Origin of the sequence: Ruegeria sp., from assembly GCF_965221235.1 — a bacterium.
Lineage (GTDB): Bacteria > Pseudomonadota > Alphaproteobacteria > Rhodobacterales > Rhodobacteraceae > Ruegeria.
In genome coordinates, this window is sequence record NZ_CBDCRS010000004.1 from 1,390,001 (window position 1) to 1,501,673 (window position 111,673).

The 111,673-nt window shown below is 58.9% G+C and carries 116 protein-coding genes, 1 tRNA gene and 1 pseudogene (2 of these 118 cut by a window edge); 43 read left to right on the top strand and 75 right to left on the bottom strand.

Annotation, left to right across the window (positions count from 1 at the left end; genetic code table 11):
* Positions 1 to 164: the 5' portion of a protein-methionine-sulfoxide reductase catalytic subunit MsrP gene (gene msrP / locus ACOQOY_RS10050; RefSeq protein ID WP_420585294.1), read on the bottom strand. Its footprint begins 739 nt before the window's first position; only the first 164 of its 903 coding nucleotides appear in the window; the start codon lies at positions 162 to 164; the stop codon falls past the left edge of the window.
* A 238-nt stretch (positions 165 to 402) separates the two neighbouring features.
* Between msrP and ACOQOY_RS10055 the strand changes: the two genes are divergently transcribed.
* Together ACOQOY_RS10055 and ACOQOY_RS10060 are read left to right on the top strand one after the other, a co-directional pair.
* Positions 403 to 1,218, top strand: coding sequence for a cyclase family protein (locus tag ACOQOY_RS10055; protein ID WP_420585295.1), 816 nt, complete (start codon positions 403 to 405; stop codon positions 1,216 to 1,218).
* On the top strand, positions 1,107 to 2,222 hold the full coding sequence (locus tag ACOQOY_RS10060) for a class I SAM-dependent methyltransferase (RefSeq protein ID WP_420585296.1): 1,116 nt from the start codon (positions 1,107 to 1,109) through the stop codon (positions 2,220 to 2,222). Before ACOQOY_RS10055 ends, ACOQOY_RS10060 begins: the two co-directional genes overlap by 112 nt.
* Positions 2,223 to 2,279: 57 nt before the next feature.
* On the opposite strand, the gene clpB is transcribed toward ACOQOY_RS10060, so the two are convergent.
* Positions 2,280 to 4,898: an ATP-dependent chaperone ClpB gene (gene clpB, locus ACOQOY_RS10065; protein ID WP_420585297.1), complete on the bottom strand. Its 2,619-nt coding sequence runs from the start codon at positions 4,896 to 4,898 to the stop codon at positions 2,280 to 2,282.
* A 127-nt stretch (positions 4,899 to 5,025) separates the two neighbouring features.
* Entirely contained in the window at positions 5,026 to 5,346 is a 321-nt protein-coding gene (locus tag ACOQOY_RS10070; RefSeq protein WP_420585298.1) for a hypothetical protein, read from the bottom strand.
* Positions 5,347 to 5,495: 149 nt separating this feature from the next.
* On the opposite strand from ACOQOY_RS10070, the gene pyrF reads away from it, so the two are divergent.
* A complete protein-coding gene (gene pyrF, locus ACOQOY_RS10075; RefSeq protein WP_420585299.1) occupies positions 5,496 to 6,200 on the top strand; it encodes an orotidine-5'-phosphate decarboxylase in 705 nt (234 codons plus the stop codon).
* A 361-nt stretch (positions 6,201 to 6,561) separates the two neighbouring features.
* Positions 6,562 to 7,815: a DNA polymerase IV gene (locus ACOQOY_RS10080; RefSeq protein WP_420585300.1), complete on the top strand. Its 1,254-nt coding sequence runs from the start codon at positions 6,562 to 6,564 to the stop codon at positions 7,813 to 7,815.
* A gap of 2 nt (positions 7,816 to 7,817) precedes the next feature.
* Here the strand turns inward: ACOQOY_RS10080 and ACOQOY_RS10085 are convergent, their stop codons facing one another.
* A complete protein-coding gene (locus ACOQOY_RS10085) occupies positions 7,818 to 8,678 on the bottom strand; it encodes an N-formylglutamate amidohydrolase (protein WP_420585301.1) in 861 nt (286 codons plus the stop codon).
* 150 nt (positions 8,679 to 8,828) lie between these two features.
* On the opposite strand from ACOQOY_RS10085, the gene ACOQOY_RS10090 reads away from it, so the two are divergent.
* Together ACOQOY_RS10090 and ykgO are read left to right on the top strand one after the other, a co-directional pair.
* Positions 8,829 to 8,903, top strand: a tRNA-Val gene (locus ACOQOY_RS10090).
* Positions 8,904 to 8,994: 91 nt separating this feature from the next.
* On the top strand, positions 8,995 to 9,120 hold the full coding sequence (gene ykgO / locus ACOQOY_RS10095) for a type B 50S ribosomal protein L36 (RefSeq protein WP_008755722.1): 126 nt from the start codon (positions 8,995 to 8,997) through the stop codon (positions 9,118 to 9,120).
* Positions 9,121 to 9,227: 107 nt separating this feature from the next.
* Here ykgO and ACOQOY_RS10100 read toward each other — a convergent pair.
* Positions 9,228 to 9,583 (bottom strand): annotated as a pseudogene (locus ACOQOY_RS10100) (immunity protein Imm33 domain-containing protein).
* Positions 9,584 to 9,830: 247 nt separating this feature from the next.
* Between ACOQOY_RS10100 and ACOQOY_RS10105 the strand changes: the two are divergent.
* The 3 genes from ACOQOY_RS10105 to ACOQOY_RS10115 all read left to right on the top strand — a co-directional run bounded on the left by ACOQOY_RS10105 (position 9,831) and on the right by ACOQOY_RS10115 (position 12,037).
* Positions 9,831 to 10,847, top strand: coding sequence for a Fe(3+) ABC transporter substrate-binding protein (locus ACOQOY_RS10105; protein ID WP_420587232.1), 1,017 nt, complete (start codon positions 9,831 to 9,833; stop codon positions 10,845 to 10,847).
* A 120-nt stretch (positions 10,848 to 10,967) separates the two neighbouring features.
* A complete protein-coding gene (locus ACOQOY_RS10110) occupies positions 10,968 to 11,522 on the top strand; it encodes a helix-turn-helix domain-containing protein (RefSeq protein ID WP_420585302.1) in 555 nt (184 codons plus the stop codon).
* A complete protein-coding gene (locus ACOQOY_RS10115) occupies positions 11,519 to 12,037 on the top strand; it encodes a GNAT family N-acetyltransferase (RefSeq protein ID WP_420585303.1) in 519 nt (172 codons plus the stop codon). Before ACOQOY_RS10110 ends, ACOQOY_RS10115 begins: the two co-directional genes overlap by 4 nt.
* Before the next feature lie 43 nt (positions 12,038 to 12,080).
* Here the strand turns inward: ACOQOY_RS10115 and glp are convergent, their stop codons facing one another.
* The 4 genes from glp to nadA form a co-directional block, all read right to left on the bottom strand.
* Positions 12,081 to 13,325 (bottom strand): gephyrin-like molybdotransferase Glp, encoded by a 1,245-nt coding sequence (gene glp, locus ACOQOY_RS10120; RefSeq protein ID WP_420585304.1) that lies wholly within the window; start codon positions 13,323 to 13,325, stop codon positions 12,081 to 12,083.
* A 180-nt stretch (positions 13,326 to 13,505) separates the two neighbouring features.
* On the bottom strand, positions 13,506 to 14,354 hold the full coding sequence (gene nadC / locus ACOQOY_RS10125) for a carboxylating nicotinate-nucleotide diphosphorylase (RefSeq protein ID WP_420585305.1): 849 nt from the start codon (positions 14,352 to 14,354) through the stop codon (positions 13,506 to 13,508).
* Positions 14,351 to 15,910: an L-aspartate oxidase gene (locus ACOQOY_RS10130; RefSeq protein ID WP_420585306.1), complete on the bottom strand. Its 1,560-nt coding sequence runs from the start codon at positions 15,908 to 15,910 to the stop codon at positions 14,351 to 14,353. The genes nadC and ACOQOY_RS10130 overlap by 4 nt, the downstream gene beginning before the upstream one ends.
* 8 nt (positions 15,911 to 15,918) lie before the next feature.
* Positions 15,919 to 16,971 carry a quinolinate synthase NadA gene (gene nadA / locus ACOQOY_RS10135; RefSeq protein WP_420585307.1) on the bottom strand — a complete coding sequence of 351 codons (1,053 nt, stop codon included), beginning with the start codon at positions 16,969 to 16,971 and terminating at the stop codon, positions 15,919 to 15,921.
* Between the two features lie 430 nt (positions 16,972 to 17,401).
* On the opposite strand from nadA, the gene ACOQOY_RS10140 reads away from it, so the two are divergent.
* Complete coding sequence (locus tag ACOQOY_RS10140; RefSeq protein ID WP_420585308.1) at positions 17,402 to 18,247, top strand: helix-turn-helix transcriptional regulator; 846 nt, start codon at positions 17,402 to 17,404, stop codon at positions 18,245 to 18,247.
* 251 nt (positions 18,248 to 18,498) lie between these two features.
* Here the strand turns inward: ACOQOY_RS10140 and ACOQOY_RS10145 are convergent, their stop codons facing one another.
* From ACOQOY_RS10145 to ACOQOY_RS10190, 10 genes are all read right to left on the bottom strand, one after another.
* A complete protein-coding gene (locus ACOQOY_RS10145; RefSeq protein WP_420585309.1) occupies positions 18,499 to 19,482 on the bottom strand; it encodes a type II secretion system F family protein in 984 nt (327 codons plus the stop codon).
* Between the two features lie 14 nt (positions 19,483 to 19,496).
* Positions 19,497 to 20,525: a type II secretion system F family protein gene (locus ACOQOY_RS10150; RefSeq protein ID WP_420585310.1), complete on the bottom strand. Its 1,029-nt coding sequence runs from the start codon at positions 20,523 to 20,525 to the stop codon at positions 19,497 to 19,499.
* A 12-nt stretch (positions 20,526 to 20,537) separates the two neighbouring features.
* Entirely contained in the window at positions 20,538 to 21,935 is a 1,398-nt protein-coding gene (locus ACOQOY_RS10155) for a CpaF family protein (protein WP_420585311.1), read from the bottom strand.
* 52 nt (positions 21,936 to 21,987) lie between these two features.
* Positions 21,988 to 23,193, bottom strand: a complete 1,206-nt coding sequence (locus ACOQOY_RS10160) for an AAA family ATPase (RefSeq protein WP_420585312.1) — start codon at positions 23,191 to 23,193, stop codon at positions 21,988 to 21,990.
* Between the two features lie 11 nt (positions 23,194 to 23,204).
* Positions 23,205 to 23,825: a TadE/TadG family type IV pilus assembly protein gene (locus tag ACOQOY_RS10165; RefSeq protein WP_420585313.1), complete on the bottom strand. Its 621-nt coding sequence runs from the start codon at positions 23,823 to 23,825 to the stop codon at positions 23,205 to 23,207.
* A 5-nt stretch (positions 23,826 to 23,830) separates the two neighbouring features.
* Entirely contained in the window at positions 23,831 to 24,322 is a 492-nt protein-coding gene (locus ACOQOY_RS10170) for a TadE/TadG family type IV pilus assembly protein (RefSeq protein WP_420585314.1), read from the bottom strand.
* On the bottom strand, positions 24,319 to 25,824 hold the full coding sequence (locus ACOQOY_RS10175) for a pilus assembly protein TadG-related protein (RefSeq protein ID WP_420585315.1): 1,506 nt from the start codon (positions 25,822 to 25,824) through the stop codon (positions 24,319 to 24,321). Before ACOQOY_RS10175 ends, ACOQOY_RS10170 begins: the two co-directional genes overlap by 4 nt.
* A gap of 37 nt (positions 25,825 to 25,861) precedes the next feature.
* Positions 25,862 to 26,677: a Flp pilus assembly protein CpaB gene (gene cpaB / locus ACOQOY_RS10180; RefSeq protein WP_420585316.1), complete on the bottom strand. Its 816-nt coding sequence runs from the start codon at positions 26,675 to 26,677 to the stop codon at positions 25,862 to 25,864.
* Between the two features lie 132 nt (positions 26,678 to 26,809).
* A complete protein-coding gene (locus ACOQOY_RS10185; protein WP_420585317.1) occupies positions 26,810 to 27,001 on the bottom strand; it encodes a Flp family type IVb pilin in 192 nt (63 codons plus the stop codon).
* 1,144 nt (positions 27,002 to 28,145) lie between these two features.
* The gene (locus tag ACOQOY_RS10190) at positions 28,146 to 29,168 is read right to left on the bottom strand and encodes a hypothetical protein (protein WP_420585318.1); all 1,023 of its coding nucleotides are present in this window, start codon (positions 29,166 to 29,168) and stop codon (positions 28,146 to 28,148) included.
* Positions 29,169 to 29,366: 198 nt separating this feature from the next.
* Here ACOQOY_RS10190 and ACOQOY_RS10195 point away from each other — a divergent pair, with 198 nt between their 5' ends.
* Genes ACOQOY_RS10195 through ACOQOY_RS10205 form a run of 3 tightly spaced genes read left to right on the top strand, consistent with a single transcriptional unit; the run spans position 29,367 to position 32,223 of the window.
* Positions 29,367 to 30,149, top strand: a complete 783-nt coding sequence (locus tag ACOQOY_RS10195; RefSeq protein WP_420585319.1) for a PepSY domain-containing protein — start codon at positions 29,367 to 29,369, stop codon at positions 30,147 to 30,149.
* Positions 30,150 to 30,199: 50 nt separating this feature from the next.
* Positions 30,200 to 30,859, top strand: a complete 660-nt coding sequence (locus ACOQOY_RS10200; protein WP_420585320.1) for a response regulator transcription factor — start codon at positions 30,200 to 30,202, stop codon at positions 30,857 to 30,859.
* Positions 30,859 to 32,223, top strand: coding sequence for an ATP-binding protein (locus ACOQOY_RS10205; protein ID WP_420585321.1), 1,365 nt, complete (start codon positions 30,859 to 30,861; stop codon positions 32,221 to 32,223). The genes ACOQOY_RS10200 and ACOQOY_RS10205 overlap by 1 nt, the downstream gene beginning before the upstream one ends.
* Positions 32,224 to 32,271: 48 nt before the next feature.
* On the opposite strand, the gene gyrB is transcribed toward ACOQOY_RS10205, so the two are convergent.
* Together gyrB and ACOQOY_RS10215 are read right to left on the bottom strand one after the other, a co-directional pair.
* Complete coding sequence (gene gyrB, locus ACOQOY_RS10210) at positions 32,272 to 34,689, bottom strand: DNA topoisomerase (ATP-hydrolyzing) subunit B (RefSeq protein ID WP_420585322.1); 2,418 nt, start codon at positions 34,687 to 34,689, stop codon at positions 32,272 to 32,274.
* Positions 34,690 to 34,791: 102 nt separating this feature from the next.
* A complete protein-coding gene (locus tag ACOQOY_RS10215) occupies positions 34,792 to 35,364 on the bottom strand; it encodes a TetR/AcrR family transcriptional regulator (RefSeq protein WP_420585323.1) in 573 nt (190 codons plus the stop codon).
* 99 nt (positions 35,365 to 35,463) lie between these two features.
* On the opposite strand from ACOQOY_RS10215, the gene ACOQOY_RS10220 reads away from it, so the two are divergent.
* Positions 35,464 to 36,030, top strand: coding sequence for a carboxymuconolactone decarboxylase family protein (locus ACOQOY_RS10220; protein WP_420585324.1), 567 nt, complete (start codon positions 35,464 to 35,466; stop codon positions 36,028 to 36,030).
* On the opposite strand, the gene recF is transcribed toward ACOQOY_RS10220, so the two are convergent.
* The 6 genes from recF to mutM form a co-directional block, all read right to left on the bottom strand.
* Positions 36,027 to 37,124, bottom strand: coding sequence for a DNA replication/repair protein RecF (gene recF, locus ACOQOY_RS10225; protein ID WP_420585325.1), 1,098 nt, complete (start codon positions 37,122 to 37,124; stop codon positions 36,027 to 36,029). The genes ACOQOY_RS10220 and recF overlap by 4 nt on opposite strands.
* A 59-nt stretch (positions 37,125 to 37,183) precedes the next feature.
* Entirely contained in the window at positions 37,184 to 38,305 is a 1,122-nt protein-coding gene (gene dnaN / locus ACOQOY_RS10230; protein WP_420585326.1) for a DNA polymerase III subunit beta, read from the bottom strand.
* Positions 38,306 to 38,533: 228 nt separating this feature from the next.
* Positions 38,534 to 39,925, bottom strand: coding sequence for a chromosomal replication initiator protein DnaA (dnaA, locus tag ACOQOY_RS10235; protein WP_420585327.1), 1,392 nt, complete (start codon positions 39,923 to 39,925; stop codon positions 38,534 to 38,536).
* A 553-nt stretch (positions 39,926 to 40,478) separates the two neighbouring features.
* Positions 40,479 to 40,742 carry a 30S ribosomal protein S20 gene (rpsT, locus tag ACOQOY_RS10240; RefSeq protein WP_170463044.1) on the bottom strand — a complete coding sequence of 88 codons (264 nt, stop codon included), beginning with the start codon at positions 40,740 to 40,742 and terminating at the stop codon, positions 40,479 to 40,481.
* Positions 40,743 to 40,966: 224 nt separating this feature from the next.
* Positions 40,967 to 41,743: an enoyl-CoA hydratase gene (locus ACOQOY_RS10245; RefSeq protein ID WP_420585328.1), complete on the bottom strand. Its 777-nt coding sequence runs from the start codon at positions 41,741 to 41,743 to the stop codon at positions 40,967 to 40,969.
* Positions 41,744 to 41,809: 66 nt separating this feature from the next.
* Positions 41,810 to 42,661: a bifunctional DNA-formamidopyrimidine glycosylase/DNA-(apurinic or apyrimidinic site) lyase gene (mutM, locus tag ACOQOY_RS10250; protein WP_420585329.1), complete on the bottom strand. Its 852-nt coding sequence runs from the start codon at positions 42,659 to 42,661 to the stop codon at positions 41,810 to 41,812.
* An 86-nt stretch (positions 42,662 to 42,747) separates the two neighbouring features.
* Between mutM and ubiE the strand changes: the two genes are divergently transcribed.
* Both ubiE and ubiB read left to right on the top strand, forming a co-directional pair.
* Entirely contained in the window at positions 42,748 to 43,500 is a 753-nt protein-coding gene (gene ubiE, locus ACOQOY_RS10255; RefSeq protein ID WP_420585330.1) for a bifunctional demethylmenaquinone methyltransferase/2-methoxy-6-polyprenyl-1,4-benzoquinol methylase UbiE, read from the top strand.
* Positions 43,500 to 45,029, top strand: a complete 1,530-nt coding sequence (gene ubiB / locus ACOQOY_RS10260) for a 2-polyprenylphenol 6-hydroxylase (RefSeq protein ID WP_420585331.1) — start codon at positions 43,500 to 43,502, stop codon at positions 45,027 to 45,029. Before ubiE ends, ubiB begins: the two co-directional genes overlap by 1 nt.
* Before the next feature lie 92 nt (positions 45,030 to 45,121).
* Here the strand turns inward: ubiB and ACOQOY_RS10265 are convergent, their stop codons facing one another.
* Positions 45,122 to 46,297 carry an acetyl-CoA C-acyltransferase family protein gene (locus tag ACOQOY_RS10265; RefSeq protein ID WP_420585332.1) on the bottom strand — a complete coding sequence of 392 codons (1,176 nt, stop codon included), beginning with the start codon at positions 46,295 to 46,297 and terminating at the stop codon, positions 45,122 to 45,124.
* Between the two features lie 115 nt (positions 46,298 to 46,412).
* Here ACOQOY_RS10265 and ACOQOY_RS10270 point away from each other — a divergent pair, with 115 nt between their 5' ends.
* From ACOQOY_RS10270 to ACOQOY_RS10290, 5 genes are all read left to right on the top strand, one after another.
* Entirely contained in the window at positions 46,413 to 46,976 is a 564-nt protein-coding gene (locus tag ACOQOY_RS10270; RefSeq protein WP_420585333.1) for a helix-turn-helix domain-containing protein, read from the top strand.
* A gap of 110 nt (positions 46,977 to 47,086) precedes the next feature.
* Positions 47,087 to 48,271, top strand: coding sequence for a glycine C-acetyltransferase (locus ACOQOY_RS10275; RefSeq protein WP_420585334.1), 1,185 nt, complete (start codon positions 47,087 to 47,089; stop codon positions 48,269 to 48,271).
* A 14-nt stretch (positions 48,272 to 48,285) separates the two neighbouring features.
* Complete coding sequence (gene tdh / locus ACOQOY_RS10280) at positions 48,286 to 49,314, top strand: L-threonine 3-dehydrogenase (protein WP_420587233.1); 1,029 nt, start codon at positions 48,286 to 48,288, stop codon at positions 49,312 to 49,314.
* A 63-nt stretch (positions 49,315 to 49,377) separates the two neighbouring features.
* Entirely contained in the window at positions 49,378 to 50,256 is an 879-nt protein-coding gene (locus ACOQOY_RS10285) for a tryptophan 2,3-dioxygenase (protein ID WP_420585335.1), read from the top strand.
* 3 nt (positions 50,257 to 50,259) lie between these two features.
* Entirely contained in the window at positions 50,260 to 51,087 is an 828-nt protein-coding gene (locus ACOQOY_RS10290) for an alpha/beta hydrolase (protein ID WP_420585336.1), read from the top strand.
* Positions 51,088 to 52,186: 1,099 nt separating this feature from the next.
* Here ACOQOY_RS10290 and infB read toward each other — a convergent pair.
* The 6 genes from infB to pip form a co-directional block, all read right to left on the bottom strand.
* Positions 52,187 to 54,661 carry a translation initiation factor IF-2 gene (infB, locus tag ACOQOY_RS10295; protein WP_420585337.1) on the bottom strand — a complete coding sequence of 825 codons (2,475 nt, stop codon included), beginning with the start codon at positions 54,659 to 54,661 and terminating at the stop codon, positions 52,187 to 52,189.
* Positions 54,662 to 54,669: 8 nt separating this feature from the next.
* Positions 54,670 to 55,293: an RNA-binding protein gene (locus tag ACOQOY_RS10300; RefSeq protein WP_420585338.1), complete on the bottom strand. Its 624-nt coding sequence runs from the start codon at positions 55,291 to 55,293 to the stop codon at positions 54,670 to 54,672.
* A 22-nt stretch (positions 55,294 to 55,315) separates the two neighbouring features.
* Positions 55,316 to 56,929, bottom strand: coding sequence for a transcription termination factor NusA (gene nusA, locus ACOQOY_RS10305; protein ID WP_420585339.1), 1,614 nt, complete (start codon positions 56,927 to 56,929; stop codon positions 55,316 to 55,318).
* Positions 56,929 to 57,519, bottom strand: a complete 591-nt coding sequence (gene rimP, locus ACOQOY_RS10310) for a ribosome maturation factor RimP (protein ID WP_420585340.1) — start codon at positions 57,517 to 57,519, stop codon at positions 56,929 to 56,931. The genes nusA and rimP overlap by 1 nt, the downstream gene beginning before the upstream one ends.
* 147 nt (positions 57,520 to 57,666) lie before the next feature.
* On the bottom strand, positions 57,667 to 58,488 hold the full coding sequence (locus ACOQOY_RS10315) for an ABC transporter substrate-binding protein (protein ID WP_420585341.1): 822 nt from the start codon (positions 58,486 to 58,488) through the stop codon (positions 57,667 to 57,669).
* Positions 58,485 to 59,462, bottom strand: coding sequence for a prolyl aminopeptidase (gene pip / locus ACOQOY_RS10320; protein WP_420585342.1), 978 nt, complete (start codon positions 59,460 to 59,462; stop codon positions 58,485 to 58,487). Before pip ends, ACOQOY_RS10315 begins: the two co-directional genes overlap by 4 nt.
* A 48-nt stretch (positions 59,463 to 59,510) precedes the next feature.
* Between pip and ubiG the strand changes: the two genes are divergently transcribed.
* The gene (gene ubiG, locus ACOQOY_RS10325; RefSeq protein WP_420585343.1) at positions 59,511 to 60,257 is read left to right on the top strand and encodes a bifunctional 2-polyprenyl-6-hydroxyphenol methylase/3-demethylubiquinol 3-O-methyltransferase UbiG; all 747 of its coding nucleotides are present in this window, start codon (positions 59,511 to 59,513) and stop codon (positions 60,255 to 60,257) included.
* Positions 60,258 to 60,323: 66 nt separating this feature from the next.
* Positions 60,324 to 60,914, top strand: a complete 591-nt coding sequence (locus ACOQOY_RS10330; RefSeq protein ID WP_420585344.1) for a hypothetical protein — start codon at positions 60,324 to 60,326, stop codon at positions 60,912 to 60,914.
* Between the two features lie 73 nt (positions 60,915 to 60,987).
* On the opposite strand, the gene ACOQOY_RS10335 is transcribed toward ACOQOY_RS10330, so the two are convergent.
* The 4 genes from ACOQOY_RS10335 to ACOQOY_RS10350 are packed head-to-tail and all read right to left on the bottom strand — an operon-like array spanning position 60,988 to position 63,266.
* Positions 60,988 to 61,428 carry a MarR family winged helix-turn-helix transcriptional regulator gene (locus ACOQOY_RS10335; protein ID WP_420585345.1) on the bottom strand — a complete coding sequence of 147 codons (441 nt, stop codon included), beginning with the start codon at positions 61,426 to 61,428 and terminating at the stop codon, positions 60,988 to 60,990.
* A 14-nt stretch (positions 61,429 to 61,442) separates the two neighbouring features.
* On the bottom strand, positions 61,443 to 62,273 hold the full coding sequence (locus ACOQOY_RS10340; RefSeq protein ID WP_420585346.1) for a carbon-nitrogen hydrolase family protein: 831 nt from the start codon (positions 62,271 to 62,273) through the stop codon (positions 61,443 to 61,445).
* Positions 62,273 to 62,530 carry a glutaredoxin 3 gene (grxC, locus tag ACOQOY_RS10345; protein WP_171181132.1) on the bottom strand — a complete coding sequence of 86 codons (258 nt, stop codon included), beginning with the start codon at positions 62,528 to 62,530 and terminating at the stop codon, positions 62,273 to 62,275. Before grxC ends, ACOQOY_RS10340 begins: the two co-directional genes overlap by 1 nt.
* Positions 62,531 to 62,567: 37 nt before the next feature.
* Positions 62,568 to 63,266 (bottom strand): double zinc ribbon domain-containing protein, encoded by a 699-nt coding sequence (locus ACOQOY_RS10350; RefSeq protein WP_420585347.1) that lies wholly within the window; start codon positions 63,264 to 63,266, stop codon positions 62,568 to 62,570.
* Between the two features lie 46 nt (positions 63,267 to 63,312).
* Here ACOQOY_RS10350 and ACOQOY_RS10355 point away from each other — a divergent pair, with 46 nt between their 5' ends.
* Positions 63,313 to 64,143, top strand: a complete 831-nt coding sequence (locus ACOQOY_RS10355; RefSeq protein ID WP_420585348.1) for a methyltransferase domain-containing protein — start codon at positions 63,313 to 63,315, stop codon at positions 64,141 to 64,143.
* 57 nt (positions 64,144 to 64,200) lie between these two features.
* Entirely contained in the window at positions 64,201 to 65,250 is a 1,050-nt protein-coding gene (gene hemH, locus ACOQOY_RS10360; protein ID WP_420585349.1) for a ferrochelatase, read from the top strand.
* An 88-nt stretch (positions 65,251 to 65,338) separates the two neighbouring features.
* Here the strand turns inward: hemH and ACOQOY_RS10365 are convergent, their stop codons facing one another.
* The gene (locus ACOQOY_RS10365) at positions 65,339 to 65,521 is read right to left on the bottom strand and encodes a hypothetical protein (RefSeq protein WP_420585350.1); all 183 of its coding nucleotides are present in this window, start codon (positions 65,519 to 65,521) and stop codon (positions 65,339 to 65,341) included.
* A 140-nt stretch (positions 65,522 to 65,661) separates the two neighbouring features.
* On the bottom strand, positions 65,662 to 66,261 hold the full coding sequence (locus tag ACOQOY_RS10370; RefSeq protein WP_420585351.1) for a L,D-transpeptidase: 600 nt from the start codon (positions 66,259 to 66,261) through the stop codon (positions 65,662 to 65,664).
* A gap of 169 nt (positions 66,262 to 66,430) precedes the next feature.
* On the opposite strand from ACOQOY_RS10370, the gene ACOQOY_RS10375 reads away from it, so the two are divergent.
* Positions 66,431 to 66,946, top strand: coding sequence for a CAP domain-containing protein (locus ACOQOY_RS10375; protein ID WP_420585352.1), 516 nt, complete (start codon positions 66,431 to 66,433; stop codon positions 66,944 to 66,946).
* Between the two features lie 67 nt (positions 66,947 to 67,013).
* On the opposite strand, the gene ACOQOY_RS10380 is transcribed toward ACOQOY_RS10375, so the two are convergent.
* The 7 genes from ACOQOY_RS10380 to ACOQOY_RS10410 form a co-directional block, all read right to left on the bottom strand.
* Positions 67,014 to 67,478 carry a PTS sugar transporter subunit IIA gene (locus ACOQOY_RS10380; RefSeq protein WP_420585353.1) on the bottom strand — a complete coding sequence of 155 codons (465 nt, stop codon included), beginning with the start codon at positions 67,476 to 67,478 and terminating at the stop codon, positions 67,014 to 67,016.
* A 61-nt stretch (positions 67,479 to 67,539) separates the two neighbouring features.
* Positions 67,540 to 68,103, bottom strand: coding sequence for a ribosome hibernation-promoting factor, HPF/YfiA family (gene hpf, locus ACOQOY_RS10385; protein ID WP_420585354.1), 564 nt, complete (start codon positions 68,101 to 68,103; stop codon positions 67,540 to 67,542).
* A gap of 252 nt (positions 68,104 to 68,355) precedes the next feature.
* A complete protein-coding gene (lptB, locus tag ACOQOY_RS10390) occupies positions 68,356 to 69,114 on the bottom strand; it encodes an LPS export ABC transporter ATP-binding protein (RefSeq protein ID WP_420585355.1) in 759 nt (252 codons plus the stop codon).
* The gene (locus ACOQOY_RS10395; RefSeq protein ID WP_420585356.1) at positions 69,114 to 69,605 is read right to left on the bottom strand and encodes an LptA/OstA family protein; all 492 of its coding nucleotides are present in this window, start codon (positions 69,603 to 69,605) and stop codon (positions 69,114 to 69,116) included. Before ACOQOY_RS10395 ends, lptB begins: the two co-directional genes overlap by 1 nt.
* Positions 69,606 to 69,608: 3 nt before the next feature.
* A complete protein-coding gene (gene lptC / locus ACOQOY_RS10400) occupies positions 69,609 to 70,208 on the bottom strand; it encodes an LPS export ABC transporter periplasmic protein LptC (protein WP_420585357.1) in 600 nt (199 codons plus the stop codon).
* 15 nt (positions 70,209 to 70,223) lie between these two features.
* A complete protein-coding gene (locus tag ACOQOY_RS10405) occupies positions 70,224 to 71,186 on the bottom strand; it encodes a KpsF/GutQ family sugar-phosphate isomerase (protein WP_420585358.1) in 963 nt (320 codons plus the stop codon).
* Positions 71,183 to 71,797 carry a ribonuclease D gene (locus ACOQOY_RS10410; protein WP_420585359.1) on the bottom strand — a complete coding sequence of 205 codons (615 nt, stop codon included), beginning with the start codon at positions 71,795 to 71,797 and terminating at the stop codon, positions 71,183 to 71,185. The genes ACOQOY_RS10405 and ACOQOY_RS10410 overlap by 4 nt, the downstream gene beginning before the upstream one ends.
* 198 nt (positions 71,798 to 71,995) lie before the next feature.
* On the opposite strand from ACOQOY_RS10410, the gene ACOQOY_RS10415 reads away from it, so the two are divergent.
* From ACOQOY_RS10415 to ACOQOY_RS10445, 7 genes are all read left to right on the top strand, one after another.
* Entirely contained in the window at positions 71,996 to 73,225 is a 1,230-nt protein-coding gene (locus ACOQOY_RS10415; RefSeq protein WP_420587234.1) for an MFS transporter, read from the top strand.
* 36 nt (positions 73,226 to 73,261) lie between these two features.
* On the top strand, positions 73,262 to 73,690 hold the full coding sequence (locus tag ACOQOY_RS10420; RefSeq protein ID WP_420585360.1) for an Lrp/AsnC family transcriptional regulator: 429 nt from the start codon (positions 73,262 to 73,264) through the stop codon (positions 73,688 to 73,690).
* Between the two features lie 73 nt (positions 73,691 to 73,763).
* Positions 73,764 to 74,459 carry a lytic transglycosylase domain-containing protein gene (locus tag ACOQOY_RS10425; RefSeq protein ID WP_420585361.1) on the top strand — a complete coding sequence of 232 codons (696 nt, stop codon included), beginning with the start codon at positions 73,764 to 73,766 and terminating at the stop codon, positions 74,457 to 74,459.
* A 9-nt stretch (positions 74,460 to 74,468) separates the two neighbouring features.
* Complete coding sequence (gene flhA, locus ACOQOY_RS10430; RefSeq protein WP_420585362.1) at positions 74,469 to 76,556, top strand: flagellar biosynthesis protein FlhA; 2,088 nt, start codon at positions 74,469 to 74,471, stop codon at positions 76,554 to 76,556.
* Positions 76,553 to 77,326 (top strand): flagellar biosynthetic protein FliR, encoded by a 774-nt coding sequence (locus ACOQOY_RS10435; protein WP_420585363.1) that lies wholly within the window; start codon positions 76,553 to 76,555, stop codon positions 77,324 to 77,326. The genes flhA and ACOQOY_RS10435 overlap by 4 nt, the downstream gene beginning before the upstream one ends.
* A complete protein-coding gene (flhB, locus tag ACOQOY_RS10440) occupies positions 77,323 to 78,411 on the top strand; it encodes a flagellar type III secretion system protein FlhB (RefSeq protein WP_420585364.1) in 1,089 nt (362 codons plus the stop codon). Before ACOQOY_RS10435 ends, flhB begins: the two co-directional genes overlap by 4 nt.
* A complete protein-coding gene (locus tag ACOQOY_RS10445; RefSeq protein WP_420585365.1) occupies positions 78,408 to 78,794 on the top strand; it encodes a hypothetical protein in 387 nt (128 codons plus the stop codon). The genes flhB and ACOQOY_RS10445 overlap by 4 nt, the downstream gene beginning before the upstream one ends.
* Positions 78,795 to 78,808: 14 nt before the next feature.
* Here the strand turns inward: ACOQOY_RS10445 and ACOQOY_RS10450 are convergent, their stop codons facing one another.
* From ACOQOY_RS10450 to ACOQOY_RS10490, 9 genes are read right to left on the bottom strand one after another with little or no spacing between them, the layout of a single operon-like run.
* Positions 78,809 to 79,324, bottom strand: a complete 516-nt coding sequence (locus ACOQOY_RS10450) for a flagellar basal body-associated protein FliL (RefSeq protein WP_420585366.1) — start codon at positions 79,322 to 79,324, stop codon at positions 78,809 to 78,811.
* 9 nt (positions 79,325 to 79,333) lie between these two features.
* Complete coding sequence (flgH, locus tag ACOQOY_RS10455; protein WP_420585367.1) at positions 79,334 to 80,065, bottom strand: flagellar basal body L-ring protein FlgH; 732 nt, start codon at positions 80,063 to 80,065, stop codon at positions 79,334 to 79,336.
* Complete coding sequence (flgA, locus tag ACOQOY_RS10460) at positions 80,065 to 80,478, bottom strand: flagellar basal body P-ring formation chaperone FlgA (RefSeq protein WP_420585368.1); 414 nt, start codon at positions 80,476 to 80,478, stop codon at positions 80,065 to 80,067. The genes flgH and flgA overlap by 1 nt, the downstream gene beginning before the upstream one ends.
* A complete protein-coding gene (flgG, locus tag ACOQOY_RS10465) occupies positions 80,478 to 81,263 on the bottom strand; it encodes a flagellar basal-body rod protein FlgG (RefSeq protein ID WP_420585369.1) in 786 nt (261 codons plus the stop codon). Before flgG ends, flgA begins: the two co-directional genes overlap by 1 nt.
* A 22-nt stretch (positions 81,264 to 81,285) precedes the next feature.
* Complete coding sequence (locus tag ACOQOY_RS10470) at positions 81,286 to 81,996, bottom strand: flagellar hook-basal body complex protein (RefSeq protein WP_420585370.1); 711 nt, start codon at positions 81,994 to 81,996, stop codon at positions 81,286 to 81,288.
* On the bottom strand, positions 81,996 to 82,268 hold the full coding sequence (locus tag ACOQOY_RS10475) for a flagellar biosynthetic protein FliQ (RefSeq protein WP_058282142.1): 273 nt from the start codon (positions 82,266 to 82,268) through the stop codon (positions 81,996 to 81,998). Before ACOQOY_RS10475 ends, ACOQOY_RS10470 begins: the two co-directional genes overlap by 1 nt.
* 4 nt (positions 82,269 to 82,272) lie before the next feature.
* On the bottom strand, positions 82,273 to 82,563 hold the full coding sequence (gene fliE, locus ACOQOY_RS10480) for a flagellar hook-basal body complex protein FliE (RefSeq protein ID WP_420585371.1): 291 nt from the start codon (positions 82,561 to 82,563) through the stop codon (positions 82,273 to 82,275).
* An 11-nt stretch (positions 82,564 to 82,574) separates the two neighbouring features.
* The gene (gene flgC, locus ACOQOY_RS10485) at positions 82,575 to 82,961 is read right to left on the bottom strand and encodes a flagellar basal body rod protein FlgC (RefSeq protein ID WP_420585372.1); all 387 of its coding nucleotides are present in this window, start codon (positions 82,959 to 82,961) and stop codon (positions 82,575 to 82,577) included.
* 12 nt (positions 82,962 to 82,973) lie between these two features.
* Positions 82,974 to 83,360 carry a FlgB family protein gene (locus ACOQOY_RS10490; RefSeq protein ID WP_420585373.1) on the bottom strand — a complete coding sequence of 129 codons (387 nt, stop codon included), beginning with the start codon at positions 83,358 to 83,360 and terminating at the stop codon, positions 82,974 to 82,976.
* 87 nt (positions 83,361 to 83,447) lie between these two features.
* Here ACOQOY_RS10490 and ACOQOY_RS10495 point away from each other — a divergent pair, with 87 nt between their 5' ends.
* From ACOQOY_RS10495 to ACOQOY_RS10520, 6 genes are all read left to right on the top strand, one after another.
* Complete coding sequence (locus tag ACOQOY_RS10495; protein ID WP_420585374.1) at positions 83,448 to 84,785, top strand: FliI/YscN family ATPase; 1,338 nt, start codon at positions 83,448 to 83,450, stop codon at positions 84,783 to 84,785.
* A gap of 87 nt (positions 84,786 to 84,872) precedes the next feature.
* Positions 84,873 to 85,709, top strand: coding sequence for a flagellar motor protein MotB (locus ACOQOY_RS10500; RefSeq protein ID WP_420585375.1), 837 nt, complete (start codon positions 84,873 to 84,875; stop codon positions 85,707 to 85,709).
* 98 nt (positions 85,710 to 85,807) lie between these two features.
* Positions 85,808 to 87,103 (top strand): flagellar hook protein FlgE, encoded by a 1,296-nt coding sequence (locus ACOQOY_RS10505; RefSeq protein WP_420585376.1) that lies wholly within the window; start codon positions 85,808 to 85,810, stop codon positions 87,101 to 87,103.
* 33 nt (positions 87,104 to 87,136) lie between these two features.
* Positions 87,137 to 88,588, top strand: a complete 1,452-nt coding sequence (gene flgK, locus ACOQOY_RS10510; protein ID WP_420585377.1) for a flagellar hook-associated protein FlgK — start codon at positions 87,137 to 87,139, stop codon at positions 88,586 to 88,588.
* A complete protein-coding gene (locus ACOQOY_RS10515; protein WP_420585378.1) occupies positions 88,588 to 89,598 on the top strand; it encodes a flagellin in 1,011 nt (336 codons plus the stop codon). Before flgK ends, ACOQOY_RS10515 begins: the two co-directional genes overlap by 1 nt.
* On the top strand, positions 89,595 to 90,689 hold the full coding sequence (locus ACOQOY_RS10520) for a flagellar basal body P-ring protein FlgI (RefSeq protein WP_420585379.1): 1,095 nt from the start codon (positions 89,595 to 89,597) through the stop codon (positions 90,687 to 90,689). The genes ACOQOY_RS10515 and ACOQOY_RS10520 overlap by 4 nt, the downstream gene beginning before the upstream one ends.
* 39 nt (positions 90,690 to 90,728) lie before the next feature.
* On the opposite strand, the gene ACOQOY_RS10525 is transcribed toward ACOQOY_RS10520, so the two are convergent.
* From ACOQOY_RS10525 to ACOQOY_RS10565, 9 genes are all read right to left on the bottom strand, one after another.
* Entirely contained in the window at positions 90,729 to 91,373 is a 645-nt protein-coding gene (locus ACOQOY_RS10525) for a DUF1523 family protein (protein ID WP_420585380.1), read from the bottom strand.
* 10 nt (positions 91,374 to 91,383) lie between these two features.
* Positions 91,384 to 91,650, bottom strand: a complete 267-nt coding sequence (locus ACOQOY_RS10530) for a hypothetical protein (RefSeq protein WP_420585381.1) — start codon at positions 91,648 to 91,650, stop codon at positions 91,384 to 91,386.
* A gap of 1 nt (position 91,651) precedes the next feature.
* Positions 91,652 to 92,989, bottom strand: coding sequence for a DUF6638 family protein (locus tag ACOQOY_RS10535; protein ID WP_420585382.1), 1,338 nt, complete (start codon positions 92,987 to 92,989; stop codon positions 91,652 to 91,654).
* Positions 92,986 to 93,531 carry a hypothetical protein gene (locus ACOQOY_RS10540; protein ID WP_420585383.1) on the bottom strand — a complete coding sequence of 182 codons (546 nt, stop codon included), beginning with the start codon at positions 93,529 to 93,531 and terminating at the stop codon, positions 92,986 to 92,988. The genes ACOQOY_RS10535 and ACOQOY_RS10540 overlap by 4 nt, the downstream gene beginning before the upstream one ends.
* A gap of 142 nt (positions 93,532 to 93,673) precedes the next feature.
* Entirely contained in the window at positions 93,674 to 93,967 is a 294-nt protein-coding gene (locus ACOQOY_RS10545) for a hypothetical protein (protein ID WP_420585384.1), read from the bottom strand.
* Positions 93,964 to 94,299 carry a hypothetical protein gene (locus tag ACOQOY_RS10550; protein ID WP_420585385.1) on the bottom strand — a complete coding sequence of 112 codons (336 nt, stop codon included), beginning with the start codon at positions 94,297 to 94,299 and terminating at the stop codon, positions 93,964 to 93,966. The genes ACOQOY_RS10545 and ACOQOY_RS10550 overlap by 4 nt, the downstream gene beginning before the upstream one ends.
* A 325-nt stretch (positions 94,300 to 94,624) precedes the next feature.
* Positions 94,625 to 96,556 (bottom strand): AAA family ATPase, encoded by a 1,932-nt coding sequence (locus tag ACOQOY_RS10555; RefSeq protein WP_420585386.1) that lies wholly within the window; start codon positions 96,554 to 96,556, stop codon positions 94,625 to 94,627.
* Between the two features lie 53 nt (positions 96,557 to 96,609).
* A complete protein-coding gene (locus tag ACOQOY_RS10560; protein WP_420585387.1) occupies positions 96,610 to 97,728 on the bottom strand; it encodes a hypothetical protein in 1,119 nt (372 codons plus the stop codon).
* A gap of 415 nt (positions 97,729 to 98,143) precedes the next feature.
* A complete protein-coding gene (locus tag ACOQOY_RS10565; RefSeq protein WP_420585388.1) occupies positions 98,144 to 99,223 on the bottom strand; it encodes a hypothetical protein in 1,080 nt (359 codons plus the stop codon).
* A gap of 249 nt (positions 99,224 to 99,472) precedes the next feature.
* Here ACOQOY_RS10565 and ACOQOY_RS10570 point away from each other — a divergent pair, with 249 nt between their 5' ends.
* On the top strand, positions 99,473 to 100,948 hold the full coding sequence (locus tag ACOQOY_RS10570; RefSeq protein ID WP_420585389.1) for an NAD-dependent succinate-semialdehyde dehydrogenase: 1,476 nt from the start codon (positions 99,473 to 99,475) through the stop codon (positions 100,946 to 100,948).
* 709 nt (positions 100,949 to 101,657) lie between these two features.
* Positions 101,658 to 102,035: a hypothetical protein gene (locus ACOQOY_RS10575; RefSeq protein ID WP_420585390.1), complete on the top strand. Its 378-nt coding sequence runs from the start codon at positions 101,658 to 101,660 to the stop codon at positions 102,033 to 102,035.
* 262 nt (positions 102,036 to 102,297) lie between these two features.
* On the opposite strand, the gene ACOQOY_RS10580 is transcribed toward ACOQOY_RS10575, so the two are convergent.
* The 6 genes from ACOQOY_RS10580 to ACOQOY_RS10605 all read right to left on the bottom strand — a co-directional run bounded on the left by ACOQOY_RS10580 (position 102,298) and on the right by ACOQOY_RS10605 (position 108,563).
* Positions 102,298 to 102,765, bottom strand: coding sequence for an Hsp20 family protein (locus ACOQOY_RS10580; RefSeq protein ID WP_420585391.1), 468 nt, complete (start codon positions 102,763 to 102,765; stop codon positions 102,298 to 102,300).
* A 122-nt stretch (positions 102,766 to 102,887) separates the two neighbouring features.
* The gene (locus ACOQOY_RS10585; RefSeq protein ID WP_420585392.1) at positions 102,888 to 103,703 is read right to left on the bottom strand and encodes a trypsin-like serine peptidase; all 816 of its coding nucleotides are present in this window, start codon (positions 103,701 to 103,703) and stop codon (positions 102,888 to 102,890) included.
* Positions 103,700 to 104,491: a trypsin-like serine peptidase gene (locus ACOQOY_RS10590; protein ID WP_420585393.1), complete on the bottom strand. Its 792-nt coding sequence runs from the start codon at positions 104,489 to 104,491 to the stop codon at positions 103,700 to 103,702. The genes ACOQOY_RS10585 and ACOQOY_RS10590 overlap by 4 nt, the downstream gene beginning before the upstream one ends.
* A gap of 118 nt (positions 104,492 to 104,609) precedes the next feature.
* The gene (glcF, locus tag ACOQOY_RS10595) at positions 104,610 to 105,935 is read right to left on the bottom strand and encodes a glycolate oxidase subunit GlcF (protein WP_420585394.1); all 1,326 of its coding nucleotides are present in this window, start codon (positions 105,933 to 105,935) and stop codon (positions 104,610 to 104,612) included.
* Positions 105,936 to 105,939: 4 nt separating this feature from the next.
* Entirely contained in the window at positions 105,940 to 107,058 is a 1,119-nt protein-coding gene (locus ACOQOY_RS10600) for an FAD-binding protein (RefSeq protein ID WP_420585395.1), read from the bottom strand.
* Between the two features lie 65 nt (positions 107,059 to 107,123).
* Positions 107,124 to 108,563, bottom strand: coding sequence for an FAD-linked oxidase C-terminal domain-containing protein (locus ACOQOY_RS10605; protein WP_420585396.1), 1,440 nt, complete (start codon positions 108,561 to 108,563; stop codon positions 107,124 to 107,126).
* Between the two features lie 82 nt (positions 108,564 to 108,645).
* Here ACOQOY_RS10605 and ACOQOY_RS10610 point away from each other — a divergent pair, with 82 nt between their 5' ends.
* Positions 108,646 to 109,356 carry a DUF599 domain-containing protein gene (locus tag ACOQOY_RS10610; protein WP_420585397.1) on the top strand — a complete coding sequence of 237 codons (711 nt, stop codon included), beginning with the start codon at positions 108,646 to 108,648 and terminating at the stop codon, positions 109,354 to 109,356.
* 35 nt (positions 109,357 to 109,391) lie between these two features.
* On the top strand, positions 109,392 to 109,739 hold the full coding sequence (locus tag ACOQOY_RS10615; RefSeq protein WP_420585398.1) for a hypothetical protein: 348 nt from the start codon (positions 109,392 to 109,394) through the stop codon (positions 109,737 to 109,739).
* A gap of 3 nt (positions 109,740 to 109,742) precedes the next feature.
* Here ACOQOY_RS10615 and ACOQOY_RS10620 read toward each other — a convergent pair whose 3' ends face one another.
* The 4 genes from ACOQOY_RS10620 to ACOQOY_RS10635 all read right to left on the bottom strand — a co-directional run.
* Entirely contained in the window at positions 109,743 to 110,228 is a 486-nt protein-coding gene (locus tag ACOQOY_RS10620) for a flavodoxin family protein (RefSeq protein WP_420585399.1), read from the bottom strand.
* A gap of 1 nt (position 110,229) precedes the next feature.
* The gene (rlmH, locus tag ACOQOY_RS10625) at positions 110,230 to 110,700 is read right to left on the bottom strand and encodes a 23S rRNA (pseudouridine(1915)-N(3))-methyltransferase RlmH (protein ID WP_420585400.1); all 471 of its coding nucleotides are present in this window, start codon (positions 110,698 to 110,700) and stop codon (positions 110,230 to 110,232) included.
* A gap of 44 nt (positions 110,701 to 110,744) precedes the next feature.
* A complete protein-coding gene (rsfS, locus tag ACOQOY_RS10630; protein ID WP_058276550.1) occupies positions 110,745 to 111,104 on the bottom strand; it encodes a ribosome silencing factor in 360 nt (119 codons plus the stop codon).
* Between the two features lie 164 nt (positions 111,105 to 111,268).
* On the bottom strand, positions 111,269 to 111,673 hold the 3' end of the coding sequence (locus ACOQOY_RS10635; RefSeq protein ID WP_420585401.1) for a mechanosensitive ion channel family protein. It continues 948 nt past the right edge of the window; only the last 405 of its 1,353 coding nucleotides appear in the window; its start codon lies off the right edge, out of view; its stop codon occupies positions 111,269 to 111,271.

The following is a 111,673-nucleotide window of genomic DNA, read 5'->3' on the forward strand; positions in this document are numbered from 1 at the left end:
TCTTCCCAGCTGTTGGGCTCCAACGCCTCTTGCGCCGATGCACCCCGCGCAAGCCCCGCCAGTCCGACACCCGCCAGCCCGGCCATCACCTGCCGCCGGTTCAGAAACGCTGCCCGGGGGGTAACGTCTGCATGTGTCAATGTATTGGTCCAGCGATGCGCCATTTAAGTCTCCGTCAGGTTAAACCTCGGGTATGAGGTAGGGTGCTGATAGCACAGAGCCAACGAAACAGGCGTAACGATTGAGCGAACGGACTGTAACGTATGGGCCATAAACCCGCCGGTTTGCCCCACCCTTTACAACGCGGGCACCAAAAATGCAGGCTGGACAGCACGTGAAACGGACAAAGAAAGGGTGGCCCGACCATCCCAATGCCTGAACACCCTCAGTAGGAGAAGACGAATGTGTGACATCTGCGTAATGAATGCCGTCAAAGACAAAATGCTGTCGCGGCGGAGTTTCTTCACGGCAGCAGCGGCCTCGGGCGTCGCAGCTGTGGCGACAGGAGCGGCAGCACCCGCCGCATTGGCAGCAGGTCACGGCGGCGTCGAGGACATGACCCATACGCTCAGCCCCGATTTCCCGACCTGGGGTGGTGAACCGGGTATTTCCGCCGATCAGGCTTTTAACTTCGCCGAGCACGGCTTCAACCTGTTCAACCTGTCGATCAACGAACATACCGGCACGCATATTGACGCACCGCTGCATTTTTCCGCAGATGGCACCGCGGTCGATGAGATCCCGGTCGGCGATCTGGTCGCCCCTTTGTGCGTGGTGGATATCGCCGCACGCGCGGCCGAAGATGCAGATACCCGTGTCACCCCCGATGACTTGAAAGCCTGGATCGCGGCAAACGGCGATATCCCTGACGGGGCCTGCGTGGCGATGCTTTCGGGCTGGGGCGGCAAGACTGCAACGGATGCGTTCCGCAATTTCGACGGCGAAGCCCAGCACTATCCCGGCTTCCACGTCGAGGCCGCGCAAATGTTGATGGAGGACACCGGCGCACGGTCGATTGCCGTGGATACGCTGTCTCTGGACCACGGCATGTCTGCCGATTTCGCCACCCATTATGCTTGGCTGCCCTCGGGTCGGTTCGGGATCGAATGTCTGGCCAATCTGGACCGCGTGCCTGCGTCCGGATCAACACTGGTAATCGGCGCGCCCAAGCACAAAGGCGGCACCGGCGGCCCAGCGCGGATATTTGCGTTGATATAAAGAACGACCCGCCAAGTTGGCGGGTCTTCCTTTTTGTTGAGCCCGATTTTGACGAAAGCAACCGCGACGAGGCTGAATTGTTTTACGTTCCGCAAAGCGCAATTCCCGGTTTAAGTCGAACCGCCCTTGGCGTTTGTGCGTTTTGTGCTCTTGTGAATCGCAACCCTACATACCGACGCGTATTTTATGACCCTTTTGCCGAACAGCTATTTCGCGACGGAGCTGTCGAAGGGGCCGAAGTCCTGAACCAGGCGACCGCTTGGGACGCCGTTCTCAAGTTTGCAGATGATCGAGGCGTCGCGCGGCGGCTGGTCGCGTCGGTTCTGTGGCGCAAGACGTTCATGCAAAGCCGGACTCTTTCAGCAATCGCGCATGGCGCAAGTCAGATCGTCATTCTTGGAGCGGGCCTAGATACGCTGGGCCTGAGATTGTCCAACAGTCATAACCGCATACCCGTGTTTGAAGTCGACCGCCCCGAGACCATCGAAGCCAAGCGATCTTTGGTTTGTTCCAATTTCGGTACGCCGCCCAACATCCATTACACAGCGGTGGATTTTGCACGTGAGACAACGCTCGATAAGCTGCGATCACTTGGCTATGACCACGATCAAGGCACGATCTTTATCGCCGAGGTATCGCTGGAATACGTGCCGCCGCCAGAAGTTGCAGATGTTTATGCGATGATCCGTTCGAACGGCTCGAGAGATACGCGTTTCCTAACGACATACGCATCGACTGCAGCAGCTTCGCAGGCGCAACAGCAGGTCGACAGCATCGGTAATTCCGTAGCCGGGGTTGGTGAACCCTTTCGCTTCAACATCGCTCCTGATGAGGTTGATGCCTACGCGGCCGAGCAGGGGTTTTCTGTGCTGGAACACATATTTGGGCGCAAAGGGATCGAAGGTTATTTGGCTGAATTTGGGTTGGGACCAGAGACAATGGATTTTCCAATGGACTCTCTGGACGCCTCTTCGTTTTCCCTTGTTCAGTTGCAGCCCGGCTAAAGGATTGTCACCTCACAGGCAAAAAGGCCCGCAGCAATGCGGGCCTTTCTTTTCAGATCAATGCACCACAGCATCATCCGGGCGGGGTCGATCCGATGTGCCCAGCCGGTCGCCAATGATCAGACCATCGGAACCAGCAGTCACCGGCACCGTCTCACCATCCTTGATCTCGCCAGCCAGCAGAGCCTCGGCCAACGGGTTCTGCAGGGCGCGCTGGATCACGCGTTTCAGCGGGCGGGCACCGAAGACCGGGTCATAGCCTTCGTTCGCCAGCCATTCCTTGGCACCATCGTCGAGCGCCAGCTCGATCTTGCGGGCGGCCAGACGTTTTTGCAGGCGTGCCATCTGGATATCGACGATGCCATCCATGTCGGCGCGCTTGAGCCGGTCAAAAATGATGGTTTCGTCCAGACGGTTCAGGAATTCCGGCCGGAAATGTGCCCGGACCGCGTCCATCACATCGCGCCGTGCCTGCGCGCTGTCCGCGCCTTCGGGCAGTTGGCTGAGCGCCTGAGAGCCAAGGTTCGACGTCAGGATGATCAGCGTCTGCTTGAAGTCCACGGTACGGCCCTGACCATCGGTCAGAACGCCATCATCGAGAACCTGCAGCAGCACGTTGAAGACATCCGGGTGCGCCTTTTCGACCTCGTCAAACAGCACAACCTGATAGGGACGGCGCCGCACTGCTTCGGTCAGCACACCTCCTTCGTCATAACCGACATAGCCCGGAGGGGCACCGATCAGACGGGCGACCGCGTGTTTCTCCATGAACTCGGACATGTCGATACGAACCATCGCGTTGTCGTCGTCGAACAGGAAGTTCGCCACGGCCTTGGTCAACTCGGTTTTCCCCACGCCGGTCGGGCCGAGGAACAGGAACGAGCCCAGTGGGCGGTTCTCGTCATTCAGACCGGCACGCGCACGGCGCACGGCGTTGGCCACGGCTGTCACTGCCGCATCCTGACCGATCACGCGGGAATGCAGATCGTCTTCCATCCGAAGCAGCTTTTCGCGCTCACCTTCCAGCATTTTCGAGGTCGGGATACCCGTCCAGCGTTCGACCACGGATGCGATTTGTTCCGGTCGCACCGTTTCCTCAGCCATCATGGCATTGCTTTCGGCGTTTTCAGCCTCGGTCAGCTTTTTCTCAAGCTCAGGGATAACGCCGTAAGACAGCTCACCCGCTTTCGCCAGATTGCCTTCGCGCTTTGCGATCTCCAGATCAGCCCTTGCCTTGTCGAGCTGCTCTTTCAGATCGCGCGCTCCAGCCAGCTTGTCACGTTCGGCCTGCCATTGGGCGGTCATCTCGGCGGATTGCTCCTGCAGATCAGCCAGATCCTTTTGCAAGGTTTCCAGACGGTCCTTGGAGGCCGCGTCGTCTTCCAGCTTCAGCGCCTCTTCCTCGATCTGCATTTGCAAGATCTGGCGATCCAGCTGATCGAGTTCTTCCGGCTTGGAATCCACCTCCATACGCAGACGCGACGCGGCTTCATCGACAAGGTCGATGGCTTTGTCGGGCAGGAAGCGGTCGGTGATATAGCGATGCGACAGCGTCGCCGCAGAGACCAGCGCGGAGTCAGAGATGCGAACGCCGTGGTGCAATTCGTACTTTTCCTTGATGCCGCGCAGGATGCTGATCGTGTCCTCGACCGTCGGCTCCTGCACCATCACGGGCTGGAACCGGCGGGCAAGGGCCGCGTCTTTTTCAACGTACTTGCGGTACTCATCCAAAGTGGTCGCGCCGATACAATGCAGCTCCCCCCGCGCAAGCGCGGGCTTGATCAGGTTGGCCGCATCCATCGCGCCATCGGATTTGCCCGCGCCGACCAGCGTGTGCATCTCGTCGATGAACAGGATGATCTCACCGGCGGCTTCGGTCACTTCGGTCAGAACGGCCTTCAGGCGCTCTTCGAATTCACCACGGTATTTCGCGCCTGCAATCAGCGCCCCCATGTCGAGCGCGAGCAGCTTTTTGTCCTTCAGCGACTCCGGCACGTCGCCATTGACGATGCGAAGGGCCATGCCTTCGGCAATCGCGGTTTTACCGACCCCGGGTTCCCCGATCAGAACCGGATTGTTCTTGGTACGACGCGACAGAACCTGCATCGAGCGGCGGATTTCCTCGTCCCGCCCGATGATCGGGTCAATCTTGCCTTCAGCCGCCGCTTCGGTCAGGTCGCGCGCATATTTCTTGAGCGCGTCATAGCCCTCTTCCGCTGATGCGGTATCGGCGGTTCGGCCCTTACGGATATCGTTGATCGCTTCGTTCAGTTTCTGGGCCGTCACTGCGCCGTCTTCCAAAGCGTCCTTGGCTTTGGATTTCACCATGCACAGAGCCATCAGAATCCGTTCAACGGGAACAAAACTGTCGCCTGCCTTGGTTGCAATCTTCTCGGCCTCGTCCAGAACCTTGGCGGTCTGACCGTCCAGATAAACCTGAGCCGCATCGCCGCTGACTTTCGGAATTTTTGCCATCGACGCATTCAGCATGTTCACAACGCGGCTTGGCGCGCCGCCTGCGCGTGTGATCAGATTGCTGGCCAGCCCCTGATCATCGTCCATCAATGCCTTAAGTAAGTGTTCGGGCGTCAGTCGCTGATGCTGTTCGCGCATCGCAATGGTCTGCGCCGCCTGCACGAAACCTCGTGCCCGCTCGGTGAACTTGTTCAAGTCCATTTTATTCTCCTTTTCTCAAGCGCCCCAGTGTGACACGCCCGCTTGGCGGCACGCGTCGGTCGAAGCCTCACATTCAATCTGGGAAATATCTTTGCCGGTTCAAGAGGGTAAGACACGGTTTCCGCCCTTATCTGCGGGGAACTGAATAGACCGTGTAACCCCCGGATTCGGCCATATATCGCGCGCCGTACATCTCTTCGAGTGATTGCGCGGCATCACTGCCGGTCGGACAGGACACAAGGTCAGCCGCATCATCCAGAAAATCACTTGTAAACGCGTTTTCACCGGTCAGTTGACAATCGTCATCCGTGGACCGGTACCCGCGCATGAGACGCAGATCCTTGTTGACCGGCGATCTGATCACACTGTCTGCGGCCTCGGGCTGTAACGGCATCGGCTGGCACGCGGCCACAGCCAATAAAATCCCGGAAACTGTCAGCGGTTTCATAACTTCCCCCTTGGCTATGAATATCTGAATGATCCGCACCATAGCACAGTCCGCCCGCGGGCGATTGATCTCGATCACGCACCTGTCTTGCATGGACAGAACGCGCGGAACCCGTTAGGAGGCACACGTTTGCCAAAAAGGAGCCCCCCATGTCCGATGACCGCCTGATCGTTGCCCTCGATGTTCCCAACGCCTTGCAAGGTCTGGCCATGGCCGAGCGGTTGGGCGATGCAGTGTCCTTTTACAAGATCGGGCTGGGTATGCTGACCGGCGGCGGGCTGGCGCTGGCCAATGAGCTGAAACAGGACCACGGCAAGCGCATCTTTTTGGACATGAAGCTGTTCGACATCGGCAACACGGTCGAAAACGCCGTGCGGGGACTGGCGCAGTTCGATCTGGATTTCCTGACCGTGCATGGCGACCCTCATGTGGTGAGCGCCGCAAAAGAGGGCGCCTCGGGCAAAGACCTGAAAATCCTTGCCGTGACCATCCTGACCTCGCTGAACCGCGATGATCTGGACGCCAGCCTGCTGAAAGACGGCGACGTGCAGGATCTGGTGGTTGAACGCGCCGCCCGCGCGCTTGAGGCCGGGGCCGATGGCGTCATCGCCAGCCCACAAGAGGCCGCCCTGATCCGCGCCCTGCCCCAGGCCGAAGGTCGCCTGATCGTCACCCCCGGAGTGCGCCCGGCAGGGGCAGCTCTGGGCGATCAGAAACGGGTCGCCACTCCGGCCAGCGCCATAGGGGACGGAGCCGATCACATCGTTGTGGGCCGCCCGATCTATCAGGCCGACGACCCAAAAGCGGCGGCAGAGGCCGTTCTGGCCGAGTTAAATTCCTTGACACGTCACTAGGCGATCGGGCGAAATCGGCGGCTTTTCGGGCCAAAAACACCTGCAACTGGTTGACCTAACGTCACTTTCTGGCTTCGCCGCGCCAAATCGTCCCTGTGCCCCAAAACACACATGGAAAACACGAGTTTTGCATGTGTGACCTGCGTCCTATCGAAACCCGCGTTTTTGAGCGATTCTAAACCCGTGATACTCCCCGCGAACCATTTCTTCTTCCTGTGGTTCGTCACCTCCCCCCGCTTCTTCGCGGGGGGTCTTCTTTCGGACAGATAACCTTAAACCGTGGCCGCAGATACTTTGCGCGGCGACCGGGGCTGCTATAAAGGCATCGCGGATTGGATCGCACGAAAGGCGGGAAAACGTCATGCCCGGTCTCTGCCGAGAATGCCTGACCATATTGGCCGACGAACGGCGCTGTCCCAATTGCGGCAGCCCGCGGATCAAGGTCCACCCGGAACTGTTCGATCTGACCATCGCGCATATGGATTGCGACGCGTTCTATGCCTCGGTCGAAAAACGCGACAACCCCGAACTGGCGGATAAACCTGTAATCGTCGGGGGCAGCAAACGCGGCGTGGTTTCGACCGCCTGCTACGTGGCGCGCATCCGAGGGGTGCGGTCGGCGATGCCGATGTTCAAGGCGTTGCAACTCTGCCCCGAGGCGGTGGTGATCAAGCCACGCATGTCCGTCTATGCCGAAGTATCGCGCGAGATCCGCAAGATGATGGATGAGCTGACCCCTGTGGTCGAGCCGCTGTCGCTGGACGAAGCGTTCATGGATCTGTCCGGCACGCAAAGGCTGCACGGCGCTCCGCCCGCCGTGATGCTTGCGCGTCTGGTCAAACGGATGAAGGACGAGCTGGGCGTGACCGGGTCAATCGGGCTGAGCCATAACAAGTTCCTGGCCAAGGTCGCCTCGGATCTGGACAAGCCACGTGGATTTTCCGTGATCGGCAAGGCGGAAACGGCGGAGTTTTTGCATGATAAACCTGTGCGCCTGATCTGGGGTATCGGCCCTGCGGCGCAGGAATCGCTCGAACGTGCGGGCATCCGCACCTTTTCGGACCTTCTGCGCTGGGACCAAGAGGCGCTGACGGCGCGGTTCGGCGCGATGGGCTATCGGCTGTGGCATCTGGCACGCGGACAGGACAAACGGCGCGTGTCGGCCCATGAGCCGATGAAATCCATCAGCAACGAGACAACCTTCTTCGAGGATACCGCCAGCCTCGATATTCTGGATGGGTATCTGTGGCGCATGTCGGAAAAGGTGGCCGACCGTGCCAAGGCCAAAGGGCTGGCCGGGCGGGTCGTCACACTGAAGCTGAAGAAAGCCAACCACAAGATCATCACACGGCGCGTTTCCCTGCGCGATGCCACCCAAATGGCCGACCGGTTGTACCGCACGGCGCGCGGATTGTTCGATCAGGTCGGGAACGAAGGCCCCTATCGCCTGCTGGGGGTTGGGCTGTCCGATCTGTGCCCCGAAACGCAGGCCGATATCTCGGGCGATCTGCTGGACCCCGGGGCCACGCAACGGTCACAGGCCGAGCGCGCCACCGATGAAATCCGGCGTCGGTTTGGCACCGATGCTATCGTAAAGGGCCGCTCTCTACGCTGAGACTATTCCGCCGCCAGACGCTGAGGTTCGCAGCCGATTTCAGCGATCTCGGAAATCACGTCACGCAAAAGCGCCTGAAACGCGGCAAAGTTCTCGTTCGGCTCGACTTTTGCTTCGTCCATATAAAGCGCGCGGTCGATCTCGATTTGAATCGCGTGCTGCTGGCGACCCGGCCGGCCATAGGTCTGGGTCACATATGCTCCGGCAAAAGGTGCATTGCGGGCGACGCTCAACCCGGCCGCGGCAAAAGCCGCTTCGATCAAATCCACCACTTCCGAAGAGGCCGAAGCGCCGAACCGGTCGCCCAGCACAACATCCGGCCGTTTGGTGTGGGAATTACGCGCCATGACAACCGCCTCATGCGGCATCGAATGGCAATCGACCAGAATGGCCTGACCGAAAGCCTCGTGCGATTCGGCCAGCAGGGATTTGATACGCGCATGATAGGGACGCCAGCAGGTGTCGATGCGCAGGCTCGCTTCATCCATCGTCAGCTTGCCGCGGTAAATCGCGCGGCCATTTGCGACCACTCGGGGAATCACCCCCAGCCCCGAGGCCACGCGTGGATTATGCCCGGACCGGCGCGCGCCCTGAATCAGCGCCGGGTCCAGCTCGTCCGCGCTGCGGTTAAGGTCCAGATAGGCGCGCGGCACCGTCGCCGAGATTATCGGCGCACCGAAGGCGGTCGCCGCAGAAAACAGCTGGTCCACAAAGGCATCCTCTGAGGACCGAATCACATTGCGGCTGAGAACAGTCCGATTCATCAGCGCATCAGGATAGTTTCGGCCACTATGCGGAGACGAAAACACCACACAAGACGTGCGTCTGGTGGGCATATCCAGTACATAGGGCGCGTTCGGCATGGTGACTCCTTGTTCGCATCGAACATAGACCGGAAAATAGTTCTGCCAAACCCCTTGAACCCCTTTGCGACTCCTTTTATAGACCCCGCTACCGGCGCGGGGTTCCGCGCCCCATTTCGTTATGGGGCAGGGCAACGCAAAGGTTTAAGTGGGCGGTTAGCTCAGCGGTAGAGCACTTCGTTGACATCGAAGGGGTCACAAGTTCGATCCTTGTACCGCCCACCATCGTTTCACTGTTCCGGGCTTCCGGGGCACCCGACTAACCCAGGCGCTGGCCACGTCTTTGATGAAGGCGCCGCAGATTGGAGACAGACCCATGAAGGTCAAGAACTCGCTCCGCTCGCTCAAGAACCGGCACCGCGACTGCCGGATTGTGCGTCGCAAAGGCCGCGTCTACGTGATCAACAAGACGCAGCGCAAGTTCAAAGCTCGCCAGGGCTAAGAACTGCACATACCTATTTGAAAGAACCGCGCCTTTGGGTGCGGTTCTTTTGCTTGTGGAAATGGCTGCCAGGCGGACGAAACGGGCATTAGAGTTTCAAGAGGCTTTCAGTCTTCGATTTCAAGTAAGGCCGGATCGAACCAGACATCCTCGTAAGTTCCGTCAGTGAGGAAGCGCCAGCCGGGTGGAAGCAGTAGAAACTTAAGACTGAGTTCGCAACTGGTTTCAAGGTGAGCGAGATGAACCGGCTTAAAAAATCCGCAGCACCTGAAAGCTCTACTCCACCCCAAAGATACCAACCACTTACACCTGATGTCGGCGGATGGCGAAGCCCGTTCAATGGCATCAACCCTTCTAATGCAGTTTGAGAAACACCTACTTTGTCGCCATCGAACGCTTCGCAAGCTTTGAGGTCAAAGTCCGCACAGACTAGCTTTTGCGCTTGTCGAATACTCTGTTTCAAGATTTACACTCCCGTTGTCTCGCGACACTATCCATTTCCAAAATTGAAGCATCTTTGGGCTCAAAGCAGACATTACTCGAATAGCCTCCAAGTTGTACGAATCTCCAATCTAACAGACCAGCCAGTCGAGATGGCGACCATTTGACCAACTAATTTTGTCGGATTTCCTTGCATCCCCCTCATAATCGTTTAATTGACCAAATCAGTCGGGTTATTCCCGTCACGATTTTCAATGTTGGGACACATGATGCTGAAATCTTCTACCTGTGTTGCCGCCGCTCTGACGGCCCTGATCGCAACTTCCGCCGCCGCCGAGGGCGAGCTGAACCTCTATTCCTCGCGCCACTATGACACTGACGAGCGCCTCTATAGCGACTTCGAAGAGGCCACCGGCATCACCATCAACCGCATCGAAGGCAAAGCCGATGAGCTGATCGCGCGGATGGAAGCCGAAGGCGCGAACTCGCCCGCCGATATCCTGCTGACCGTCGACACCTCGCGTCTGGAACGCGCCAAGGACGCGGGCATCCTGCAAGCCGTCGACAGCGCCGTTCTGGAAGAGCGTATCCCCGCCAACCTGCAAGACAGCGACAACCAGTGGTTCGGCTTTTCGCAGCGTGGCCGCATCATCTTTTTCGACAAGGAAAACGTAGCCAACCCGCCGGCCACCTATGCCGATCTGGCAAAGCCGGAATACAAGGGTCTGGTCTGCATCCGGTCGTCCAGCAACACCTACAACCAGACGCTGCTGGCCTCGATCATCACCCATGACGGTGCCGAGGCTGCCAAGACATGGGCCGAAGGCATCGTCGCCAATATGGCGCGTGAACCGCAGGGTGGTGATACCGACCAGCTGCGCGGCATCGTCTCGGGCGAGTGTGACATCGCCGTGTCGAACACCTATTACTTTGCCCGCGCTATCCGCAAAGACGTCAAGGGCGTGTCCGCAGATATCGACTCGATCGGCTGGGTCTTTCCGAACCAGGACAGCACTGGCGCGCATATGAACCTGTCGGGCGCAGGTGTCGCGGCAAACGCACCGAACAAGGACAATGCGATCCTGTTCCTTGAGTATCTGGCAGGTGACTCGGCACAGAAATACTTCTCGGCTGGCAATGACGAATTCCCCGCTGTCGAAGGTGTTGCGCTGGAAGAATCCGTGAAGGCTCTGGGTGAGTTCAAAGCGGATGAGGTGAACCTGTCCGAGGTCGCCAAAAACATCCCCGAGGCGCAGAAAATCTTCAACGAGGTTGGCTGGAAGTAATCCGGGCCTAATCTTTGAGCAGTCGGAAAGGCGCGGAGTATTCCGCGCCTTTTTCTATTGTATTATCCAAATTTTTTTGCCTATCCTTCCATATATGATCTTTCCTCTCGTATGTGAACAATGCTGGATGACCTCTCAAACCGCCTCGCAACCCGTCTGAGCGAACTGCGTCGCCGTCACAATTGGTCGTTGGATCAATTGGCCGAACGCAGCGGCATCAGTCGCGCCACACTGTCACGGATGGAGAAGGGTGACGTCAGTCCAACGGCGGAAACGCTCGGGCGGCTCTGCGGGGTTTATGGTCTGCCCATGTCGCGCTTGCTGATGATGGTTGAGGACAGTTTTGACCCCCGGGTGCCATTTGAGCGGCAACCGGAATGGCGCGACCCGGAAACCGGATTCACACGTCGTTCAGTCTCTCCACCCGCCACCGGCCTGAGCGGCGAAGTGCTGGAGGGCCACCTTCCCCCCGGTACGGTGATTGCCTATGATATGCCGCCGAAACCCGGGCAGGAGCATCATCTGATCATGTTGGACGGTGCGCTGACACTGACTGTGGACGGGGTTGCCCATGACCTGAGCGGCGGTGACTGCCTGCGCTATCACCTTTCCGGTCCGACCCGGTTTGAAACCACGCCCGCTCGCGGGGCGCGGTATCTCTTGGTGCTGATATGATCTCATGCCTGGATGAGGCGGGTTTTGACGCCGCAGTGGACGATCTCACGGACATTCTGCACGCCTGTGTTCATGATGGGGCGAGCATCGGGTTTGTTCTGCCTTTTGCGCACGCTCAGGCGCGCGCGTACTGGCAAACTCAGATTCGTCCAGAGGTACAGTCCGGCAAGCTGGAGTTGTTCACCGCATGCGAGAACAGTCGTGTGCTGGGTACAGTACAACTGGTTCCAGCAGTAATGCCGAACCAGCCGCACCGCGCCGATGTGGCCAAGCTACTGGTCCACCCAAAGGCGCGACGGCGCGGGCTGGGACGCGCGTTGATGACCGCGTTAGAAGCCCGCGCGGTCGCTTTGGGCCGCACACTTCTGGTGCTGGACACGCGCAGCACAGACCCGTCGCGCATTCTGTATCAAAGCCTCGGCTTTCAGATCGCCGGGGAAATTCCTGACTACTGTCGAAATCCATTCGACGACCGGCTGGAACCCACGACCTATATGTACAAGGCCCTGAGTTAGGCGCATACCGGCGCGCCAGACGATTACGTGCTTGTGGTTACACTCAGAACCGCAGAAACGGTACGGCATGTCCTTGGGGCAAGGTCTCGGTCTCTGCCGGGATCACAGCAAGGCCATCCGCCTGCGCCAGCAGGGCAACGCGTCCGCTATATGCTGCCGCCATCAGGCGCAGTTTCGGGACGCCATCCGGGGTCAAGCCTTCGATCACCACAGGGCGGTATTCCTGACGCCCGGCCGGGCGGGTCAACGGCTCGGCCAGAACGGCCTGTTCGGGGGTTTGAGGCGCATGGTGCAGCCCAGCGCGACGCGCCATCATATGCGCGCCGATGATCTGCCAGGTGACAAAAGCGGAAACCGGATTGCCCGGCAGCCCGATGTAAAGCGCATCGCCCCGACGACCGAACATGATCGGTTTTCCCGGCTTCATTGCCACTTTCATCACGTCGGTCTGGCCACCGATTTGGGCAAACAGGCGGGGCATGTGATCCTCGTCGCCGACCGACACACCACCCGTTGTTATGATCAGATCGGCACTGTCGCAGGCATCGCGCAAGGCTTGTTCCAGCACGTCTGGGTCGTCCCTGATCGGCCCCATATCCGTCAGGGAAATCCACCGCTTATCCAGCAAAGCCCGCAACATGAAGCGGTTCGAATTATAGATCTGCCCCGGTGCGAGGTCCTCGCCAGGTTGCCGCAGCTCGCTGCCGGTTGAGAACAGCGCGACCTTCAGTTTGCGATAGACCTGCACCTCGCCGTATCCGGCCGAGGCCAGCGCCGCGGCCTCACGCGCCTTAATCTCGCAACCACGCCGCAGGACCGGAGACCCCGCCTTCAGATCCTCACCGGCGCGACGGATATGTTGGCCGGGCCGGGGACGGCGGGCAAAGCGGATGCCCACGTCTGTGGTTTCGCAATCCTCCTGCATCAACACGGCGTCGAAATCGGTTGGCACGGGCGCTCCCGTGAATATCCGCAAGGCGCTGCCTGCTGGCGCATCATGTGCACCGCTGTCTCCGGCAGCAATACGCCCGGCTACTGGCAGTTCGAACGCCGGGCCTTCGCCCAGATCGACCATGCGAACGGCGTAGCCATCCATGGCCGAATTGTCGAAGGCAGGCATGGCCACCTTGCTGATGCAATCCTCGGCCAGAACCCGGCCGATGGCGTCGATCAGCGGCAAGGTTTCGATATCGCGGATCGGGTCAGCTGCGGACAAACCACGGGCCAGGGCCTCGGACACCGTCAGATACATATGAGAATGTCGGTCGCAAGCGCATCCATCGGGCATCTTGGTCCTCCTGTCGTCAGAACCCGCGCGGTTCGGACAGCAGTGGACAGCACTGCGCCAGCGTCGTCTTTGATTTAGATCACTGCCCGGCCCGTCGGTTCGAAAGGTACCCAAGTATTCGGCAGGAGCGTCAGTGTCTGCGAGCACTCGTCACGCCAAGGCTGCGCCGTGGCAAAGAACCTAGAAATCCAGCCCGAGATCCACCGTGCGGTAGGAATGAGTCAGCGCCCCGGACGAGATGTAATCCACTCCGGTCGCCGCCACTGCCGCCACAGTATCGCGGCTGATATTGCCTGACGCCTCGGTCACGATCCGGCCATCCACCAGCGCAACCGCCTGTTTCAGCACTTCGGGCGGCATATTGTCCAGAAGGACCACGTCGGCACCGCCGACCTCAAGCACTTGGGCCAGCTGATCCAGCGTGTCGACCTCAATCTCGACTTTCATCATGTGCGAGGCGCGGGCCTTGGTGGCTTCAAGCACCGCGCGCACGCCTCCGGCGGCGGCGATGTGGTTGTCCTTGATCAGGATCGCATCCGAAAGGGAAAAGCGATGGTTGAACCCTCCACCATGCAGCACGGCCTGTTTCTCGACGATGCGCAGACCAGGTGTGGTCTTGCGGGTACAAGTGATGCGGGCCTTCGTGCCCTTGGTCTCGGCCACCAGAGCTGCCGTTGAGGTCGCCACCCCGGTCATGCGACCGGCAAAGTTCAGCGCCACCCGCTCACCCGACAGGATCGAGGCCGCACTGCCTTTGATTTCCATCAGCGTGTCCCCTTTGGAACAACGCTGGCCGTCGGCAACGTGGGTGATGACCTGCAAGGTCGGATCGACCAGACGAAACGCAAGCGCCGCGATTTGCATGCCCGAAACCACCGCATCTTCACGCGCGTTCAGCCGGGCGTCATATGTCACATCCGATGGAATCACGGTCAGGGTGGTGACGTCGCCATTGGCGCCCAGATCCTCCATCAGCGCGGACCGCACCATGGGTTCAAGGATCAAGTCGGGCAAGGCCGGGTAAGTCATGCTGCGTCCTTTGCAATGCGGTCCCGCAGGGCCAGCGCTTCGGTCATCGTCAGGGCCGAGCGTTGGCCGGGACCGGGGATCAGGTCGGGGAAGTCGGATCGGTAATGCGCGCCGCGGCTTTCTTTGCGCAACAGCGCGGCAGCAGCGATCAACGTGGCGGTGGCGGTCATGTTCAGAAATACGTCCGAACGCGCGTGCCGCCCTTCAATTGCGGCGATCTCGGTCAGAGCGTGGCAAAGGCCGGACTCGTCGCGCACAACACCTACATGTTCGGTCATGGTCCGACGCAGGGCCGCCACATCCTGTTCATCGGTTTGGTCACCGCCGGAGGTGAAGCTGAATTCCACGTCAGGTGCATCCTGTCGGGCGATTCCTGCTGCAATGTCCCGCGCACAGGACCGGGCAAAAACCAGCGCCTCAAGCAGCCCGTTCGAGGCCAGCCGATTGGCCCCGTGCAACCCGGTCGAAGCGGCCTCGCCACAGGCCCAAAGACCTTTCAGCGAGCTGCGACCCGCCAGATCGGTTTCCACCCCACCCATGTGATAATGCGCCGAGGCCGTCACCGGAATCGGATCGCAAACCGGATCAACACCATTGCGCAGGCAAGCTTCGGTCACGGCGGGAAATTGCGCGGCTATCTCGGCCCCGATGGCCTGTCGCGTGTCCAGCGCCGGGCGGTTGCCCGCCTGCATATAGACCGCGCGTGCCACCGTGTCGCGCGGCGCCAGTTCGGCGTCAGGGTGAATGTCCGGCATGAAACGATGGCCGTCGCGGTCGATCAGAATGGCCCCCTCGCCGCGCAAGGCCTCGGTTGCCAGCGGCGTCGGATCTTCGCCCACGTCGATCGCGGTGGGATGAAACTGCACGAACTCGGCATCCGCGATGCGCGCACCGGCGCGGGCGGCCATGCCAATCCCCTGCCCCCGGATGCGCGCTGGATTGGTGGTTTGCGCATAAAGACCCGAGGACCCGCCGGTTGCCAGAACATGCGCGGCCCCGCGCAGCAGCACCTGTTGACCGTTGGGCGCATCGACGCTGGACAGATAAACACCCGACACTTGAGAACCATCGCTTTCCAGTGCGACCGCCAACGCTCCCTCGATCACCTGTATCGACGGCGTTTCGCGCAAGGCGACAATAAGCGCTCGCATGATTTCCGCACCGGCCTGGTCGCCTTTGACCCGCACCACCCGCGCCGCGGAATGCGCGGCTTCGCGTGATTGCACGAACCCGCCATCGGACGTGCGGTCAAACCCGGTGCCCAGTTCCGACAGATCGAGGATGTGTTCCGGTGCGGCCTTGGTCACAAACTCGGCCACTTCACGCAGAACCGATCCGGCACCTGCGCGCATGGTGTCATCCGCATGGGCCTGCGCGCTGTCCGTGCGGGCCATAGCAGCAGCTACGCCGCCCTGCGCCCAGGCCGAGCTTGCGCCCGATCCCAGCGGCTCGGGTGAGATCATCACCACCGGCAGCGGCGCCAGCTTCAACGCGGTGTAAACCGCAGCCAGCCCGGCCCCGATAATGACCACACGTGGCGTTTCGATGGTTTGCATCTCTTGGATCAAATACCCAGCTGGCGCGACAGGTCGATCATTCGTTGCACCGCCAGACGCGCCTTGTCGGCCACGTCAGCGTCAACCTCAACCTGCCCGGTCATCGTATCCAGCGCATAAAGCACTTTGCCCAGCGTGATCTTCTTCATGTAGGGGCACATGTTGCAGGGTCCGACGAAATCGACCTCGGGCAGTTCATCCGCGATGTTCGACGCCATCGAGCATTCGGTGATCAGCAGCGCCTTTTCCGGCTTTTCATCGGTGACATATTTGATGATGCCGCTGGTCGAGCCTGAGAAATCAGCCTCAGCCACAACGTCCGGCGGGCATTCGGGATGCGCAATCAGCCGTGTGCCGGGGTTCCATTCGCGGAATTCGCGCAGGTCCTTGGCGCTGTATTGTTCGTGGACGATGCAGGACCCTTCCCACCAGACCACGTTCTTCTGCGGCACGTCACGGGCTACGTTCTGCGCCAGATACTGATCCGGGGTCATGATGACCGTGTCACTTTCCTGCGCGGCGACGATCTGGGCCGCGTTCGAGGAGGTGCAGCAAATATCCGAGGCCGCTTTGACCTCGGCCGTTGTATTTACATAAGACACCACCGGAGCGCCGGGATAGCGACGGCGCATTTCTGCGATGCCGTCTGCCGTGATCGACTCGGCCAGCGAACAGCCAGCTTCCATATCCGGCATCAGCACGGTTTTATGAGGGCTGAGGATCTTTGACGTCTCAGCCATGAAATGCACGCCACATTGCACGATCACGTCTGCCTCAACCTCGGTCGCCTTGATCGCCAGTTGCAGACTGTCGCCGCCGAAATCGGAAATGCCGTGGTAAATCTCGGGCGTCATATAGTTATGGCCCAGAATGACCGCGTTGCGTTCAGCTTTCAGATCATTGATCGCCTTCACATAAGGCGCGTAGATGGCCCAATCAGCGGGCGAAACCACACGGGACATGCGGTCGTAGATATCGCTCATGCTTGCGGCAAGCTCGGGCGAAGGTGTCAGATCGTATTTTTCAGAGAGATGCGCGCGCTGCGCTGGTAGGTCGAACACGGGACTGTTTTTCTGCCTGATTGACTCGTGGCGCTGTTAATATGGGGTTTGGCGACGATTGACCACCGCCCATTCAGGAAGATTATTCCAAAATTCGGACCGTACGCAGAATTATCCTTCCGCATAACAAGCACTGAACGTCCTTGGGACGGCACCCCACCCCCATCTTTCGACCGAACAGAATCTCGCAAGTCTCTGTTCGAGATATAATTTCCACGACTGCGCCTAATGAAAGTTTGGGCCGGAAACCGTTTCCTCATCTTCAACAAAATAGTCACATTAAGAATTATTACCTACAATTTAGATGACGTTCATTTTCGGTTGTGTATTTTTAAGGTGTTGAGGTTCCGCACTCTGGAAAGCAGTCAAAACATAACACCTGAAAACAGGTGAGCTGAATTTTTTAGGTACGAGTATAAATTGGTGCAAAATGGATCTGGGGACAGAGCAACGTCGCGCGTGGTTTCCTAACGCGCAACACACAAAGGCCATCATCAGCTTTATTCAGTGGAGTCAGGGCGGCATCGTTCTGGACGCTGCATTGGCGGCGATTGTCGAAGCGTTTGGCGCAGATTGTGGTGTGATCAGCCGCTCATGGCTGAACAAGAACGGCGAGCGGGTCGCATCGCGGGCGGATACGCGCGATCAATCCAACAAACGACCGCTGTTTCTGTCGCATACCAACGACATTCTGGGCCCGTTCACGAACAAGCCCAAACGCGCCTCGGTGTTCAGCTTTCTGGACGAGGGTAAGGACGTTTCGGACTTGTCCGCCGTTGTGACCGATTGGTTCGACCACCGGAATCTGCGTGATATTCTGTTTATCTGCCTGGACAACCACGGCAACGAGCTTGATTTCCTCGAGTTGCACTTCTGCCGGAACTGCAACCGTGACTATCGCGAAGGTATTGAAGCTGTCGCGGGCGAGCTGTCCGAGATTTACCGCAACCGCCGCCCCGGCCTGATCACCGAAGCGCTGTCGCGTCAGTCGCTGGTCAAGCTTAAGAGACCGGTTGAAGATGCTTTGATCATGAGCACGGAGAACCCAGCCAAACTGACGCGCGCCGAGTGGCGTGTCTGTGTGCTGATTTCCCGTGGATTGTCAGCGCAGGCTATCGGTGCCGAACTGGGTATCGGCCCGGCCACGGTGCGAACGCATCTGAAGCATGTCTATTCCAAAACCGGGCTAGACAGCTTTCATATGCTGGCACGCCGCCTCGTCTCTTTGGAAGAACGCGAGGCTCTGCACGGAATCCAGTATCAGGCGCGCGCCTGACGGCGGGTTTTCTTCAGGACCTCGCCACGCGAAGCACGTACTCAAATTTCCACAAACCTAGAAGATTGGCGTCGCCTCCGGCGCTAAACCTTTGCTGACTAATGTGCGGGGTTTCTCAAACCAGCATTGGCCTTTTCAGGACGTGCGAGCCATTCAGCCCCTGCCGTTCTGAGAAAAGTCTTTCTGAGCCAGTAGACCGGTTCGGCGACCGCCACCGAGGGGATGGCAGCCACCGCAACCGGTCGCCGGGGTCATTGCGAAAATGTCTCGAAATACCGAATAACGATCGGGGCCAGGATCAACCCCGCGATGGACGGCAGCATCAGGCTGGCCATCACAGCGGACATCTTCACCGGCAGCTTGTTCGCCATTTCCTGAGCGCGAAGCTCGCGCAGCGAACGCATTTCTTCTGCATAGGTGGTCAGTGCAGCCGACAGTGGCACCCCGAACCGCGTGGATTGCAGCACGACGCTGACGAAGGAACTCATTTCATCAATGCCGGTTCTGCGCGCCATCCGCATCAGCGCAACTTCGCGATCACGGCCCGCTTGAATTTCGCTCAGCGCGATCAGGATCTCTTCGGACATCTCAGGCGCGGCGATTTGCATATCAACAGCCACCTTCAGCAATGCCTGATCGAAACCCATGCCGGCCTCGATCCCGATTTGCAGCAGGTCCAGCATGTTCGGAAACGCGTTCTCCATGCGGATCTTGCGTTCCTTGATCCGGGCATTCATCCAAAGCTGCGGGATAAAGAAACCAAGCCCACAGAGGATGCCGAGATTCCTGAGGATCTCCATGGCGTTCAGCCCCGACATATACTCGGCGATGCGCGCGCCGGCGCTTGTGGCCGGTTGCCAGGCCATCAGGACCAAGAAAACCAGCGGCAGAAAAGTCGCCATACCCAGGCGTATCATATAGAAATTGGCAATCGCGTTTTTGCTGCGGAACCCGGCACGGGCCAGAACCTGACCCACTTCAAACCGCAGGCTTTCATCGCTGGGAATAAGCGCGGCACTCAGCCCGGTTGGCGCATCGCCTTCGATTTTCTCAGGCACCAGCCGCGACAGCGTCTGCCGGGACCGTTTGGGATTCATGCGCTCGGCCGCGGTGGCCCGCTCACTCAGTGATGATGAGATTCCAAAGAAGGCGATAATCGCACCGATAATAACAACCGCAAAAATCAAAACCTGAGTGACAAGAGGGTTGTCGAGCATAGTGGTCAGAAATTCCATCTTAAATGCCCTCCTTAAATCCGGAAATTCACAAGCCTGAACATGACGATGGCGTTCAGCACAATTGTCGTTGCGATGATGCTCATCACCGGCCAGAACACCGGGTAGTGCAAGACGGCGCCGTAATATTCTGGCGTCACGACTGTCATGACCACAGCAATGCCGACCGGGATGCCCGACAGAATATATGCCGTCATCCTGCCTTCGGCGGAAATCGCCTTGATCTTTCTGCGCAGGGACATGCGCTGCCGGATCACACTGGCCAGAGTTCTCAGAACACCCGCCAGATCACCGCCGGACCCATGCTGCATGGTCAGCGCCACGGCGAGGTACTGAATATCTTCCTCGTCTACGCGCTCGGCCATGGTTTTGATGGCGGACGTCAATTCTTCGCCATAGGCGACCTGATCGACCACCAGCCCGAATTCGGTTCCGATCGGGTCCGGCATTTCATCCGCGACACTCTGCAACGTGGCGTTGAGAGGGTGTCCAACTTTCAGACCCCGAGACATCAAGTCCAGTGCATCCGGCAGTTGCTTGATCAGGTCGGCTTTGCGCTTGCGCAGAACGCCCCCCAAATAAACCAGTGGCAGCAGCAGGAAACACAAGGCGCAGACCGGAATGACAGTTAGCGGATCGGCCACCATAGAACCGCCGACAGAGACGATCAAGAAAGCCGCCCCGCAGCCCAGCAGGAACATCTCTGGCACCATGGTCAGCCCTGCCGCGGCCAGGGCAGCGGGCAGATCCCCCACAAAGGGGAAGGATTTCATAAAGGGCTTGGTTTCCTGCGGCTTCAACAGTTCCAGCACATCTTCGGCGGATTTGCCCTGATTGAGCATCTGAATGCGGCGGTTGATTGCCTCTTCCCGGTTCTCACCGCGTTTCAGAAACTGGCGGATGCCTTCAAACGCGATCAGCGCGCCAAGGAAGATCAGAACAGAAAGGGCAAACCTTGCGTCATAGCCTCCGATATCCAACTCGGGACCAATCAGAATGTCTAGGTTGAAGCTGGACAGATAGGCGCGAATTTCGTCGAACATGACCTGCCCTCCTTAGCTGAACTTGACGTTGGACAGGTCGATGCCAGCTGCGGCCAGCGCGTCGCTGGATTTCGGGCGAATACCGGTTGCTTTGAAACGACCCAGGATGTTGCCCGCTTCGTCCTTGCCTTCGCGCTGGAAGACAAAGATGTCCTGCATGGTGACGATGTCGCCCTCCATCCCGGTAATTTCCGCAATGGATGTGACGCGGCGCGTACCATCGGACAGGCGGTTGAGTTGCAGGACAAAGTGAATGGCCGACGCGATGGTGGCGCGAATGGCCGCGTGTGGCAGTTCGATCCCGCCCATCTGCACCATCTGCTCAACCCGGGACAGCGCGTCGCGGGGGCTGTTGGCGTGAACGGTTGTCATCGACCCGTCATGGCCAGTGTTCATGGCCTGCAACATGTCAAACGCTTCCGAGCCGCGAACCTCGCCCACGATGATGCGGTCGGGACGCATACGCAGTGCGTTGCGAACCAGATCGCGCTGCTGCACCGCGCCGGTGCCGTCCAGACCGGCAGGACGGGTTTCCATCCGCAGCACATGTTCCTGTTGCAGCTGAAGTTCCGCCGCATCCTCGATGGTCACGATCCGCTCGCGCGGGCTGATATAAGAGGACAACGCGTTCAGCATCGTCGTCTTACCCGAACCGGTCCCGCCCGAGATCAGCACGTTCATCTTGGCTTCGACCAGACCGCGCAGCAGGGTCGCTGCACTCTCATTCAGCGCCTCGTTCTTGATCAGGCGCTCCATCGTCAGAGGCACGCGCGAGAATTTACGGATCGACAGGGCCGGTCCATCCAGCGCACAGGGCCGGATGATCGCATTCACACGGCTGCCATCTTCGAGGCGCGCATCAACCCACGGCTGACGCTCATCAATGCGGCGGCCAACGCGGCTGACGATCTTGTCGATGATGCGCAGCAGGTGGCGTTCATCGCGGAAACGGGCGTTGGTGTGCTCAAGAATGCCCGAGCGCTCTACAAAAATCTGCTTATGGCCGTTGACCAGAATATCGTTGATGGTCGGGTCTGCCAGCAGCGGCTCAAGCGGGCCCAGCCCCAGAACCTCGTGCATCAGTTCCTCGACCAGCAGCTTGACCTCTTCGCTGCGCATGGCGCGACCTTCGGCCCGCAGCAATTCGGTGACATGTTTGCCGATTTCACCACGCAGCGTTTCTTCTTCGACCTTGTCGATGACGGCCAGATTGAGCTTGTCCAGAAGCGAATTGTGCATCCGCGCCTTCAGATCGATCCGGTCCAGCTCCATCCCACGGCGGGCTTCCATTTTCTCGGCCTCGAATGCGGTGATGTCCGGGGTATCCTCGGCATATTGTTTCGGATCCAACGGGACAACTTTTGCTGTGTCCGAACTTACCCGGCCTGTTCTGTCGAATTCACGAAACATGTCTTTTACCTTCTTACTTTTCTAACCGTCACAAATTTCTCAGGAGTCTTCCTTAGTGCTGTCCGACACGCGGCGGCAGCGCTGCGGTCGTTTCCTGGGCCAGCTTTCTGATCGCACGCGTCAGCGGAGCCCGGTTCGAGACCTCCTGCAGCGGGACGCCCCGATCCACGGACTCGCGCACGGTCCGTTCGTCGCGTGGCACCCAATGGGCAAAATCCTTTTCCAGCAGCTTCACGGCAGCGCGATGATGCGCGGCCTGAATCAGCGGCTTTTTCTCAAGCGATGCGACCAGTTGGATGTCCAGAGCCGGGTTTTCGGCCTGATAGAAATCCATCAGCTTGCGGGCCGAGCGCACCGAGGGAACCGCCACATCCGTCACCAGATACAGGCGGTCCGATTGCGCCAGGACCGGTGTGATCCATTCCACCAGCGCCCGCGGCAGGTCCACCACCACATAGTCATGGGTGCGCTTGAGGCAATCCAGAATGGCGGCAATCTGTTCTTCTTTCACCGCACTCAGCGGGCCATAGCGGGACGGGGCCGACAGGATATCCACGCCGCAGGGCGACTTGATCATGGCCTGTTCCAGAAATGCACCGTCTGGGACGCTACCATCCATGGCCATGCGCCACATGGCGTCGCTTTCATCCACGTCCATCAGTGCGGCAAGTGAACCGAACTGGAAATCCAGATCGACCAGCGCCACTTCGTTGGCGGCTTTCTTCTTGAACAAACCCTCTTTGGCCTGAAGTTCGTTCGCCATATTCGCCGCTACAAGCGACGAGCCGACACCTCCGCGCGACTTGGCGACGGCAATGACCTTGCCCATCGTCGCCTGACCGCCCCACACGGCAGGCAGTTGAGCCTGACGGCGCGCCCGGATTTCATCGAGCTGAGGAACAATCTCTTCGTTGATCGCCTTGCGCGGCAGGACATCGTCCACACCGATTTTCTTGAGCTGCCGCGCCTTTTCCAGCGGCAGGTCCTCGGGTGCCAGCGCGATGATGATGGCGTTCGGCATCCGGGCATCGCAGATGGTGCGTGCTGTCTGCATCAGATCATCGGAATTCTCATCAACATCGAACAGAACAACATCATGCTTGGACGTCAGCGAAATGGCTGCGCCGTTTACCCCGGCGACGGTATCCTGACGTCCGGTGAACTGGCAGTTGGCCTCACCGGCCAGCGATCCTTCGATGGCCGAGTAGATCTGCTCGTCCGGCGAAATCAATAGTACTGAAATCTCTTTTGCAGTCATGATCTTACTCCTTAGTCAACAGCCCCGACAGCGAGGTCTTCGGCGGGAACCGATGTGCTCATCGCGGGGATTGAAATGGTGGTCGGACTGGTTGCCGTGGACCCTGCGGCCAGCGCCGCCAACGGGCCGATAGGTAGTACGAAGTTAAAGTCAGCATTCACCAGCTCGGCAGTCACAACCGGCGTATAAGGCCCCCCCAGAAAACCAAGGCGGGTGTCGTGCGTATAGGTGAACTGAACATTGGCCGGGGTCGTTCCAAACGGCAGCAGTGCGTTAATCTCATTCCAGATGCGCCCGCCATATGCGGTCGATGTATTCAGCTGGCACGGCGCCGGCAACGCTGGCACGGCACATATATTGCTGCCGCGGCACAGAGTTCCGAACCGCGTCCCCGTCGGGGCCCCCGCTGCCAGCGTGTGCGTCGTTGGCAGCGCACCGCATTGCGACGGTCCAACCGTTGCCAGCCGGGACGCAATATGCATCGCTTTTTGCGACATGGTGACCGAGAAATACAGGCGGCCATATTCAAGCAGGGCAAAGATCAGCACCAGAAACAATGGGATCACCATCCCCAATTCAACCAGAGCCGCACCTTTTTCCTTGCGCCAGAAAGACTGAAAGATATGCAGCATGGCTCTCATACCCCGAAAATCCGACTTTGATCCGAAACCACTGTGTTCAACGAGGTGAACCCCGAACCAAAAAAGCTGAAAATGTTGCCAAACACGTAGTCGATGCGCACCTCTGCCGAGACCTCGACCACTGATGCCGGGCTGACCCGATACGTGCCCGTCCGCGAGATGCAGGTGGGCGTCACGTTGATCAGGGTGGATCCGACAGGCATGATGGACGACCCGCCCAGCCGGTTCTGCACAATATTCGTTGCCATCGTGCTATAGCCACCGACCCCGCCCGAAGTGCAGGCGTCAATCGGCGCGATCCGAGCGATCATGCGCGAGGCATCCCGCACACCGGCTGCCGTAGCCTGATGAATCCAGGTCAGACGACCGCCCTCGATGATCAGGGCGAAGAACACCAACAGCAGGGGCAGCACCATGGCAAATTCGACCATCGGCGCGCCAGACTCGCAGCGCTTGAAGCGGGTGAGATAAGCAAAGACGCGTTTCATCTGTACAGCCTCACAACATCGCGGAAGATCCCATCGTTCGGGTTGCCACCGGCACCACCGCCGCCAACCTGACCAACGATCTCAAGAAAGATGTCGAAATCCGTTCCCGACGTGTTGGCCAACGGCTGGATCAGAAAGCCCTTTACGAATTCCTTGACGGGGATATCTTTTGCGCTGCCCTGGACGTTATTCGCTGCACAATCGACGCCAGCCAGAATATAGGTACGGCGTTCAGGGTCTGTCGACGCAGGCGTGCTGCATTGCGCCCGACCGGTCTCACTGCGGTTTGCAAGGATGTTGCTACCGCCGTATTTGCTGATCTCGTTCAGGTACATCTGATAGCGGGTGGTCCCGGTCGGCGGTCCCAGCGGATGCGGCGTCAGGTTGTTGGCCGGGCCGTTTCCATAGTTCATGTCCAGGTAGGCCGCCTTACCATTGGTCCAGTTACCATCACCAAACCGGCCGCCATGTGCGCAGGTGTTTGTGGCAAAACAATCATCGGGCGGGAACGGCATCGAGTCTGTCGAGGCTGTGGGCTGACCATTGATGCAGCTGCCACCATTGCCGTTGCCATTGCTGCCGGTTCTCTGCCAACCCGAGATAACCTGCGGTCCGGGCGCATAGTCCGGGTCATTCCTCAGGTTATTCATTGTCGAGGTAAAGTAGTCGAAACGGGAGTTGTAAATTGCGCTGCCAATACCGTTCCGCTGACCGGGTTCGGTATCCACGCCCCGCTGCGCAACACACTGACCTTTGTTGCCCTGAGCCGCGATCAGACAGATATATAGCGACGAGCCGTTCAGCCCGGCACAAGGCCCGTTTGGGTTGATGCCGTAGTCTGTCGGGTCAAGAAAGCCAAAATTCCCCGGCCCCCATGCGGACCCATTGCCGCCGGTGCGCAGCTTAACGGTCGAACCGATGTTCGCGTTTGCGGTCCAGCCCGGAGGAATGCAAAACATCAACGGCGTCACATCACAGGCGTATTGTGTGAAGCCAGCGATTGCGACGGCGTTCACGTCTTCATTCGGAGCGGTCAGACCCAACAAGCTGGACAGCGCGCGGCCGAATGGCAGGAACACCGTTCTGGGTGTGGCCGTCACTTCGACCAGAACCGCATCGGCTCCAATATTAGTCACGAAGGGTGCAACAGAATCGTCATCTTCAGGGTCCGCGGCCGGCGTAGGAAGTCCGGTCAGGAACCGCAGCGAATAATCCGCGCTTGATCCAAGGGTCTGGTTGCCCTGTGCAAAGAACTGCTTGTCTTGGATCATGGCCGATGCAGCAGCCGTGGCCCGGGTTATCGCGTCGGCATTGCCATCCAGCTCGCCCGCTGCGGCTAGGGCCACGTGATCCGTGTAGGCCTGCAAGTCCGTTTGGGTTGAGGCCAATCTGCCAAGGTCGAATGTAATGGCCGCCATACCCATGATGATCGCCATGCACATTCCAACAAAGACCAGAATGACACCTTCTTCATCTTTTCTGAATTTATGCTGCGAAAACATGAACCAAACCCTCCTGTTCAACCCAAATTGGATGCGTTCAGTTGGTCTGCGTGTTGGTCGCGCTTACTGGAATTTCCTGAATATCAGAGGTACCGCGGCGCACTTTGACAACCGGCTTGGGCGCGCCGTCTTCGACGGGCGAGTTTTCCAGCATGATGTCGCTAAGACGGATGGCCTCCAGCGGCTTGTCTTCTTCGATCTGCAACGAGCGCAGAGAAAGGCTCAGCTGACCGGCCTTTTGTGCCAGCGCAAGGCGTTGACCTTGCTCGGGCGACACCTCAACAGTCACTGTGCGCGCGATGCCGGGCTGATCCAGTTCTTCATCTGCGGTCTGGTCAACACCGATCACACGGATGTTCTGAAGGATTGTGACAGCGCGCAGAGAATCGTTTTTCCCACGTGTAAGGACAATGTCGACAAAATCGCCCGGCGTGACAAACCCCCCGACACCGGTTTGCGCATCCACATTGATTGCCATAGCGCGATTATTTTCACCAAGTGTTTGTACAATAGTCACTTTCTCACCGAAATCGGAGACTTTGGACGCCAGCAAAAGCTCGCCTTGTGTCAGGGCGCGTTTCGCCCGGCGCGGTTCACTACCGTTTTGCGGAAGAACCTGGTCAAAGCTTGTAAATACGCCAGCTGGCACCGATTCTGCCGGCCACTCAATTGTTGTCAGCTTATATCCTTCGATCGGCGTTCCGAACGGAATAGCTTCGGCGACGGCCACAACGCGTACAATACCCGTATTTGCTTGGGCCTGACTTCTGGACATCTGATCCTGAGCCAGCATCACGGCACCACCGGCCAGTCCAACCCCCAAAATGGTCATCATCAATGATTTAATACGCATTGTTTCCTCCAATTCGGGGTTGCGGAATGATCTTTGGCGCTTGTGGAGAATTACCCAAAAGCAACTCGAGAAATTTCTGTTGTTGGTTCCCCGCCGCCTGGCGGGGAACCAAGTGTGTTTGCTTCGACCTTGTTACGGGGTCGGGGTCTGTGACGCCACGGTATTGGCCGACGTGAAGTTGCCCTGAGTTGTGGTACCCAAGCCATTCAGGGCGGCGCCGCCAACAGCGATGGCGATGAACAGCGCGATGCCATATTCAACCAGCGTTGCACCGCTTTCATCGCGACGCAGCTTTGCAAAAGAAGTACGAATTCGTTTCAACATTACTTGTTACTCCAGTCTGTTTTCCTTGAGAGCGCGAATTGCGCGCCGACCCGAGGGTGACCCCCTAGCCTGATTAATAGGTACCAAAGAGGGGGTCGGGTAACCTCCCCACAAACGAAAATGTTTTCCCGTTTAACGTGTGTTTCTTTTCGCTCTCGTCGATTTTCAGACAAAATTTCGACATTCTTTGATCGGTGTTTTTTTGAAAATTCGATTCCCAATTAGCTCTATGCCTGTGAAAACAAAAAATAATTCCGATTCGCTTGGATATTTAGGGAACATTCAAGAAAATGCACCACGTAACAATTAAAAACCCGACTCGAATCAGCGCGACGGTGCACTACTCGCAGCGTACAAAAATTACTGTCGCAGAACGTGCGATCCAACTGTCAACTTGGCCACCGCAAACACCGCCTCGCGCGCACGAATTCGGCGGCTCAGGCCCAGAACAGACTGACCACTAAATCCGCTTGTCCGGAACCCTGACGGCGAACTCGAGTCGGCGACCGTTGCCATCGAACCGACTTCGCAAACCGTACCGCCACTCCACCTATTGGAAGGGCCAAAACAAAAGTGAAGGGCCAGCGGATCTTTGGAAGCTGAACGATAGATTCGTTCATTCATCAAGATTAACGCAACATAAACAACATGTTGCAACTATGTTCATCAAGCAAACCTCATACTCGCCGATAGATTGAGTGGCAGGAGTTTCACCCAACCTCGCAGAGGGAGCGCAGTATGCTCAAGAGATCCGAAGGAAGTTCTCTCGACTTAGCCAAAGTCGTTTTCAAACGCTCAAACACTGTTCTTCGACTCGAAAACTCACTCTCCAGAACCGCAGCCGTAGGGCGCTTTCCTCCGGTCGAAAATGCATTGATGGAAATCATCAAGAACAAGCATCTGAGAGAAGCCGGAAAGAAAGACTCGCGCGTCAGGTTGAGTACAAATTGACAATTAGAATCCGCCCGCAAATCGGATCTGTTTATCGTCAATAATTTCGAGAACACGTTCTCTCAAACTTCAAACATTAATCCTTTGTTCAATTGGGCATTTTGCACACAGATATACGTACGTTTCCGCAAATATTTTGCCGAAAACGTGAATTGATTCTGGAAACAAAAATTACAACTTAAAGTTTAGTGTGTTATATCCCCAAAAGCGACCTCACGGCGGCTTCCACTTCATCTGTCACTGGTTTATTCGCCGCATCTTCCAGCGCTTCTCTTTCCGCCAGCCTCTGGTCCTCGACCTGTTCACTCAGATCATCAACCGTCGACACGGCCTCGTCGTATTCAACGGCGGCCGTCCTCTCATCGGTCAGGTCTTCGGCGGTTTCGACCGCGTCGTCCAAGTCTTGTCTGGCCTGATCAAGCTGATCCTCAAGATCCGGGTTCGATCCTTCGGTGTTTTCCAGCGCCTCTTCCAATTCCTCCACGCGTGCCGCGCTTTCCTGGACATCATTCAGGGCGTCGGACAATTCCGCGTCGATTTCGGACAATGAGCGGTCGGGGGCCTCCAGACCGTCCAGAGCAGCTTGTGCGTCCTCCAGATCCGCCCTCAGCTCATTGCCTTCCAGAACCGTGCCTCGGTATGTGGCTATGCGCCCAACCCGCGAATGCGGCGCTGCGTTCTGCAATGCCTGTTCATTGGCATGGGCCGCGTTCAGAGCACCCAGTTCCGAAGGGTGGGCCTCCAGCAGTTCCTCAAATTCTTCGTCTTTGTACTGAGGGCGCACGGTTGGTCGCAGGGATGTCGTGACCAGATTGCTTTTGGCGGCTTTTCGATGGGTCTGAACAGTCTTGCGTTCTACCCTCGCCTTTTTCGTTCTGGATTTCTGCCCGCCGAAGACCGCTTTCAATGACCAACCGTTGGTTTTCTTTGTCCCGGACTTCGTAGCACCTGACGCCTTTCCAGAACGCTGGGTTTTGGACGCAGTTCCCTTGTCTTTGGATTTTCCCTTGGAATGGCCGGAAGCGCCGGAGTCTGACTTGCCCTTGCCGCCACCATTTCCTTTGCCATCGGAACCACCTTTGCCGTGGCCGCCACCCTTGCCTTCTTTGGCGTAGACAACATCCGGGGCTGCGACAGTCCCCAAAACTGCCGCAGAGCCCAAAAGGGCCAAAGCAATGGAAGACGCTTTAAGTATGCAGGACGATCTGACTTTCACTACTTCCCCGGAAGATCCAAATACGATCCCCCACTCCACATTTGTGCCACGTTGAATCGGCACACTCTGAACACGAATCACTGGTTAACCAGCTCAGTTGACGGCATATTCCCTGAACGGACACATAACCGTCTGTTCATCCTCGGTTCACATTCAGGTCGGTAGGTTCTGGTCCGGCTTTTTGCTCAGAGTGTTTTGATGAAGAACTTACTGACCATCGCTTGTGTTTTTTCCCTTTTCCTGGCCGGAGAAGCGCATGCGGCTGCGCAGGAGCTAAAGCAGTCGGAACTGCGCAAAGCGACGAGTTCAGGAAAAGCCATCCGGCTGAAACGTGTCATCCGTGGCGTCGAAAGGATTTACGGCGGTACGCCTGTTGATGCGCGGGCGTTTCGAGCGGACGGCATTTATTATCGGATTCTGGTCAAGAAACCCACTGGCAAGATTGTCAGCGTGATCGTGAATGCCGAAACCGGCGTGGTCGTATCCAACCGATCCACCGTCGGGGTCGAGATATCAAGGGCCGCGCGCACCACCGCAACCACAACTCGCTCCACGCGCGCTAACGAAGTGTCCAGCAATGCTGGCGCTCAAGGCAATGCTGGTGGAAATAGCAGCGGTAACGGCAATACAAGCGGCAGCGGCAACTCAGGCGGCAGCGGTAATGCCGGCGGCGGCAACTCAGGCGGCAATGGTGGTTCCGGTGGTGGTAACTCCGGTGGAAGCGGTAATGCAGGTGGCGGCAATTCGGGCGGAAACGGCAATGCAGGTGGCAATGGAGGAGGCAACGCTGGCGGAAACGCCGGCGGCAACAGCAACTCCGGCGGCAATGGTAGTGGCAACTCCGGCGGCAGCAACGGGAATGGTAACTCGGGCGGAAGCGGAAGCGGCAACTCAGGTGGAAACGGCAACTCGGGCGGAAACGGTAACTCGGGCGGAAACGGTAACTCGGGCGGAAATGGTAACGGCGGTGGCAGGAGGTAAGAGTTAAACTTGTCCTTTCACGCGCCCCAATTTGTTAATAGAATTTCAATATGAGAGTATTGCTGGCAGAAGATGAACCTCACCTGTGCGACCAGGTAAGAAAACTACTCAGCGCTGAAGGCCGAGTGGTAGATGTAGTTCACAACGGCGTCGAAGCCCTACATTTAGGGTCTACTGAGCCTTATGACATGATTATTCTGGACATTGGTTTGCCCGAACGTGACGGCATTTCTGTGCTTCGGGACTGGCGCAATGCCGGTATCACGACCCCTGTTCTGATCCTGACCGCCCGCGACGGCTGGAGCGAGCGCGTAGACGGGCTGGATGCCGGGGCGGACGACTATATGGTCAAACCGTTTCACATGCCCGAGCTGGCAGCCCGTGTGCGCGCCATCCTGCGCCGCCAGAGCGGTCAGCTTAACCCGGTGATCGAGATGGGGAATGTGTTTCTGGATACCCGTACTGGGCGGGTCTCGGTGGACGGCGTTCCGGTCGATCTAACGGCGCAGGAGATCGCCGTGCTGACCTATCTGGCCCATAATGCAGGGCGCATGATTTCCCGCACGGAACTGTCGGAACATATCTATGAATATGACGGTGATCGGGATTCCAACACTATCGCCGTGTTTATTAACAGGCTGCGCAAAAAGCTGGGCCCTGAGCTGATCACAACGATCAGAGGTCGGGGTTATATGATAGACACAACCTGATGCTTTCTCTTCGCGAACGGGCGCTGCTGGGCGGGGTTGCTTCGGGGGCTGTCTCGGTTGCGATCGGACTGATTGCAGTGCTGTCCTATATCAATTCCCGGGTGCTGGACCGCTTTGACGAAGCCCTTGAGGACCGTCACACGCAACTGGTTGTCGGGCTCAGCGTGACCACTCAGAACCCCGCAGCGCTTGGGGACCTTCTGTTTGATCCGGACTACAGCACGCCCTATTCAGGGCGCTATTGGCAGGTGACGAACAGCACCGGCGATGTATACACCTCGGCCTCGCTGTTTGACGAAACCCTGGCCGAACCCCGGTCCATATCTGATGGGCCGGTGATCTGGGACACGATGGGTCCCGGAGACGAGATTGTGCGCAGTGCCTTTCAGGAAATCACCTATGAGGACGGCACCGTCTGGGGCGTCAGCGTCGCCGAAAACAAAGAGCAGCTTCTGGTCGAACGGCGCGTCGCACAGCGCAGTCTGATGCCTGTCTTTGCGCTGGTCGGTTTGATTGGTGTGGCCAGTTCATTGCTGCTGATGAGCGCCATTATCGGGCCACTGCGCACGTTGCGTGCCGATGTTTCCCATCGGTGGGAGCGGGACGAGGACCTCAAACCCGAGAACTATCCTGGCGAAGTGTCGCCATTGGTGACGGATTTGAACCAATTGCTTCTGCGAAATCGAGAAATTATCGCCGGATCGCGGCGCCAAACAGCCGATTTGGCGCATTCTTTGAAGACTCCTGCGACGATTCTGCGCAACGAATTGCTGAATTTGTCCGACAGCGGTGCCTCAACCGATGTGGCGCAGGAGGCTCTGGATCGGATTGATGCGCAGATCGGTCGCTCTCTGGCGCGGATGCGTGCGGCGAATTCTGCTGAACTAACGCATTCACGCACCAACCTGTCCCAATCCATAAACAGGTTGTCGCGGCTGTTTCTGATTATGGCCGAGCGGGAAGGGAAACTGTTCAGCGTCACCAGCCCGAAAGATGTCTGGATCCGCATGGACACGCAGGACATTGAGGAAGTGATCGGAAACCTGTTGGACAACGCGTTCAAATGGTGCCGAAAGTCCGTCAAACTCTCTGCCGAAATCCATGAGGACGGGATTGTCATTCGTGTCGAAGATGACGGCCCCGGCATTCCCGAAGAAGCCCGCCGCGAGGCACTGCGGTCCGGCGGCCGTCTGGACACCAGCGTCGCTGGGACCGGGCTGGGTCTGGCGATTGCCGTGGACCTGCTGAACGCGTACGGAGCCAAACTGAGCCTCGACACGTCCCGCAGCCTTGGGGGTCTTGAGGTTCGGGTCGTGCTACCGCCAAAAGGAGTCGCGAAAACGCTGGCTTCAGATATGAGTTGATCGGCGTCGTCACCGACCTGACCGAAGTTTGGTTTCAACTACATCGGATCAGAAGTCCAGATTTTCGACGCTCAACGCATTTTGCTGGATGAATTCGCGGCGCGGTTCGACCACGTCGCCCATCAGCTTGGTGAACAGATCGTCGGCCTCGACCATATCGTCCACACGCACTTGAAGCAGAGTGCGGGCATCTGGGTCCAGCGTGGTTTCCCAAAGTTGGTCCGGGTTCATCTCGCCCAGACCTTTGTAGCGTTGCAGCGACAAGCCTTTTTCGCCCTCTTCCAGAATCGCGCGCAGCAGGTCCAGCGGGCCGTGGATGACCTGAGACCGGTCTCGGCGGACCAGGGTGGCGGGGGTGTTGTAGACCTCTTGCAGGCTTTGGGTGAAGCTGCCTGTCTTACGCGCCTCGCCCGAGCGCAGCATTGGGCCGTCCAGCGTCCGCACCTCTTCCACGCCGCGCAGGATACGCGCCAGACGGATGCCGTGGTCCTGTGTGATCCGGCCCTGCCAGCCACGCTCATATTCCAGCGCGATCAGGTCCAGACGGGCGGCGACCTTGTCTGCCACGCCTTGCAGGTCGGCATCAACAGCGCCCGGAACGAATGCACCTGCGACGGCGGCTTGCTCCAGAATGTGGCGCGGGTAGTGGGTTGGGAAGGCGTCCAGAACGCGCTTCAACTGGCGCGCCTCGTCAACCACGCGGGTCAAGTCCTGACCGATGATCTCTTCACCAGAGCCAAGCTTCAGCACAGCCCCTTCGACGCCCTGATTGATCAGGTAGTCGTCCAGCGCCGCTTGGTCTTTAAGGTAAACCTCTGATTTACCGCGCGAAACCTTATAAAGCGGCGGTTGCGCGATATAGAGGTAACCGCCCTCGATCAGTTCCGGCATCTGACGGTAGAAGAAGGTCAGCAGCAGCGTCCGGATATGCGCGCCGTCCACATCCGCATCGGTCATGATGACGATCTTGTGGTAACGCAGCTTTTCGATGTTGAACTCATCTCGGCCAATGCCGGTGCCCAGTGCCATCACAAGGTTGCCGATTTCCTGCGACGACAGCATCCGGTCAAACCGCGCGCGTTCGACGTTCAGGATTTTACCGCGCAGAGGCAGAACGGCCTGAGTCAGACGGTCGCGACCTGTCTGGGCCGAGCCGCCCGCCGAGTCACCCTCGACGAGGAAGACTTCGGTCTTGGACGGGTCTTTCTCAGAACAATCCTTCAATTTCCCGGCCAGATAGTTCACGTCCATCGCCGTTTTGCGGCGCGTCAGCTCGCGGGCTTTGCGGGCGGCTTCACGGGCCAGAGCGGCTTCGATAATCTTGCCGACGATGCCCTTGGCCTCATTCGGGTTCTCTTCGAACCATTCGGCCAGTTTTTCGTTCATCAGACCTTCGACCGCCGGGCGAACTTCGGACGACACCAGCTTGTCCTTGGTCTGGGACGAGAATTTCGGATCGGGTACTTTGACCGACAACACACAGGTCAGACCTTCACGCGCGTCATCGCCGGTGAAGCTGACCTTTTCCTTCTTCGCAATCCCGCTGGACTGCGCGTAATTGTTGATCGTGCGGGTCAAAGCCCCCCGGAAACCCGCCACGTGGGTACCACCATCCCGCTGCGGGATGTTGTTGGTGAAGGGAAGAACCGTCTCGTGATAGCTGTCATTCCACCACATCGCGATCTCAACGCCGATATCGTCGCGTTCACCCTTGATGTAGATCGGTTCGGGCATCGCCGGCGACTTGGAGCGGTCGAGATATTTGACGAATTCTTTAACGCCACCCTCATAGAACAGCTCGGTTTCCAGTCGCTCTGCCGGGCGTTCGTCGATCAGGATGATCCGCACACCCGAGTTCAGGAAGGCCAACTCGCGCAAGCGCTTCTCGAGCGTCTCAAATGAGTATTCGAGGTTCGAAAACGTATCAGTCGAAGCCAGAAAGCGCACCTCGGTTCCGGTCCGGTCGCCGCATTCCTGAACTACCTTCAAGTGTTCGGCCGTCTCGCCACCCTCAAATCGCGCGACATGTTCCTTGCCGTTGCGCCAGACGCGCAGTTCCAGCCAATCAGACAGGGCGTTCACCACCGAGACACCCACGCCGTGCAGACCACCCGACACCTTGTACGAGTTGCTGTCGAACTTACCGCCCGCGTGCAGCTGGGTCATGATGACCTCGGCAGCCGAGACGCCCTCTTCGGGGTGAATATCCACTGGAATCCCGCGCCCGTTATCGCTGACCGAAACACTGGAATCGGCATGGATTTTGACCGTCACATGGTCGGCGTGACCGGCCAGAGCCTCGTCAATTCCATTGTCGACAACCTCATACACCATATGGTGCAGACCCGAGCCATCATCGGTATCGCCGATATACATACCCGGACGTTTGCGGACCGCCTCTAAACCTTTGAGAACTTTAATGGAATCAGCGCCGTATTCTTGTGGTGCCTGTGCGTCTTCGGACATGCCGTTAGTACCTATATTATTTTGGTAACTTATACGTTTTCTGGTAGGGATTGTCACGCATTCCCCCAAGATTTTGTGGTTTGGAGCGGGATTTTTTGCGGATCACAGCCGATCCAGATCCGCCGCGATATCCGCCGCGATTTCCGCTGCGTTCACGTCGTCCCGCTCGGCCGACAATCGCAGCCCCAGAAGGTCGGATTGATAGCGCGCGGCAAGGCGATCAGGGTCGTGGTCGCTGCGGATTTCTCCGGCTTCCTGTGCGCGGCGAAACAGGTCTGCAAAACAATCCTTCATTGCAACCATGTGAGTCCGGGCTTCTCCGGCCAGATCATGACCCCTGGCCTGCAACTCTGCATAGGTTTTCGAAAGCATGCAGGCTTTGGTTGGCAGCTCCGACGCTTCAACCACCAGACGCGGCTGGGACTTGAGCGCCCCCAAGGGTCCCAGTTCATCTGCCAGCGCCTGCATGTTGGCGACCCCATCCCGCGCATAGCGCTCCAAAGCCAAAGCATAGAGCGCGTCCTTGGACCCGAACGCCGCATAAAAGCTACCGGGTTTCAGCTTCAGCTCCCGCTCCAAATCCTTGAGCGACGTCCCGGCCCAGCCATGACGCCAAAAAATGTCACGGGCCTGCGCGATCAGCGTATCGCGGTCGTATGAAGGTTTACGAGGCATCAATTCACCAATTCTTGAACGCTCACTCAAATATATACTTGAGTGATCACTCAATAAACCCTATTTCTGACTCATCGCGCCAGAAACAGGAGTTCCGATATGGCCAATTTCCCGTCTCACGACCTCGAAACCGCCCCCGAAGGCTCGAAACCGCTGCTGGAGAAATCTCAAGCCGCCTTTGGCCGCCTGCCCGGCCTTCACAAAGTGATGGCGGAAAGCCCCCAGCATCTGGAAGGTTATCAGGTTCTGCACGGTCTCTTCCTGCAAACCGACTTCGACAATGATGAGAAAACTGTCGTCTGGCAGACAATCAACGTGGAAAATGAGTGTCACTATTGCGTTCCGGCCCACACCGGCATCGCCAAGATGATGAAGGTATCCGACGACATCACCGAAGCGCTGCGCAACGAAACTCCGCTGCCAAGCGCCAAACTGGAAGCGCTGCGCACCTTCACTCTGCAAGTGATGGAAAGCCGCGGCAACCCGACCGAGGAACAGCTGCAAGCGTTCTTTGATGCCGGTTATTCACACCGCGCTGTGCTGGACGTTGTACTGGGTCTGGCTCAGAAAACCATGTCAAACTACGTCAATCACATGGCCAAAACGCCGGTGGACCAGGTTATGCGCGGCTTCCTGTGGGAACGCAAAGTCAGCGAACCTGCCTAAGCAGTAACGATCGAGCCCTCATCGCCTTCGGCAACAACCAGCGTCTGGGCTCGGTCTTCCAACTCTGCAAACAGTTCAGGCCCGGTACCCGTCATCCAGGCCTGAGCCCCCAGCGCACAGATCTCGTCATAAAGCGCTGCGCGCCGTCCGGCATCCAGATGCGCGGCCACCTCATCCAGCAACACGATCGGAGGCGCACCGACCTGCTTGGCCAACGCCCGCGCGTTTGACAGGATCAGTGAGACAAGCAATGCTTTCTGTTCGCCAGTCGAACAATCCTTCGCGGGGACACCCTTGGCCGCAAATACCCCATAAAGGTCAGACCGATGAGGCCCGACCAAAGTCCGCCCCGCCGCGAGATCGCGGAACCGGCTTTCATTCAAAGCTTCCTTAAAGTCCTCAGTGGTTTCCGGCATCTCCCCTTCGGTCTGAACCAGTTCCAGATCAGCCGAAGGAAACGCCGTCTCAGCCTGCTCCTGAGCCGCGCGCAGATGCTCTAGCGCCGATAGACGCGCTGTGTGGATGCGATGACCTGTATCAGCCATCTGACCTTCCAACGCCGAATACCAATGCGCGTCCCGAACCTGTTCTTTCAACAGCCGGTTCCGCTCGCGCATTGCTTTCTCATACGTCAAAGAAGCCTCAGCATGGTTTGGATCAAAGCTCAGCGCAATCCGGTCCAGAAATCGCCTGCGTCCTTCAGCCCCTTCGATCCAAAGCCGGTCCATCGAGGGTATCAACCACACAACACGCGCGAGTTTACCCAACTCAATCTGGCTGGAAACCTTCTCATCAATCCGAACCTGTCGCGCCGCGCCGCCCTCGGACCATGTTTCGATCTCGTACCGCTGCCCATGCGATTGCAACAGACCGGACAGCTTCCACCCCAGTGCTTCGGGCCGCCGCGTCATCTCAGCCGCACTCGCCCGCCGCATCCCGCGCCCGGGCGAGAACAGCGACACAGCCTCAAGAATATTGGTCTTACCGGCCCCGTTTGGCCCATGAATCGCAACCGGCCGCCCATCCAAAGACAGCCGCGCCAGCTTATGAGACCGAAAATGCGAGACCGTAAGCTCGGTCAGGGCCAGCGCCATGACCCCACCCTTCTTCTTGTCAAAAATACGGTCGCCGAAGGCATCGCGCGCCAGCGCGATCAGACGCGCATCGGCATGACAACGTAAACTGCGCTCTGGTCATTGCCCTCGCGCATCAGGGTCGGATCCCCTGCCGAGTTGAACATGAACACGGCATTTTCACGATCCACCTGAGATGCAATCTCCAACAGATACTTGGCGTTAAACCCGATTTCCAACCGTTCGTCGCCATAGGCTACAGCCAGCTCTTCCTCAGCCGCGCCACTGTCAGGGGCGTTCACCGACAACACCAGCTTGTCTGCATCCAATTGCAGCTTCACCGCGCGCGAGCGCTCAGATGATACAGTCGCAACCCGATCCACGGCCTGCGCGAATTCGGCGGCGTCCACTTCCAACTGGCGGGTGTTGCCTTGCGGAATAACCCGCGTGTAGTCAGGGAAAGTGCCATCGATCACCTTAGAAGTCAGGGTGATATCCGGCGTCGCAAAGCGCACCTTGGTTTCGCTGACGGAAACCGCGATATCCATCTCATCGTCGTCCAGCAGCTTGCGCAGCTCACCCACAGTCTTGCGCGGAACGATCACGCCCGGCATGTCCGCCGCACCATCAGGCAGGTCCGCATCAATACGCGCCAGACGGTGGCCATCGGTGGCGACACAGCGCAAAACCTTGCCGCCTTCAGACCCATCTGCCACGTGCATGTAGACACCGTTCAGGTAGTACCGGGTCTCTTCTGTCGAGATCGCGAATTTCGATTTGTCGAACAACCGCCGCAGCAGAGCCGCCGAAGCAGTAAAGTTCGATTGGTATTCCGAGGACGCCATCACCGGGAAATCCTCTTTCGGCAGCGTCGCCAGCGAAAAGTTTGACCGACCCGCCTCAACCGTCAGACGCCCCGCTGCACTGTCAGCGGTCAGGGTCACAAGCGCCCCGTCCGGCAGTTTGCGCACAATCTCATGCAAGGTTGTTGCGGCCACGGTGGTGGCACCCGCCTTTTCGACCTGCGCCGGAGCCTTGTCGACCACTTCGATATCCAGATCGGTGGCGCGGAACATCGCTTGGTCGCCTTCGGCCTCGATCAACACATTGGCAAGGATGGGGATAGTATTGCGACGTTCCACAACAGATTGGGCCTGGGAAACGGCCTTGAGAAGGGTGCCGCGTTCGATGCTGATCTTCATACCCTCAATTCCTCTGACTTGCGTGCCGAAATGGGCGGGACTGGCACGTTAGCGGTTCCACCCTGAGGCACAAGGATTTTTTATGGTTTTCTCGGTCGTATTACCCGATGCGTCAAGGGGCGCGTGGCGGCTTGGGCACAGTTCCTGACTGATCGTGGGCTTTACCGCACAAGAAAACGCCCCGGTCCTGTTAGACCGAGGCGCTGACTGAGTGGTAGGGGATAAGGTTCAGGCTTCCAGCGACCGGCGCAGCATTTCCACATCTTCGGCGATCTGGCCGTCCGTTGTTTTCAGCTCTTCGATGCGCTTGACGCCGTGCATGACCGTAGTGTGGTCACGCCCGCCAAATCGGCGACCGATCTCGGGCAGGGACCGGCTGGTCAGCTGCTTGCACAGATACATCGCCACCTGACGTGGGCGGGCATAGGATCGCAGGCGCTTGGGGCCGATGATGTCCGACAGGCGAATATTGTAGTAATCCGAAACCTTCCGCTGAATCTCTTCAACGGTGATCTTGCGCTCGGACGCGCGCAGCACATCGGCCAGACAATCCTGAGTCAGTTCCATGTCGATCTCGCGACCGACCAATGAGGCAAAAGCAAACAGCCGCGTCAGCGCACCTTCCAGCACCCGGACATTGGTCGAGATACGATGGGCCAGAAACTCCAGCACCCCATCGGCAATGGTCAGGTCGGGATAGGTGCTGCTGTATTGCTGCACCTTTGTTTGCAGGATGCCCAGACGCAGTTCGTAGTCGGTGGGATGCAGGTCTACGACCAGACCACATTGCAGGCGCGATTTTACGCGATCTTCCAGATCCTTGATCTCACCCGGGGCGCGGTCGGCAGAGATGATGATCTGTTTGTTCTGGTCCACCAGTGCATTGAAGGTGTGGAAGAACTCTTCCTGAGTGGAATCCTTGCCAGCGATGAACTGCACGTCATCCACCATCAGAACATCGACCGAGCGGAACAGATGTTTGAAGTCCATCATCCGACGCTCGCGCAGGGCCTGCACAAAGCGATACATGAACTGCTCTGCGGACAGGTACAGCACGTTCAGCTCGGGGTGCTTGGTTTTCAGCTCCCACGCGATGGCGTGCATCAGGTGGGTTTTACCCAAACCAACGCCACCATAGAGGACCAGCGGATTAAAGGTGACAGGTCCGCCTTCGGAAACCCGGCGCGCAGCGGCATGGGCCAGTTCGTTGGGCTTGCCGACGACAAATGTGTCAAAGGTAAAACGGGCGTCAAGCGGCGCTGCCTGCAGGGACTCAAGCGCGTCATTACCAACTTCGACCTGTTGCGACAGCGGCGCGGCGCGCGGCGTTTCGTCGACGGCAACTGGCGCGGGTTCGGCTGACGGGCGCGCAGGAGAATTAGCCGCGACGCGGAATGCCAGCCGCTGCACGGTTTCCCCAGCGGTGTTCATCTCATACAGAATCAAGTCCGCAAAATTCTGGCTCACGTAGTTGCCCATGAAGTTCGTCGGCACCGAGAACACCGCCACACCGTCCTGCACCTCTTGAAATTCCAGAGGTTCAATCCAGGTGGTGTAGTTGTTCTTGCCGATCGCCTTGAGCAGTTTGTTACGTAGTAGTCCCCATTTTTCTTGTGTCATTAAGCGCCTCACGCATCCCATTCTTTATTGGCCTGACGGCCTTATCACTCAGACCCGGTTGCCCGGTTTTTTTGGAATCACACGCAAAGGGTACCCATGCGCCGAATCGCAGAGATTCGGCGGGACTGTCCCGAAAGTCAGCACGGCCCGACCAGTGAGCGCCCGAGAAAAGACGCCCCGTAAACCGGGTTGCGCATCGCAATCAAATTTTTCGACAGGGCTCAGACCTTCGAGTTCCGAAGACCTTCAGCAGATTAGCAAGCCAGCCTGAACCAGCTACCAACATTCGTTTCCCAACCGTCCTGATGCCCGTCAGTAAAGTCGTGAAACAGCCTGTCCCCCCAAGCGAGTGAATCGCTGTATCCTTGGTAGCAAGAGGCCACCGCTCACGGCAATGAAACTCTGATATTGACTCGGGTCTTTCGGCGAAAGAATCTCTCGTCTTCGTGAAGGCGCGACTTTCAGGCAACAGCAACAAAAAGGCGCCACGGATTGTGACGCCTTTGTGAACAATTCAGCCCTGTTTTGTTGACCTAAGGTCAACCACAGGGATTTAACCCAGTGCTTTCACGCGTGCCGACAGGCGCGACATTTTCCGCGAAGCGGTGTTCTTGTGGAAGACGCCTTTGGTGACGCCGCGCATCAGCTCGGGCTGAGCAGCGCGCAGAGCAGCGGTTGCCGCGTCCTTGTCGCCGGATTCGATCGCTTCTTCGACTTTGCGCAGATAGGTACGGATGCGCGAACGGCGTGCTTTGTTAACTGCAAAACGCTTTTCGTTCTGACGAGCGCGTTTCTTTGCCTGGGGCGAGTTTGCCATGTGTTTCTGACTTTCGTTCGGTACGGTTATCTCAAAAAGCGCGTCACGGAAAATCCGCACCGGATCAGAATCACGAGTGTGAGTCGGGCCAAGCGGGCCGCACGCGCATGTATAGCGGCGCTAGTTATCCAAGTTTGCCACCTTTGCCAAGCTGATTCTTTTCCAGTGCTTGGCAGGCACAAAAAAGGCGGGCCGGACCCGCCAGTTTTGCGTTGCTGCGCGTTTTACTTGTCGCGGAACTGGGCCGCGCGTTTTTCCAGGAAGGCCGCCATGCCCTCTTTCTGGTCTTCGGTCGCGAACATCGAATGGAAAACCCGGCGTTCAAACAGCAGCCCTTCGCTGAGCGTGACTTCGTAGCTGCGATTGACGGCCTCTTTGGCGGCCATTGTGCTCAGCTGCGATTTCTCGGCAATCTTCTGGGCGGCGCCGACGGCTTCTTCCATCAGCTTCTTGGCAGGAACGATGCGGCTGACCAGTCCGGCACGCTCGGCCTCTTCAGCGTCCATGAAGCGGCCCGTCAGATTCATGTCCATGGATTTGGACTTGCCCACAAAACGCGTCAGGCGTTGCGAACCACCCAGACCGGCAATGACGCCCAGATTGATTTCTGGCTGGCCAAATTTGGCGGTATCGGCAGCAATGATGAAATCGCACATCATCGCAAGCTCACAGCCACCACCCAGCGCATAACCAGCGACAGCTGCAACGATCGGTTTGCGGATCGCATTGAACCGGTCGTTCACATCACCGAAGAAGTTTCCGTCGAACACGTCGACAAAGCTCAGCTCGGACATTTCCTTGATATCGGCACCGGCGGCAAAGGCCTTGTCCGACCCGGTGATGACGATGCAGCGCACCTTGTCATTGGCGTCTGCCTCTTCCAAAGCGGTGCATAATTCCGTGATCAGTTGCGAGTTCAGCGCATTCAGCGCGTCCGGTCTGTTGAGCTTGATAAGCCCGACGTGGTCTTCGATTTCGACGATGATCGTCTCAAAAGCCATGAGGTGTAAGCTTCCGGTTGTTCCGTTCAGGTACGATTCCTTATCACGCGAGAAAGCTGGATCAAGCTATCTTTGGCATTGCGCACAGTAGAAGGATGAGCGACCGGACTGGGTGATTCTTTTCACCTCTGCACTGCAACCATCGGTTCTGCACGGCTCACCCTCGCGCCCATAGACGTCAAAGCTGTGCTGAAAATATCCAAGTTCTCCATCGGCTTGGCGGAAATCGCGCAGGGATGAGCCGCCCGCTTCGATGGCATCCTGCAGCACCTGGCGGATGATCGGCACCAGGGTCGCAACACGCGCGGCCGAAATCTGTCCGGCTTTGCGACGTGGCGACACCCCGGCGCGATAAAGGGCCTCACAAACGTAGATATTGCCCAATCCGGCAACGATTCCCTGATCCAGAAGCGCGGATTTGACCGGAGTGTTCTTCCCTTTGAACGCATCCATCAGGTGCTGTTCGTGGAAATCATTGCCCAAAGGCTCGGGCCCAAGAACCGACAGCAGTTTGTGTTCCTCAGCGGTGGCTGTCGGCAGCAGGTCCATCGCCCCAAACCGGCGCGGGTCGTTAAATGTCACCCGCGCACCGTTGGCCATGTGAAACACCACATGGTCGTGTTTCTCGGGCATCGGATGCTCATGCGCGAACTGTCCCAACGGATCACCCGATACGGTCATGCGCCCCGACATGCCCAGATGAATAAGCAACGTCTCACCGCTGCTGAGATCGGCCAGAATGTATTTCGACCGCCGCCGCAAGCGATCAACGCGCTGCCCGGTCAGTCGTTCGGCCATTCGATCCGGAAAGGGCCAGCGCAGATCGGGCCGGTTCACATCCGCCCGTTCGATCACCGCTCCCTCCATTGCGGGTGTCAGGCCGCGTCTTACTGTCTCGACCTCGGGTAATTCCGGCATTACACGGCTCCTATTCCAAAGGGCCGCATTGTGCCGGCCTTTTATGGCCCTATAACAGAGGCGAAATTCGACAAACGGCAAGGCAAATGTCCGACAGCAACGACAAGACCACTCATTTCGGGTTTGAAACCGTGCGCGAGGCTGACAAGGCCGGACGCGTGCAGGGCGTGTTCAACTCGGTCGCCTCGAAATATGACGTGATGAATGATGTCATGTCGATGGGCATTCACCGGGTCTGGAAAGACGCGATGATGGACTGGCTTGCGCCTCGTCCGGGTCAGCGCCTGCTGGATGTCGCAGGCGGCACCGGCGACATCTCGTTCCGCTTCCTCAAACGCGCGGGCCACGGCCACGCCACCGTTCTGGATCTGACCGAGCCGATGCTGGTTGAAGGCCGCCAGCGTGCTGAGGCCGACCAGATGTCCGACAGCCTGAACTGGGTGGTCGGCGACGCAATGGCGCTGCCGTTCGAGGACAACACCTTTGACGTCTACACAATCTCGTTTGGCATCCGGAACGTTACCCGCCCGCAAGAGGCGCTGAACGAAGCATTCCGTGTGCTGAAACCCGGTGGCCGCCTGATGGTGCTGGAGTTCAGCCAGTTGCCCAATGACGGGCTGCAAAAGCTCTATGATCTCTACAGCTTCAACGTCATCCCGCGCATGGGCAAGCTGATCGCGAATGATTACGACAGCTATCAGTATCTGGTGGAGTCGATCCGCAAATTCCCGGATCAGGATACTTTCTTGAACATGGTCCGCACCGCCGGGTTCGAAAACGCCAAATACCGCAATCTCAGCATGGGTATCGCCGCGCTGCACTCCGGTTGGAAGATTTAATGCGCGGTCCTCACAACATCATTCGCCTGATCCGCACAGGCGCCACGTTAGAGCGCACGGGTGCCATGAACGTCGTGCTGGACGCATTCGAAGCCCCGCCCGCCTTGCGTTTCGTGGCCCATGCCCTTGGCAAGCCGTTTCAATGGCTGGGTTACAAAGGTGATCCCGCCATGCCGCCCGCCACACGAGCTCTGACGGCTCTTGGTCCGGCGTATATCAAGTTCGGTCAGGTGCTCTCGACGCGCCCGGACGTCGTCGGCAATGAGCTCGCAGCCCAACTGCGTGTGCTGCAAGACAAGCTGCCGCCCTTTTCCCGCACCGAGGCTATGGCCGAAGTCACCAAAGAATTGGGTCAGCCCGTCGACGAGGTTTTCTCGGAGTTCAGCGAACCCATCGCCGCGGCCTCGATCGCGCAGGTCCACAAGGCCAAGCTGACCAGCACAGGCGAGGATGTGGCCGTCAAAGTCCTGCGCCCCGGGATCGAACGCGCCTTCCGCAAGGACGTGGACGCCTTTTACTTCGCCGCCCGCATCGTGCAACTCTTCGCCCCCGGCGCGCGCCGCCTGCGGCCGATGGAGGTGATCGAACATTTCGACGGCGTCGTGCGCGGTGAGCTTGACCTGCGTCTGGAAAGCGCCGCCGCCTCGGAATACGCCGCCAATACCAAAGACGATGCCGGGTTCTGGCTGCCGCCGGTCGTCTGGTCACTGTCGGCGCGCAGGGTGATGACGCTCAGCTGGGCCGACGGTGTCGCGCTGGGGGACAACGACGCGCTGGATGCTGCGGGCCACAACCGCCGCGATCTGGCCGAGCGCGTCCTACGCATGTTCCTGCTGCACGCTCTGCGCGACGGCTATTTCCACGCCGATATGCACCAAGGCAACCTCAAGGTCGCGGCAAACGGGGACATCATCGCCTATGACTACGGCATCATGGGCCATATCGACGAATACACCCGCCGGGTCTATGCCGAGATCCTGTTCGGCTTCATCCGCCGCGACTACAAACGCGTGGCCGAGGTCCATTTCGAGGCCGGATACGTTCCTGCCAACCAGGATGTCGACGAATTCGCCCGCGCCCTGCGCGCGGTGGGTGAGCCCATCTTCGGCATGGACGCCTCTCACATCTCGATGGGTCGCCTGCTGAACTACCTGTTCGAAGTCACCGAACGGTTCGGCATGGAAACCCGGACCGAACTTATCCTGCTGCAACGCACCATGGTGGTTGTCGAAGGCGTCGCCCGGTCGCTCGATCCGCATATGAACATCTGGGAAGTCGCACGCCCCGTGGTCGAGGATTATATCAAGCAAACCATCGGCCCGCGTGCCGCGCTGCGGGATTTTGGCAAAACGGCGATGGTGCTCGCCCGGTTTGGCCCGCGCCTTCCAGCCTTGGTCGAAAACGCCCTTATTGCGCAGACGCAAAAAAACGACCCCCCAAAGTCGCCTCTATGGTCCTCTGCGCTGCCCGCAGCCATCGGTGCGGTTGTTGGCGCAGCGCTGGTCCTGCTGCTCAACGCACTCAGCTAAAGCCTGCCCGATTCATCTGGCCAAAATACCTTCGGGGAGAATCGCGCCCACGCGCGATGGGGGGCAAACAGCCCCCCCTGCCCGATCTCCGATCAGAGCCGCTCAATGGCCAGCGCAATCCCCTGACCGCCACCGATACACATCGTCACCAACCCTTTGGACCCACCTGTGCGCTCCAACTCATACAGCGCTTTCAGAGTAATGATCGCCCCGGTCGCCCCGACCGGATGCCCCAGCGCAATCGCTCCACCATTCGGATTCACCTTCGCAGAATCCAACCCAAGCTCTTGATTCACAGCAAGAGCCTGAGACGCAAACGCCTCATTGCTTTCGATCACGTCAAAATCACCGACCGACAATCCAGTCTTTTGCATCAAGTTCCGCACTGCCGGAACCGGGCCAATGCCCATCACCTCAGGCCGCACTCCGGCATGGGCGTAACCCAACACACGCGCTTTTGGCTTCAACCCGGCTTTCTCCGCCGCATCTGCCGTCGCCATAACCATCGCAGCAGCACCGTCGTTGATGCCCGAGGCATTGCCCGCCGTGACACGTCCATCCTTCTGGAACACCGGGCGCAACCCGGCCATGGCCTCTGCGGTCGTCGCCTTGGGATGCTCATCGACTTTGAAATCAACCATGTCCCGCCTGACCTTGACCTGCACCGGCGCGATCTGGCTGTCGAAATGCCCTGCCTCAATCGCCGCCGCTGCGCGGGTCTGGCTGGTCATGGCAAACTCGTCCATCTGCGCGCGGCTGATCTGGTGTTCGTCGGCGACATTCTCCGCCGTCACGCCCATATGCCCGGTCCCAAACGGACAGTTCAACGCCCCCAACATCATATCCAACGACGTGACATCGCCCATCTTCGCGCCCCATCGCGCCTGAGGCATGATATAGGGGCTGCGCGACATGCTCTCGGCACCGCCTGCAACTGCAAACTCTGCATCCCCCAGCATCAGCGCCTGCACCGCGGACACAATGGCCTGCGCGCCAGAACCGCACAAACGGTTCACATTCATCGCCGGCGTGCCGTTGGGAATCCCGGCCTGCATCGCCGCGACGCGCGACAGGTACATATCGCGCGGCTCGGTATTGATTACATGGCCGAACACCACATGCCCGATCTGCGCGCCCTCAACCCCAGATCGTTCAAGCGCGGCTTCGGTCGCCACAGTGGCCAGATCAATCGGCGCGGTTGAGGCCAAGGCCCCACCAAAAGTACCAATGGCAGTACGCGCGCCGTCAAGAATAACGATATCCGTCATAAGCTCTCCTCCTGGATTCGCGCCACTATGCACCCGCAGCATCCCGCCTGTCCCATAAGACGTCCCGTCACGCGCAGAATTGACATCTCTCCGCTCAACCCGCATGGATTCCGTCATGACGGAGAATACAGACGATATCCTGACACGCCTGCCCGCCCGCCTGAAAGAGGCACGCCGGGCCAAAGGCCTGTCGCTGGAAGCCGTAGCCAATCTCAGCGGTGTATCCAGATCCATGGTCAGCCAGATCGAGCGGGGCGAAAGCAGCCCGACCATCTCGACCCTGTGGAACCTGACCCGCGCCTTGCAGGTGGATTTCGCAGGCCTGTTGGAAGAAGCAAAAACCACCGATCAGATCGAAGTGTTGCATAAGGCCGAAGTGCCCAGCATCGACAATATGGGCCAGAATTGCCGTATTCGCATCCTCTCACCGCCTGAAGAGGCGGGCGGACATGAGGTTTACGACATCCAGTTCGATGCCGATGGCGCTCTGACCAGTCAGCCCCACGCGCGCGGTGCGCGGGAACAGTTGACGGTGCTAGAGGGCGCAGTCCGTGTGACCTCAGGTTCCGCAGTGTCGGATTTGCGGCAAGGGGACACGGCCCGGTATGCGGCCGATGTCGCCCATTCCATATCCGCCGACAAACCCGCGCGTGTGTTTCTAATCGTCAAGAACGCCTGAGCTCGGCAAATTTCCGTCTTCACGGAAATTTTTCCTTCATCTTGAAATTCCCCTATTTGGGAATCATATCCGCTATGTTAGATACGCGACTCAGATGAACGGAGACCGCCATGGCAGATGCATTCCTGTCCCACATCACGGACACCCTCGCGCAGATCGAATCCGAGGGGTTGTATAAGCGCGAACGAATGATCACCTCGCCTCAGGGCGGTGAGATTACGGTGGGCGATAAACAGGTCATCAACCTGTGCGCCAACAACTATCTGGGTCTGGCCGATCACCCGGCGCTGATCGACGCCGCCAAAGGCGCGATGGAGCCCAAGGGCTTCGGCATGGCCTCGGTGCGCTTTATCTGTGGAACGCAAGATATTCACCGAGAGCTTGAACAGAAGCTGGCGCAATTCCTGAACAAGGACGATGCGATCCTGTTCGCCGCCTGTTTCGACGCCAATGGCGGGCTGTTTGAACCTTTGTTAGGGCCTGAAGACGCGATTATCTCGGACAGCCTGAACCACGCTTCAATCATCGATGGGGTACGCCTGTGTAAGACCAAGCGCTATCGCTATATGAACAACGATATGAACGACCTCGAAGCCTGGCTTAAACAGGCGCGCGAGGACGGGGCGCGGCATATCATGATCGCGACCGACGGTGTTTTCTCGATGGACGGTTATCTGGCCAACCTGCCGAAAATCCGCGAACTGGCCGACAAATATGACGCCATCGTCATGGTGGATGACTGTCATGCCACCGGCTTTATGGGGCCGAATGGTGCGGGCACGCCGGATCACTTTGGTGTCGATGTGGACATTCTGACGGGAACCTTGGGCAAGGCACTTGGCGGGGCAATCGGCGGTTATATCGCCGGGCCGCAGCCAGTGATCGACCTTCTGCGGCAGCGGGCGCGGCCCTATTTGTTTTCTAACTCGCTGCCACCCTCCATTGTCGCTGCCGGTTTGGAAGCCATCCGACTGGTCGAACAGGGCGACATGCTGCGCGCGCAACTGTTCGGAAACGCCAAATACTGGCGCGCGGGGCTGGAGAAGCTGGGCTTTGATCTCCTGCCCGGGGAACACCCGATTGTCCCGGTGATGCTGGGTGAGGCGACCTTGGCGCAAGACATGGCCGCCCGTCTGTTTGACGAAGGCGTCTATGTCTCGGGCTTTTTCTTCCCCGTCGTCCCGCGCGGGCAGGCACGGATTAGGACACAGATGAATGCGGCTCTAACAAAGGACGAATTGGACCGTGCATTGGCGGCCTTCGGCAAGGTCGGCAAAGAGTTGGGAGTGATCTGATGCGACCCAACACGATGAAAGCCTTGGAGAAATCCAAACCCGAAGAGGGCTTGTGGATGGTTCAGGCTCCGGTCCCCGAGATCGGCCCCGAGGAAGTGCTGATCAAAGTCAACAAGACCGGTATCTGCGGGACGGACATTCATATCTGGAACTGGGATGAGTGGGCCGCGGCCACCGTGCCGGTCCCGATGATCACCGGCCACGAATTCGCCGGTGAGATTGTCGAACTGGGCCGCAACGTCACCGGGCTTGAGATCGGCCAGCGTTGTTCCGGCGAGGGCCATCTGATCACCACCGACAGCCGCCAAAGCCGTGCGGGCAAGTTCCATCTCGACCCCGGCACGCGGGGGATTGGCGTGAACGAGCAAGGCGCCTTTGCGCAGTATCTGAAACTGCCCGCCTTCAACGTCGTCCCGTTGCCGGACGACGTGCCGGACGAGATTGGAGCCATCCTCGACCCCCTCGGCAACGCCGTCCACACCGCACTAAGTTTCGACCTGCTGGGCGAGGACGTGCTGATCACCGGCGCAGGCCCGATCGGTATCATGGCTGCCGCCGTTGCCCGCCACGCCGGCGCGCGGCATGTGGTGATCACCGACATAAACCCCGACCGCCTGAAGCTGGCCGAACATGTGGTGCCGACGGTGCGCACCGTTGATGTGTCCAAGGAAGACCTTCAGGACGTTATCGCTGAACTGGGCATGAAAGAAGGTTTCGATGTGGGCCTTGAAATGTCCGGCTCGCAAATCGCGCTGGATCAGATGGTCGAAGCTCTGGTGATGGGCGGCAAAATCGCCCTGCTGGGCATCCCGCCCGGGAAATCCCCTGTGGATTGGTCCCGCATCGTATTCAAGGCCATCACCATCAAGGGTGTTTACGGCCGCGAAATGTTCGAGACCTGGTACAAGATGATCGCCATGTTGCAGAACGGTCTGGATGTCAGCCGGGTCATCACACACGAAATGAAAGTCGACGATTTTGCCCAAGGCTTTGCTGCGATGAAATCGGGTCGGTCGGGCAAGGTGGTGCTGGACTGGACCTGACGCTCTGGCACCGCGCGGGTTTTGATCCTAAACATAGGAAAACCCGCGCGTTGGGAGGAGCACATGGGCGACAAGGACAGGTATCTGGAACGCGGGATCGAGGAGTCGCTCGTTACCGATTTCGCGCAGACCCATCGCAAGAGCTATGGTGATTTCCTTCAGCTCAAGACCCTGTTGAACCTGCAAAAGACCTTTCAGGACCCCGCACAGCCTGATGAGATGCTGTTCATCATCATCCATCAGGTCAGCGAGCTTTGGCTGAAACTGATGCACCACCAATTGGTCGAGACCCGCCATTTCCTGCAACAGGACGCATTTGGCCCGGCGATGAAGAACCTCGATCGGGTGAAAGCAATCCAACGACAGATGATCGCAGCGTGGGAGACGCTGCTGACGATGACGCCGGCTGATTATATGACCTTTCGGCAGGCATTGGGCAGTTCCTCAGGCTTTCAAAGCTATGGCTATCGTCAGATCGAGTTCATTCTGGGCAACAAGGATGCCTCGACCCTGAAAGTCCACCAACATGACTCTGAGGTCATGGCGATGCTGAATGACGCGCTGACCAAACCGTCGCTCTATGACGAAGTGCTGTTCATGCTGGCCCGTCAGGGATTCGACGTGCCGCAAGACCTGCTGGACCGCGACTTTGCGCAGCCTTATTCCGGCGATCCGCGCGTGGTCAAAATCTGGGTGCAGGTTTTCCGCGATACGGACCAGTATTGGGATCTTTACGCGCTGGCTGAGAAACTGATGGATGTCGAATCCCTGTTCCAGCGCTGGCGTTTTGATCACGTCACCGCGGTCGAGCGGGTAATCGGCAATCAACCCGGCACCGGCGGCTCCAGCGGTGTGTCTTTCCTGCGCAAAGCCTTGGATTTACGCTTTTTCCATGATCTCTACGATGTGCGCACCGAATTGATGTATGCGGATCAGGAGTAAGCGATGCTGTACCGGGGTTTCACGCAGGAAGAGTTGGATCAGGAATACTCACCCCGCTCGATGATCGGCGGCGACCTGACCCCCTATCTGGACAGCTACGCTGCACTGAGCGCGCAACATCGGGCGCAGATGGACGTGATCGGGAATGTCTCATACGGGGACGGAACGGCCCAGGTGCTGGATTTCTTCCCAGCCAAGGGTACAGGTGCGCCGCTGCACGTCTTTATTCACGGCGGCTATTGGCAAGCCCTCAGCCAGCGCGAGTCGGCGATGATGGCCCCGGCGCTGATTGAGGCCGAGCACTCCTTTGCGACACTGAACTACACGCTCGCCCCGGATGCGCGAATCGGAGACATGATCGACGAATGCCGCGACGCCTTGCTGTGGCTGGCGGCCAACGCGCCTGATCTGGGCTTCGACCCGTCGCGGATCACTTTGTCCGGCCACAGCGCCGGTGCGCAATTGGCGAGTATGGTCATGGCGACTTCAGCCGACGCACTGGCCCGCGCCGGGTTGCGGGTGCGCGATGTGATCCTGATCAGCGGGGTTTATGATCTGGAACCGATCAGCCTGACGCCGGTGAACGACCCGCTGCAACTGACCCCGGTTGAGATCCAAGACCTCTCCCCTATCCGTCACCTCCCGCCCCCCGGCCCGCGTTATCACGTGACAGTGGCCGAGCGCGACACGCCAGAGTTCATCCGCCAGAGCCGGGACTATGCTGAACTGCTGCGGAAAGGCGGCCATTCGGTCAGTTTCGAGCTTAAACAGGGGATGCAGCATTTCGACATCATCATGCATCCGGCGACGTTTTTGCCCGCATCGCGATAGTCGCAAGGGCAAACGCCCGGCAAACCGGGCCTTGGCAACAAAAACCGACTAACCCGTTTCGAACTGGGTACCTGTGGCACAGGTAAATGTCTCCGGTTCGAGCCGGATTAGCATACCCAAGGCAGTCCTATTATTGACGCTTTTTCCGGTTGTTGGATATTCCTTACGTTCGATGTTTCTGAGGCAGAACCTTGACACGATAGTTAAGTTAAAGTTCTGAGTATAAGGCCAAAAAACTGCCGTATTTCTCAGATACCGATCCAGAAAATGATATTTCAACCCGACGGGATCACGTGCTTGTCGGTATAGCTACTTGGAGAGCGCTTATGTGCGAATTTTGTGCACGGGAATTGAACCCCGGACTCATCGACAAAATGAGAAGCGAGCTTCCTGACAATGTTGCCTCCAACGGCGACGCTAAGGCACTGCTGGTTGCGGCCGTTGTCGGCAGAAATGTGCAACTTCAGGATGAAAGAGTTTTTTTTTCCGGCCCGCTGAGGAGGCGTCCTCTGCCAATGCTTTCGGAGACGAAGCATTTGTCTTTAAAGCCATGGGTGCGGCCAACGGGAATGGCGCATTCTCCGGATTGAAGAACCTCGCGTCATCCAATTTGATGGGACAGGAAACCTCATCAATGTCATTGCAAACCTCAGACGCCTCTGACGCCGTGTTCTGGACCTACTCGACAGACGCATCACTCGAAGATTGGCTTTTCTAGGTCAGATTTGATCAATTGAGTTTAGGCAGAAGGCCGCTTGGCGACCGTTTCTGTACTATACGTATCTTTCACCGTATTGGGCATTTGGTCCGGTTCGGGCTTAAAGAGGGCGGCAATTGGTCAAATCAAACGACATCTTCGTAAGATTTTCTCGAACAACTCGGAACGCAAGACTCGTCGTTCATTTGCAAGTCGTGAATGACTGCTTTTTCCAGCCCGGCCGAGTTTGGAGCAACTTAACCTAGCTTTTCAGCCAGGATTGCACGGAGTGCGGTGCCAGCTTGAATCTGAATGCCTCAGGTTACGCGCGAAAAGCTCACGACATACCAAAACAAAAAAGCGGCCCGAAAGGACCGCTTTTTAATTCTGTTCTGAACCGGATCAGTCCAGCGTACGGGTGACCTCTTCGCGCTCGAAGATTTCGATCACGTCGCCGGCGCGGATATCGTCGTAGTTCTCGAACGCCATACCGCATTCCTGACCCGACTGAACCTCGGCCACCTCGTCTTTGAAGCGCTTCAGCGTCTTCAGCGTGCCTTCGTGGATCACCACGTTGTCGCGCAGCAGGCGGACACCGGCGGAACGGCGGGCAACGCCCTCGGTGACCAGACAGCCAGCAACTTTGCCAACGCCGGTGACTTTGAAGACTTCGCGGATCTCGGCGTAACCGATGAACTTTTCGCGGATCTCAGCGCTCAGCAGGCCGGAAGCGGCGGCTTTCACGTCGTCCACGAGGTCATAAATCACCGAGTAGTACCGAATCTCGACACCCTTCTGGTTCGCGGTGTTCCGCGCCGATGCGTTGGCACGGACGTTGAACCCGAAGATCGGAGCGCCCGAGGCTTCGGCCAGACCGACATCCGTCTCGGTGATCGCACCAACGCCCGAGTGTAGCACGCGCACGCGCACCTCGTCGTTGCCGATCTTTTCCATCGCCTGAACGATGGCCTCAGCCGAACCCTGCACATCCGCTTTCATCAGAATCGGCAGCTCGGTGACGTTTTCGTCTTCCTTGGCCTTCTGCATCAGCTGCTCAAGGGTCGTCGCGGCACCGGCGGCGGCGCGTTTGTCCTTGGCGGCCTGCTCACGATAGGCGGCGATCTCACGGGCCTGCGCTTCGGTCTCGGTCACGTTCAGAACGTCACCGGCCTCGGGCGTGCCGTTGAGACCCAGAACCTCGACCGGAACCGAGGGGCCAGCCTCTTTGACGCGGTCGCCCTTGTCGTTGATCAGCGCACGGACTTTACCGTACTGCTCACCCACAACGAAGATATCGCCCTGACGCAGCGTGCCGTTCTGAACCAGAACGGTGGCAACGGGGCCACGGCCTACATCCAGTTGCGCCTCGATCACGGCACCTTGGGCGGCGCGGTCGGGGTTGGCTTTCAGTTCCAGAATTTCGGCCTGCAGCGCGATGGCTTCCAGCAATTCGTCCAGACCCTGACCGGTGATGGCAGAGACTTCGACGTCCTGAACCTCACCCGACATTTTCTCGACGATCACTTCGTGCTGCAACAGATCGGTGCGGACCTTGTCCGGGTTTGCGTCCGGCTTGTCGACCTTGTTGATCGCCACAATCATCGGCACTCCGGCCGCTTTGGCGTGGTTGATCGCCTCGATCGTCTGCGGCATCACTGCGTCATCTGCAGCCACCACCAGAACCACGATATCCGTGACCTGAGCCCCACGCGAGCGCATCGAGGTAAAGGCCGCGTGGCCCGGCGTATCCAAGAAGGTCAGCGTCGTGCCGCCATCGGTTTTCACCTGATACGCACCGATGTGCTGGGTGATGCCACCGGCCTCACCTGCCACAACGCGCGCGTCGCGGATTGCATCCAGCAGCGAGGTCTTACCATGGTCAACATGACCCATGATGGTGATGACCGGCGGACGCGGCTGCAGGTCTTCGTCCTTGTCTTCGACCTCTTTGATGACGTCTTCAACATCCGAATCGGAGACACGCGTGACCTTGTGGCCAAACTCTTCGATGATCAGTTCCGCGGTATCGGCGTCGATGGTCTGGTTCTGCGTGACCATCATGCCTATCTGCATCAGCGATTTGACAACGTCAGCCACACGCTCGGCCATACGGTTGGCCAGTTCCGAGACCATGATCGCCTCAGGCAGCTGAACGTCGCGGATCACCTTTTCCCGCTCGACCGGGCCGCCCATGGCTTTCTGGCGCGCACGCTCCTGCTTGCGCTTCATCGACGCCATCGAGCGTTGACGGTTGCCTTCGCCACCGGTGGCCTGACCCAGTGTCAGCTTACCGGAACGACGGTTGTCATCGCGACCTTTGCCACGACCACGCTGCTCACGTTCGCGATCCTGCTTGCGCGGCGTTGCAGCGGGCGCAGGCTTGCTGGCCGGGGCGCGGGCCGCTTTGGGTTCTTCAGGCGCAGGGGCGGCAGCAGCACGCTTGGCGGCTTCTTCCGCCTCTTTGCGCTTGCGCTCTTCCTCTTCGGCCTTGGCCTTTGCACGTTCTTCAGCTTCGCGCTGTTCGCGCTCTTTGGCCTCTTGTTCGGCACGGCGACGGGCGCGCTCTTCCTCGCGCGCCTTTTCAGCGGCCTCGCGGGCGGCGGCCTCTTCGGCCTCGCGCGCCTTGGCGGCCTGCAATGCCTTCATCCGGCGTGCCATTTCCGCATCGGAAATCCCGGCAGGACGACGCGACGGATCACCCGAGGGCGTTGCTCCGCCACCCGGCTTGCTGGCACCCGGCTTGGGGACCACCACGCGTTTGCGTTTGGTTTCCACCACGACATTCTTGGTGCGTCCGTGGCTGAAACTCTGTTTCACATTTCCGGGGCGTGCCCCGCCACGAAGACCCAATGTCTTTTTGCCGTCATTATCGCTCATAAAGCTCTTTACCCTTCCGCGCGGCCCCTGCCGCCGTCATCCGTTTCGCGCAAGCCACGCAGGCGCTGCGCTTCCTCTACAACACGTTTGGCGAGTCCGCCAGAGGCCAAGGCCGCATGAATCACCGTTTGGCGCCCAAATGCCTGTCCCAACTCGTCTGCGGTCAGCCAGCCGATGTATTTTCCGAAGTGCGGCGTGCTGAGTTTCGACTTACCGCGCCCCGATCCGTCACTGGCCTGAATCAGCACTTGCGCCTCTTCCCGGTCCAGCCACGTCTTGACCTTTTCGTACCCGGCGACCGCGTCGCCGGATTTGCGCGCCAGACTGATCAGTTCGACCACCCGCCGCGCGACTTGCTTTTCGACCTCGTCCGCCAGGTCCTTTTGCGCCGTTACCTGCGCCTTGAACCCGCGTGAGAACAGCTTTTTGCCGACGGCCTTGTCCAGCGCAGCGCGATCCGCTGCCACATAGACCCCGCGCCCCGGCAGTTTTGCCGCGACATCGGGAAAGACCTGCCCGTCCGGCCCCGTCACAAAGCGGATCAGCCCGTATTTGGGCTGAACCTCGCCCGTGGCGATGCACTTGCGCTCGGGGCCTTCCGACCGATCCTTATGGACGCCACCGCGACCCATGTGCGCCACCCGAGGCCTGAGATCAGGCCTCGGCCTCCTCTTCGACTGCTTCGCCGTCTTCTTCGGCCTGTTCCAGCTCGGCCGGATCAACCCAGCCCAGCAGGATACGCGCCGTCATCACCATGTCCTGCGCCTCTTCCAGCGTGATGCCGAAAGGTTCCAGAACACCGTCATCCTTGATGCGCTCACCATCGACTGTGGTCCAGCCACCGGCCAGTTCCCAGTCGGCGCAGGTTGCAAAGTCTTCCAAGGTCTTCACGTCGTCCTTGGCCAGCGCCTCTACCATCTGGGGTGTCAGGCCATCAAATTCAATGAGGCTGTCCTCGGCACCCAGAGCGCGGGCCGCATCCAAAGCGGCCTTGGCCTGTGCTTCCAGGAATTCGCGGGCGCGGGTTTGCAGTTCCTGCGCGGTACCTTCGTCGACGCCGTCGATGACCAGCAGCTCGTCGATTTCAACGTAGGCGACTTCTTCGAGGTTGGTGAAGCCTTCTGACACCAGCAGCTGCGCGAAGAATTCATCCAGATCCAGGCTGTCCATAAACAGCTGGGTGCGGGCTTCGAATTCCTTCTGACGGCGCGCCGATTCTTCGGCCTCTGTCATGATGTCGATGTCCAGATTGGTCAGCTGGCTGGCAAGACGCACGTTCTGACCCCGGCGACCGATGGCGAGAGACAGCTGTTCCTCGGGAACAACCACTTCGATCTTGCCGGCTTCTTCGTCCAGAACCACCTTGGACACCTCGGCAGGCTGTAACGCGTTCACCAGGAAGGTCGGCTGATCTTCGTTCCACGGAATGATGTCGATCTTTTCGCCCTGAAGCTCGTTCACAACGGCCTGCACACGGCTGCCGCGCATACCAACGCAGGCACCGACGGGGTCGATCGAGCCGTCATACGAGATCACGGCAATCTTGGCGCGCGAACCGGGGTCACGGGCCACGGCCTTAACCTCGATGATGCCGTCATAGATTTCCGGCACTTCCATCTTGAACAGCTCGGCCATGAATTCCGGCGCGGTGCGCGACAGGAAGATCTGGTGGCCACGCACTTCGCGGCGCACCTCTTTGATGTAGGCACGCACGCGGTCATTCGGGCGATAGCTTTCGCGGCCGATCTTGTCGTTGCGGCGCAGAACGGCCTCGGCACCGCCCAGATCGACGATGACATTGCCAAATTCCTCGCGTTTGACGGCACCGTTGATGATGGTGCCTGCGCGATCCTTGAATTCTTCGTACTGACGATCCCGCTCGGCTTCGCGGACCTTCTGCAGGATCACCTGCTTGGCGGACTGAGCAGCAATACGGCCCATTTCAACCGGAGGGACTTCTTCAACGAAGACATCACCAACCTCGGGGTTTTCCATGTACTGCTTGGCCTGTTCGACGGTGAACTCAGCCTGATAGTTTTCCAGCTCGTCATCTTCGACAACAGTGCGGACGCGGGTGAAGGTCGCTTTACCGGTCTTGCGGTCGATCGACACGCGAATGTCCATTTCCGCGCCGTAGCGGCTCTTGGCGGCACGGGCGAGCGATTCTTCCATCGCTTCGACAACCAGACCGGGGTCGATCATCTTTTCGCGGGCCACGGCCTCGGCGGTCTGCAGCAGCTCCAGCTGGTTGGCTGAGGTGATTGCCATCAGTTCGTCTCCTCTTCGGACCCTTCGGTCTCAATCTCGTCGAAAGCGTTTTCGTTCAGGGCACCGGCGTCTTTGCGCTGGCGCAGCATTTCCTTGATCAGGTCATCGGTCAGGACCAGCTTGGCGTCGCTCAGCCAGTCGAATTGCAGACCGATGGTGATCGTCTCATCCCCCTCGGGGATGTTGATCAGAACCTCGTCCCCTTCGATCCCGGCCAGTTCGCCTTTGAAGCGGCGGCGGCCGTCGATCAGTTCGGCGGTTTCGATCTTGGCCTCATACCCTTCGAACATCTCAAAATCCTTGAGACGGGTCAGAGGGCGGTCGATGCCTGGGCTGGACACTTCCAGCGTATAGGCGTCAAGGATCGGGTCCTCGACATCCAGCGTGGCACTGACGGCGTTCGAAATCTCGGCGCAGTCATCCACTTCGATGCCGCCCTCAGGCTTGTCGGCCATAATCTGCATCGTGGTGGTCTTGCCGCTCATCAGGCGGATACGCACAAGCTCATACCCCAGATCCTCAATCACGGGGGTGATGATCTCGGCCAGTCGCCGGTCAATAGCAGCTTTGGCAATAAGGTCGTTTGTCATCAGGTTCTCTACCCTTCGAACGGGCACAAAAAAACGGGCGCGCGGCCCGTCGATCTTTTCCGGTGGAGCCCCGGACCGAAGCCCGACACGCCGCTGTTGGAACTGCATATACGCAGGAGTTGCCGAGTCTGCAACCCCCAGCAGGAATTACGCCAGCCACCATCGTTCTGCGATGCGTCCATCATCCAGCGCACGCGCGCTGCCAATCTGGCGCGGCATGCCTACGTGCGAGGCCACGGCCAGCGCCATATCCGCCTCGCTTGGGTAATAGCGCAGGCCACGCTGGCCCTTCAGATCATCGCCTTCAGGCAGGGCCGCCACGTCCACATATCCATCGCGCAGCGCCTCGGCCCGGACGCGGGCATCGGGGATGACGATAATTTCAAACGTCTCGGCCCACCCGGCTGTGCCGTGCTTGTAATGCCCGGCCACTTTGCGGCCGAGAAAGTGGCGGTCATCCTCAGCACGCTCGACACGATAACAGCCGGTGCCATTGGCCGACCGCAACGGCGTCACGTCCTGTCCATCGCGCGAAATGACAAAGCGGCTGTCGGCCAGCAAGAAGGGCAGGCCCGGATTGGCCTCAGCCAATTCCAGCCGTACTGAGGTGTCTGTAAGCGCCTCGGCCTGTCCAACCTCACGCAGAACCGCAATAACATCCGCTAAGCCCAGCGCTGCGCCGTCGTGGAAAGTCACCCCTTCGCGCAGATCGAAACGCCAGATTCGGGCCTCTGCATCGGTGTGCCAACCGGTCGCCAGTTCACCGCGCAAGGTGCCATCGGGCGCAATCTCGGTCAGGGTATCGAACACGGCCCCGCGAGCCGCTTGCTCAAGGCTGTCGTCACGCGGCACCGCCAGCCGCAGGGAACCTCCGGCCTTCGGCGTATCCGCCAGCGATGCCCCCGTAGCCGCCAGCAAAGCCGCAGCGGCACCCGATGCAAACAGAGCACGGCGGTCCATCCGGGTCATGCCACCTCCTCGGCCACACGGTCCATGATGCGGACCAGTTCGGCACTGATGCCCGGCTCGGACAGGGCATGGCCTGCGTTGCGGATCATCTTCAGCTCGGCATTGGGCCAGCGTTCGGCCAGATTCCACGCGGCCTGCGGTGGGCAGATCATGTCATAGCGTCCCTGCACGATATGGCCGGGGATATGGGCGATCCGATCCATTTGATCCAGTATCTGGCCGTCTTTCTCAAGAAATACGCTGTTGATGAAATAGTGATTCTCCAACCGCGCAAAAGCCCGTGCATATTCGCCGGGGCTTTCCCCCGCGCCGCCCTGGGTGTGAACCGATGCCAGAGCGTTCTCCCACGCCGACCAGGCCCGTGCATACAGAATCTCGGTCGCGCGGTCGCCCGAGAACAAGCGTCTGTTATAAGCACGGATCGTGTCCGATAGTTCGGCCTCGGTCAGCAGAGCCGTGAACTTCGCCCATTGCTCGGGCCAGAACTTGCCCGCGCCGCCGCCGTAAAACCAGTCCAGCTCGGCCTGTGTGGCCAGAAACACGCCGCGCAGCACCAGACGATTCACCCGATCCGGGTGCGCCTGCGCGTAAATCAGTGCCAGCGTCGCACCCCAGCTGCCGCCAAACACCGTCCAGTCTTCAATATCCAGAAGCGTCCGCAGACGCTCGATATCCGCCACCAGATGCCACGTGGTGTTATCCTCGACCGAGGCATGAGGCCGCGAGCGACCGCATCCGCGCTGATCAAACAGAATCACCCGATAGGCCTCAGGATCGAAATAGCGCCGCATCGCCGGGCTGCATCCACCACCCGGGCCGCCATGCAGTACCACAACCGGTATCCCATCGGGATTGCCGCATTGCTCCATATAAATGCGGTGGCCTTCGCCCATATCGACCATGCGCTGATCGAACGGGTCGATCGGCGGGTACAGATATTGAACTGCGCGCTTTTGGTCCGGGTACTTATCCATTACGGCCCTATATAGTCGTTAAACGTAAAAGAGCACACGGAGACAGGAATGCAAGCGCATCCGAACACGGTGGACCCGTCCGAGATCGCAAAATTCGAGGCAATGGCCGCAGAATGGTGGGACCCTCACGGGAAATTCAAACCGCTGCACATGCTGAATCCGTGCCGTCTGGACTATATCACGCAGCAGATTGCGGGCGAATTCGACCGCGATCTGAAATCCGCAAAGCCGTTCGAGGGTCTGCGCCTGTTGGATATCGGCTGCGGTGGCGGATTGCTGAGCGAACCGATGGCGCGATTGGGGGCCACCGTAGTCGGAGCCGACGCCGCCGAAGGCAACCTGCCCGTCGCCCGCATCCATGCCGAACAATCGGGGCTTGAGATCGACTATCGCCACACCACGGCTGAGGCTATGGCCGCCGCAGGTGAACAATTCGATGTGGTGCTGAACATGGAGGTGGTCGAGCACGTCGCCGACCCTCTCGGCTTCCTGACTGCGTCGCAACAGTTGCTGAAACCGGGCGGGTTACTGATCTGTTCGACCATCAACCGCAACCCGAAATCCTACGCCATGGCCATTTTCGGGGCCGAGGTCGTCATGCGCTGGCTGCCGCGCGGTACGCATGAATGGAACAAGTTCATCACCCCCGATGAGCTGTTCGACCTGCTGCGTCAGGCCGGACTGGAGCCGGTGGACCGCAAGGGGTTCGTCTTCAACCCGATTCTCTGGAGCTGGTTGATCTCGGACCGCGATCTGAGCGTGAACTATGTGACTGCGAGCGTGAAGCCGGGGTGAGTTTGGAGTTAGAATGGGTGCGAGCACCTATCCTGTATTCGCTTCTCAATAATCAGGAACCTTAAATTGAAGCTATCACGTACTAGTGGTGTTATCGCTGTATTGCTTACTCAAACCAGTTGCGGACAACTCACAGCGGATGTCACCCAAAACAGTAGCGCCGTTTCTGTTGAGTTACAGTTTCAACAATACTCAGAAGACGGCTCTGCGGTGTTCTTTAGCAGGATCGAAAACAGCGGAACGTCAAAAGTCTGTATGGATGAGCGCACCTTGCATGGTCTTACACTTGAATTTCGCTCAACGGCCAATTCAAACCACTTGCTTGGGCAGGTTGACGACGTATTCCCGGAGGACGCGTCCGAGAAAAGCGAGGGTTATGCTGGATCTATGTTGATAGAACTATTGCCAGATCAAGCGGTAAATTTCTCGTTTTCCATACACCCACTAGCGCAGCCTTACTATGTCGATGACAATTGGGCCTACCTTTCGGACTATCAAAAGGGTGAGAAAATCTCCGCTTCGCTGACCCCTATATTCGCCCCTTGTTCCTACCGGGATGTGAATTCTGCATTGAAACGACAGGACTTTTTTCAAGTCAGATCAAACACTGTGACAATGCCTGAGGATGAGGGAATGTTCTTTGCAAGCCCGAAGTGACCATATGGCCTGTAAGGGTAATAAACTCTCTGCGCGGATCATCTGTACAGTTATGACCTGAGGGCGTTAGTCCCTACTCACCTTCAAGCTGCAACCGCAAATCCCGCAGCACGGGCAGCGTACTGCGGACGCGCTCTAGACCCAGCTCTCCGACCACGCGGTTGATCAGCGGCGCAATCGAGGAAATCGCCTGATCGCGGGCCCGGCGACCGGCGGGGCTGATGGCGACCATCTTGCGGCGGGCGTCGTCCCAATCGGGGCGGATGTGGATGTATCCGGCCCATTCCAGCTTGGCCAAAGTGTTGGTCATGGCTCCGCGCGTGACGTGGAAGGTGCTGGCCAGTTGCGCTGGGGTCCGCTCGTCACCCACATACACAAGATGGTTCAGCACCGAAAAATGCGAGATTTCCATGCCCTTGGGCAGCACCCGGCTGAGCCGGTTGCGCAATAGCTGATCGGCGGTCAGGATCTCGCTGAACAGCGTGACCGCAAGGGCATTGTGTTCGTCAGTCATGTCTCGGTTCTGGATCAGGGCCCGTCGTAGGGCCGCACGTGAGTCAGTGAGGGCACGCGACGGCGCGCCTCTGACACAGAACTATCATCCAAATCGAAAAAGTGAATGCCCGGATCGGTCCCTGCGTCGAGAATGACCTCTCCCCACGGGGCGACAACCATGCTGTGCCCATATGTGTGGCGGGTTCGGCCACGGGTTTTGGGGTGTTCCCCGGTTTGCGCGGGGGCCAGAACCCAGCAGCCGCTTTCAATCGCCCGCGCGCGCAGCAGTGATTCCCAATGCGCCGCCCCCGTCACCGGAGAAAACGCCGCCGGTACAGTGAGAATCCGCGCACCCGCCTGTGCCAGTGCCGCATAGAGATGCGGAAAGCGGATGTCATAGCAAATGGTCATGCCGACCCCGCCAAAGTCGGTCTCGGCCAATACCGCCTTATCCCCGGGGCGGTAGTTTTTGGATTCGCGGAAGGTCTCGGATTCAGAAACCTGCACGTCGAACATATGAATTTTGTCATACCGCGCCACGATCTGCCCCTGCGGGTCGATCATGAAGGCGCGGTTGGCAAATCGCCCGTCAGCGTCATGGGTTTTGATCGCCAAAGACCCGATCAACAGCCAGACGCCCAGCGCGGCGGCCTGTTCGCGCAGGCCCGCCAGCGTCTGGTCATCTTCTTCGTATTGCAGAACCTCGCGCTGCCGCGTGGTGCTGGTTGAGACGCAATTCGTGACCTCGGGCGTCAGAATGAACCGCGCGCCCTGCGTTGCCGCCTCGGCCATCATGGCACGCACTGTCGCCAGATTCTCGGCCGGGTCATCCGACGAGGTGATCTGCAACAGCGCGGATTTCATCAGGCCGCCAGCAGACGGTCCAGCTTGCCCTGACGCTCAAGCTCATACAGGTCGTCGCAGCCGCCTACATGCTGTGTGCCGATAAAAATCTGCGGCACGGTGCGTTTGCCACCGGCACGTTTGATCATCTCGGGCTTGCGTTTGGGGTGCATCAGCACGTCGACTTCCTTGAACTCAACGCCTTTCTGTTTCAGCAAGCGTTTGGCCGCATGACAAAAGCCGCAGAGCGGCGAGGTGTAGATTTCAACCGGTTTCATGTTCCGTACCTTTGGGTTTCGCGCAATCTTGAGCGAATTAGGCATCCTTGGCAACGCGCGCCAGTACCAACACGAAAATATGATTTGCCCCGGCTGCAAGACAGGCACGCGTACAGGCCGCCAATGTAGCCCCTGAGGTCATCACATCATCCACCAGCAACACATCCCTCCCCTGAAGCCGGTGCATCCGTTTGGGATGGGGCGCGATCGCGTCCGAGAGGGTCTCGGCCCGCTCTGACGCCGTTTTTCCATCCAGAACCGGTGTCCGCACCCGTCGTACCAGAAGGTCAGGACACACATCCAATCCGACCTCCCGCGCCAGATGCTGCGCCAGAAGTGCCGATTGATTATACCGTCGCTTGAGCAATCGTGACCAATGCAGCGGCACGGGCGCAATCAGTATGTCATTTCGAAACAGGTCCCGCCCCGCCTGCGCCATCCAACGCGCCGCCGGTCGTGCCAGCTCTGGCCTGTCTCCGTGTTTCAGCGCCAGCACCAAGGACCGTGCCTTGCCCTCATAAAGCAGCGCGGCCCGCCCGTCTCGCCATGGGCGCGGCGTTTTCATGCAATCATCACACTCAATCCGGTGACCATCCGCCTCGCCCAGCAGCGGCACGCCACAGCTTTCGCACACCACGCCGCCAATAAAAGGCGTATCTCGCCAGCATGAACCACAAAGGCCGAAATCCGCCTCGGTCAGCTCTCCGCATCCCATGCAACGAGGCGGATAGATCATCTGAACAGCGGTTTGAATCCGCGGCCATATGCGATACTTGCGCCCTATGAAGCTGCCTGAGTCCAACGCACCCTCTCTGTTCGACCGCCCGGCCCTGATCCGGCACCGCGCCCGCGCGCAGGATGACGCACTGTTCCTGCACCGCGCCGCAGTGGATGAGGTGCAGGATCGACTCTCCATGGTTAACAAAAGCTTTACGGCGCCTGCGGTGGTGACGCCTTTTGCACGGATTTGGCAGGATGTGCTGCCCGAGGCGCAGATCGTCGCCGATGACGAGATTCTGGCCCTGACCCCCGGCACGCACGATCTGGTGATTCACGCCATGGCACTGCACTGGGCCAATGATCCGGTCGGGCAGCTGATCCAGTGCCACCGCGCCCTGCGGCCCGACGGGTTGCTGCTGGTGGTGTGTTTGGGCGGAGAAACCCTGCATGAGCTGCGCGCCGCCCTTGGACAGGCCGAAATCGAGGTGACCGGCGGCCTCAGCCCGCGTATCGCCCCAATGGCTGAGCTGCGCGATCTGGGCGGGTTGTTGCAACGCGCTGGCCTTGCGCTGCCCGTTGCCGACACCGCGCGTCTGACGGCGGAATACCGCGACCTGACCCACCTGATGCACGACCTGCGCGCGATGGGAGAGACCAATAGCCTCTCAGACCGGATAAAAAGGCCCACCAGGCGGCAGGTCTTTGCCCGGGCCCAGCAGATCTATGCCGATCACTTCGCAACCCCGGAGGGCCGGCTGGCCGCGACCTATGAGCTGATCTGCCTGACAGGCTGGTCCCCCGATGACAGCCAGCCCAAACCGCTGCGCCCCGGATCGGCCAAAGCACGCCTTGCGGATGCGTTGGGAACCAAAGAAGGCAAACTGCCCGATTGACGACCGGGTTTTTCCGGTTATCTCAGCCCGGTACAGAGAAATCTCAGGAAGCTCGCCATGTTTGACGCCACTCGCCCCGACCACGCCCCCACCGACCACCCGAAGGTCAAAATGGGCCGCGTCGGCATTCTGCTGGCCAATCTCGGCACGCCGGACGACTATTCCTATTGGCCGATGCGGCGGTATCTGAATGAGTTTCTGTCGGACCAGCGCGTGATCGACTATCCCAAGTGGAAATGGCAACCGATCCTGCAAGGCATCATCCTCAGCAAACGCCCTTTCAGTTCTGGCGAGGCGTACAAGTCGATCTGGAACCACGACAAGGGCGAAAGCCCGCTGATGACAATCACCAAGGATCAGACTGCCAAGCTGCGCGACGCGATGCAGGCGCGCTATGGCGATCAGGTTCTGGTCGATTTCTGCATGCGTTACGGCAATCCATCGACCAAATCCAAAGTCCGCGAGATGGTGGCAGAAGGCTGCGACCGTATCCTGTTCTTCCCGCTCTATCCGCAATACGCGGGTGCCACGACCGCCACGGCCAACGACCAATTCTTCCGCGCCCTGATGGAGGAAGCCTGGCAGCCCGCCAGCCGCACGGTACCCGCCTATTTCGACGAACCCGCCTATATCGACGCCTTGGCCGGATCGGTTGAGCGCGCCTATGCAGCAATGGAAAAAAAGCCCGACATTCTGGTCTGCTCATACCACGGCATGCCAGAGCGATATTTGCAGCAGGGTGACCCCTATCATTGCCAGTGCGCAAAGACCTCACGCCTGTTGAAGGAACGGCTGGGCTGGGCGGATGACCAGCTTGTTTCGACCTTCCAGTCTCGATTCGGGCCCGAGGAATGGCTGAAGCCCTACACCGTCGATCACGTGGCCGAACTGGCAAAACAGGGCAAAAAGAACATCGCCGTCATCGCACCGGCCTTCTCGGCCGACTGCATCGAGACGCTGGAAGAGATCAACGAAGAGATCAAGGAAAGCTTCGAAGAGGCCGGCGGCGAAACCTTCACCTACATTCCCTGCCTGAACGACGACGATTCGCATATCGCGGCGTTGGGCAAGGTGATCGAAGACAATCTGAAGGGCTGGCTGGACTAAGCAGCCGCAATCAATCGGACCAGTATTCAGGCATGAAAAAAGGCGGTGGAGCGATCCACCGCCTTTTCTCTAGATGACGCTCGTCAAATTAGCTTGCGGCAACAGCTGCGGCAACTACGACCAGCAGGATCAGCGGCAGGACGATGCCCGACGACGAACCTTGAGTTTCCTCAACAACAACCGGTGCTTCAACAACCGGCTCTTCCAGGTTGCCGGCATAAGCGGTCGAAGCAGCAGCGGTCAGTGCAGCGGCGAGAACGAGTTTTTTCATATTAACCTCCAGAATTTGCACGGTTCCAAACAGCGAAACCGCGCACCCAAGACTTACCTCGTATGTTTTTACTAATCAGCTATACGACTGGAATGCAATTGTAACTTGCGCCGCAAGCGGGTTCGTGCGCGAAAATGTCGTCAAATTAGCAACACTTGCGTGCCGACCTTCGCCATCGAAAACAATTCCGCAATATCCTCGTTGAACAGACCAATACAACCATTCGACGAACGGCGCCCGATTTTGCGCGTGTCATGCGTTCCGTGGATGCGGTAGTATTTCCAGCTCAGATACAAAGCGTGTGTTCCCAACGGGTTATCCGGCCCCGGCGGGATGTAATCCGGCCATTCGGGATTACGCTTTTTCATCGACGGCGTTGGTGACCAGCTTGGTCCTTCGACTTTGCGGATCACGCTGGTGCGGCCACGGCGGGTCAGTTCCTCGGTCAGGGGAACAGATGATGGATAGAGTTTATAGACGGTTTGATCGTCCGACCAGTAATGCAGGGCGCGTGAGACGGTATCGACCAGAATGGCCCCATTATTGGTGTTCGAGAAATATGGCTGCCAATCCAGCGCCCGGAACCCCGAGATATTGCGACGCACCTGCGGTTCCGGCTCGGGCGCGGGGCGCAGCGGGTCCCCCGGGATGTACTGAGCGATGGCAGGCGAGGCCAGCAGAGCTGACGCTCCGGCCAGGAATCCCCTGCGGGTGGACGCATGAATGTGTTTCTTGACCATGACGGGTGGTCCTTTTCTAAGGCCAATCTGAAAATCTGACGTATTCTATGGCCAGAATGCTTCAGTCGCAAATCAAACCGGCAGAATCACGCGGAACGCGGGCACTGCGCGTTTGCCCATGCCTCTCTGTCGCGCTATGCCGTAGATTAACACAATCATCAGGTCGATCATGACGCGTATTATTTCTTTACTGTTTGCCTGCTTTGTCGCGCTGGCCGCATGCACACCCACCAGCTCTCCGACAATCGGAGCCGATGGCAGACCCCTGCCGACGGTTTACAAAATCCGGGGCAATCCGGAAAAACTTCAGTTCCGCATGCTTGATTCGGTGAACGCACTGCGGCAGGCGCAGGGTTTGCAGCCGGTGCAGCTGAACGCGCAACTGAACGCTGCGGCGGCGACGCATTCCAAGGATATGGCACGTCAGAACCGCCCATGGCACTTTGGCTCGGACGGGTCGTCGCCCATCGAACGGGCTCAGCGCGTGGGGTATTTCGGCACCTTCCTGGGGGAGGCGATCTCGGAGACTTACGAGACCGAGACCGAAACCCTGGCCGCCTGGATGCAGGAACCCGGCCCGCGCTCGGTTATTTTGGACGCCAAGGCCAGCCAGATGGGCTTTGCCTGGCATCAGGAATCCGGCGGTAAAATCTGGTGGACGCTTGAAATGGGAACCGGCGGCTAAACCGTATCTCAGCCGCGCACAAAAAAGCCCCCGTCAGGGGGCTTTTGTTTTTGGCCTCTTAGGACCCTCAGGCAGCCGCCATCGACTGCGCTTCGGTCAGGATAGCATAGAGTTTAACCGGATCAGGGTTGGCCCGCAGCTTGGCACAAACCGATGTGTCCCGCAGAGTCCGCGATACCAAAGCCAGCGCTTTCAGGTGATCCACGCCCGCCTCTTCCGGGGCAAACAGCGCAAACGCGATATCGACGGGCTGGCGGTCGACCGATCCGAAATCAATCGGCTTTTCCAGCATGACGAACACACCTGAAACGGCCTCAAGCTCACCCATACGGGCATGCGGCAGGGCCACGCCATGGCCCACGCCGGTGGGTCCAAGGCTTTCCCGTTCCAACAGCCCGTCCACAACGATCTGGGCATCAAGGCCCAACGCCACCTCGGACACGTCCGCGATTTCTTGAAACAGCCGCTTCTTGCTGGATGCGGCGGACAGTACGCGAACCGCTTCGGGCTTGAGTATGCTCGAAAGCTCCATAGTTACGCTCCACAGCGCGACCCCTGACGGGTCAGGGGTGCGCCTTTGCTATTCTTGCCTGTTACGGATCAATCCAGCCGATATTGCCGTCTTCCCGGCGATACACGACATTCAATCCGTCTTTGTTTTCATTCCGGAACACCAGCACCGGAGCACCGGCCAGTTCCATCTGCATAACGGCTTCACCAACACTCAAAGATGGGATCTTGGTCTCCATCTCAGCCACGATCATCGGCTGCAGAGAATCGGGTTCGTCAGCCGAGTCTGATTCGTCAGAAGCGAGGATATATGAGGAAGCCCCGAAGAGTTCAACCGGCTCGGCCCGATCCTTATGGTGGTCCTTGAGACGGCGCTTGTAGCGGCGCAATTGGGTTTCCATCTTATCGCAGCAGGCCTCAAAAGCCGCGTAAATCTCTGTGGCATGCGCTTTGGCCTGCGCCGTCAGGCCGGTGGAAAGATGCACAGTGGTTTCGCATACATATTCATGCGCAGAACGGGAAAAGACGACATTGGCATCGGTCGGACGCTGGGCGTATTTGCCCACAACATCGCCGAGCTCGGTCTGCACGTGCGTCTGAAGTGCTGCACCGATGTCGATCTGTTTTCCGCTGATTTGGTAACGCATGTGATCTCCTTCACAATTCACACCCATTCTGACGCCGCGAAATGCAGCGAACTTCTTTTTATCGGGTGGGGGGTCGCGGCATATTCTGCGGTTGCCGCTGATCTGGCCCTTCCGGGAAGGGATATCGAGATCCAGACTGGAACCGAAGAAATGCCATGCCCCAATTGAGACAAGAGGCGGCGGAAGAGTCAATCAAAACAGGCGTGTATATACGTGATTTCCGGCATGCGCTCGGCGCATTCCTGCCTAAGCTTATGAAATGCGGAAGTTTTCGCCCAGATAGACGCGGCGGACGTTTTCGTTTTCGACCACCTCGTCCGGGGTGCCGGACATCAGAACCTGACCGTCATGCAGGATATAGGCGCGGTCGACAATTTCCAGCGTTTCACGCACGTTGTGGTCGGTGATCAGAACGCCGATACCACGTTTTTTCAGATCGGCCACAAGGTGGCGGATATCGCCGACGCTGATTGGGTCGACGCCCGCAAAGGGTTCATCCAAAAGCAGATATTTCGGATCAGCGGCCAGGCAACGCGCAATCTCAACCCGGCGGCGTTCGCCCCCCGACAAGGCCAGCGCAGGCGCGCGGCGCAGGTGCTCGATCGAGAAATCTGACAGCAGTTCTTCCAGCCGTTCTTTGCGGCGATGGGCGTGCTGGACGGTGATATCCAGAACCGAGGCGATGTTGTCCTCGACACTCATGCCGCGAAAGATCGACATCTCCTGCGGAAGGTACCCAATGCCAAGCCGCGCACGGCGATACATCGGCAAGGTGGTGACGGTCTGACCGTCAATCGTGACTTTGCCCGCCTCGGGGAACACCAGCCCCGCCACGGAATAAAACGTGGTGGTCTTGCCCGACCCGTTCGGCCCCAGCAGCGCCACAACCTCGGAGCGGTCGAGCGTCATCGAGACGTCCCGGATTACCGTTTTCTTACGGTAGGATTTCCGCAGCTTTTCGATTCTGAGACCAGACGTTCCCTCAGCCACGGTCAGTTCGGGACGCGCCATCAATTGCCCCCCGGCTGGAGGATGGTTTTGACATTACCAGTCATCGTCGCCGTGCCGGTGGTCAGGTTGGCGTTCATCTGATCGCCGCTGATGGTGCTGGGTCCCTGGGTCAGCAACACATTGCCCTTCATGACAATAACGCCCGAGTCGATGGTGTATTCAGCCCAGTCACCCTCGGCCGCATCAGGCGGGCTGACCAGAACCACATCCTGCGTCGCCTCCATCCGCTCGATCCCAGAGCGGTCCGCGTTATAGATCACCAGAACCCGCTCTGCGCTCAGGCGCATTTCGCCCTGAATGACGATCACATTGCCTAGAAACTCGGCCGAGCCGTCCTCTTGGTTCACATTCAGGGTTTCCGAGGTCACTTCGACCGGCAGGCTCGGATCGGCCTTGACCGCTCCGAACGCGACCTGTGTCTCTTGCCCGATGGCAGAGGTGGCGCCGATCAGAAGGGCGCAACACAAACTGGCTAAACGAAAATAAGACACAGGTTATCTTTCTGCTTTTTGAGGCTCATATACCAACTTCACGCCGTCTGTAAAAATAATATGGACCGGTCCGTCCTTTTTTTCAGTGCCAAAGGTCATGCTACCCGCGGAAAAGTTACCGATAATGCCGGTGCCATTGACCTGACCGGGCGCGTCTCCGCGTATTTCATCCAGTGCCGTGTTCAGCAGATCGGTTGTAATTTCAATGCCATCGGTCGAGGTGATGATCACATCACCCACAAAGGTCGCGGTGTTCTTGTCTGGCCGGATCATGCCGGAATTGGAATCCAGCGTGATAACGCCGCCACCCGACAGCCCCAACTGACCATAAAATTCGGACGCGGTCGGACGCGAGTCTTCGGTGCCCTGCGTTGCCCGCTTCGCCTCGATCCGCACCTCTTCGCCCTTGCGGGTGGTGCCGCGATAGTTGGGGCGTGTCACCACCTGCTCAGCCAGCCGCTCGTCTATGTCGGTCTGGGTGAAGGGGACTGTCACGTCTGTCTCGATGCTGCGCGACAGCAGAAATACGGTCGACAGCATCAGGATGGCGACCAGCGGCAGCAACACCTTGAGGAACTGTACCCTGCGCGAGTGTCCGTCCACCGGCCCGCCCTCCGCCTAGCCCAGCCCGACGCGCAGGCAGTCGTGGATGTGCAGCAGTCCCTGCGCCGGTCCCTGCGTTTCCGGGTCGACCACAAACAGCGAGGTGATCTTGCGGTCGTTCATGATCGCAACCGCCTCTTCCGCCATTGCGTTGGGGGCAATGGTCAATGGGTTTTCGGTCATCACCTCTTCGGTGGTCTTGTTCAGCAGCCCGTCCATGTTGCGACGCAAGTCACCATCGGTCACGATGCCCAAAAGTCGGCCATCCGTGTCCGTGACGCCTACGACGCCAAAGCTTTTCTGGCTCATCACCAGCAGCGCCTCGCTCATCGGCGTTCCGGCAGGAACCAGAGGCAGATCTTTGTGCATCAGGTCGCGCACCGTCGACAGCTGCGCGCCCAGTTTGCCGCCGGGGTGGAAAGCACGGAAATCCTCGGGCTTGAAGTCGCGGTATTTCATCAGCGCAATCGCCAGCGCATCGCCCATCGCCAGCGTCAGCGTGGTCGAGATTGAAGGCACCATGCCAAACCCGCATGCCTCACCCAGAGACGGGATCAGCAGATGCACGTCGGCCTGTTTCATCAGCGTGCTTTCCGGTTTGCTGGACAGGCCGATCAGTGGAATGCCAAAGCGGCGGGTGAAGGCCAGCAGGTTAACCAGCTCTGGCGCTTCGCCCGAGTTGGAAATCGCAAGAACCACATCTCCCTTGGACACCATGCCCAAATCACCATGGCTGGCCTCGGCCGGATGCACGAAATAGGCGGGCGTGCCGGTGCTGGCCAGCGTGGCGGCGATCTTGTGGCCGATATGACCCGACTTGCCGATACCGCTGATGATAATGCGGCCCGGTGCCTGAAGGATCAGCTGCACGGCTTCGGCGAAATCCTCATTCAGGCTTTCGGCCAGCACGTCCAACGCGCGGGCTTCGTCTGTGACGACCTGACGGGCGGTTCTCAGGAATGCTTCGGTATCGGTCATGAGTGCGCAAAAATATCCGTTTCGGGCCAGCCTGCGAGGTCGAGTTTCGCACGCATCGGCAGGAAGTCAAAACAGGCCTGCGCCATTTCGGTGCGGCCTTCGCGGGCCAGCCGACCGTCCAGCGCATCGCGCAATTGGTGCAGGTACAAAACGTCCGAGGCCGCGTAATCCAGCTGTGCGTCGGTCAGGGTCTCAGCGCCCCAATCGCTCATCTGCTGCTGTTTCGAGATGTCGACCCCGATCAGCTCCTGACACAGGTTTTTCAACCCATGCCGGTCCGTATAGGTGCGCACCAGACGGCTGGCGATCTTGGTGCAATAGACCGGCGCAGCCAGCGCGCCAAAGGCATGATACATAGCGGCAATGTCAAAGCGACCAAAGTGGAATAGCTTCAGCACGTCAGGGTTTTCCAGCATCGCACACAGGTTCGGCGCCTCAATCTGCCCTTTCTCAACCTGCACGATATGACTGTTGCCGTCCCCGCCTGACATCTGGATCACACAGAGACGGTCGCGATGCGGGTTCAACCCCATGGTTTCGCAGTCAATGGCCACAACAGGGCCCATGTCCAACCCGTCCGGCAGGTCGTTTTTATAGAGGTGGTTCGCCACGGGGGTCTTCCTTTATGCGATATCGCCCCCGAGATAGGAGGTTTGGTCCGTAAACTCAACGCCATCCATAGAATGCTGCGCGGATGCGCGGATTTCTTGACCCCGGGCGTGTTGGCAGGAATATGGAGCAAAGCGCTTGCGCCCGATCATCAAGAGGCGCCGGGGCATGTCCGCCGGGTCGAAAGGTCTGAACCGCCGATGCTAAGCATCCTCCGAAACCGCACCTACCGCCACCTGCTTGCCGCGCAGGTTGTGGCATTGACCGGCACCGGTCTGGCGACTGTGGCGCTGGGTCTGCTGGCTTACGATCTGGCCGGAGACGCAGCCGGGCTGGTGCTGGGCACGGCGCTGACGATCAAGATGGTGGCCTACGTGGTCATCGCGCCCATCGCGGCGGCATTTGCCGAGCGGCTTGACCGCCGTCGGATGTTGGTGGTGCTGGATCTGGTTCGTGCGGCAGTTGCCGTCTGTCTGCCCTTCGTAACCGAGATTTGGCAGGTCTACGTTCTGATCTTCGTCCTTCAATCAGCCTCGGCCGGGTTCACCCCGGCCTTTCAGGCGACGATCCCCGACGTTCTCACCGATGAACAGGACTATACCCGCGCCCTGTCTCTGTCGCGGCTGGCTTATGACCTGGAAAGCCTGCTCAGCCCGATGCTGGCCGCCGCCCTGCTGCTGGTCGTCAGCTTCAACAGTCTGTTTCTGGGTACGGCGCTGGGTTTTGCCGCCTCGGCACTGCTGGTGGTGCCGGTCGCCCTGCCCTCACCCAAACCGACCGAGCGTGGCGGGGTTTACGACCGCACCACGCGCGGCATTCGGCTGTATCTGCGCACACCCCGTCTGCGCGGGTTGCTGGCACTGACTTGGACCGCGGCAGCACTCAGCGCGATGGTCATCGTGAATACGGTCGTTATCGTGCGGTCCGATCTGGGCCTGACCGAAAGCGCCGTTGCCATCGCGCTGGCGGGCTTTGGCGGCGGGTCGATGCTGGCCGCCTTTGTCCTTCCCCGTCTGCTGGACAGGTACAAAGACCGCTCCGTCATGATGTTTGGAGCCATCCTTGGCACCCTCACTATGGCAGCGTCCGGCGGTTTCTTCGCGATTGCCCCGGTTTCCCTGATCGGGTTGGCGGCGTTGTGGGCCTGTGCCGGGTTCGGCTATTCCGCCACCCTGACACCATCCGGCAGGTTACTGACACGTTCGGCCCGCCCCGAGGATCGTCCCGCAGTATTTGCCGCTCAGTTCACGCTGTCTCATGCCTGCTGGTTGGTCCTGTATCCGCTGGCCGGGTGGATCATGACCACAACCAGCGCTGCGGCCACACTGGGTTGGATGACCCTGGCCGCCATTCCCGGCGTGCTGACCGCCGCGCTGATCTGGCCAAAGCCCCAAAAAATCGCAGCAAAAGAACCGACTGACACGCCTTGAGCCCGCAGGCCTCTCTGCATTACACCTTGAGCCATCATGGACCAGCTAGACCGCCGCATCATCTCCGCCCTTCAGCACAACGCCCGCGCGTCGACCTCAAAAATCGCAGCAAAACTGGGCGTGGCTCGGACCACCGTGCATGAGCGTATTCGCCGAATGGAAGAAAGCGGTTTGATTGCCGGATACTCGGTTGTTCTGAACGACTCGGAAGATACCCCGCGCGTACAGGTGGTCGTGCTGCTGGAAGTGCAGCAAAAGGAAACCACGCGCATCATCAAACGGCTTGAGGCCTATCCCGAAGTGAAACTCTGCCTGTCCATCAACGGCGAGTTTGACCTGCTGCTTTCAGCCGAGGCCCCCCGGATCGAGGATCTGGACATTCTGGTCGACGAACTGGCCAAAATCCCGGGCGTCCTGCGCACCAATACCAGTGTCGTCTTTGGCCGCCGGATTGATCGAATCTGAGCGGCTGATAACCCTCTGTAAACCCAAGCGCGCCTAGCTTGGCCGGGACTGATCAGAATCCCGGACCGGCAGAATGCCCCATCGTTTGTTCCTTGGCCTGAGTTTCCTTGCGCTGTTTGTGGCGCAACAGGGCTTTGCCATGTCTGACGCGCGTGTCGCCGGACTCTGTGATAACGCCGCCCGCCGCGCGGCCCTGTCCGAAGGCGTGCCGCTGGACGTGATGCGCGCGATTGCACGGGTGGAAACCGGGCGCGTCCGGGACGGGCTGCTGGAACCATGGCCCTGGACCATCAATGTCGAAGGGCAAGGGTTTTGGTTCACCTCTGAATACGAGGCCAAAACCTACGTCTTCAACATCTTCAAAGCTGGCAAGCGCAGCTTTGATATCGGCTGTTTTCAGATCAATTACCGCTGGCACGGTAAGGCGTTCCGGTCCATCGACGCCATGTTCGACCCCGATGAAAACGCCACTTACGCCGCGCAGTTCCTAAACGATCTCTATGCCGAGCTTGGGTCGTGGCCCGCCGCTGTCGGGGCCTATCATTCGCGCACGCCATCGCTGGCCAAGGCTTATTCAGGGCGGTTTCAAACCGTTCTGGCGCAGTTGGATCAATCCCTTCCAGACACCCCCGACCACGTGGCGCGAGATCCGTTTACTGCCGCTGCCATCCCCCTGATCCCAGTAGGCCAACCGCAATCCGGCGGCGGCGTTCTGGGGTCGCTGGTTCCGTCCACCGGCACCGCCAGCGCCTTTATCTCATTCAACTAGGAGGCCTGCGTGCCCAAGATCGACGCCCGTTCCCTGTTTTCGCCGACCGTTCTTCTGGCGCTGGCGCTGATGACGGTCATCGTGATGATGATCCTGCCGATGCCTGCGTGGGTGCTGGATGTGGGGCTGGCGGCCTCATTCGCGCTGGCGATCCTGATCTTTACGCTGACGCTGTTTATCGAGCGGCCTTTAGATTTTTCCTCGTTCCCGACGATCCTGCTGGCCTCGCTAATGCTGCGGTTGTCGCTGAACGTCTCGTCCACCAAGCTGATCATTGGTCAGGGCCATACCGGGCCAAACGCTGCCGGGGACGTCATCGAAGGCTTCGCCGACTTCGTCATGGGCGGCAGTATTTTCCTCGGGCTGGTGGTGTTTGGCGTGCTGCTGATCGTGAACTTCATGGTCATCACCAAAGGCGCCGCACGCATGGCCGAGGTCGGCGCGCGCTTTGCTCTGGATGGAATGCCCGGCAAACAGCTGGCCATCGACAGTGACATGTCTGCCGGGGCCATCGACCACCAACAGGCCAAAGAACGGCGCGAACGTGAACAGCAAGAAACGACGTTCTTCGGCTCACTCGACGGTGCCTCGAAATTCGTAAAGGGCGATGCGGTTGCCGGGCTTTTGATCACGTTGCTGAACCTTGTGATGGGCCTGATCATGGGGGTGATTGTGCATGGGATGCCGATTTCCTCCGCGTTTGAGACCTATGCGATCCTGACCGTCGGTGACGGGCTGGTCTCTCAAATTCCGGCGGTGATCATCTCCATCGCCTCGGCTCTGCTGCTGGCGCGGGGCGGCACACAAGGGGCGACTGACAACGCGATCTTCTCGCAACTCGGCAAACATCCGGCCGCGCTGGGAACGGTTGCAATCCTGATGGTGCTGTTCGCGCTGGTCCCCGGCCTGCCCTTCCTGCCATTCATTTTAGGCGCGGGCGTGCTGGGCTTTGCGGCTCACAACGTTCACCGCAAACAGCAGGCGGAACAAGCCGAGGCGCTCAGCCCCACGCCACAGGACGACACGCCGGTCTCGCAGGCCATCGGCGACATTCTGGATCTGGACGACGTGCATCTGGAGTTCGCCCCCGATCTGGTCAGTATGGTCCTGAACCCCGGCACCGGGCTGGATGCGCGGATTGCCAATATGCGGACCTATGTCGCCTCGACCTTTGGCCTGATCCTGCCCGACATCCGCCTGACCGACCGCGCCGATCTGCCGATGGGCACCTATGTGGTCAAAGTGCAGGGTGTCGAACAGGCACGCGGTGAGCTGAACCCCGATCTGGTGCTGGCGCTGGTGCAGGACGACCGCGACATGCTGCCCGAGGGCAATGACGTGACCGAGCCCGTCTACGGCGCCCCGGCCCGCTGGATTCTGCCCAAAGATCAAGAGGCCGCCGCAATGAGCGGGGCCACCATTGTCTCTCCGCCCGAGATTCTGGCGACGCATCTGCTGGAGATCATCAAACAGAACTTCTCGCGCCTGCTGACGCTGAAATCCCTGCGCCGCCTGCTGTCCGAAATGACACGCCTCAGCGATCCTGTCCGCGCCGAGGCCAACCGCAAGCTGCTGGACGAGTTGATCCCCGACAAGGTGCCAATCGACACATTGCACGCGGTGCTGCGGCTGCTGCTGGACGAGCGTGTCTCGATCCGCAACATGGCGCTGATCCTTGAAAGCGTGGCCGAGGCACGGCTGACCACAACCCAGCCCGAAGGCATCTGCGAACTGGTCAGGCAACGGCTGGGCTTTCAGCTGGTCGCCGAGTTGAAACGCGAGGATGGCTCGATTCCGCTGATCCAACTGGCCCCGGAATGGGAGGATACGTTCGTCACCTATCAGATCGACGCGCCCGCATCCGGGCTGGACGTGGCGTTGCCGCCGAACCTGTTCAACAAGCTGGCTGACGGGGTGACCGACAGCGTGGCGCAATCCGCCGATCACGGGCTGTTTCCGGCCGTAGTGACAACGACACGGCGACGTCGGTTGCTGCGCACTATCATGCACGCCCGCGGTATCGCCAACCCGGTGCTATCCTTTGAGGAAATCGGGCTTGAGGCGCGCCCGGCGCTGGTCGGAACGGTGCCCGCGTGATCGCCTTGCCGCCCGAGCTTTTGCCCCAGTTGGGCGAAGGCCTTTGGCATCTGTTCGCGGTGTTTCTGCGCGCCTCGGCCATGGTTTCACTTCTCCCCGCCTTTGGAGAACGGAGCATCCCGACACGGGTCAAGTTCGGGATTGCCGCCGCGTTTACGCTGATCGTCACACCGGCAATTCCAGCTCCGGTTGCCCAACCCGGTTGGCTGCCGATGGTGCAGATGGTTCTGACTGAGGTGCTGGTTGGGGTGGCACTGGGCATGGCGCTGCGGCTGTTTGTGCTGGCTCTACAAACCGCCGGGTCGATTGCCGCGCAGGCGACATCGCTTTCGCAAATTCTGGGCCCGGCGGCGGCTGACCCCGTTCCTGCAATGGGCTATCTGCTGACCCTGGCCGGGCTGACCTTGGCCGTTTTGATGGGCCTGCATATCCGGGTCGCTCAGTTTCTGATCCACAGCTACACATTGTTTCCGATGGGGTCTGCTCCGCTGGCCCCCGATCTGTCACATTGGGGCGTTCAGCAGGTCGCGCGTAGCTTTGGGTTGGCGTTTGCGTTGGCCATGCCATTCGTTATCGCCTCACTGATTTACAACCTTGCGCTTGGGGTTATCAACCGCGCGATGCCGCAGCTGATGGTGGCGTTTGTCGGCGCTCCGGCCATCACTTTCGCTGGCCTGTTCCTTCTGTTCGCAGGTGCGCCCCTGATCCTGTCGGTCTGGTCGGATACCATGTTTTCTTTCATGCTCAACCCGCTTGAGGACCCAAGATGAGCGGGTCCGACGACGACAGCGACAAGTCCTACGAACCGACACCGCAAAAACTGCAAAAAGCGCGTGAAAAGGGTGAGGTCGCAAAATCCAACGATCTGTCCGTCGTCGCGGCTTACACCGGATTTCTGATTGCATTGTTTATGGCCGGGCAGTTCAGCGTTCAAAACATGGGCAGCCTGTTTGTTGTGCTGATCGACCAGGTCGACGGGATTGCCCCTTTGTTAACCGATGGCCCCGCTGCCAGCCCGGTCGGGGGGATGGTGAAATCCGCGCTGCTATCAGTCACGATCCTGTTCGCCCTGCCCGCCTCGGCCGTGTTGCTCAGCCTGATTGCCCAGCGCGCGCTGATCTTTGCACCTACCAAGCTGAAACCGAAACTGTCCCGCATCTCGCTGATCTCGAACGCCAAGAACAAGTTTGGACGCGGCGGCCTGTTCGAATTCGCAAAAAGCTTTGTGAAACTGATGATCTACGGCACCTGTCTGGCGCTGTTTCTCAAGGCCAACCTGAATGAGATCGTTTCGGCCAGCGCCGCGCCCGCGCGGTCTTCGGTCATGTTGATGATGAATTTCCTGTTTCGCTTTCTGTTCATCGTCATTGCGGTCGCTCTGGCGATCGGCGTGGTGGACTATCTGTGGCAACACGCTGAGCACATGCGCAAGAACCGCATGTCGCGCAAGGAAATCCAGGATGAGACCAAGGATGCCGAAGGGGATCCGCATGTTAAACAGCAACGCCGCCAACGCGCCCAGGATATCGCCACCAACCAGATGATGTCGGATGTGCCAAAGGCGGATGTGGTGATCGTCAATCCGACCCACTACGCAGTCGCGTTGAAATGGGCCCGAACGGCCGGATCGGCCCCGGTTTGCGTGGCCAAGGGCATGGATGAGGTGGCCGCCGCCATTCGCGCCTCGGCCATCGAGGCCGGTGTGCCAATTCATTCCGATCCGCCAACAGCGCGCGCCCTGCATGCAGCGGTCGAAATCGGGCAGGAAATCGCAGAGGAACATTATCGCCCGGTCGCAGCCGCAATCCGGTTTGCCGAGGCGATGCGCAAAAAGGTGAAAGGGCAGATCAGATGAAACAGGACGGTTTGTCAGATCTGCAAAACGTCACCGAGGCGGCGTTTCAGAAGGAATACAACACCCTGCGCCCTGTGCTGGAGGCCGAGGCGCGCGTGCAGCAACAATTGGCACGACTCGACGTTCAGGTCCGGCAATCGCGAGAGGATTGCGCTGCTGCGGAAGGCTATCGCGTGACCGGCACCGATGTGCTGTGGAACGGGTGGGAGTCGGCCACACGTCGCCAGCTGAATATGGAACTGGCGCGGCTTCGGGCGCAGAAGTTAGCAGCGCTGCAAGCATTGCGCACTGCCTTTGGCCGCAAGCAGGCTGTCGCCAATTTGTCGGCAGCTCAGAAAGATGCGCGACGACGTGCCCTGAACAAAAAGCTGTCGTCGTTCTGACCCCCTCGCCGGGATCAAACATCCTGACGGCTGACACTCATGATCAGAACTTGCGACACGTCATCCCCCAGATCCTTGCGCGCGGTTTCCAGCAAAGCTTTGCGCAACACGGTCATATTGTCAGACTCCGTAAACGCTCCGTCGAAGCCACCAATATTGGCGTGGTCAAACATCACCTGCAAAAACCCGTCTCGCAGCTTTGGTTCCAGCGCATAAAAGGCCTCGGTCATGCCGGGCGTGACCTCAAGGCTCAGCGACATCGTGACCAAAGCCGCGATGCGATCCGAGTCCACGACAGGGACCACAAACTGCTTGGTCAGCTTCAGGTACTCATATTCGCTTACCTTGTCTTTTTTGTCCGTCTTTTTGGCGGATTTCTCCTTTGCCTTCGGTTTGTCTTCCTTGGCGTTGGACTTTTCTTCTTTCGCCGTCTCTTTCTCGTCGCCGGACGGGGCCAGAGCAACTCCGGCACCGATACCGGCGCCCAGTCCGACCAGCAAAAACACCACGGGTAGCAGTTTCTTCATCACATCTGCTCCTTAATACGGCAGTATGGCATCAAGGATCTGCTGACCATATCGCGGTTGTTGCACATCGGTAATCTGGCCGCGCCCGCCATAGGACACCCGGGCCGAGGCGATTTTGTCGTAAGTGATCTCATTCTTGCGCGAGATGTCCTGCGGCCGCACATATCCCTGAACCAACAGCTCGCGCAGCTCAAAATTGACGCGCAATTCCTGCGAGCCCGAGATCGACAGCACTCCGTTCGGCAAGACATCGACTACGGTTGCGGCAACGCGCAGCGTCAGCTTTTCCTTGCGCTTGACCGACCCCTCGCCCGAACTTTCCGAGGACGAGTCAATCTCAACCGCATCCGCCAGCGACGCCCCATCCGGCAAGTGATCCTGCGCACGTTGCGGCAGGCCGAACAGCCCCGCAATTCCCAGGCTCTCCGACGCCGACCGCGACCGTTCCGTATCGTTCGAGAATTCGGCCTTTTCATCCAGCTCGATCACAACGGTCAGGATATCGCCCTTCTTGATCGCCCGCTGATCCCCCAGCAAAGAGTTCTGCCCGCCACTCCACAACGATGACTGATCAACAGTGCGCTGCGGTTGCGTATGCAGGGGCAAGCCCGGCCACAGCATCGCGACATGTTCAGGGGAATCCTCGTTCGGAGTGAAGCTTGGAGGTTTTCCCAGATGATCGACGCGACCACAGGCCGACACGACCAGCACGGCGCATAACAAAGATTTTGAAAGTGCTGACATCATTTCACCTCGATTTGACCATCCGGGCGGATCACGCCGGTGACGGTGGTGCGGGAGGACAGGTTCATCACCCTTATGCGATCTCCGGCGGCACCACGGCCCAGTGCGCGTCCTTCCGCCGTGATCGACAGGGGCTGGCGGTCAAAGACCAGAACCACCAGATCGTTACGATCAACCAAAGCGGGCGGACCCACGTCGCCCGCGCGGATGGGACGCCCGGGATACAGTGCGATGCGAGCCTCCTGCCCGATCAGAAACTCTGGATTGGACACCGCTCCAGACACCTGCTGCGCTTTCAGCTCCAGATCGGTGGCTGAAATAATCTCTTTGGCGCGGATGGTGCGTGTTGGCACGACAATGTCAGCCCAGACGGACGCCGGGGCCAGCAGCGATATCAGGATCAGAGCCCGCATCACCGCACCTGTGTCGTTGCGCCCATCATCTGATCGACGGCGGAAATGACCTTGGCGTTCATCTCGTATCCGCGCTGCGCCTCAATCAATTCGGTCACTTCACGCACGGCATCGACCGAGCTGTCCTCAAGATAGCCCTGCCGCAGGGTACCCAGACCGTCTTCGCCCGGAGTGCCAACAACCGGCGCGCCCGAGGCTTCGGTCTCGCGGAACAGGTTGCTGCCGATCGCCTCAAGCCCTTTGGCGTTCGAGAAGCTGGCCAGCGTGATTTCCCCCAGCAACTGCCCCTCGGGCGCGTCGTCGAAATAGGCATAGACCTCACCTGACGCGTTGATCGAGATCGACCGGGCGTCATCGGGGATGGTGACTTCGGGCGCAACCGGGTAGCCATCAGACGTCACGATCAGCCCCTCAGCCGAGCGTTTCAGACTGCCATCGCGGGTGAAACCGGACTGACCATTCGTAAGCGTCACCTCAAGATAGCCGCGACCTTCGATGGCGACATCCAAATCGCTGCCGGTAGCCGACAAAGCGCCCTGCGCCAACTGCACCGAGACCGCTGACGGACGCACGCCGAGGCCCAGCTGAATACCCGTTGGCAAGACGGTTCCATCATTGGCGTTCACCGCCCCGGCCCGCGCCATCTGCTGATAGTGCAGATCCGCAAACTCGGCCCGGCGTGCGTTGTAGCCGGTGGTATTGGTGTTCGCGAGGTTGTTCGAGATCGTTTCGACCCGCATCTGCTGCGCGGTCATGCCCGTTGCTGCAATTTTCAAAGCCCGCATGTTGAAATCTCCTTTTTACAAATCAACGCATCAGCGCCTTGAGCGCGCCGCGCAGACGTTCATCTTCGGTTTCCAGAAAGCTTTGGCCCAGCTCATAGGCGCGCTGGATTTCCACCAGCCGCGTCACCTGCTCGACCGCGTTGACGTTGGACCCTTCGAGGAAACGGTGCAGGACCACGGGGCTTTCGACCGGATCAATCGCGCCTTCGGCCCGGAACTGGGTACTGCCTTCACGCACCAATGTCTTGGGATCCTCCACCCGGTAGACGCCGATCTGCCCAAGCAACTGGCCTTCAATGCTCAGCGTGCCGTCGCTGCCCACATCAATTGAGGCTGCATCCGGCGGGATAAAGACCGGCGCGCCGTTGCTGTCCAGAACCCGGTGGCCGTCCATCGTGACCAGATCACCATCGGCGCTGGGGGAAAAAGCACCCGCCCGTGTCAGACGGTTGCCCGAGGGCGTTTCGACCATAAAAAACCCATCGCCTTCGATGGCGAAATCGAACTGCCCTCCAGTTTCAGTCAGCAGCCCTTGTTGCAGCGATGTATTGCGCACCTCGGCCCGCGCCATGGACAGGGACGGATTGCCCGGCATGTCGCGAACGAATTCGGAAAACACCAAACCCTGCGCCCGGTATCCGGTGGTGTTCGCATTGGCGATATTGTTCGCCACCAGCCGCATTTCATTCATCAGCCCGGACTGGCGGGACAGGGTGGTATAGGCAGTATCCATCAGCGACCTCCAGCGATCAACGGGATGAGAGTTGTGGTGAAAAACGTCACAAGCGTCTGGGTCATGAAGCCCATGGAAATCCAGAACACGATGACGATGGCGATCAGCTTGGGGACGAAGGTCAGCGTCATCTCCTGCACCGAGGTCAGCGCCTGAAACAGGCCGACGATCAGGCCCGAGACCAGCGCGACCGCCAGAATTGGGACCGAGGTGATCACCGCGACCCACAGCGCCTGACGCACGATGTCATAGAAGAGACCTTCGCTGAGCATCACGTCAGACCGGCATCCGCAGGATTTCCTGATAGGCCTCGACCACTTTGTTGCGGACTATGACCGCCGTTTCCACGGCCAGTTCGGTTTGCGCCAGCGCCTGAACCAGCGCATGCGGATCGGCTTGGCCGGTCATGGCGGCCTCGGACATATGCTCGGACTGTTTCAGCGTCGCGGTGAAATCCTGGAACGTGTTGCGCAGCCCCTGCGCCATTCCGGCGTGGTCGGGATCGGCCTGCGTGGCCGGGCGGGCGACGGCATAATTCTGTGCTGCGGTCAGGGATCGGATATCCATTCTGGTGTCCTTTATTTTCTGAGGAGTTCCATCAGGCTCGACGACATCTGGCGTGTCTGGTCGAACATCTTGAGATTGGCTTCGTAGCTGCGCTGCGCCTCACGCGCGTCGGCGATTTCGATCATCAGATCGACATTCGAGCCGCGATAGTGACCGGTTTCATCCGCCATCGGGTGACCGGGATCGTAGACCCGAGACCCATCACGGCGGTCCAGCTTGACCCGCCCGGCCTGCACCACCTGCTGGCCGTCCTTCTGGACCGTCTCAAATGGCACAGTCTTGCGACGATAACCGGGCGTGTCGGCGTTCGAGATATTCTCGGACACATGCCGCAGGCGGGCCGATTGCGCGCGCAGGGCGCTGGTCGAGGCGGCGAGGGAATGGGAAAAATCGCTCATGTCTGACGCTCCTTATGACCGACCGAGGCTGCTGCGCAGGATGTTCATCGAGGATTTGTAGATGGTCAGCGCGCGGTCATGCTGACGCTTGACCTCAATCGCTTTGAACATCTCTTCCTCAACGGACACGCCGTTGCCATTGGGATCACCCGAAGGCGCGACCTCATATTCGGCCCAGGGCTGTGGGCCGGAAGCACCATTCAGATGCCCGGCGCGGGTGGCGGTCATCGAGACCTCACGGCCCGACTTTTCGAATGCTTTCTGAAAGGCCTCGATATCGCGGGGCTGGTAGCCCGGCGTATCCGCATTGGCCATGTTGCGCGCCACCACGGCCTGCCGTTGCCCGGCATGGGTTGCCATTGCGTACGCGGTCTTAAAGACGTTCAGGTCATAGAACATCGGGGCTTCTCCCTCGATCAATTTCAATCAAGGCTTAACCCCGATTCCTTTAGAAAGCGTTTTCAGAAACCCGTTGGAGAACCCACGATGTCCGATCTCGACCCGATGCTTCTGAAATCCGAATTCGACCGCCTGTCCGCCGTGCGTCACATGGGCCGCGTGTCCGGCGTGGCCCGCGGAGTCGTTGAAATACAGGGGCTTGAGGGGCATGCCCGCATCGGGGATCACCTGACGCTGCGACGGCGCAGCGGGCCAGATCTGGCCGGAGAGGTTCTGCATGTCGAATCGGAAATGATTCACATGATGCCGACGGCGGCTCCTGATGGAGTCTGTCTGGGCGACCGGGTGATTCTGGATCAGACGCCCGCTTTTGCGCCGGGGATGCACTGGCTGGGACGGGTGGTTGATCCGTTCGGTAAACCGCTGGACGGGAAGCCTCTGCTATCGGGCACGCAGGAGCAATACATCATGCGCGCTCCACCCCCGGCTGTGAACCGCAAGCCACTGGGCGCGCGGATGGAGACCGGGCTGGCGATGCTCAACACTATGCTGCCCGTGGTGCAGGGCCAGCGGATCGGTCTGTTTGCCGGGTCGGGTGTGGGCAAATCCACCCTGCTGGCAACGCTGGCCAAGTCGATGCAGGCAGACGCGGTAGTGGTTGCGCTGATAGGTGAGCGTGGGCGTGAGGTGAATGAGTTTGTAGAACACGCGCTTGGGGCCGAAGGGATGAAACGCTCGGTCGTTGTGGCGGCGACCTCGGACCAGTCTGCCCTTGCACGCAGGCGTTGCGCGTGGTCGGCAATGTCGGTGGCCGAGTTTCTACGCGATCAGGGGCTGAACGTTTTGTTCCTCGCCGATTCGGTGACCCGTTTTGCCGAAGCGCATCGCGAGATCGCGGTTGCGATGGGTGAAGCGCCTTCGCTGCGCGGATTTCCTCCGTCGGTGACGCCTTTGATTGCGGGTCTTTGCGAACGGGCTGGTCCCGGCGCAGCCGATCAGGGCGACATCACCGCCGTGTTCAGCGTTCTGGTCGCCGGGTCGGACATGGACGAGCCGGTGGCCGATATTCTGCGCGGCGTGTTGGACGGGCATATTGTTCTCAGCCGTGACATTGCCGAGCGCGGGCGCTTCCCGGCCATCGACCTCAGCCGCTCGGTCTCGCGCAGCCTGCCGGGGGCGGCCACGCCGGAAGAAAACCAGATGATCTCGGAGGTTCGTAAACTGGTTGGCAGCTATGAGCAGTCCGAAGTGATGATCAAGGCTGGGCTCTATGCCGAGGGCGCAGACCCGCTACTGGATCAGGCCGTTCGCGTGCATGAAGAACTAGACGCGTTCTTCGGCAAATCCGAACCAGCCAGCATCCAGAACAGTTTCAATCGCCTGCAACTAATCCTGCGGCGCGCCGGTGCAAACCCGCCGCGCTAGGGAAATCCGGACAGTTTTAAGTGTTAAGCCCACCTTAAGACCTGCCCGGCTACGCCTGTAGTTGGGTGATAGAAAAAGGTGGTGGAGATGGGTGCGCAATCCAATGCGGCGCCAATCATCATCAAGAAGAAACGTGTGTCCGGTGGCGATGGCCACCACGGTGGCGCGTGGAAAGTCGCATATGCCGACTTTGTCACGGCCATGATGGCGTTCTTCATGTTGATGTGGCTGCTGAACGCGACGACGGAAACTCAACGAAAAGGGCTGGCGGATTACTTCTCGCCGACGATTCCGGTGAACCCGGTTTCAGGCGGCGGTGACGGGGCCTTTGGCGGCAACAACATGTTTTCCGAAGAGACCATGGTGATGGATGGCTCGGGGGCTGCCAAACGGCATCCGACTATTGCGCGGCAGGCCCGCGGGTCGATCGGGGTAAATCCCGATGGCGGCAAAGAGGCGTCCGAGGATTTTTCGACGCTCGAAGCACAGCTGCTGGGCCGCACCGGGGAAAGCATGATTTCGGACAAGGTGCTGAAACACATCGTTACGCGCGTCACGGACGAAGGGCTGGTGGTCGAGTTGTTCGACACCGAGGATCAGCCGCTGTTCGAATCGGGCACGGACGAGCCGACGCCGATGATGCGCGCGCTTTCACTGTTGGTGGCGCGGTCTTCGGATCTGGTAACGAACGATGTCGCGGTCGAAGGTCATGTCCGCGCCTCGCCCCTTGTCTTGGCGCGCGATCCGTCCTGGGATGTGTCGACCTCACGCGCACAGGTGGTGCGGCAATTGCTTGAGGATAAGGGGTTTGCAACGTCGCGGCTGGATCGTGTGACCGGCCACGCCGACCGGGAATTGACCGATAAGAACCCGATGGCCGTGCGCAACAACAGGATAGAGATCATCTTTCTGCGCAACTCCTGACGATCTCAGGATAGATGGCATTTTACCTGTTAGCGCGCTGTTAAGAGGCAGTGCGCTAGCTGTTGCAACAACGATTGACGCAACAGAAGGGCGTGCCAATGACGATTTCCTCCTCGCTGAATGCCGGTGTGGCCTCATTGAAGGCCAACGCCAACCGGCTGGCCACCATTTCGGACAACATCGCGAATTCTTCGACTTTCGGTTACAAACGGGTCGAAACCGATTTTCATTCCATGGTCACAACCGGACAGGGGGGCAGCTATTCGGCGGGTGGGGTTCGGACCACGAGCCAGCGCATGATCGACCAACGCGGATCGCTTGTGACCACGAACAACTCGACCGATCTGGCGGTGCGCGGGCGGGGGATGCTGCCGGTGCGCCCAAGCTCACAGATCGCGGGCGGCTCGAACGAAATGCTACTGACCACAACCGGATCGTTCCGCACCAATGAGGAAGGCTATCTGGTCTCTGAATCCGGCCTTGTTCTGCTGGGCTGGCGCGCCAACCCGGACGGGTCCATCCCATCGGTGCCGCGAGACACCCCGGCAGCGCTGGAGCCTATTCAGCTCAGCGTCAATCAACTGTCAGGTGCTCCGACCACGCAGATGAACCTGCGCATGAACCTGCCCGCAACCGCGACCGACGCCGGAGCGCCGGGGGATATGCAGCCCTTGTCCGTTGAGTATTTCGACAATCTGGGGAAATCCGAAAGCGTCGATATCGAGTTGATCCCGACGGTCCCGGCGACCGGGTCCAGCAACGAATGGACAATGGTGTTACGGGATTCGGCCTCGGGCGGTGCAGTGATCGGAGAATACACGCTGACCTTTACCGACAGCCGCACCGCGGGCGGTACACTGGCCAGTGTGGCGGCTGTGTCCGGCGGCGCGTATGACCCTGTGACTGGCAGCGTGGTCGTCAACGTCGCGGGCGGCCCGATGGAGATCAATATCGGCCAGATCGGCGACGCCGATGGCATCACACAATTGTCGGACACCTTCGCGCCGGTGTCGATCACGCGCGACGGATCGGCCGTGGGTACAATGACCAGCGTTCAGGTCGATGAGAACGGATATGTCTATGCGTTCTATGACACCGGCGTCAGCCGCCGCATGTTCCAGATCCCGCTTGCCGATGTTCCCAACCCCAACGGCCTGACCGCGCTGGACAGCCAGACCTACGCCCCGTCGCGCGACAGCGGCACGTTTTTCCTGTGGAATGCAGGTGAAGGCCCGACTGGCGACCTCGTATCCTTTGCGCGCGAGGAATCGACCACCGATATCGCAACCGAGCTGACCTCGCTGATCCAGACGCAACGCGCCTATTCCTCAAGTGCGACGGTGATTCAGACCGTTGATGAAATGTTGCAGGAAACCACCAACCTCAAACGCTGATTTGAGCTCTGATCCGGAAAGGGGGGCTGTCCCATGAACCTGTCGACAGCATTCAACAACGCCGTCAGCGGCCTGACCGCCTCTAGCCGCGGAACGTCGGTTGTGTCGGACAATATCGCCAATGCCCTGACGCCCGGTTATGCTCGGCGGTCGCTTGAGCTGACCACGAACGTGATCTCAGGCACCGGCGTGCGCACCGTTGGCGTGGTCCGCAACCATGACCCGGTTCTGACCGCCAACCGCCGTACCACAGATGCAGAGCTGGCCTATCAGACTGCACTGTCCGGTTTTCACACTGGCGTGGAACGGGTTGTTGGCACGGTCGACGATCCGACCTCGCTGGCGAACCGGCTGGCCGAGTTTGACAGCAGCCTGATCACAGCGGCCAGCCTGCCCGACTCCTCTGAGCGGCTCGATCAGGTTGCCCGCACTGGCCGCGATCTCGCGACCAGCCTCAACGCGGCTTCCGAGGGCGTTCGGCAATTGCGATCGGATGCAGACCGGACAATTGGCAAACAGGTAGATAGTCTGAACCAGAATCTCAGGGATATCGAGGCGCTGAACGCCAAAATCCCTCAGGTCAAATTTTCGGGCGGAGATACCGGGGCCTTGCTGGATCAAAGGCAGGTGCTGATTGACCAGGTGAATGCGCTGGTGCCAGTGAATGCGGTACCACGCGCAAATGATCAGGTGTCGCTGTATTCCGATGGCGGGCTGATCCTGCTGGAAGGCACCGCCGCCGAGTTTTCTTTTACGACTACCGGTGACACCAAACCGCACATGACCGTGGGAAACGGTCTACTGTCGGGGCTTGAGATGAACGGCAACCCTGTGCGCACCAGCGGCGGCAATGCTCAGATACGGGGCGGGGCGCTGATGGCGCAATTCGAGATCCGCGATGAGCTGGCTGTTGAGGCACAGGACCATTTGGACTCGGTTGCCCGCGACCTGATCGAAAGGTTCGAAACACCCGGTCTGGACCCGACCGCGCTGCCCACTGATCCGGGCCTGTTTACCGATGCTGGCAACCGGTTCAGTGCAACCGCTCCCGAGGGGTTGGCCTCGCGCATCAGTCTGAACATCATAGTCGACCCCGACAATGGCGGCGACAGCTGGCGTCTGCGCGACGGGCTCGGCGCGGCAACCCCGGGTGCCCCGGGCGACGCCACTCAGCTGCTGGCTTTTGGTGCCATTCTCAGTGAGTCGCGCGCCGTGGCAGGCTCGCCTTTTGGCACCGGCGACATGCGCGCCGCTGACCTGACCGAAGCGCTGATGACGAGAACCGGCTCCAACGCCCATACCGCCAGCCAGCGCCTGACCTATGCGAACAACGCACAGTTGGAAATGGCCCGGATCGAGGCGGAAAATGGCGTGGACACAGATCAGGAACTGCAAAACCTGATGGAAATCGAACAGGCCTATGCGGCCAACGCCCGGATCATCTCGGTGGTCGATGAATTGATGGATACATTGTTGAGGTTGTGATGATGAATTTGACATCTATCGGTGATCTGGCGCGGGGCATGACCTTGCAGACCCGGTCCACGGAACTCAGAAATCAGATCGAAACGCTGTCTTACGAAATGTCTACTGGCAAGGTTCAGGATGTATCCGGGCGGCTGGATGGCGACTATTCACATCTGCTGGATCTGGATCGCAGCCTGTCGCGCCTGAACGCCTATCAGGTGTCGACCGCCGAGGCGGGTCTGTTCACGGATGCCATGCAATTGAGCCTGACCACGATCAACGACTCCGTGTCCGAAATCACATCATCCCTGCTGGCGTTTGGCACGTCGAACCAGGCGGTCAGCCATGAAAATGCCTCGGCACAGGCGCGGAATGAGCTGGATAATATCATGTCTGCGCTTAACACGCGGGCGGGCGGGCGCAGCCTCTATTCCGGTGCGGCCACCGACGTTTCCCCCCTGCCCTCGACCGACACGTTACTGACCGCGCTCGAGGCGGAACTGACCGGCTATACCACAGCGGCCGACATCCGGCAGGCGGCGGAAGACTGGTTCAACGATCCCACCGGATTTGATGCCGTGATCTATCAGGGTTCGGGTACAACGCTGGCGCCGATGCAAATTTCCGAGAATGAAAGCGTCAGGTTACCGATCACGGCCACCGATCCTGCCCTGAAAGAGGCCATTCGGGATATTGCGGTTGCGGCACTGGTTTCGGACACTGCGCTGAACCTGCCGCGCGACCAGCGCACAAGCCTGTTCACCCAGTTGGGCGTTGATCTGGCCAACACTCAGAACGACATCGTCAATCTGCGTGCTCAGGTGGGATCGGCTGAGGCGCGTATCGAACAGGCTGCCACCCGCAACAGCGCCGCCCAGACCAGCTTGGAATTCAGCCGAAATAAATTGATTGCCGCCGACCCGTATGAGACCGCCACGCAGTTGCAGACCGTCCAGTTTCAGCTGGAAAGTCTGTATTCCGTCACCGTTCGCAATGCGAACCTGTCGCTGGTGAACTTCCTGAGATGAGACTTCTTGTATTCCTTTTGATGCTGCTGCCCAGCCTCGTTACGGCTGGTACAATTCGACTGAAAGACCTTGTGGATTTCGACGGGGTGCGGGGCAATGATCTGGTTGGGTACGGCCTGATGGTCGGGCTGAACGGCACCGGCGACGGGCTGCGCAACTCGCCCTTTACCGAAGAGATCCTGTCGAACATCCTTGAGCGGCTGGGCGTGAACGTGAACGGAGAGGACTTTCGCCCCAAGAATGTCGCCGCCGTTCTGGTCACAGCCAGCCTTCCGCCTTTTGCACGGGTCGGCGGGCAAATCGACGTGACGGTGTCCGCCATCGGCGATTCCAAGAGCCTGCTGGGCGGGACCCTGATCATGACACCGCTGAACGCCGCCGATGGTCAGATCTATGCCGTGGCGCAAGGCACGGTTTTGGCCGGTGGCGCCTCGGCCGAGGGCGAGGCTGCATCGGTTGTGCAGGGGGTGCCGACCTCGGGCGTGATCCCTTCGGGCGCGCGGGTCGAGCGAGAGATCGACTTTGACTTGTCCACCCTGACGCAGATGCGGCTTGCCCTGCGCGAACCTGATTTCACCACCGCCAGCCGCATTGAGATCGCGATCAATACCGAGTTCAACCGGGCGGTCGCTATCATGCGGGACTCCGGTACGGTGGAACTGAACATCGCCGCGACGCAGTCGATCTCAACCGCGCATGCGTTGGGGCGGATCGAGAATATTCTGGTCGAGCCGGAAGCCAAGGCGCGTGTGGTGGTCGATCAGCGTTCGGGCACGATTGTCATGGGGCAAGAGGTGCGCATCTCGCGGGTTGCGGTATCTCAGGGAAATCTGACGCTCACGGTCGAAGAAGCCCCGATTGCGGTACAGCCCAACCCGTTTGCGCGGGGTGAAACCGTCGTCGTTCCCCGTACAATCGCCGGCATCGAAGAAGAGGAAGGCACCGGGCTGGCCGAAATCCCTGAGGCGACCACGTTGTCCGAGGTCGTGGCCGGCCTGAACGCTCTTGGAGTCTCACCCCGCGACATGATCGACATATTGAAAACGATCAAGGCCGCAGGGGCGCTCCACGCGGAATTTGTGGTCCGCTAACCAAAGCCTGAAGGGGTGCGGATCAGCAGGTCCGCGTCCCTATTTGGATTTCCAGCTGTCCATCCACCGGCGCAACCCATTGCGCTTTTCTTCAATTGCATCGCCCGCGGCGTAAAAACCGTCTTCGACATTTTCCAGCATTTGGTCGATTTTCGCCTGCCGAAACCTGCGCCAACGCACCCAGATCGCCCAGACGATGGCAAAGAAGACGGTCAGGAAAACGATGTTGAACCACGGAATGATCCGCACATCCGGCCCATCCACATGTTTGATGAAGACCGCATTGGGGAAGATCGACATGAACTCGTTTCGCCAGCCATAGTGCGTGACGGCCACCCACTCAGGGTTATTCTTGTCCGAGATCGCGTCATTGGCCTCGGTATAAAGGTTGGCTGTGTCGAACTTGAAATACGGTGGCCAGCCCCAGCTTGTATCCTCATTTCGATAGACAATCGGTTTGCCATTGGCGCGCACGGCCTGAATGAACTGCACATCGCGGTTTGACAGGCTGGTGGATTGGTCATCCGGCTCGGACCAGAAAATCCGTGTCCAGTCGTTCAGGTCCTGACGTTCTTCATAGGTGTTCACAACCCGCACGATATCGCGCTGCGGCAGGGAGTATTGCAGGATCACGGCAATCGTGCCCCAGAAGATGATGATGAATGCCCATTTCAAATAGGCCATGCCGTAACCCTCACATGTAATTCACAATGTAGATCAGCGCGCCGATTGCCATCCAAGGGACAATATAGACACCCAGAATCAATTTACGCCGGAACGAATTGTCATAAACGTGTAGACCGCGTTCTACAAAGGCCGCCTTGTTCCCGGATTTGCCCTTTTCATCCCACCACGTCTCAAGCTTGCGCCGACGAACGCCGCGCGAATAGAGGGACAGGGCGAAATACGCAATGGTCTGGAGGACCAGCAGGATCAGAAACAGGCGTATCGCTCCGAACATCTTACCCTTTCCTCAACGCGCCCCAGGGGCCGACCCGCGCGATCACCGCGTCGCTCACCTGATCTGTCCCGCTCATATCCGGCTCATGCCCGAACAAGGCGGCTCGGGCACCAGCTTTGTCCACCTGATACTCGCGCGCAAGGAAGTCGGCAACATAGGCTTTCTTGGCCTCGGGCCAGGTGGAATAGGTGCTGTAGAACAGTTCCTTGTGACAAATGAACATCTGGCGCGGGTCCAGCGGGGCCAGCTCGGCCAGCAGCATATTCACCAGATCGCGGTTCGGGGTATCCGCCGCGCGCAGCGTGTAGAAATAGGACGGATGGTCCGAAGTGATCCGAGGCCAAGGCCCGCCGTCTTTCGCCCAGCGCAACAGCTGGGCAAGGCCGTGAAACGCCTCGGGCAAGCGGTCCGCGTGGTTCCGGGCCAGACGCCGCATATCGTTCCGGTCCAGCCCCGTCAGATCGACGCCTGCATCGGCGGCGGCATCGACGGTCAGAAAATCCATCTTCTGTTGCAACACCGCAGCCGAGTTCACGCCGCGCGCCTCGATAATACTTTCCACCAGAGTGTTGTCATTAAGGAAGGCGGCAATCCGGTGTCGCTGTGTTGCGTCAAACGCGTGTTCGACCGGCAGGTCATTGGGCATCTCGCCCATACAGATTGCAGCCGGTTGATCCAAATCGGGAAACAGATAGAGCCCGCCGAAATGCGCCGTCCAGAAATTGCGCTGTTCGAATGCGGTGTGGCGCAGGCGGACCGGGTTGCGGGTGACGTCGCCGGTTTCCTTGGCGGTTTCGATCATTTTGGCGATCAGCACATCGTCGAACCAGGCGTCTTCTTCAGTCTTGAACCGCTCGACCATGCCCGCAAGTTGCTCGGCCTTGCGCAGGGTGCCGCCGACCGTGTCCGCCTCGATCTCGATCTTGCGCAGGTTAAGCAGATCGCGCGGTGTGGTGAGTTTGAAGACCGAGTTCACCAGCTCTCCGGCCACCGCATCGGTGGCGGTCAGGGCGAACAGCTGCGCCTCGTTCATCTCGATGAATTCGCGCAGGATATCGCGTGAGGTCGAGAATTTGACGTTCAGCAAAGGCGCGCGTTTCTGTTCGGTCGTCAGCAGGATGAACTGCCGGTTGACCCCGTTGGGGTTGAGGTAAAGCTCATCCTCCAACTCAATCCCGACCTCCGGCGAATAGCCCGAGATATCGACATGGAAATCCGTCAACGCCGTGGTCTTGCCGGCCAGATGTTGCAACGCGCGGTCATACCGCTCGACCAGAGCCGGGCTGGAGATGTGGACGAGATTGCCAAACATCAGGCCTTTTTCGATGAGACGGATCATTGTGTATTTGACTCCGCATTTTCGCGCAAATCTTCTTTCAAACGATCCCATTCCCTTTTTAGAATTCGTTGAGCTATCGAAAGCGTTTGAAGATTTGGCTGACCTTGCTCGTGAATGTTTTTTCTTTGAACTGCTAGCGCGGTGGAAAGCGCTTGGTAGTCAGGATCTGCCGGATTCAATCGCAACAAAATGCGGTTGGCCAACTCAGTTAACCTGTACATTTTTTCGGCTGGGACCTTGGCATCGGAAATCCCAGACGGTTCTTGGTCTTTGAAAACCATCGCTGTGCCCAAACAGATTGATTGGTGTTCGGCGATTTCGTTTCGAAGGTCATTTATCCAGTCTTGTCTAAACTGGGAAAGAAGGCCTGTCGCCTCATGCTTTCGCTGTTGGACCGCCGCACGTAGCGCGATCCTTGTCGAATATTTGCTAGAAAAGAACGCAACAAAGGCAGAAATTATCGGGACGATTACGAATGTCACCAACGGTGAATGATCTACAAACCACTGGTTAATCGATCCTATGAATTCTTCTCCACTCACTCCTTCTCCTCCAAATTCCGCCGCTTGGCCACTTCCATCCGCCCTATATCGCCTACGGCACTCTTGATGATGTACTCGTCTCTCCTATCGACATAGTGAAACTCACCGTCGACCTGCATGTTCAATCGTTGCGCCACCTGTTCTACCTCACCCTGTTCAACCGACCAACGACCACAACCGCCAACACCAACAATGGCAACGCAAACGCCCGCGCTGTGATCTGCAAGTTGAACCCGATGTAAGAAACTACGCTGCCCTCAAACAGGATCAGGGATTCCTCCAATGAGGCACCCTCGAACCCGCTGCTTGCGTTCACGCCGAACTGGCACAGAAACAGCAGCGCCACGGCCCCGAGAAATCCGAAAACGCTCCATCGCAAAGGCAGGATCAGGCCCAGAACAAGGGCGAGGCCAGTGATTGCAGCGATCAAAGTCATGTATTTGCTTCCTTTTTCCGACGAAGCGCTGTTGCGTACGCTCCGCCAGCCAAAATCATGGCCGGAACAAACCAGAACAATGCGCGGCCAAGAAAATGTGATGGCATTTCACCGGGGCCAAAGGCGTGCAGCAGGGAATTCGGGCGCGCCAGAGACGCCCCGTTCATCCAGATCTCGAACAGGGAACTCCAGATATAGGTGAGCGCGAAGATGATGAGTGCCAGCATCGCCACGCTCTTTCGCGACGCAGGTCGACAACGCGCGACGGATACGCCGAAAAAGATGCTCGCTACAATGAGCGATGCGAAGATCAGGAACAGGCCGCCGGTCACCCATTCCCCTCCAGATACCGCCGTTTGATGGCAACACCCACAAAGATGAGTATTGCAAAAGATGCTAAAAGAGAACTTAGCGAAAATGACGCCCAGCTCGTTGCAGCGTACGTCGTCCGATCATGACTAAGTAGCTGACGGCCGAGTCCGACGTCGAATAACATCCCGATCAAAGACAGACATAGGATCGACATTGCTAGTCCCGCAATCCATGCCGCAATCAACCGCAGGACTAAGGGCGAGCGATGTAGTCTTTGAGCAACCAACAAGCACGTGGACAGACTCAGAGCGGCGGGAAGCGCAAAGTTCACAATATCAGCAATCACTAGCCTTTCCCCTCCAAATACCGCCGCTTGGCTTCTTCCATCCGGCCCATCTCTCGGACGGCGTTTTCGATGGCGACCTCGTCGCTCTTGTCGGCATAGCGGAACTCGCTGTCGGCGTAGCGGTTGATCTCTTGCATCACCATCTCGACCGTGATCGGCTGGCGCAGGTCCTCGATCATCGCTTTCTTGGTGTCGTAGTCGCGGAACAGGAACAGGTCGGGATTTTCCATCCATTCGTCGGGCAGTTCGAAATCCATCGCGCGGACCTTGACCGCGTCGGTGATGTTCTTGATCGCGCGGCCGGTGAAGCGCTCATCCGCCTGTTGGATCGCCTTGAGGTAGGTGCCCAGCTTGGCGATCGTGTCCATCTGGCCGATCTCGCCGGACACCCGGTCATAGACCTGCAGCAGCGCGTCCTCATGCGGGCGGGAATGGCTTTCGAAACTGGCGGCAACGGCCTTTTTGATCTCCTGCGCGGCATAGGCCTCGTGCTCGCCTAAGGGTATGTCGTGGTTGCGGCCCATCAGCAGGTGCAGGATGTCGATGTAATCCTCGCGCGTTTGCGGCCCGTCCACCAGGAACCGCGCGCCCGCCCGCTGGCGCAGGGCGTCGTCCACATTCTCGGGGTAGTTCGAGAACATGCCAAAGGTGCAGTTGCCGCGCACGACGGTGTTGGCGCCCGCAAAACTCTCCATCAGCACCGCGGTGATTTCCAGCTGCCCGGCCGAGGACTGCCGGTCGCCGCGTTTGCCCGCCAGTTGGTCGATGTCGTCAATGGTGCCGAAGCCGATGACCGAGGGGTCGATAATCGTGTTGATAAACGCCTTGGCGTTCTGGCCGGACTTGCCCTGATAGCTGTCGATATTGTCGGTACTCAGGTTCTGATAGCGAAACGGATAGCCCGCGTTCTGGCAATAGTCGTTGATCAGCCCGGCCATCATCTGGATCAGGGTGGTCTTGCCGGTGCCCGGTTTGCCGTCGCCCATGAAGGTGAAGATGAACCCTCCGAGTTCTGCAAACGGGTTCAGGCGGCGGTCGAAATCATAGGCCATCAGCATCTTGGCCAGCTTCATGGCCTGATACTTGGCGATATGGTTGCCCACCACCTCGTTCGGTTTCTTGAACGTCATAGTCAGGGTGGTGGATTTGGCTTTAGACGCTGGTTCGAACCCCCGGATTGTCAGATCATCGGCCTCGATATGCCAGGCGGCGTTCTGGAACGGGGCCAGATGGCCTGCGGACGGGGCGCGCAGGGCGGCCTTTTCCATCAGTTGTTCGGCATAAGCGCTGGTGGCCGCAATCAGATGCGCATCATCGGGTGCGTGTCTGGCGAGGGTCTGGTCCATTTCCCACAGCGCGCCATGCAGGGCAAGCTGGCCATTGTCGGTCAACACCTCTTCGATCTCACCAATATCAACCGTGGTTTCACCCAGATGCGACGACATCAGATAGGCCAGCGCATTGCCGAAAGTGTGCGACGTGATCAAAGCCTCAGCCGTCAGCAGTTCCGAGAATTCGGTCTTGCGGGCGGCAGGCAGATCTCCGGCCAGATTGGCGCGTTTCAGATCGGCCAGCGGAGTCTGTTCCGCATAAGCCTCGGCCACGGCCAAAGCGATAGATATCGCCCGCCGGATAGCCTGCTGCGTTGTCGCCTGCGGCGGAGACACCAGCGTATCGCCATCATCCGAGGCCTCGATCCGCTCAACCAGATGCACCCCATCCGCCCGTGCCGTGCGCCGTGTCACCAAGCCCGGTGTCGTAGATCGGAACCGCCGCCCGGTAGAAACCCCCGGAGATCGTTCAACAACCGCCTCCGCAGCCTTTGCAATCCGCGGCGCGTGTTCGAATCCGTTCAACAAAGCCGTCGCCGCAGGATAATGCTTGCGAATATCCGCCTCACGCAATTCCATCTGATCTGACGTCAAACTCATGTGCCCAACCCTGCTTCTTCTCGTTCAAAATACGGTCGCCGAAGGCGAAAATTTCAATAGCGCAACACCTGCCCTGTCTTGCTAACGACAAACTTGCGCACGTCGGCAAAACCCGGCGGGTTGCGCTCGGCCAGCGCCTGAAACGGCCGCTGGGGCAGGATGATAGACCGCTGGGTGCGCGTGGCGCCGGTCTCGGCCCCCTGCCCGCCGAACGGATCCAGCGCAAAGACCTCGCGTTCCACGGTCGAGAACCACCCGGCGCGTTCCTCGATGACCTGTTCGCTTTCCAGTTCCTCGGTGGTCCAGGCCAGCGCCCAGTCCTGACCCTCGGGCGCCTGCGCGTCTTCCAAAACCTGCCGCAGAGGGCCGGACTGCTCGGTATAGGCCGAGGAATACATCGGGCCTACATGGATGCGGCGCAGGTGTTTCGGGTGCAGGTCGTCGAAATCCTGATCAAAGCCCTTGGCAATCGTCACCAGTTTCAGCCCGCCCAAGGATTGCGCCATCAGATGCGCCTGCACTTCGGGCCAGCGACGCTGGTCTTTGGGCAGGGCCGTCTTGCCGCTGTCCTCCAACTGCATCAGGTAGATGACCGGCAGGTTGATCTGGCTGTCATAGACCGCCCAGTGGATCAGGAATTTACGCCGATCGCCTGCATTCTCAATCCAGTGACATTCGGGATCGTTCCGGGCCCAGAACAGCTGACCTTTCAACAATTCCTCGTAATAGAGCCTTTGAGACAGCGCGAATTGCAGCTTGGTCGGGATTTCCCGGTGGCCAATGATGGTCCGCACCATGTCAGTTTTCAGATCATCTTCTAATGGCATATTTGCCAGATGCACCTGCGCCTGCTGCGCGTCATTGGCCATGGTCAGCAACTCAGCCGCCACCGGAAACCCGCTGTCGCGCTTATCCATGGCGAGGCTGCCAAAGAACCGCCCCGTCTCGCGCCCGACCAGCAGGTATTTCATGGACAGCGCCCGGAACGTATAGAGCAACCCCGAGAGATAGCGCGACACGATCCGCACTTCTTGTTTGCTGATCGCGCCCTCAGCCTCCATCGTCGCGGCAACGCGCAGGAGGTGGACGGTGATCACCTCGAATTTGCGGAAATAGCGGCGCGAGGCGAAAGTGTCGGTCAGGCCGATATGGTCTTGGGTGGGGTTAGTCATTTCGCAGCTCTAGGCAGCATTTCAGTCTCTGAAATCAATTGCCTTGATCCTTGACGGAAGGCATTCTTCCGAATGCATCAAGTTCAAGAAAACTAAAGATCATGTTGGCCTCCGGTTGGCGTGTATTCAAGAACTGAGGTTCTTGGCTCCGAATGGTATGAGCAGCCATGGAAAAAAGTGCTCGGGCAACGTTTCCGATACACCCACCCAAAACAAATAGAATTGCTAGATAGAGTAGCGTGAGAACAATCCCATTCACTACGTCCTGACCGACGACTTGTATGGGCGCATTTGCACCGATTTCCGCAAGGTCCATTCTATTGCCAGAGACGAAAATGCCTATTCCCCCAGCGATTGAGAAAAAAGTACCCAACAGACCAAATCTTAGAAATACTTTCGAGCTCCACATAAGGGGTTAGCCCCCATACAAATTCTTGTCATGCTTCTCGACAATCGAGGCAAAACGGCGGGCAAAGCGTTCATCCGCCTTGGCTTTTTTCTCCAGCACGTCGCGGGCAAAGACCATGTGGTCCTCGTGCGCCTCGAGCATGTCGGCCATCTTCTGGTTGGTCGCGGTGCCGATGGCGGCCATCGCCGTCTGCGCCTCTTGGTCGGTCTGCACGCCTATCTCGTTGATGCGGTGGGCCACATCCTGCTGCTGTGCTGTTTTCAACGATTTGGTCAGGGCGTCATACAGCACCACGCGCTGTTGCGTGTCTGTTTGCAGCTTGTTGATCAGCACCATCTGAGTCGCCGCCTGGTTTTGCAGTGAATCGACCCAGGTCTTGCCCTTTTCGATATAGCGCTCCAGCGTTTGGCTTTTGGCCAGCTTGACCTGCTCTTCCTGAACTTTCGCGTTGTATTGCTTGTTCAGCTCGGCCAGTTCGGTTTCCAACTGGGTGCGCGCGGCGGCGTCCTGTTCGACGCTGATCTTGTTCTCCAGCGTGATGATCGTCGGGTCCATGCCCTGAATTTCGGCGCGCAGAGCCTCCAGCTCGGCCACGGTCGCCTCACGGTCGTCAAGCGTGCCGGTCAGGTTGTCTTCGACCTTCACACGCTGCTCTTCCAACACGGACAGCTGCCCCTGAAGCAATTGCACGATCACATCTGATTTGGCGATCAGGTCCTGCAACTTGTCGTCGATATTCGCCGTGCGCATCCTCTCTTGCCGCATGGATTCCGATTTCCCGCGTGAGAAGATGCCAACAAAGCTCTCCCACCCGGTTTTTGAGCGCATTTCGTCGAAATCCTTGGAAAACGCGTTGGTCACATCGTCCAAACCCATAATCAGCTCGGCGATATTGGCGTTCATCACTTCGGTATGGGCATGCACGTCCTCAAGCGTAGCATTTTCGATGTCGATATCGGCCTCGGCGGTTCCGATCTTAGCCCGCGCGGCGTCAATGCGCGCGGTCAGCCCTTCGATCTGCGACTGGCTTTCCCGGACTTTGGTCTGAGTTTCCTCAATCAAGGCGTCAAATTGATGGTTCGACATCGCTGCTATCCCTTTTTTTCTTTAATTACCCAATAAGATAGGGAATGTTACGTCCATTTACATCCCCTCGGGTCCAAAATTCCCCGGAACTTTGACAAACTCGGGCTGAAAAAGATAGGCGCGATATATCGCCCTGACTTGATAGTTTTTGATCAAATCTGGATTGATCTGACGGGCATTGTGGACATAGACAATCCCGACCCCACCTGATTGGGTGCGCTGAACCAAAATCCTGCCGGAGGCTTCCTTATGCTGGACGCAACAACCGATCTGAAATCCCTTTTGAAAAATCCCGATCTGCTGGCGACAAAGGCCTATATTGGCGGCCAGTGGGTGGATGGTGACAATGGTACGTTTGCCGTGACCAACCCGGCCCGCGGCGATGTGGTGGCCGAGGTCGCGGATGTCAGCCGCGCGCAGGTGGCTGGAGCCATCGCGCAGGCCGAAGCCGCACAAAAGGAATGGGCCAAGCTGACCGGCAAGGAACGCGCCGTGATCCTGCGCCGCTGGTATGACCTGATGATGGAGAACGCTCAGGATCTGGGCATGATCCTGACCGCCGAACAGGGCAAGCCGCTGGCCGAAGCGGTGGGTGAGATCGGCTATGGCGCCTCTTTCATCGAATTCTTCGGTGAAGAAGCCAAACGTGTCTATGGCGAGACCATCCCCGGCCATCAGCGCGACAAGCGGATCATGGTGATGAAGCAGCCGATCGGTGTTGCCGCCTCGATCACGCCGTGGAACTTCCCCAACGCGATGATCACGCGCAAGGCTGGGCCTGCGCTGGCCGCGGGCTGCGCTTTTGTTGCGCGCCCGGCCAAGGAAACCCCCTTGTCCGCGATCGTTCTGGCCGTTCTGGCGGAACAGGCCGGCATCCCGGCGGGTGTGTTCAACGTGGTACCGTCGTCGCGTTCCAGCGAGATCGGCAAGGAATTCTGCGAAAACCCCGGCGTGCGCAAACTGACCTTCACCGGTTCGACCGAGGTGGGACGCATCCTGCTGAAACAGGCGGCCGATCAGGTGATGAAATGCTCGATGGAGCTGGGCGGCAACGCGCCGTTCATTGTGTTCGACGATGCCGATCTGGATGCAGCCGTCGAAGGTGCAATGCTGTGCAAGTTCCGCAACAATGGCCAAACCTGCGTCTGCGCCAACCGGATCTACGTTCAGGCCGGTGTCTACGACGCATTTGCGGCCAAGCTGAAAGCCGCCGTCGAGGCGTTGAAGGTTGGTGACGGGCTTTCCGATGGCACCACCACCGGCCCGCTGATCAACGCCGAAGCGGTCGCCAAGGTCGAAGAACACATTAAGGACGTCACCGACAAGGGCGGCTCGGTCCTGACCGGCGGTCTGCCGCACGATCTGGGCGGAACCTTTTTCCAGCCCACAATTGTGACCGGAGTCACACAGGACATGATGGTCGCGCAGGACGAAACTTTCGGCCCATTGGCACCTCTGTTCAAGTTCGAGGATGAGGACGACGTTATCGCCATGGCGAACGACACGATCTTTGGTCTGGCCTCGTATTTCTATGCCAAGGACCTCAGCCGCGTTTACAAAGTGGCCGAGGCGCTGGAATACGGCATCGTCGGCGTGAACACAGGCATCATCTCGACCGAGCTGGGCCCGTTCGGCGGTGTTAAGCAGTCCGGTCTGGGCCGCGAAGGCAGCCACCACGGCATGGAAGACTATCTGGAAATGAAATACGTCTGCCTGTCGGTCTGATCAGGCGCTGGGACTGATTGGCCTGTGCTGAACTTGCGCGGGCCGCCACATCCCTGCAAAAAGGCGATGGATGTGGCGAATTTCCCGTTGAACGGGTTGCAAACCTTTAAAAAATTGGACCTAAGCGAATCATCAAGGCGACAGATTCCGCGCTAAATGTTTCATCAAAGCGTCAATATGCGCACTCAAAACACTAATTAAACCATAAAATGTGCATTTATTTTCGGTTAATCATCGTTTAACACATCAATTAGCCGAAACTGCAAACGAAGCGTTTTGTGATTTTCTCTTTATGCGTTAAGATATTCGCATTGTTCGTGGGGATCATTTAATGAAACTGCTCAATGTAATAATGACTGCAAGTTTTTCGTCATTTGTCGCTGTGTCTGCGCACGCGGCGACAGTAAGTATACTCGACAATACCGCGGATAATTTCCTTTCGATCTACGGGACAGACTCTGGTTACAGGGGCTATGAAAACTTCGAGGCACTTGGCGCCACCTTCGGAGAAGGGGAAGTTTCCAGCAGATTTGCAACCAACGTTGGAACATTTTCGTCCTTGGGTGGTGTCGGTACGGGCGGCACTGTCACTGGGTTGCCCGGCAATACTGGCACAAATCTGGCACTCAGAGAGGGCAACGTTTTTGGGCGCAAAAACACGTACCCTGAACGCAGTTCTTGGTTCCTGGACAGCAACGACACTTGGGGCATGAGTTGGGATGTTGCGCTGGCAGACGGAAAATCCTTCCGGAGTCTCGCTTTTGCGATCACTGACGCAAGCGATGTGGGTGGATTCCTGCGCATATCGGTCGGTGGAAATGACGTAGAATTCAGGACGGGCAGCAAGCTGCCCAATAGTAACGTCCGGCTGGTAACTGTTGATTTCGACAGACCAACCAGTTCAGCGGAAATCATGCTTGGCAACTTCACCGAAGCTGGCGGTGAAACACCGTATCTGAACGACGGGTTCTCGATTGACGGTATTCAGGTGGCCCCGGTGCCACTGCCGCCCTCGGTTCTGTTGCTCGGCGGCGCGCTGTTGGGTCTGGGTTTTGTTGCCCATCGCAGACGCCGGGTTCTCGCCTGATCACACAAACAAATCGAACAACTACGTAAGTCAGGCAATGGCATCGCCAAATTGCCTGACAATTGCATTTGTACTTCCGTACTGTTCCATCGAAGGCGCTGAACACGTCGCCTAACCACTGGACGATGATTATTGATGTGCACTGCTTGATCGGCCTTAAACCCGCGGGGCAATACACAACGCCCCGCGTCTGGAGGAACGCGGGGCGCAGGGTGCGATAATCCAGAGAGGACAGATTATCGCGGCGTGGTGGTCAGCCGCCTTAGTTCACAGCTTTGGCGTCGACCACATCCTTTTCGATGGCGTTTGCCGAAGAAATCTCGATCCGGCGCGGTTTCAGAGCTTCGGGCACTTCGCGCTTCAGGTCGATGTTCAGCATACCGTCTTCATGGCTTGCGCCGGTGACACGCACGTGGTCGGCCAGAGCAAATCGGCGCTCGAACGCGCGGGTGGCGATACCACGGTGCAGATAGCTGCGCTCTTTGTCCTCGGCGGCTTTCTTGCCGGCAACGATCAGCGCGTTCTCTTTCACTTCGACCGACAGGTCATTCTCCGAAAAACCGGCGACAGCAACCGAGATGCGATAGGTGTCGGCATCGGTTTTTTCGATGTTGTAGGGCGGGTAGCTGGGCTGAGCCACGTCATTGGTCAGTACGCGGTCCATCATGTCGGCGATCTGGTCGAAACCAATGGTGGCGCGGTGCAGCGGTGCAAAATCAAATGTACGCATAAGTCATATCCTCATATCTGAGCGATCTGTGTTTTGCCCTCCGTTCGGACGGGCGGTTCAGTACATCGGGTCCCGTTTTTGGCAACCCGATACAGTTCACATGGGGAGGGTTTCAGCGCAGTTCAAGACCCGCCGGGGCTGATGAATTTCGCACCCGAATCCGACTTGCCGGATCCGACCTGCAACCGGCGGATTGACGCTTTGGGCCGGGGCGCGTCTCGGCGCAGGTCTGCCTTGAGATCGGCAACGATTCCCGAAAGCTCCATGCCTAACCCGATCTTATGTCGGCCATTGGTTCCAACCGCGGAAACGACGGACAAAATCTGCCAGCGCGGGCCGTTGCGCGCCAGCAGCGCCGACCCGGACGAACCAAAGGTGATATCGCAGTTAAAGGTGATCAGACCCTGCTGTCGTTGCAGAATGCGGCACGACCGTTCCCGCGTGATCGCCTCGGACCGCCCCCGCCCGTATGAGGCGAGGCTGACCTCATTTCCGGCCACGCGCCCGCTGTGCAGGGCAAAGGGATCGGCAACGGAATAGGGAATAGGCTCTTCCAGCCGCATCAGGGCTACATCGGCGCGGATCGCCGCATTAGACAACGACGTATGTTTGACGTAATCCGGATGCACGGCAATCTGCACCACTTTGCGATCGGCCAGGGACTTACCATTGCTCAGACCTGCGCGAAACGTCACTTCACCCGGCGCATAGGGCCGACCGGTCGATTTATCCAGCGCGCAATGTGCGGCGGTCAAAACGATGTCCTGAGCGATCAGCGTGCCGGTGCAAAACCCCCGCGTCCCGGTGTCCAGACGGCCAACGGCCTCCCAGCCGTATAAATCCTCCCGATCTGTCAGTTTGCGCTTGCTCGCCTGCGCATGGGCCGCTGTGGCCGTGACCGTAATACAAAGCACGATATGCAGCAACACCCGGATCATGGCTTGATAAACCGGGCGCCAATGTTTCTGTCTGCCCCGCCCTGCGGGGTGGCGGCCCGAAACCCGCGACCGGCCAGCAATTCGGCGTGCAAAAGCGGCAGCGCCCCTTCGACCGGCGCACCAACGGCAACGCGCTTGCCGTTATATTCGGCCTTGGCCGAGACCACGGATACGATCCGCGGACGCTCGCCTTCAAAGGAAAACACCGGTGCGCCAGAAGACCCAAACTCCACGTCACAGGACATCACCATCACATCGCCTCGTCGGGTCATGATCGAACAGACCTCTTGCAAGGACGGGGCGTCGGCCCGGTCCTGTGCGTATGAAACGACGCCAACTTCTTCTCCGCGTGCTGGGCGATTACCAGTTTCAAACGGTATGACCGAGGTGTTGCGAATGGGCTGCCAAAGTTCGATCAGGGCGATATCTGCCCACAACCCATCGGACGAGCCCCTGTTGGTAAATTCGTAATCCGGGTGAATGACGGCCTGACGTGCGGCCCGGTAAGCTGACGCCTGCCCAAATCGCCATGCCGCCAGAAACTCGACCTGAGACAGGTCAATCTGCTGGCCGGTCTCCTTGTCAAACAGGCAGTGCGCGGCGGTCAGGACCAAAGCCGGAGCAATCAATGTTCCGGTACAGAACCCCGCGCCGTTAATATCCAGACGGCCAACAGCCATCCATGCCCGCCCGGCATCGGTGGTATTCAAGCTTTTCAGCCCACTGTCCTGCGCCAACGCTGCCATCGGCAAGACGGCAAACGCTAAGGCCATGATCCAATGTCGCAAGCGGTTCTCCGGCGTTATTGCTGGAAAACAGTCTTACGCCCTGCGTAGGGCGAAAATAGGGCGATGCTGGTGTCGGTGCTTTCCGCCGCGAACTGATGCCCTGCTGCATCAGACCCGCCTACCTGAGAATTGGAACCGCCTCTGATCCTGGCGTACCCATAGATCGCATAGCCCGCGGTTCAGGTCCGCCTGTGGCCCAGTCCAGCAGCTCAACCGTATGCAATATGGGAATATCCGTGCCAGAGCCAATCTGCATCATGCACCCGATATTGCCCGCAGCAATCACGTCCGGGCTTTTCGCCTCGAGCGTGCGGACCTTGCGTTGCTTCAGCTGCTGCGAAATCTCGGGCTGCATCAGGTTGTATGTCCCCGCACTGCCGCAACACAGGTGACTGTCGGCCGGCTCGACCACCGCAAAGCCTGCGCGTTTCAGCAGGTCTTTAGGATAGGTTTTGATCTTTTGCCCATGTTGCAGCGAACAAGCCGCATGATAGGCGACGGTCATGCCCTGATCCGCGCCTTCGGGCAGGTCAAGCTGCACCAGCAGCTCGCTGACATCCATCGCCAACCCCGACACCCGCGCAGCGTCTTCGGCCAGCGGGTCATTGCGGAACATATGCCCGTAATCCTTGACAGTGGTGCCGCAACCGCTGGTGTTGATGACGATTGCGTCCAGCTCCTGACCGTCCATTTCCGAGGTCCAGGCCCGGATATTGGCCGCTGCTGCCCTGTGACTGTCACGCGCTTTGCCCATGTGATGCGTTAGCGCCCCGCAGCATCCAGCCCCTTCGGCCACCACAACTTCGCATCCCAAACGGGTCAGCAGTCGGATCGTGGCATCATTGATGTCGGTGTTCAGCGCTTTTTGTGCACAGCCTGTCATCAGCGCCACCCGTTTGCGGCGCGCGCCCTCGGGCGCAAAGCTTTGCGGATCGTCATTGCGGCTGACCGGAGGGATATGCTTTGGCGCCATATCCAGCATTGCCCGCAACCGCGCATCGGGCATCAGAAACCGGAACGGACGCCCCAGTTTCGCCCCAAGCAACGCCCAACGGAACCGCATTGGATGGGGTAAAATCTGCGCCAGCACCCAGCGCAGCGCGCGATCGGTGAAAGGGCGTTTATACGTGGATTCGATATATTCCCGCGCGTGATCGACCAGATGCATGTAATGCACGCCCGACGGGCAGGTTGTCATACAGGCGAGGCAGGACAGGCAGCGATCAATATGCTTGACCGTTTTCTCATCCGGCACGCGTTCGTTCTCCAGCATGTCCTTGATCAGGTAGATGCGGCCCCGCGGGCTGTCCAGCTCATCCCCCAGAACCTGATAGGTCGGGCATGTGGCGGTGCAGAACCCGCAATGCACACAGCTGCGCAGGATTTCATTGGCGCGCTGTGTCGCCGGGTTTTCCAGCTGTTTTTCGGTGAAATGCGTCTGCATTGACTTACCCCATCAGCCCCGGATTAAAGATACCCCGAGGGTCAAACTTGTCTCTGATCGCCCGTGTCAGAGCCGCAACTCCCTCGGTTTCCGGCTGAAACCGGCCCAACTTGTCCATATCGTCCGCAGCCGCGCGCACCAGTGTCGAATGCCCCGGAACATCGCTTAAGGCAGATCGCAGGTCTTCGCCTTCCTCAGCCAAGGTCCAGATCAGACCGCCACCCCAATCAACCACGCGGTTCGGGTTTTTCCCGCTGGCAACACGGATCATATCCGTCGGCTTGATTGAGGTTTTCCAGACATTGCCTGGCACTCCGGCAAACGGCTCTATGTCACGTACCGCTCGCCAGATCGCGGCATTCTCATCCGGGTCGGTCACAACCTCATCCGGCTTCAGATCGGCAAACGCCTCAAGCAATCTGCCAACGCGATATTTGACCGAGTCCATAAATCCTTCGACCCTCAGAAGTGTCCGGGAAGGCTGGCCCTCTGCCTCTGGCAGTCGCGCCGCGCCACTGACCTCAAAGGGCGAGCCCAGCGCATCACAAAACAGCTTTGAGCTCGCCGCCCATCCGCAGCCGTGCCAGACAAGTGTTGCCGTCGCCTCGGGCTTGGGCAGCACTTTCAAAGATACTTCGGTCAATACACCCAATGTGCCCCAGGACCCCGCCATCAGCTTGACCAGATCATAGCCGGTGACGTTTTTCATCACCCGCCCACCATTCTTGACCACCTGCCCGCGCCCATCGACAAACCGCACACCCAGCAGAAAATCCCGACACGCTCCGGCCTGAACCCGCCTTGGACCCGAGATGTTCGCCGCTACGACCCCACCAATCGTCGGCTCGCCCGCGCTACCCATAACCGTCCGATAATCCGCAGGCTCAAACGCCAATTGCTGCCCTTCGGCTGCCAAAACGGCCTCAACCTCAGCCAGCGGAGTTCCTGCCTGCGCAACCAATGTCAAAGCGCCGGGTTCATACAGGGATATGCCGCTCAGTCCCGACACACTCAAAACCTGCTCGGGACGCGCGATGCCTCGTGTGCCGCCGCCTGAAATTTGCACCGGTTCCTTCAACCCGGCCACGATTTCGGCCAGCTCTGTCTCTGTCTCAGGTCTCATGTCACTTCTTCTTGTCTGAAAATACGGCGGGGGAGACGCGCACGGCGCGTCGGGGGCAGAGCCCCCTACTCGGCAGCCATCCGCCGCGCACGGGACACATCCAGCGGGAACACCTTGGCCGGGTTCAGCAGCCATTGCGGATCGAACACATCTTTCACCGCCATCTGCGCCTCAAGATCAGCAGGCGCGTATTGATGCGACATCAGATCCCGTTTCTCGATCCCCACCCCATGCTCACCGGTCAGGCACCCGCCCACATCGACGCAGAGCTTCAGGATATCCGCCCCAAACGCTTCGCATTTCTCCAGATCGCCCGGCTTGTTGGCGTCAAACAGGATCAAAGGGTGCATATTGCCATCACCCGCGTGAAATACGTTACCGACAGGCAGGCCGTATTCCTCGCTCAACTCTCCGATCCGGCGCAACACCTCGGGTAAGGACGACACTGGGATCGTCCCGTCCAGACACATGTAGTCGTTCATCTGCCCCATCGCCCCAAAGGCCGACTTGCGACCCAGCCAAATCTTCGCGCTTTCTTCTGCCGACTGGCTTTCGCGCAGCTCGACCGGGTTATGGCGCTTGGCGATCTCAACGATCTTGGACAGCTGATAGTCGATCTCGGCTTCGGACCCTTCAACCTCGACAATCAGCAACGCGGTGCAATCGGGATACCCGGCATGTGCGAAGTTCTCGCAGGCTTTGATGCACAGAGTATCCATGAACTCGATCGCGACCGGCAGGATGCCCGACTTGATGATGTCCGAGACGCATTGCCCAGCCACCTCATTGTCATCGAACCCCATCAGAACAGGCCGCGCGCCTTCAGGCTTGCGCAGGATACGCAACGTCGCCTCTGTCACCACGCCCAGTTGCCCCTCGGACCCGCAAATGACGCCCAACAGGTCCAGCCCGCCGGAATCCAAATGCGCGCCGCCGATCTCGACCACGCTGCCATCCATCATCACCATTTTGACGCCCAGCAGGTTGTTTGTGGTTACGCCGTATTTCAGACAATGCGCCCCGCCCGAGTTCATCGCGATATTGCCCGCAATTGCACAGGCCAGTTGCGAGGACGGGTCGGGCGCATAGAAAAAGTCCTGTTCTTCAACCGCGCCGGTCACGCTTAGGTTGGTGCGGCCGGTCTGCACGCGGATGAAGCGATTGTCATAGTCGGTCTCAAGCACCTCGTTCATCCGTGCAATGCCAAGAATGACACAGTCGGCGGTGGGCAAAGCCCCACCCGCCAGCGACGTGCCAGAGCCGCGCGGGACAACCGGAACGCCCTCTTCATGGCAGATGCGCAGAACATTCGAGACCTCTTGCGTGGTCGACGGCAGCACCGCCAGCATCGGCGGGCAGCGATAAGCGGTCAGCGCGTCGCACTCATAGGCGCGGGTCTCTGCCGGGTCGTGAATCACTGCATCTTCAGGCAAAACCTTTAGCAAGCGCGCCAGAACAGCTTGCTTTCGCGCAAGCACATCGGGATTTGGCCGGGGCATTTCCATTGCTGGTCCTCCAATTTGGTAAAATAATATTACCAATTTATGCATCTGGCAAGATCAATGATCTGCGCCTAGTGTCGCGGCTATGACCTGGATTGATCGCGCGCTTCTGTTTTCGACGCTGGATTATGTCGCCATCCTGCTGCTGATTGGCGCGTGGCAAGGGATCGGCTGGAAGATCGAGCATCCCTCGCCCGGCAAACAATCCGTTGCCATGATGATGGACGGTTTTCGCCGCGGCTGGATGCGAGAGATGGTCACCCGGCAGCCCCGAATGTTCGACGCGCAGGTCGTAGCCGCTATGCGGCAGGGCAGTACCTTCTTCGCCTCAACCACCATGATCGCCATTGGCGGTGGGCTAGCGCTGCTGGGCAATACCGAGCGACTGGCGGGTGTCGCCAGCGATCTGGCCATTGGCAGTGCGCCCGCGCTGGTGTGGGAGATCAAGATTCTTGTCGTGATCCTGTTTCTGGCCAATGCCTTTCTGAAATATGTTTGGGCGCATCGCCTGTTCGGATATTGCGCTGTTCTGATGGCCGCCGTCCCAAACGACCCGGAGGATCCGCAAGCCTACCCCCGTGCCGCACAAGCCGCCGAGATTTGCGTCACCGCTGCGCGCAGTTTCAATCGCGCCCTTAGGGCCACATATTTCGCCCTGGCCTCGCTGGCATGGTTCCTGGGGCCTATTGCCCTGATCCTCGGCACGGCGATCACGTTCGGCGTGCTCTACCGGCGCGAGTTTGCCTCACACTCCCGATCAGTCCTTTTGACCTTGCCGCCTGACACCAAGACGTGATTCCAATGGGTCACATCACATCTTATGGTCTCTGTATGCGTTATCTGATTCTTGCCGCCTTCCTTGCAACGCCCGTGTTTGCCGATCCGCCAACGATCGAGAAGGTCTCGGCCAGCCGCAGCGGCGACACATGGCGTTTCGACGTCACGATTCGCCATCCTGATACCGGCTGGGACGATTACGCCGATGGCTGGCGTGTGCTCGATATGGACGGAAACGAGCTGGGATTGCGCGTGCTGCATCATCCGCATGTAGATGAGCAGCCATTCACCCGGTCGCTGAGTGGCGTGGCGATACCTGAAACTATCTCGCAGGTTCAGATTCAGGCACGCGACAATGTCGGTGGCTGGAGTGACACGACCACGATCATTGACCTGAACTAAGGGTCAGAACACCCCGAGGCTCAAACCCGCTGCCATCGCCGCACCGATCTCGCGGCATTGCTCAAGCTGATCTTCAGGTATGGTCTTTTCCGCCAGTATCGCCTCTGGCGTCTGCGCATGGGTGCAGAGGATCAACGGCGGCTGAACCTCTTTCAACCGCCAACCCGTGGCGATGCGAGCCGTTTGGCGGGCGGCATTCTCTCCATCTGATCCGGCGCAGATCATCTGGGCATAGGGGCGGCCTTCGATCTTGCCCAGAACCGGATAGTAGGAACGGTCGAAAAACTCTTTCATTAGACCCGAAATGGCAGCCAGATTCTCGGGCGCGCAGAAGATATAGCCATCGGCGGCCAGCAAATCCTCAGGCCCGGCCTGATCCGCGAACTTCAGAACAACCTCGGCCTCGTCACGCCCGGCCTCAGCCGCTGCTTCGGCCATCTGCCGGGTGCCTCCGGTGCGCGAATGGTAAACGATCAGAAGCTGCGCCATTTCAGACCCGGTGATAGGGGCCGCCCGACAGGATGGTTGCAGCCCGGTACAGTTGCTCGGCCAGCATCACACGGACCAGCATATGGGGCCAGACCATCGACCCGAATGAGATGGAAAAATCGGCCTCGGCCCGCAGATTAGGGTCTATTCCGTCCGCGCCGCCGATGATCAACGCCAAATCCTGCCGTCCGGCATCGCGCCAGCCGCCCAGTTTCTTGGCAAAATCAGGCGAAGACATCACCCGGCCGCGTTCATCCAGCGTGCAGATCACCGCACCTTTGGGCAGTGCTTTGCGCAGCAGGGTGGCCTCAGCCCCCATACCCGCGTTTTTCTTGTCTTCAACCTCGATCACTCGCGCAGGACCAAGGCCCAGCGCGCGGCCGGTCCGGTCAAAGCGGGTCAGGTAATCGTCAAGCAGGGATTTCTCCGGTCCGGCGCGCAATCGCCCGACCGCAACTATGCTGATACGCATATTTCTCTCGCCTCCGGCCTGTTAATGCAGGCCGGGATGGCGCCTCAGTTCGCCGAGGCGCTGCCGCCCTGAGGCAGCCACATCTTTTCCAGCTGATAGAATTCACGCACTTCGGGGCGGAAGATATGGACGATCACGTCGCCCGTATCGATCAGCACCCAGTCGCCGGCATCCTTGCCTTCGACCTTCGAGGTGAAACCGAATTCCTGCTTGATGCGATCCGTCAGCTTTTCCGCCATTGCCGAGACCTGACGGGTCGAGCGACCCGAGGCAATCACCATGTGATCCGCAACAGAAGACTTACCTTGCAGATTGATCTGCACGACGTCTTCGGCCTTGTCATCGGAAAGTGAGGAAAGGATTCGTTCAAGCAGCTTGTCGCTGATTGACTGAGAGTGGGCCATTACACTGGCCCCGTCATCGGCGGGCAAACCCGCCTGTGTATGTAGAGACAGGACATAGTCCTCCTTTGCTGCGCGCCGCCAAACCCCGGCGCCGGGGTATTATTAAGGTAACAAGGGGATTGCAACATTTCAATGAAACGCAGCGAAAGCGCCCGCACAACGGCTCACTCTTTGGCGATCTGTTGCTGCTCTGCGCCGTCCGGCAGCAACCGAACTTCGCGCTGCGGGAAGGGGATCGAGATGCCTTCATCCTTAAATGCGTCCCATAGTGCAAGATAGACATTGCCGCGGATATTGGTCAGGCCCTTGGTCGGGTCGCTGATCCAGAACCTCAGAACATAGTCTACGCTACTGTCTCCGAACCCGGTGATGTGGCAGACCGGCTCGTGCGAGCCTCCGCTGAGGACCCGGGTCACCGCTTTGACCGCTTTGATCGCTGTCGCGCGCACCTGATGCGGGTCGTCGTCATAGCTGGTGCCAAAATCCAGATCCAGCCGCACGAATTTGTCGGAATGGGACCAGTTCACCACCTGATTGGTAATCAGGTCCTCGTTCGGAATCAGGTATTC

Bases quoted from the DNA above. Each gene is read 5' to 3' on its own strand.
- ACOQOY_RS10610 (WP_420585397.1), top strand. From the start codon at position 108,646: ATGACCTGGATTGATCGCGCGCTTCTGTTTTCGACGCTGGATTATGTC.
- ACOQOY_RS10080 (WP_420585300.1), top strand. From the start codon at position 6,562: ATGCCCGGTCTCTGCCGAGAATGCCTGACCATATTGGCCGACGAACGG.
- ACOQOY_RS10215 (WP_420585323.1), bottom strand. From the start codon at position 35,364: ATGCCTCGTAAACCTTCATACGACCGCGATACGCTGATCGCGCAGGCC.
- ACOQOY_RS10425 (WP_420585361.1), top strand. From the start codon at position 73,764: ATGCCCCATCGTTTGTTCCTTGGCCTGAGTTTCCTTGCGCTGTTTGTG.
- ACOQOY_RS10130 (WP_420585306.1), bottom strand. From the start codon at position 15,910: ATGCAAACCATCGAAACGCCACGTGTGGTCATTATCGGGGCCGGGCTG.
- ACOQOY_RS10370 (WP_420585351.1), bottom strand. From the start codon at position 66,261: ATGGTCAAGAAACACATTCATGCGTCCACCCGCAGGGGATTCCTGGCC.
- ACOQOY_RS10315 (WP_420585341.1), bottom strand. From the start codon at position 58,488: ATGACCCGGATGGACCGCCGTGCTCTGTTTGCATCGGGTGCCGCTGCG.
- ACOQOY_RS10580 (WP_420585391.1), bottom strand. From the start codon at position 102,765: ATGCGTACATTTGATTTTGCACCGCTGCACCGCGCCACCATTGGTTTC.
- ACOQOY_RS10085 (WP_420585301.1), bottom strand. From the start codon at position 8,678: ATGCCGAACGCGCCCTATGTACTGGATATGCCCACCAGACGCACGTCT.
- ACOQOY_RS10585 (WP_420585392.1), bottom strand. From the start codon at position 103,703: ATGATCCGGGTGTTGCTGCATATCGTGCTTTGTATTACGGTCACGGCC.
- ACOQOY_RS10070 (WP_420585298.1), bottom strand. From the start codon at position 5,346: ATGAAACCGCTGACAGTTTCCGGGATTTTATTGGCTGTGGCCGCGTGC.
- dnaA (WP_420585327.1), bottom strand. From the start codon at position 39,925: ATGACACAAGAAAAATGGGGACTACTACGTAACAAACTGCTCAAGGCG.
- ACOQOY_RS10565 (WP_420585388.1), bottom strand. From the start codon at position 99,223: ATGTCGAACCATCAATTTGACGCCTTGATTGAGGAAACTCAGACCAAA.
- ACOQOY_RS10060 (WP_420585296.1), top strand. From the start codon at position 1,107: ATGTCTGGCCAATCTGGACCGCGTGCCTGCGTCCGGATCAACACTGGT.
- rpsT (WP_170463044.1), bottom strand. From the start codon at position 40,742: ATGGCAAACTCGCCCCAGGCAAAGAAACGCGCTCGTCAGAACGAAAAG.
- ACOQOY_RS10140 (WP_420585308.1), top strand. From the start codon at position 17,402: ATGGATCTGGGGACAGAGCAACGTCGCGCGTGGTTTCCTAACGCGCAA.
- ACOQOY_RS10575 (WP_420585390.1), top strand. From the start codon at position 101,658: ATGAGTTGGGATGTTGCGCTGGCAGACGGAAAATCCTTCCGGAGTCTC.
- ACOQOY_RS10270 (WP_420585333.1), top strand. From the start codon at position 46,413: ATGACGGAGAATACAGACGATATCCTGACACGCCTGCCCGCCCGCCTG.
- ACOQOY_RS10055 (WP_420585295.1), top strand. From the start codon at position 403: ATGTGTGACATCTGCGTAATGAATGCCGTCAAAGACAAAATGCTGTCG.
- recF (WP_420585325.1), bottom strand. From the start codon at position 37,124: ATGGCGCTGGCCCTGACCGAGCTTACGGTCTCGCATTTTCGGTCTCAT.
- ACOQOY_RS10505 (WP_420585376.1), top strand. From the start codon at position 85,808: ATGACGATTTCCTCCTCGCTGAATGCCGGTGTGGCCTCATTGAAGGCC.
- flgC (WP_420585372.1), bottom strand. From the start codon at position 82,961: ATGAGCGATTTTTCCCATTCCCTCGCCGCCTCGACCAGCGCCCTGCGC.
- rlmH (WP_420585400.1), bottom strand. From the start codon at position 110,700: ATGCGTATCAGCATAGTTGCGGTCGGGCGATTGCGCGCCGGACCGGAG.
- rsfS (WP_058276550.1), bottom strand. From the start codon at position 111,104: ATGGCCCACTCTCAGTCAATCAGCGACAAGCTGCTTGAACGAATCCTT.
- rimP (WP_420585340.1), bottom strand. From the start codon at position 57,519: ATGACAAACGACCTTATTGCCAAAGCTGCTATTGACCGGCGACTGGCC.
- ACOQOY_RS10470 (WP_420585370.1), bottom strand. From the start codon at position 81,996: ATGGATACTGCCTATACCACCCTGTCCCGCCAGTCCGGGCTGATGAAT.
- ACOQOY_RS10495 (WP_420585374.1), top strand. From the start codon at position 83,448: ATGTCCGATCTCGACCCGATGCTTCTGAAATCCGAATTCGACCGCCTG.
- flgG (WP_420585369.1), bottom strand. From the start codon at position 81,263: ATGCGGGCTTTGAAAATTGCAGCAACGGGCATGACCGCGCAGCAGATG.
- fliE (WP_420585371.1), bottom strand. From the start codon at position 82,563: ATGGATATCCGATCCCTGACCGCAGCACAGAATTATGCCGTCGCCCGC.
- flgH (WP_420585367.1), bottom strand. From the start codon at position 80,065: ATGTCAGCACTTTCAAAATCTTTGTTATGCGCCGTGCTGGTCGTGTCG.
- gyrB (WP_420585322.1), bottom strand. From the start codon at position 34,689: ATGTCCGAAGACGCACAGGCACCACAAGAATACGGCGCTGATTCCATT.
- ACOQOY_RS10195 (WP_420585319.1), top strand. From the start codon at position 29,367: ATGAAGAACTTACTGACCATCGCTTGTGTTTTTTCCCTTTTCCTGGCC.
- glcF (WP_420585394.1), bottom strand. From the start codon at position 105,935: ATGCAGACGCATTTCACCGAAAAACAGCTGGAAAACCCGGCGACACAG.
- ACOQOY_RS10110 (WP_420585302.1), top strand. From the start codon at position 10,968: ATGCTGGATGACCTCTCAAACCGCCTCGCAACCCGTCTGAGCGAACTG.
- ACOQOY_RS10185 (WP_420585317.1), bottom strand. From the start codon at position 27,001: ATGTTGAAACGAATTCGTACTTCTTTTGCAAAGCTGCGTCGCGATGAA.
- tdh (WP_420587233.1), top strand. From the start codon at position 48,286: ATGAAAGCCTTGGAGAAATCCAAACCCGAAGAGGGCTTGTGGATGGTT.
- ykgO (WP_008755722.1), top strand. From the start codon at position 8,995: ATGAAGGTCAAGAACTCGCTCCGCTCGCTCAAGAACCGGCACCGCGAC.
- flgA (WP_420585368.1), bottom strand. From the start codon at position 80,478: ATGCGGGCTCTGATCCTGATATCGCTGCTGGCCCCGGCGTCCGTCTGG.
- ACOQOY_RS10355 (WP_420585348.1), top strand. From the start codon at position 63,313: ATGAAGCTGCCTGAGTCCAACGCACCCTCTCTGTTCGACCGCCCGGCC.
- mutM (WP_420585329.1), bottom strand. From the start codon at position 42,661: ATGCCGGAATTACCCGAGGTCGAGACAGTAAGACGCGGCCTGACACCC.
- ACOQOY_RS10535 (WP_420585382.1), bottom strand. From the start codon at position 92,989: ATGATCCGTCTCATCGAAAAAGGCCTGATGTTTGGCAATCTCGTCCAC.
- ACOQOY_RS10415 (WP_420587234.1), top strand. From the start codon at position 71,996: ATGCTAAGCATCCTCCGAAACCGCACCTACCGCCACCTGCTTGCCGCG.
- ACOQOY_RS10545 (WP_420585384.1), bottom strand. From the start codon at position 93,967: ATGACTTTGATCGCTGCAATCACTGGCCTCGCCCTTGTTCTGGGCCTG.
- hemH (WP_420585349.1), top strand. From the start codon at position 64,201: ATGTTTGACGCCACTCGCCCCGACCACGCCCCCACCGACCACCCGAAG.
- ACOQOY_RS10380 (WP_420585353.1), bottom strand. From the start codon at position 67,478: ATGGAGCTTTCGAGCATACTCAAGCCCGAAGCGGTTCGCGTACTGTCC.
- ubiB (WP_420585331.1), top strand. From the start codon at position 43,500: ATGCGCGGTCCTCACAACATCATTCGCCTGATCCGCACAGGCGCCACG.
- ACOQOY_RS10615 (WP_420585398.1), top strand. From the start codon at position 109,392: ATGCGTTATCTGATTCTTGCCGCCTTCCTTGCAACGCCCGTGTTTGCC.
- ACOQOY_RS10105 (WP_420587232.1), top strand. From the start codon at position 9,831: ATGCTGAAATCTTCTACCTGTGTTGCCGCCGCTCTGACGGCCCTGATC.
- ACOQOY_RS10335 (WP_420585345.1), bottom strand. From the start codon at position 61,428: ATGACTGACGAACACAATGCCCTTGCGGTCACGCTGTTCAGCGAGATC.
- infB (WP_420585337.1), bottom strand. From the start codon at position 54,661: ATGAGCGATAATGACGGCAAAAAGACATTGGGTCTTCGTGGCGGGGCA.
- ACOQOY_RS10300 (WP_420585338.1), bottom strand. From the start codon at position 55,293: ATGGGTCGCGGTGGCGTCCATAAGGATCGGTCGGAAGGCCCCGAGCGC.
- ACOQOY_RS10165 (WP_420585313.1), bottom strand. From the start codon at position 23,825: ATGCTGCATATCTTTCAGTCTTTCTGGCGCAAGGAAAAAGGTGCGGCT.
- ACOQOY_RS10175 (WP_420585315.1), bottom strand. From the start codon at position 25,824: ATGTTTTCGCAGCATAAATTCAGAAAAGATGAAGAAGGTGTCATTCTG.
- ACOQOY_RS10555 (WP_420585386.1), bottom strand. From the start codon at position 96,556: ATGAGTTTGACGTCAGATCAGATGGAATTGCGTGAGGCGGATATTCGC.
- ACOQOY_RS10290 (WP_420585336.1), top strand. From the start codon at position 50,260: ATGCTGTACCGGGGTTTCACGCAGGAAGAGTTGGATCAGGAATACTCA.
- ACOQOY_RS10525 (WP_420585380.1), bottom strand. From the start codon at position 91,373: ATGGCCTATTTGAAATGGGCATTCATCATCATCTTCTGGGGCACGATT.
- flhB (WP_420585364.1), top strand. From the start codon at position 77,323: ATGAGCGGGTCCGACGACGACAGCGACAAGTCCTACGAACCGACACCG.
- ACOQOY_RS10285 (WP_420585335.1), top strand. From the start codon at position 49,378: ATGGGCGACAAGGACAGGTATCTGGAACGCGGGATCGAGGAGTCGCTC.
- ACOQOY_RS10560 (WP_420585387.1), bottom strand. From the start codon at position 97,728: ATGACTAACCCCACCCAAGACCATATCGGCCTGACCGACACTTTCGCC.
- ACOQOY_RS10340 (WP_420585346.1), bottom strand. From the start codon at position 62,273: ATGAAATCCGCGCTGTTGCAGATCACCTCGTCGGATGACCCGGCCGAG.
- ACOQOY_RS10600 (WP_420585395.1), bottom strand. From the start codon at position 107,058: ATGAGACCTGAGACAGAGACAGAGCTGGCCGAAATCGTGGCCGGGTTG.
- ACOQOY_RS10500 (WP_420585375.1), top strand. From the start codon at position 84,873: ATGGGTGCGCAATCCAATGCGGCGCCAATCATCATCAAGAAGAAACGT.
- ACOQOY_RS10520 (WP_420585379.1), top strand. From the start codon at position 89,595: ATGAGACTTCTTGTATTCCTTTTGATGCTGCTGCCCAGCCTCGTTACG.
- ACOQOY_RS10530 (WP_420585381.1), bottom strand. From the start codon at position 91,650: ATGTTCGGAGCGATACGCCTGTTTCTGATCCTGCTGGTCCTCCAGACC.
- ACOQOY_RS10420 (WP_420585360.1), top strand. From the start codon at position 73,262: ATGGACCAGCTAGACCGCCGCATCATCTCCGCCCTTCAGCACAACGCC.
- ACOQOY_RS10375 (WP_420585352.1), top strand. From the start codon at position 66,431: ATGACGCGTATTATTTCTTTACTGTTTGCCTGCTTTGTCGCGCTGGCC.
- ACOQOY_RS10350 (WP_420585347.1), bottom strand. From the start codon at position 63,266: ATGATCTATCCGCCTCGTTGCATGGGATGCGGAGAGCTGACCGAGGCG.
- ACOQOY_RS10490 (WP_420585373.1), bottom strand. From the start codon at position 83,360: ATGTTCTATGACCTGAACGTCTTTAAGACCGCGTACGCAATGGCAACC.
- ACOQOY_RS10570 (WP_420585389.1), top strand. From the start codon at position 99,473: ATGCTGGACGCAACAACCGATCTGAAATCCCTTTTGAAAAATCCCGAT.
- pip (WP_420585342.1), bottom strand. From the start codon at position 59,462: ATGGATAAGTACCCGGACCAAAAGCGCGCAGTTCAATATCTGTACCCG.
- ACOQOY_RS10265 (WP_420585332.1), bottom strand. From the start codon at position 46,297: ATGACGGATATCGTTATTCTTGACGGCGCGCGTACTGCCATTGGTACT.
- ACOQOY_RS10170 (WP_420585314.1), bottom strand. From the start codon at position 24,322: ATGAAACGCGTCTTTGCTTATCTCACCCGCTTCAAGCGCTGCGAGTCT.
- ACOQOY_RS10205 (WP_420585321.1), top strand. From the start codon at position 30,859: ATGCTTTCTCTTCGCGAACGGGCGCTGCTGGGCGGGGTTGCTTCGGGG.
- dnaN (WP_420585326.1), bottom strand. From the start codon at position 38,305: ATGAAGATCAGCATCGAACGCGGCACCCTTCTCAAGGCCGTTTCCCAG.
- ACOQOY_RS10515 (WP_420585378.1), top strand. From the start codon at position 88,588: ATGATGAATTTGACATCTATCGGTGATCTGGCGCGGGGCATGACCTTG.
- ACOQOY_RS10115 (WP_420585303.1), top strand. From the start codon at position 11,519: ATGATCTCATGCCTGGATGAGGCGGGTTTTGACGCCGCAGTGGACGAT.
- hpf (WP_420585354.1), bottom strand. From the start codon at position 68,103: ATGCGTTACCAAATCAGCGGAAAACAGATCGACATCGGTGCAGCACTT.
- ACOQOY_RS10145 (WP_420585309.1), bottom strand. From the start codon at position 19,482: ATGGAATTTCTGACCACTATGCTCGACAACCCTCTTGTCACTCAGGTT.
- ACOQOY_RS10620 (WP_420585399.1), bottom strand. From the start codon at position 110,228: ATGGCGCAGCTTCTGATCGTTTACCATTCGCGCACCGGAGGCACCCGG.
- grxC (WP_171181132.1), bottom strand. From the start codon at position 62,530: ATGAAACCGGTTGAAATCTACACCTCGCCGCTCTGCGGCTTTTGTCAT.
- ACOQOY_RS10445 (WP_420585365.1), top strand. From the start codon at position 78,408: ATGAAACAGGACGGTTTGTCAGATCTGCAAAACGTCACCGAGGCGGCG.
- ACOQOY_RS10275 (WP_420585334.1), top strand. From the start codon at position 47,087: ATGGCAGATGCATTCCTGTCCCACATCACGGACACCCTCGCGCAGATC.
- ACOQOY_RS10200 (WP_420585320.1), top strand. From the start codon at position 30,200: ATGAGAGTATTGCTGGCAGAAGATGAACCTCACCTGTGCGACCAGGTA.
- glp (WP_420585304.1), bottom strand. From the start codon at position 13,325: ATGCCCGATGGATGCGCTTGCGACCGACATTCTCATATGTATCTGACG.
- ACOQOY_RS10220 (WP_420585324.1), top strand. From the start codon at position 35,464: ATGGCCAATTTCCCGTCTCACGACCTCGAAACCGCCCCCGAAGGCTCG.
- flgK (WP_420585377.1), top strand. From the start codon at position 87,137: ATGAACCTGTCGACAGCATTCAACAACGCCGTCAGCGGCCTGACCGCC.
- nadC (WP_420585305.1), bottom strand. From the start codon at position 14,354: ATGACTTACCCGGCCTTGCCCGACTTGATCCTTGAACCCATGGTGCGG.
- ACOQOY_RS10155 (WP_420585311.1), bottom strand. From the start codon at position 21,935: ATGTTTCGTGAATTCGACAGAACAGGCCGGGTAAGTTCGGACACAGCA.
- ubiG (WP_420585343.1), top strand. From the start codon at position 59,511: ATGCAAGCGCATCCGAACACGGTGGACCCGTCCGAGATCGCAAAATTC.
- nusA (WP_420585339.1), bottom strand. From the start codon at position 56,929: ATGGCAATCACCTCAGCCAACCAGCTGGAGCTGCTGCAGACCGCCGAG.
- ACOQOY_RS10365 (WP_420585350.1), bottom strand. From the start codon at position 65,521: ATGAAAAAACTCGTTCTCGCCGCTGCACTGACCGCTGCTGCTTCGACC.
- ACOQOY_RS10475 (WP_058282142.1), bottom strand. From the start codon at position 82,268: ATGCTCAGCGAAGGTCTCTTCTATGACATCGTGCGTCAGGCGCTGTGG.
- ubiE (WP_420585330.1), top strand. From the start codon at position 42,748: ATGTCCGACAGCAACGACAAGACCACTCATTTCGGGTTTGAAACCGTG.
- ACOQOY_RS10405 (WP_420585358.1), bottom strand. From the start codon at position 71,186: ATGACCGATACCGAAGCATTCCTGAGAACCGCCCGTCAGGTCGTCACA.
- ACOQOY_RS10605 (WP_420585396.1), bottom strand. From the start codon at position 108,563: ATGGAAATGCCCCGGCCAAATCCCGATGTGCTTGCGCGAAAGCAAGCT.
- clpB (WP_420585297.1), bottom strand. From the start codon at position 4,898: ATGGACTTGAACAAGTTCACCGAGCGGGCACGAGGTTTCGTGCAGGCG.
- pyrF (WP_420585299.1), top strand. From the start codon at position 5,496: ATGTCCGATGACCGCCTGATCGTTGCCCTCGATGTTCCCAACGCCTTG.
- cpaB (WP_420585316.1), bottom strand. From the start codon at position 26,677: ATGCGTATTAAATCATTGATGATGACCATTTTGGGGGTTGGACTGGCC.
- lptB (WP_420585355.1), bottom strand. From the start codon at position 69,114: ATGGCGCGTCCCGAACTGACCGTGGCTGAGGGAACGTCTGGTCTCAGA.
- ACOQOY_RS10150 (WP_420585310.1), bottom strand. From the start codon at position 20,525: ATGTTCGACGAAATTCGCGCCTATCTGTCCAGCTTCAACCTAGACATT.
- ACOQOY_RS10245 (WP_420585328.1), bottom strand. From the start codon at position 41,743: ATGGCTTTTGAGACGATCATCGTCGAAATCGAAGACCACGTCGGGCTT.
- ACOQOY_RS10160 (WP_420585312.1), bottom strand. From the start codon at position 23,193: ATGACTGCAAAAGAGATTTCAGTACTATTGATTTCGCCGGACGAGCAG.